The sequence below is a fragment of the Agrobacterium sp. OT33 genome (assembly GCF_017313365.1).
Lineage (GTDB): Bacteria > Pseudomonadota > Alphaproteobacteria > Rhizobiales > Rhizobiaceae > Agrobacterium > Agrobacterium rhizogenes_A.
Genome location: NZ_JAFLMZ010000002.1, coordinates 390,621 through 501,313, shown reverse-complemented (window position 1 = coordinate 501,313; position 110,693 = coordinate 390,621). Strand labels below are relative to the sequence as shown.

General features: G+C 58.9%; 122 protein-coding genes, 1 tRNA gene and 1 riboswitch (2 of these 124 cut by a window edge). Of the genes, 35 read left to right on the top strand and 88 right to left on the bottom strand.

The features are described from left to right. On the bottom strand, positions 1-277 hold the 5' portion of the coding sequence (locus JZX88_RS06640; protein WP_110759754.1) for a YaiI/YqxD family protein. 179 nt of this gene lie to the left of the window's left edge; 277 of the gene's 456 nt are visible here — the first part of the coding sequence; its start codon is at positions 275-277; its stop codon lies off the left edge, out of view. A 170-nt stretch (positions 278-447) separates the two neighbouring features. On the opposite strand from JZX88_RS06640, the gene JZX88_RS06635 reads away from it, so the two are divergent. Together JZX88_RS06635 and JZX88_RS06630 are read left to right on the top strand one after the other, a co-directional pair. Further along, positions 448-900 carry a DUF5680 domain-containing protein gene (locus tag JZX88_RS06635; RefSeq protein WP_206913043.1) on the top strand — a complete coding sequence of 151 codons (453 nt, stop codon included), beginning with the start codon at positions 448-450 and terminating at the stop codon, positions 898-900. Between the two features lie 31 nt (positions 901-931). Continuing rightward, on the top strand, positions 932-1,735 hold the full coding sequence (locus JZX88_RS06630; RefSeq protein ID WP_206913041.1) for a hypothetical protein: 804 nt from the start codon (positions 932-934) through the stop codon (positions 1,733-1,735). 63 nt (positions 1,736-1,798) lie between these two features. Here the strand turns inward: JZX88_RS06630 and JZX88_RS06625 are convergent, their stop codons facing one another. Continuing rightward, complete coding sequence (locus JZX88_RS06625; RefSeq protein WP_065115576.1) at positions 1,799-2,455, bottom strand: peroxiredoxin; 657 nt, start codon at positions 2,453-2,455, stop codon at positions 1,799-1,801. A 101-nt stretch (positions 2,456-2,556) separates the two neighbouring features. Continuing rightward, the gene (locus JZX88_RS06620; RefSeq protein WP_206913040.1) at positions 2,557-3,447 is read right to left on the bottom strand and encodes an arginase family protein; all 891 of its coding nucleotides are present in this window, start codon (positions 3,445-3,447) and stop codon (positions 2,557-2,559) included. A gap of 215 nt (positions 3,448-3,662) precedes the next feature. Here JZX88_RS06620 and JZX88_RS06615 point away from each other — a divergent pair, with 215 nt between their 5' ends. The 3 genes from JZX88_RS06615 (at position 3,663) to JZX88_RS06605 (ending at position 6,458) form a co-directional block, all read left to right on the top strand. Continuing rightward, entirely contained in the window at positions 3,663-4,877 is a 1,215-nt protein-coding gene (locus JZX88_RS06615; protein ID WP_206913039.1) for an MFS transporter, read from the top strand. 131 nt (positions 4,878-5,008) lie between these two features. Beyond that, positions 5,009-5,674 carry a glutathione S-transferase family protein gene (locus JZX88_RS06610; RefSeq protein ID WP_206913038.1) on the top strand — a complete coding sequence of 222 codons (666 nt, stop codon included), beginning with the start codon at positions 5,009-5,011 and terminating at the stop codon, positions 5,672-5,674. A 151-nt stretch (positions 5,675-5,825) separates the two neighbouring features. Then, complete coding sequence (locus JZX88_RS06605) at positions 5,826-6,458, top strand: LysE family translocator (protein ID WP_206913037.1); 633 nt, start codon at positions 5,826-5,828, stop codon at positions 6,456-6,458. A 286-nt stretch (positions 6,459-6,744) separates the two neighbouring features. On the opposite strand, the gene JZX88_RS06600 is transcribed toward JZX88_RS06605, so the two are convergent. From JZX88_RS06600 to JZX88_RS06565, 8 genes are all read right to left on the bottom strand, one after another. Next, a complete protein-coding gene (locus JZX88_RS06600) occupies positions 6,745-7,395 on the bottom strand; it encodes a DUF1062 domain-containing protein (protein WP_206913158.1) in 651 nt (216 codons plus the stop codon). A 1,024-nt stretch (positions 7,396-8,419) separates the two neighbouring features. After that, entirely contained in the window at positions 8,420-8,827 is a 408-nt protein-coding gene (locus JZX88_RS06595; RefSeq protein WP_110759740.1) for a hypothetical protein, read from the bottom strand. Positions 8,828-9,006: 179 nt separating this feature from the next. After that, positions 9,007-9,780, bottom strand: coding sequence for a class I SAM-dependent methyltransferase (locus JZX88_RS06590; RefSeq protein WP_206913157.1), 774 nt, complete (start codon positions 9,778-9,780; stop codon positions 9,007-9,009). Positions 9,781-9,824: 44 nt separating this feature from the next. Continuing rightward, entirely contained in the window at positions 9,825-10,586 is a 762-nt protein-coding gene (locus JZX88_RS06585; RefSeq protein WP_206913036.1) for an ABC transporter permease, read from the bottom strand. After that, entirely contained in the window at positions 10,586-11,500 is a 915-nt protein-coding gene (locus tag JZX88_RS06580) for an ABC transporter permease (protein WP_256436285.1), read from the bottom strand. The genes JZX88_RS06585 and JZX88_RS06580 overlap by 1 nt, the downstream gene beginning before the upstream one ends. A gap of 6 nt (positions 11,501-11,506) precedes the next feature. After that, positions 11,507-13,003 carry an ABC transporter substrate-binding protein gene (locus JZX88_RS06575; protein WP_206913034.1) on the bottom strand — a complete coding sequence of 499 codons (1,497 nt, stop codon included), beginning with the start codon at positions 13,001-13,003 and terminating at the stop codon, positions 11,507-11,509. A gap of 16 nt (positions 13,004-13,019) precedes the next feature. Continuing rightward, positions 13,020-13,811, bottom strand: coding sequence for an NAD(P)H-dependent oxidoreductase subunit E (locus tag JZX88_RS06570; protein ID WP_371741102.1), 792 nt, complete (start codon positions 13,809-13,811; stop codon positions 13,020-13,022). An 89-nt stretch (positions 13,812-13,900) separates the two neighbouring features. Then, positions 13,901-14,094, bottom strand: a riboswitch (cobalamin riboswitch). A 173-nt stretch (positions 14,095-14,267) separates the two neighbouring features. Further along, a complete protein-coding gene (locus tag JZX88_RS06565) occupies positions 14,268-15,161 on the bottom strand; it encodes a LysR family transcriptional regulator (RefSeq protein ID WP_206913032.1) in 894 nt (297 codons plus the stop codon). A gap of 122 nt (positions 15,162-15,283) precedes the next feature. Between JZX88_RS06565 and JZX88_RS06560 the strand changes: the two genes are divergently transcribed. Continuing rightward, complete coding sequence (locus JZX88_RS06560; protein WP_206913031.1) at positions 15,284-15,478, top strand: hypothetical protein; 195 nt, start codon at positions 15,284-15,286, stop codon at positions 15,476-15,478. A 163-nt stretch (positions 15,479-15,641) separates the two neighbouring features. On the opposite strand, the gene JZX88_RS06555 is transcribed toward JZX88_RS06560, so the two are convergent. The 8 genes from JZX88_RS06555 to JZX88_RS06520 all read right to left on the bottom strand — a co-directional run bounded on the left by JZX88_RS06555 (position 15,642) and on the right by JZX88_RS06520 (position 25,167). After that, on the bottom strand, positions 15,642-17,423 hold the full coding sequence (locus tag JZX88_RS06555; RefSeq protein WP_077767618.1) for a chloride channel protein: 1,782 nt from the start codon (positions 17,421-17,423) through the stop codon (positions 15,642-15,644). Positions 17,424-17,525: 102 nt separating this feature from the next. Beyond that, positions 17,526-18,350, bottom strand: coding sequence for an MBL fold metallo-hydrolase (locus JZX88_RS06550; protein ID WP_206913030.1), 825 nt, complete (start codon positions 18,348-18,350; stop codon positions 17,526-17,528). Between the two features lie 2 nt (positions 18,351-18,352). Next, on the bottom strand, positions 18,353-19,135 hold the full coding sequence (locus JZX88_RS06545; protein ID WP_206913029.1) for a TatD family hydrolase: 783 nt from the start codon (positions 19,133-19,135) through the stop codon (positions 18,353-18,355). Between the two features lie 11 nt (positions 19,136-19,146). Further along, positions 19,147-20,697 carry a methionine--tRNA ligase gene (gene metG, locus JZX88_RS06540; RefSeq protein WP_206913028.1) on the bottom strand — a complete coding sequence of 517 codons (1,551 nt, stop codon included), beginning with the start codon at positions 20,695-20,697 and terminating at the stop codon, positions 19,147-19,149. A 305-nt stretch (positions 20,698-21,002) separates the two neighbouring features. Continuing rightward, positions 21,003-22,028: a DNA polymerase III subunit delta' gene (locus tag JZX88_RS06535; protein WP_206913027.1), complete on the bottom strand. Its 1,026-nt coding sequence runs from the start codon at positions 22,026-22,028 to the stop codon at positions 21,003-21,005. Further along, the gene (gene tmk, locus JZX88_RS06530) at positions 22,021-22,695 is read right to left on the bottom strand and encodes a dTMP kinase (protein ID WP_065115595.1); all 675 of its coding nucleotides are present in this window, start codon (positions 22,693-22,695) and stop codon (positions 22,021-22,023) included. The genes JZX88_RS06535 and tmk overlap by 8 nt, the downstream gene beginning before the upstream one ends. Before the next feature lie 136 nt (positions 22,696-22,831). Continuing rightward, positions 22,832-24,004, bottom strand: a complete 1,173-nt coding sequence (locus JZX88_RS06525) for a D-alanyl-D-alanine carboxypeptidase family protein (protein WP_065115596.1) — start codon at positions 24,002-24,004, stop codon at positions 22,832-22,834. A 74-nt stretch (positions 24,005-24,078) separates the two neighbouring features. Beyond that, on the bottom strand, positions 24,079-25,167 hold the full coding sequence (locus JZX88_RS06520; protein ID WP_206913026.1) for a septal ring lytic transglycosylase RlpA family protein: 1,089 nt from the start codon (positions 25,165-25,167) through the stop codon (positions 24,079-24,081). A 318-nt stretch (positions 25,168-25,485) separates the two neighbouring features. Between JZX88_RS06520 and JZX88_RS06515 the strand changes: the two genes are divergently transcribed. Next, positions 25,486-25,836: a hypothetical protein gene (locus JZX88_RS06515; RefSeq protein ID WP_206913024.1), complete on the top strand. Its 351-nt coding sequence runs from the start codon at positions 25,486-25,488 to the stop codon at positions 25,834-25,836. Positions 25,837-25,985: 149 nt separating this feature from the next. On the opposite strand, the gene JZX88_RS06510 is transcribed toward JZX88_RS06515, so the two are convergent. The 4 genes from JZX88_RS06510 to JZX88_RS06495 form a co-directional block, all read right to left on the bottom strand. Continuing rightward, positions 25,986-26,075 (bottom strand) — tRNA-Ser (locus JZX88_RS06510). An 88-nt stretch (positions 26,076-26,163) separates the two neighbouring features. Continuing rightward, complete coding sequence (locus tag JZX88_RS06505; protein WP_162854489.1) at positions 26,164-26,316, bottom strand: hypothetical protein; 153 nt, start codon at positions 26,314-26,316, stop codon at positions 26,164-26,166. Between the two features lie 416 nt (positions 26,317-26,732). After that, entirely contained in the window at positions 26,733-26,960 is a 228-nt protein-coding gene (locus JZX88_RS06500; protein WP_206913022.1) for a hypothetical protein, read from the bottom strand. A 15-nt stretch (positions 26,961-26,975) separates the two neighbouring features. After that, positions 26,976-27,239, bottom strand: coding sequence for a hypothetical protein (locus JZX88_RS06495; RefSeq protein ID WP_065115600.1), 264 nt, complete (start codon positions 27,237-27,239; stop codon positions 26,976-26,978). Between the two features lie 136 nt (positions 27,240-27,375). Between JZX88_RS06495 and JZX88_RS06490 the strand changes: the two genes are divergently transcribed. The 3 genes from JZX88_RS06490 (at position 27,376) to JZX88_RS06480 (ending at position 30,057) form a co-directional block, all read left to right on the top strand. Then, positions 27,376-28,095, top strand: a complete 720-nt coding sequence (locus tag JZX88_RS06490; RefSeq protein ID WP_206913020.1) for a hypothetical protein — start codon at positions 27,376-27,378, stop codon at positions 28,093-28,095. Positions 28,096-28,234: 139 nt separating this feature from the next. After that, positions 28,235-29,713: a D-alanyl-D-alanine carboxypeptidase gene (locus tag JZX88_RS06485; RefSeq protein ID WP_206913018.1), complete on the top strand. Its 1,479-nt coding sequence runs from the start codon at positions 28,235-28,237 to the stop codon at positions 29,711-29,713. An 83-nt stretch (positions 29,714-29,796) separates the two neighbouring features. Then, positions 29,797-30,057, top strand: coding sequence for a hypothetical protein (locus tag JZX88_RS06480; RefSeq protein WP_065115603.1), 261 nt, complete (start codon positions 29,797-29,799; stop codon positions 30,055-30,057). Between the two features lie 91 nt (positions 30,058-30,148). Here JZX88_RS06480 and gyrA read toward each other — a convergent pair whose 3' ends face one another. Next, positions 30,149-32,941 carry a DNA gyrase subunit A gene (gyrA, locus tag JZX88_RS06475; protein WP_110760423.1) on the bottom strand — a complete coding sequence of 931 codons (2,793 nt, stop codon included), beginning with the start codon at positions 32,939-32,941 and terminating at the stop codon, positions 30,149-30,151. A 216-nt stretch (positions 32,942-33,157) separates the two neighbouring features. Here gyrA and JZX88_RS06470 point away from each other — a divergent pair, with 216 nt between their 5' ends. Then, entirely contained in the window at positions 33,158-33,787 is a 630-nt protein-coding gene (locus JZX88_RS06470; protein WP_110760424.1) for a MarC family protein, read from the top strand. Between the two features lie 132 nt (positions 33,788-33,919). Then, entirely contained in the window at positions 33,920-35,068 is a 1,149-nt protein-coding gene (locus JZX88_RS06465; protein WP_110760425.1) for an HPP family protein, read from the top strand. Between the two features lie 55 nt (positions 35,069-35,123). Here the strand turns inward: JZX88_RS06465 and JZX88_RS06460 are convergent, their stop codons facing one another. Beyond that, a complete protein-coding gene (locus tag JZX88_RS06460; RefSeq protein WP_206913016.1) occupies positions 35,124-35,393 on the bottom strand; it encodes a hypothetical protein in 270 nt (89 codons plus the stop codon). A 39-nt stretch (positions 35,394-35,432) separates the two neighbouring features. Then, positions 35,433-36,014, bottom strand: coding sequence for a single-stranded DNA-binding protein (locus JZX88_RS06455; RefSeq protein ID WP_065115608.1), 582 nt, complete (start codon positions 36,012-36,014; stop codon positions 35,433-35,435). 264 nt (positions 36,015-36,278) lie between these two features. Between JZX88_RS06455 and uvrA the strand changes: the two genes are divergently transcribed. The 3 genes from uvrA (at position 36,279) to JZX88_RS06440 (ending at position 40,868) form a co-directional block, all read left to right on the top strand. Beyond that, entirely contained in the window at positions 36,279-39,200 is a 2,922-nt protein-coding gene (gene uvrA / locus JZX88_RS06450) for an excinuclease ABC subunit UvrA (protein ID WP_174031435.1), read from the top strand. A 154-nt stretch (positions 39,201-39,354) separates the two neighbouring features. Continuing rightward, positions 39,355-40,155, top strand: a complete 801-nt coding sequence (locus JZX88_RS06445) for a DUF72 domain-containing protein (RefSeq protein ID WP_065116202.1) — start codon at positions 39,355-39,357, stop codon at positions 40,153-40,155. A 188-nt stretch (positions 40,156-40,343) separates the two neighbouring features. Then, positions 40,344-40,868 carry a GNAT family N-acetyltransferase gene (locus tag JZX88_RS06440; protein ID WP_077767615.1) on the top strand — a complete coding sequence of 175 codons (525 nt, stop codon included), beginning with the start codon at positions 40,344-40,346 and terminating at the stop codon, positions 40,866-40,868. A gap of 188 nt (positions 40,869-41,056) precedes the next feature. On the opposite strand, the gene dusA is transcribed toward JZX88_RS06440, so the two are convergent. Next, on the bottom strand, positions 41,057-42,067 hold the full coding sequence (gene dusA / locus JZX88_RS06435; protein WP_206913015.1) for a tRNA dihydrouridine(20/20a) synthase DusA: 1,011 nt from the start codon (positions 42,065-42,067) through the stop codon (positions 41,057-41,059). A gap of 138 nt (positions 42,068-42,205) precedes the next feature. On the opposite strand from dusA, the gene JZX88_RS06430 reads away from it, so the two are divergent. Continuing rightward, on the top strand, positions 42,206-42,895 hold the full coding sequence (locus tag JZX88_RS06430; protein ID WP_065115611.1) for a fumarylacetoacetate hydrolase family protein: 690 nt from the start codon (positions 42,206-42,208) through the stop codon (positions 42,893-42,895). A 35-nt stretch (positions 42,896-42,930) separates the two neighbouring features. Continuing rightward, a complete protein-coding gene (locus JZX88_RS06425) occupies positions 42,931-43,464 on the top strand; it encodes a gamma carbonic anhydrase family protein (RefSeq protein WP_206913014.1) in 534 nt (177 codons plus the stop codon). Positions 43,465-43,502: 38 nt separating this feature from the next. Here JZX88_RS06425 and zur read toward each other — a convergent pair whose 3' ends face one another. Genes zur through znuC form a run of 3 tightly spaced genes read right to left on the bottom strand, consistent with a single transcriptional unit; the run spans position 43,503 to position 45,638 of the window. Continuing rightward, the gene (gene zur / locus JZX88_RS06420; protein WP_065115613.1) at positions 43,503-43,916 is read right to left on the bottom strand and encodes a zinc uptake transcriptional repressor Zur; all 414 of its coding nucleotides are present in this window, start codon (positions 43,914-43,916) and stop codon (positions 43,503-43,505) included. Beyond that, entirely contained in the window at positions 43,913-44,731 is an 819-nt protein-coding gene (gene znuB / locus JZX88_RS06415; RefSeq protein WP_206913013.1) for a zinc ABC transporter permease subunit ZnuB, read from the bottom strand. The genes zur and znuB overlap by 4 nt, the downstream gene beginning before the upstream one ends. Beyond that, on the bottom strand, positions 44,724-45,638 hold the full coding sequence (gene znuC / locus JZX88_RS06410; RefSeq protein WP_174031446.1) for a zinc ABC transporter ATP-binding protein ZnuC: 915 nt from the start codon (positions 45,636-45,638) through the stop codon (positions 44,724-44,726). Before znuC ends, znuB begins: the two co-directional genes overlap by 8 nt. A 104-nt stretch (positions 45,639-45,742) precedes the next feature. Between znuC and znuA the strand changes: the two genes are divergently transcribed. Further along, positions 45,743-46,726, top strand: a complete 984-nt coding sequence (znuA, locus tag JZX88_RS06405) for a zinc ABC transporter substrate-binding protein ZnuA (protein WP_206913012.1) — start codon at positions 45,743-45,745, stop codon at positions 46,724-46,726. Positions 46,727-46,917: 191 nt separating this feature from the next. On the opposite strand, the gene JZX88_RS06400 is transcribed toward znuA, so the two are convergent. Next, on the bottom strand, positions 46,918-47,970 hold the full coding sequence (locus JZX88_RS06400) for a LacI family transcriptional regulator (RefSeq protein ID WP_206913011.1): 1,053 nt from the start codon (positions 47,968-47,970) through the stop codon (positions 46,918-46,920). Between the two features lie 489 nt (positions 47,971-48,459). On the opposite strand from JZX88_RS06400, the gene JZX88_RS06395 reads away from it, so the two are divergent. The 3 genes from JZX88_RS06395 (at position 48,460) to JZX88_RS06385 (ending at position 52,632) form a co-directional block, all read left to right on the top strand. Continuing rightward, the gene (locus tag JZX88_RS06395; RefSeq protein WP_206913010.1) at positions 48,460-50,958 is read left to right on the top strand and encodes a glycoside hydrolase family 2 protein; all 2,499 of its coding nucleotides are present in this window, start codon (positions 48,460-48,462) and stop codon (positions 50,956-50,958) included. Positions 50,959-51,083: 125 nt separating this feature from the next. Then, positions 51,084-52,115, top strand: a complete 1,032-nt coding sequence (gene mgrA / locus JZX88_RS06390; RefSeq protein ID WP_206913009.1) for an L-glyceraldehyde 3-phosphate reductase — start codon at positions 51,084-51,086, stop codon at positions 52,113-52,115. A 190-nt stretch (positions 52,116-52,305) separates the two neighbouring features. Beyond that, positions 52,306-52,632, top strand: coding sequence for an RcnB family protein (locus JZX88_RS06385; protein WP_003525025.1), 327 nt, complete (start codon positions 52,306-52,308; stop codon positions 52,630-52,632). A gap of 67 nt (positions 52,633-52,699) precedes the next feature. Here the strand turns inward: JZX88_RS06385 and gndA are convergent, their stop codons facing one another. The 5 genes from gndA to ccoG all read right to left on the bottom strand — a co-directional run bounded on the left by gndA (position 52,700) and on the right by ccoG (position 58,817). Further along, a complete protein-coding gene (gene gndA, locus JZX88_RS06380; RefSeq protein WP_174029444.1) occupies positions 52,700-54,130 on the bottom strand; it encodes an NADP-dependent phosphogluconate dehydrogenase in 1,431 nt (476 codons plus the stop codon). A 163-nt stretch (positions 54,131-54,293) separates the two neighbouring features. Further along, entirely contained in the window at positions 54,294-54,452 is a 159-nt protein-coding gene (gene ccoS, locus JZX88_RS06375) for a cbb3-type cytochrome oxidase assembly protein CcoS (RefSeq protein ID WP_206913007.1), read from the bottom strand. Then, positions 54,449-56,740: a cation-translocating P-type ATPase gene (locus JZX88_RS06370; protein ID WP_206913005.1), complete on the bottom strand. Its 2,292-nt coding sequence runs from the start codon at positions 56,738-56,740 to the stop codon at positions 54,449-54,451. Before JZX88_RS06370 ends, ccoS begins: the two co-directional genes overlap by 4 nt. Beyond that, positions 56,737-57,237, bottom strand: a complete 501-nt coding sequence (locus JZX88_RS06365) for a FixH family protein (protein WP_206913004.1) — start codon at positions 57,235-57,237, stop codon at positions 56,737-56,739. The genes JZX88_RS06370 and JZX88_RS06365 overlap by 4 nt, the downstream gene beginning before the upstream one ends. After that, complete coding sequence (ccoG, locus tag JZX88_RS06360) at positions 57,234-58,817, bottom strand: cytochrome c oxidase accessory protein CcoG (RefSeq protein ID WP_206913003.1); 1,584 nt, start codon at positions 58,815-58,817, stop codon at positions 57,234-57,236. The genes JZX88_RS06365 and ccoG overlap by 4 nt, the downstream gene beginning before the upstream one ends. Before the next feature lie 120 nt (positions 58,818-58,937). On the opposite strand from ccoG, the gene JZX88_RS06355 reads away from it, so the two are divergent. Genes JZX88_RS06355 through JZX88_RS06345 form a run of 3 tightly spaced genes read left to right on the top strand, consistent with a single transcriptional unit; the run spans position 58,938 to position 60,173 of the window. Then, entirely contained in the window at positions 58,938-59,342 is a 405-nt protein-coding gene (locus JZX88_RS06355) for a polyketide cyclase (RefSeq protein ID WP_065115622.1), read from the top strand. 11 nt (positions 59,343-59,353) lie between these two features. After that, the gene (locus JZX88_RS06350) at positions 59,354-59,710 is read left to right on the top strand and encodes a VOC family protein (RefSeq protein WP_206913002.1); all 357 of its coding nucleotides are present in this window, start codon (positions 59,354-59,356) and stop codon (positions 59,708-59,710) included. A gap of 16 nt (positions 59,711-59,726) precedes the next feature. Continuing rightward, the gene (locus JZX88_RS06345) at positions 59,727-60,173 is read left to right on the top strand and encodes a VOC family protein (protein ID WP_035223373.1); all 447 of its coding nucleotides are present in this window, start codon (positions 59,727-59,729) and stop codon (positions 60,171-60,173) included. A 55-nt stretch (positions 60,174-60,228) separates the two neighbouring features. Here JZX88_RS06345 and ccoP read toward each other — a convergent pair whose 3' ends face one another. The 5 genes from ccoP to cobU all read right to left on the bottom strand — a co-directional run bounded on the left by ccoP (position 60,229) and on the right by cobU (position 64,386). Next, positions 60,229-61,092 (bottom strand): cytochrome-c oxidase, cbb3-type subunit III, encoded by an 864-nt coding sequence (ccoP, locus tag JZX88_RS06340; RefSeq protein ID WP_206913001.1) that lies wholly within the window; start codon positions 61,090-61,092, stop codon positions 60,229-60,231. Positions 61,093-61,095: 3 nt separating this feature from the next. Then, a complete protein-coding gene (locus tag JZX88_RS06335) occupies positions 61,096-61,248 on the bottom strand; it encodes a CcoQ/FixQ family Cbb3-type cytochrome c oxidase assembly chaperone (RefSeq protein WP_003502810.1) in 153 nt (50 codons plus the stop codon). Positions 61,249-61,260: 12 nt separating this feature from the next. Then, positions 61,261-61,992, bottom strand: a complete 732-nt coding sequence (gene ccoO, locus JZX88_RS06330; protein ID WP_206913000.1) for a cytochrome-c oxidase, cbb3-type subunit II — start codon at positions 61,990-61,992, stop codon at positions 61,261-61,263. A 10-nt stretch (positions 61,993-62,002) separates the two neighbouring features. Next, positions 62,003-63,625: a cytochrome-c oxidase, cbb3-type subunit I gene (gene ccoN / locus JZX88_RS06325; RefSeq protein WP_065115625.1), complete on the bottom strand. Its 1,623-nt coding sequence runs from the start codon at positions 63,623-63,625 to the stop codon at positions 62,003-62,005. A 239-nt stretch (positions 63,626-63,864) separates the two neighbouring features. Then, the gene (cobU, locus tag JZX88_RS06320; RefSeq protein ID WP_110760442.1) at positions 63,865-64,386 is read right to left on the bottom strand and encodes a bifunctional adenosylcobinamide kinase/adenosylcobinamide-phosphate guanylyltransferase; all 522 of its coding nucleotides are present in this window, start codon (positions 64,384-64,386) and stop codon (positions 63,865-63,867) included. Between the two features lie 502 nt (positions 64,387-64,888). Between cobU and JZX88_RS06315 the strand changes: the two genes are divergently transcribed. After that, complete coding sequence (locus tag JZX88_RS06315) at positions 64,889-65,581, top strand: DUF599 domain-containing protein (RefSeq protein WP_065116205.1); 693 nt, start codon at positions 64,889-64,891, stop codon at positions 65,579-65,581. Positions 65,582-65,641: 60 nt separating this feature from the next. Further along, a complete protein-coding gene (locus JZX88_RS06310) occupies positions 65,642-66,607 on the top strand; it encodes a heparan-alpha-glucosaminide N-acetyltransferase (RefSeq protein ID WP_206912999.1) in 966 nt (321 codons plus the stop codon). A gap of 204 nt (positions 66,608-66,811) precedes the next feature. On the opposite strand, the gene JZX88_RS06305 is transcribed toward JZX88_RS06310, so the two are convergent. Both JZX88_RS06305 and mgtE read right to left on the bottom strand, forming a co-directional pair. Next, positions 66,812-67,198 carry a MerR family DNA-binding transcriptional regulator gene (locus JZX88_RS06305; protein WP_004441868.1) on the bottom strand — a complete coding sequence of 129 codons (387 nt, stop codon included), beginning with the start codon at positions 67,196-67,198 and terminating at the stop codon, positions 66,812-66,814. Between the two features lie 75 nt (positions 67,199-67,273). Then, the gene (gene mgtE / locus JZX88_RS06300; RefSeq protein ID WP_065115628.1) at positions 67,274-68,701 is read right to left on the bottom strand and encodes a magnesium transporter; all 1,428 of its coding nucleotides are present in this window, start codon (positions 68,699-68,701) and stop codon (positions 67,274-67,276) included. Positions 68,702-69,098: 397 nt separating this feature from the next. On the opposite strand from mgtE, the gene JZX88_RS06295 reads away from it, so the two are divergent. The 3 genes from JZX88_RS06295 to JZX88_RS06285 are packed head-to-tail and all read left to right on the top strand — an operon-like array spanning position 69,099 to position 72,210. Then, entirely contained in the window at positions 69,099-71,399 is a 2,301-nt protein-coding gene (locus JZX88_RS06295; RefSeq protein ID WP_206912998.1) for an FdhF/YdeP family oxidoreductase, read from the top strand. Further along, entirely contained in the window at positions 71,399-71,698 is a 300-nt protein-coding gene (locus JZX88_RS06290; RefSeq protein ID WP_065115630.1) for a hypothetical protein, read from the top strand. Before JZX88_RS06295 ends, JZX88_RS06290 begins: the two co-directional genes overlap by 1 nt. Positions 71,699-71,715: 17 nt before the next feature. Beyond that, positions 71,716-72,210, top strand: a complete 495-nt coding sequence (locus JZX88_RS06285) for a peptide deformylase (RefSeq protein WP_206912996.1) — start codon at positions 71,716-71,718, stop codon at positions 72,208-72,210. Positions 72,211-72,213: 3 nt separating this feature from the next. On the opposite strand, the gene JZX88_RS06280 is transcribed toward JZX88_RS06285, so the two are convergent. Next, positions 72,214-72,639 (bottom strand): OsmC family protein, encoded by a 426-nt coding sequence (locus JZX88_RS06280; protein WP_206912995.1) that lies wholly within the window; start codon positions 72,637-72,639, stop codon positions 72,214-72,216. 111 nt (positions 72,640-72,750) lie between these two features. On the opposite strand from JZX88_RS06280, the gene JZX88_RS06275 reads away from it, so the two are divergent. Then, the gene (locus tag JZX88_RS06275) at positions 72,751-72,918 is read left to right on the top strand and encodes a Thivi_2564 family membrane protein (protein WP_206912993.1); all 168 of its coding nucleotides are present in this window, start codon (positions 72,751-72,753) and stop codon (positions 72,916-72,918) included. Positions 72,919-72,991: 73 nt separating this feature from the next. Here the strand turns inward: JZX88_RS06275 and JZX88_RS06270 are convergent, their stop codons facing one another. Together JZX88_RS06270 and JZX88_RS06265 are read right to left on the bottom strand one after the other, a co-directional pair. Then, positions 72,992-73,417: a PAS domain-containing protein gene (locus tag JZX88_RS06270; protein ID WP_110760447.1), complete on the bottom strand. Its 426-nt coding sequence runs from the start codon at positions 73,415-73,417 to the stop codon at positions 72,992-72,994. Continuing rightward, entirely contained in the window at positions 73,417-73,917 is a 501-nt protein-coding gene (locus JZX88_RS06265) for a hypothetical protein (protein WP_206912992.1), read from the bottom strand. Before JZX88_RS06265 ends, JZX88_RS06270 begins: the two co-directional genes overlap by 1 nt. A gap of 383 nt (positions 73,918-74,300) precedes the next feature. Here JZX88_RS06265 and JZX88_RS06260 point away from each other — a divergent pair, with 383 nt between their 5' ends. Further along, positions 74,301-74,669, top strand: coding sequence for a hypothetical protein (locus tag JZX88_RS06260; RefSeq protein ID WP_206912991.1), 369 nt, complete (start codon positions 74,301-74,303; stop codon positions 74,667-74,669). Positions 74,670-74,806: 137 nt separating this feature from the next. On the opposite strand, the gene JZX88_RS06255 is transcribed toward JZX88_RS06260, so the two are convergent. The 3 genes from JZX88_RS06255 to JZX88_RS06245 form a co-directional block, all read right to left on the bottom strand. Beyond that, entirely contained in the window at positions 74,807-75,340 is a 534-nt protein-coding gene (locus JZX88_RS06255; protein WP_246753442.1) for a hypothetical protein, read from the bottom strand. A 767-nt stretch (positions 75,341-76,107) separates the two neighbouring features. Beyond that, positions 76,108-76,362: a hypothetical protein gene (locus JZX88_RS06250; RefSeq protein WP_206912990.1), complete on the bottom strand. Its 255-nt coding sequence runs from the start codon at positions 76,360-76,362 to the stop codon at positions 76,108-76,110. Beyond that, positions 76,362-77,180, bottom strand: coding sequence for a glycoside hydrolase family 108 protein (locus JZX88_RS06245; protein WP_206912989.1), 819 nt, complete (start codon positions 77,178-77,180; stop codon positions 76,362-76,364). Before JZX88_RS06245 ends, JZX88_RS06250 begins: the two co-directional genes overlap by 1 nt. A gap of 80 nt (positions 77,181-77,260) precedes the next feature. On the opposite strand from JZX88_RS06245, the gene JZX88_RS06240 reads away from it, so the two are divergent. After that, positions 77,261-77,608, top strand: a complete 348-nt coding sequence (locus tag JZX88_RS06240; protein WP_206912988.1) for a DUF982 domain-containing protein — start codon at positions 77,261-77,263, stop codon at positions 77,606-77,608. A gap of 148 nt (positions 77,609-77,756) precedes the next feature. Next, entirely contained in the window at positions 77,757-78,464 is a 708-nt protein-coding gene (locus tag JZX88_RS26365) for a CatB-related O-acetyltransferase (RefSeq protein WP_206912987.1), read from the top strand. A 2-nt stretch (positions 78,465-78,466) separates the two neighbouring features. On the opposite strand, the gene JZX88_RS06230 is transcribed toward JZX88_RS26365, so the two are convergent. Both JZX88_RS06230 and JZX88_RS06225 read right to left on the bottom strand, forming a co-directional pair. Beyond that, positions 78,467-79,456: a glycosyltransferase gene (locus JZX88_RS06230; protein ID WP_206912985.1), complete on the bottom strand. Its 990-nt coding sequence runs from the start codon at positions 79,454-79,456 to the stop codon at positions 78,467-78,469. 370 nt (positions 79,457-79,826) lie between these two features. After that, a complete protein-coding gene (locus JZX88_RS06225; protein WP_206912983.1) occupies positions 79,827-80,843 on the bottom strand; it encodes a hypothetical protein in 1,017 nt (338 codons plus the stop codon). Positions 80,844-80,845: 2 nt separating this feature from the next. Between JZX88_RS06225 and JZX88_RS06220 the strand changes: the two genes are divergently transcribed. Continuing rightward, complete coding sequence (locus tag JZX88_RS06220) at positions 80,846-81,391, top strand: hypothetical protein (RefSeq protein WP_206912981.1); 546 nt, start codon at positions 80,846-80,848, stop codon at positions 81,389-81,391. A gap of 9 nt (positions 81,392-81,400) precedes the next feature. On the opposite strand, the gene JZX88_RS06215 is transcribed toward JZX88_RS06220, so the two are convergent. After that, on the bottom strand, positions 81,401-81,598 hold the full coding sequence (locus tag JZX88_RS06215) for a hypothetical protein (protein ID WP_206912979.1): 198 nt from the start codon (positions 81,596-81,598) through the stop codon (positions 81,401-81,403). Positions 81,599-81,623: 25 nt separating this feature from the next. Then, positions 81,624-83,885 (bottom strand): right-handed parallel beta-helix repeat-containing protein, encoded by a 2,262-nt coding sequence (locus JZX88_RS06210; protein ID WP_206912977.1) that lies wholly within the window; start codon positions 83,883-83,885, stop codon positions 81,624-81,626. Between the two features lie 93 nt (positions 83,886-83,978). Between JZX88_RS06210 and JZX88_RS06205 the strand changes: the two genes are divergently transcribed. After that, the gene (locus JZX88_RS06205) at positions 83,979-84,260 is read left to right on the top strand and encodes a hypothetical protein (RefSeq protein WP_206912975.1); all 282 of its coding nucleotides are present in this window, start codon (positions 83,979-83,981) and stop codon (positions 84,258-84,260) included. On the opposite strand, the gene JZX88_RS06200 is transcribed toward JZX88_RS06205, so the two are convergent. From JZX88_RS06200 to JZX88_RS06030, 35 genes are all read right to left on the bottom strand, one after another. After that, the gene (locus tag JZX88_RS06200) at positions 84,217-86,802 is read right to left on the bottom strand and encodes a hypothetical protein (protein ID WP_206912973.1); all 2,586 of its coding nucleotides are present in this window, start codon (positions 86,800-86,802) and stop codon (positions 84,217-84,219) included. The two genes, JZX88_RS06205 and JZX88_RS06200, sit on opposite strands and share 44 nt — an antisense overlap. Beyond that, complete coding sequence (locus tag JZX88_RS06195; protein WP_206912972.1) at positions 86,802-88,511, bottom strand: hypothetical protein; 1,710 nt, start codon at positions 88,509-88,511, stop codon at positions 86,802-86,804. Before JZX88_RS06195 ends, JZX88_RS06200 begins: the two co-directional genes overlap by 1 nt. A 38-nt stretch (positions 88,512-88,549) precedes the next feature. Continuing rightward, the gene (locus JZX88_RS06190) at positions 88,550-91,186 is read right to left on the bottom strand and encodes a hypothetical protein (protein WP_206912971.1); all 2,637 of its coding nucleotides are present in this window, start codon (positions 91,184-91,186) and stop codon (positions 88,550-88,552) included. Next, complete coding sequence (locus tag JZX88_RS06185; RefSeq protein WP_206912970.1) at positions 91,187-91,651, bottom strand: hypothetical protein; 465 nt, start codon at positions 91,649-91,651, stop codon at positions 91,187-91,189. It lies immediately after the preceding gene. Then, positions 91,638-92,006, bottom strand: a complete 369-nt coding sequence (locus JZX88_RS06180) for a hypothetical protein (RefSeq protein ID WP_206912969.1) — start codon at positions 92,004-92,006, stop codon at positions 91,638-91,640. Before JZX88_RS06180 ends, JZX88_RS06185 begins: the two co-directional genes overlap by 14 nt. A gap of 1 nt (position 92,007) precedes the next feature. After that, positions 92,008-94,695: a hypothetical protein gene (locus JZX88_RS06175; protein ID WP_206912968.1), complete on the bottom strand. Its 2,688-nt coding sequence runs from the start codon at positions 94,693-94,695 to the stop codon at positions 92,008-92,010. Next, complete coding sequence (locus tag JZX88_RS06170; RefSeq protein ID WP_206912967.1) at positions 94,688-95,308, bottom strand: hypothetical protein; 621 nt, start codon at positions 95,306-95,308, stop codon at positions 94,688-94,690. Before JZX88_RS06170 ends, JZX88_RS06175 begins: the two co-directional genes overlap by 8 nt. A 12-nt stretch (positions 95,309-95,320) precedes the next feature. Then, on the bottom strand, positions 95,321-95,782 hold the full coding sequence (locus JZX88_RS06165; RefSeq protein ID WP_206912966.1) for a hypothetical protein: 462 nt from the start codon (positions 95,780-95,782) through the stop codon (positions 95,321-95,323). A 129-nt stretch (positions 95,783-95,911) separates the two neighbouring features. Then, complete coding sequence (locus JZX88_RS06160) at positions 95,912-96,175, bottom strand: hypothetical protein (protein WP_206912964.1); 264 nt, start codon at positions 96,173-96,175, stop codon at positions 95,912-95,914. A 13-nt stretch (positions 96,176-96,188) separates the two neighbouring features. Beyond that, positions 96,189-97,031 (bottom strand): phage capsid protein, encoded by an 843-nt coding sequence (locus JZX88_RS06155; RefSeq protein ID WP_206912963.1) that lies wholly within the window; start codon positions 97,029-97,031, stop codon positions 96,189-96,191. Positions 97,032-97,227: 196 nt separating this feature from the next. After that, a complete protein-coding gene (locus JZX88_RS06150; RefSeq protein ID WP_206912962.1) occupies positions 97,228-98,193 on the bottom strand; it encodes a hypothetical protein in 966 nt (321 codons plus the stop codon). Between the two features lie 7 nt (positions 98,194-98,200). Further along, the gene (locus tag JZX88_RS06145) at positions 98,201-98,506 is read right to left on the bottom strand and encodes a hypothetical protein (protein WP_206912961.1); all 306 of its coding nucleotides are present in this window, start codon (positions 98,504-98,506) and stop codon (positions 98,201-98,203) included. Continuing rightward, complete coding sequence (locus JZX88_RS06140; RefSeq protein WP_206912960.1) at positions 98,503-98,784, bottom strand: hypothetical protein; 282 nt, start codon at positions 98,782-98,784, stop codon at positions 98,503-98,505. The genes JZX88_RS06145 and JZX88_RS06140 overlap by 4 nt, the downstream gene beginning before the upstream one ends. Further along, positions 98,781-99,053: a hypothetical protein gene (locus tag JZX88_RS06135; protein ID WP_206912959.1), complete on the bottom strand. Its 273-nt coding sequence runs from the start codon at positions 99,051-99,053 to the stop codon at positions 98,781-98,783. The genes JZX88_RS06140 and JZX88_RS06135 overlap by 4 nt, the downstream gene beginning before the upstream one ends. A 21-nt stretch (positions 99,054-99,074) precedes the next feature. Beyond that, a complete protein-coding gene (locus JZX88_RS06130) occupies positions 99,075-100,715 on the bottom strand; it encodes a portal protein (protein ID WP_246753452.1) in 1,641 nt (546 codons plus the stop codon). Between the two features lie 3 nt (positions 100,716-100,718). After that, complete coding sequence (locus tag JZX88_RS06125) at positions 100,719-100,943, bottom strand: hypothetical protein (RefSeq protein WP_206912957.1); 225 nt, start codon at positions 100,941-100,943, stop codon at positions 100,719-100,721. 3 nt (positions 100,944-100,946) lie between these two features. After that, complete coding sequence (locus tag JZX88_RS06120; protein WP_206912956.1) at positions 100,947-102,509, bottom strand: terminase family protein; 1,563 nt, start codon at positions 102,507-102,509, stop codon at positions 100,947-100,949. After that, positions 102,506-102,961, bottom strand: coding sequence for a hypothetical protein (locus JZX88_RS06115; RefSeq protein ID WP_206912955.1), 456 nt, complete (start codon positions 102,959-102,961; stop codon positions 102,506-102,508). The genes JZX88_RS06120 and JZX88_RS06115 overlap by 4 nt, the downstream gene beginning before the upstream one ends. Positions 102,962-102,988: 27 nt before the next feature. After that, complete coding sequence (locus JZX88_RS06110) at positions 102,989-103,201, bottom strand: hypothetical protein (RefSeq protein ID WP_206912954.1); 213 nt, start codon at positions 103,199-103,201, stop codon at positions 102,989-102,991. 11 nt (positions 103,202-103,212) lie between these two features. Next, positions 103,213-103,605, bottom strand: coding sequence for a hypothetical protein (locus JZX88_RS06105; protein WP_206912953.1), 393 nt, complete (start codon positions 103,603-103,605; stop codon positions 103,213-103,215). Between the two features lie 39 nt (positions 103,606-103,644). After that, on the bottom strand, positions 103,645-103,908 hold the full coding sequence (locus JZX88_RS06100; RefSeq protein ID WP_206912952.1) for a hypothetical protein: 264 nt from the start codon (positions 103,906-103,908) through the stop codon (positions 103,645-103,647). A gap of 436 nt (positions 103,909-104,344) precedes the next feature. After that, complete coding sequence (locus JZX88_RS06095; RefSeq protein WP_206912951.1) at positions 104,345-104,515, bottom strand: hypothetical protein; 171 nt, start codon at positions 104,513-104,515, stop codon at positions 104,345-104,347. 41 nt (positions 104,516-104,556) lie between these two features. Continuing rightward, on the bottom strand, positions 104,557-104,988 hold the full coding sequence (locus tag JZX88_RS06090; protein ID WP_206912949.1) for a Gp49 family protein: 432 nt from the start codon (positions 104,986-104,988) through the stop codon (positions 104,557-104,559). A 104-nt stretch (positions 104,989-105,092) separates the two neighbouring features. Beyond that, positions 105,093-105,488: a hypothetical protein gene (locus JZX88_RS06085; RefSeq protein ID WP_206912947.1), complete on the bottom strand. Its 396-nt coding sequence runs from the start codon at positions 105,486-105,488 to the stop codon at positions 105,093-105,095. Positions 105,489-105,870: 382 nt separating this feature from the next. After that, the gene (locus tag JZX88_RS06080; RefSeq protein WP_206912944.1) at positions 105,871-106,521 is read right to left on the bottom strand and encodes a hypothetical protein; all 651 of its coding nucleotides are present in this window, start codon (positions 106,519-106,521) and stop codon (positions 105,871-105,873) included. Further along, positions 106,518-106,967, bottom strand: a complete 450-nt coding sequence (locus JZX88_RS06075) for a hypothetical protein (RefSeq protein ID WP_112494088.1) — start codon at positions 106,965-106,967, stop codon at positions 106,518-106,520. Before JZX88_RS06075 ends, JZX88_RS06080 begins: the two co-directional genes overlap by 4 nt. Continuing rightward, positions 106,964-107,746 (bottom strand): helix-turn-helix domain-containing protein, encoded by a 783-nt coding sequence (locus JZX88_RS06070; protein WP_206912942.1) that lies wholly within the window; start codon positions 107,744-107,746, stop codon positions 106,964-106,966. The genes JZX88_RS06075 and JZX88_RS06070 overlap by 4 nt, the downstream gene beginning before the upstream one ends. Beyond that, positions 107,743-108,000: a hypothetical protein gene (locus JZX88_RS06065; protein WP_206912940.1), complete on the bottom strand. Its 258-nt coding sequence runs from the start codon at positions 107,998-108,000 to the stop codon at positions 107,743-107,745. Before JZX88_RS06065 ends, JZX88_RS06070 begins: the two co-directional genes overlap by 4 nt. After that, positions 107,997-108,341 (bottom strand): hypothetical protein, encoded by a 345-nt coding sequence (locus JZX88_RS06060; RefSeq protein ID WP_206912938.1) that lies wholly within the window; start codon positions 108,339-108,341, stop codon positions 107,997-107,999. The genes JZX88_RS06065 and JZX88_RS06060 overlap by 4 nt, the downstream gene beginning before the upstream one ends. Continuing rightward, positions 108,338-109,063 carry a hypothetical protein gene (locus JZX88_RS06055; RefSeq protein ID WP_246753441.1) on the bottom strand — a complete coding sequence of 242 codons (726 nt, stop codon included), beginning with the start codon at positions 109,061-109,063 and terminating at the stop codon, positions 108,338-108,340. The genes JZX88_RS06060 and JZX88_RS06055 overlap by 4 nt, the downstream gene beginning before the upstream one ends. 13 nt (positions 109,064-109,076) lie before the next feature. Beyond that, a complete protein-coding gene (locus JZX88_RS06050; RefSeq protein ID WP_206912936.1) occupies positions 109,077-109,277 on the bottom strand; it encodes a LuxR C-terminal-related transcriptional regulator in 201 nt (66 codons plus the stop codon). Continuing rightward, positions 109,274-109,477, bottom strand: coding sequence for a helix-turn-helix domain-containing protein (locus JZX88_RS06045; RefSeq protein ID WP_065115684.1), 204 nt, complete (start codon positions 109,475-109,477; stop codon positions 109,274-109,276). The genes JZX88_RS06050 and JZX88_RS06045 overlap by 4 nt, the downstream gene beginning before the upstream one ends. Further along, complete coding sequence (locus JZX88_RS06040; protein ID WP_206912934.1) at positions 109,470-109,985, bottom strand: hypothetical protein; 516 nt, start codon at positions 109,983-109,985, stop codon at positions 109,470-109,472. Before JZX88_RS06040 ends, JZX88_RS06045 begins: the two co-directional genes overlap by 8 nt. Further along, complete coding sequence (locus tag JZX88_RS06035; RefSeq protein ID WP_206912932.1) at positions 109,951-110,310, bottom strand: hypothetical protein; 360 nt, start codon at positions 110,308-110,310, stop codon at positions 109,951-109,953. The genes JZX88_RS06040 and JZX88_RS06035 overlap by 35 nt, the downstream gene beginning before the upstream one ends. Then, positions 110,307-110,693 carry the 3' portion of a hypothetical protein gene (locus JZX88_RS06030; RefSeq protein WP_206912930.1) on the bottom strand. 282 nt of this gene lie beyond the right edge of the window, so 387 of the gene's 669 nt are visible here — the last part of the coding sequence; its start codon lies beyond the right edge, outside the window; its stop codon occupies positions 110,307-110,309. Before JZX88_RS06030 ends, JZX88_RS06035 begins: the two co-directional genes overlap by 4 nt.

The window sequence follows — 110,693 nt, the reverse complement described above, 5'->3', positions numbered from 1 at the left end:
CCGTCACCAGAGCACCCTTGGCGACGCAGCGTCCGGCCAGCGGCACATCGGCGGTGATGACGATATCGTTTTCGCCGGCATGTTCGGCAATCCAGTCATCCGCCGCATCGAAACCGGCCGACACGATGACGTTTTTCACCATCGGATCACGCGAGGGGCGCAGGCCGGAATTGGCGACGAAGGTCACCTCCAGCCCGTGCCGCTCCGCCACTTTCAGGATCTCCGGCTTCACGGGGCAGGCATCGGCATCGACATAGATTTGCGGGTTTTTCGACATGGGCACTCTTTTGGATAATTCCTGCGATGCTTTTAAGGGCAAATAAGGCAATTACCAAGCCTGCTTTCGCCGAAATGCCAGCCTGGCTGGCCGGGCAGGGGCGGGGCTTGCGATCATCCTGCAACTCACATACGTTCACTCTATGTTCTTTTTTTGGGGGAGGGGTTCCGGTGCTGGAAGAATTCATCGTGCAGGCCAAATCCGCGACCTATGTCGGCGGCGGCAGCAAATCCAGGACCTCCACCCGTAAGGGGTCGCATGATCTCACTTACCGGCAGGGTGAGTGGGACTATATCGACAGCTATTTCGGCGGGACCGATTTCATCGGGCAGGAGGTGGTCTGGCATGAAGGCGTCGCGCTCTGGGCGATGAATTATTATGGCCGCATCCTGAGGCCGGACATGATCGACGGCACGATTGCCGGCAGGGTCATTCAGGCATCGCTTTCCGCACTTTATCAGGAGGGCCGGTTTCTTGGCGGTTTCATCCATCACGTCGGGGAGCTGGTCTATGTCGATACGAATGCGGGTGAAGCCCGGTCCTTCACGGGCATCGAGAGGATTTACCGGGGCGGCGTCGAGACATACCGGCTTGACTATCACGGCGGGATGATAAAGCCCTAGATTAAAGACACTGCCATCGACAGGATGCACAATGGCAAATGGCGACGTTCAGTATTTCAAGGCGACACTCTATTTCGACAGCGAGCCCGGGATTTCGGCGGAGAGCCTGACGGAAGCCTGGGGCGCGGAAGGCTATGAATGCGAGTTGGTGAACGACAAGGGTGTCTTTGACGGCCTTCGCGGTGCGACCAGAGTTTTTGTCGGTACACCGGAGGCGGTAACGGCTCGGCTTGCGCCGGCGCATTATCCGGCAGTCGCACGGGCTGACGTCGACTGGTCGTCGCTCTTTTGCGTCGATGCAAAAGCGGCATATGACGATCTACGCCAGGCCACACACCAGTGCGAGTTCGGACTTTTCATCATCGCGGATGAGGATAATCCTGAAATCGCCCACAACGAGATCGCCTCGACCCTGCTTGGCATCCATCAGGTCGCCCCAATACGGGCCGTCGTGTTGCATTACCTGGACATGATCGTCGGCCGCGCCAATCTGGATGACTATCTGAACTATGCAAACAGCCATCTAGATCAACCGCAGCAAATGGCTGCGATGCTCGCCTTCGGAGCCTTTGTGACGGAGGAGGGCGAGGCGATCACAGCCTGGACGACGGGCCTGAACCGTTTCGGACAGACGGATCTTCTCTACGAAGTGAAGGCCGGCGACGCCACGCAAGCGCTTCTGACCATATTCGGCCTGGCGCATCTCGTGGTCAGCGGAAGGCGGCGGTTTGCCGCCGGTGAAGCCATCACCTCTCTCGACCTTCTCGCGCGGCTGGAGCCTGCCGAACTGCACGGCCAGCCCATGCTGCGTGTCGTGCGGCACGGCGCGGAGTAACGGTCTCGTTTGCGGGCGGTCGGGAGCGATGATGGTTCACCGCCCCCGTTTTTCGTTATCGGCTCAGCCGGGCTGCTTCGTCTTGCGCAGATAGGGAAGAACCGTGTCGTAGGAACCGAAACGGGCAATTGCATCTTCGTTGGAGACGGCGGCGGTGATGATGACGTCTTCGCCCTGTTTCCAGTTGGCCGGCGTCGCCACCTGATGCCTGGACGTCAGCTGGATGGAATCGATGGCACGGAGAATTTCCTCGAAGTTGCGGCCGGTGGTCATCGGGTAGGTGAGGACCAGCTTGATCTTCTTGTCGGGACCAATGACGAAGACCGAGCGCACCGTCGCATTGTCGGCCGGCGTGCGGCCTTCGGAACTGTCGCCGGCCCCGGCGGGCAGCATGTCATAGAGCTTCGCCACCTTCAGGTCCTTGTCGCCGATCAGCGGATAATCGACATTGAAGCCGGTCGCGGTGCGGATATCGTTCTTCCATTTCTCGTGGCTTTCGACCGGGTCGACCGAAATGCCGATGATCTTCACGCCGCGCTTTTCGAATTCAGGCTGCAGGCCACCCATTGCACCCAGCTCGGTGGTGCAGACCGGCGTGAAATTCTTCGGATGGGAAAACAGCACCGCCCAGCCGTCACCGATCCAGTCGTGAAAGCTCACCGGACCATGGGTGGTCTCGGCGGTAAAATCCGGTGCTATGTCGTTGATACGCAGGCTCATATGGTGGTTCTCCCTAATGATTTGAACTGAAATCCTGATGGTTTTCGGCAATCCGTTTCCGGCGCCGGAGCTTAGAGTGTCGGCGTGAAATGACCAGTCTTTTATCGTGCGCCTCCGGCATTGCCGAGCAGCGGAAGTTTGCGAAGTTCCCGCGAAAGCTCAATGACGCTCCATGGCAGATATTCGGTTATGGCCAGTCCGACGATGTCCGACACGGACGATATCGACAGAAGAATCTGCTGGATTTGCGACAGGCTCATGCGACCTTTGGCCACGCCGTCAAACGCACCCGGCCGGGCGGACGGATTACGGAACAGAAGAAAATCATAAAGGCCCGGATCGAGCACATCGAGGTCGAAGTGGATTGCCGCATGTTTCAGGCCGCGCGCCTTCAACCACGCCGTCACCGGTGCGACGCCATTTTGCAGGTCCTCCGGAGAAAGGCGGGTAATCCCGTGTTTTGTGATGAAGTCGGTTTCGTAAGGCGTCGTCTCCGTCAATCCGACATAAAGCACGTTTTCCGGTTTCACCCGGTTCGGAACGGTCGCGACGAAATCCGCGTCACCTTCGCCCATCAGCATCGCAAGCAGGTGCGCATGGGCGTTTGGATATTGCCCCGCTGTCATGATGTCTGGATGGGCGTCGATCCAGATCACCGCCAGATCGTCCCGGTAGCGGCTGTTGAGATAGGAGACGGGGCCGAGATTGACGAGGCAGTCACCGCCAAGCGTGACGATGGCGTCGGGATTATGCCTGCCGATCGCCGCATGAACCTGGTCGAGAATGGCAAGGTTCACCTCGCGGGATCTTATGCCGGCACTGACCGGACGCGCGCCGCTGTCAGCCGGCGGCGGAACGGCGATGGTTTCCACCGGGCCTTCCGGATCTGGCGCAATGGCCGAAAGAACCCGGCCGCCAATATAATAATCCGGGTTATCGCCGCCTTGCCAAAGGGGCAGGTTGAGGCGAAGCACTTTTCTCGGGTCGATCATCGGTCGGATCCTCTGTAGCAGGCGCCATATCGGCCATGGTGACCGGCGAAGCGGGCAGGGAGGCGCCGCCTGCCGCTTCCTGCCTGATATAGGTCGGTAAGGCCGCGTGCCAATGACATCCCGTCACAACAGGCAGCCGACGGTCAAAATCATCGACAAGACCGGTTGAATGTCGCTGGCGCCGCCGTTATTCCGGAGTGGATCGGGGACCATTCATGACAACATCCTCTGCGCCGGTTTCAGCGGCAGTTCGGGCACGCATACCGCCCACCGTATGGGTTCTTGGTTTCGTCAGCCTGCTGATGGATATCTCCTCGGAGATGGTGCAGACGCTGTTGCCCTATTATCTCGTCTCGGGGCTCGGTGCGTCCGCTGTCACGGTCGGTTTCATCGAAGGCCTGTCGGTCGCCATCGCGACCACTACCAAGCTGTTCTCCGGGATCATCGCGGACTGGACGCGGCGGCGAAAAATGCTCGCCGTGCTTGGATATGGTCTTGGCGCCATTTCCAAACTCGCCTTTCCCTTCGCCACTTCGCTCGGCTGGATTGTCGCTGCCAAGGCAGTGGATCGGGTGGGCAAGGGCATTCGCGGAACACCGCGTGACGCCCTCATCGCCGATGTGACCCCCGCTGAAATCCGGGGAGCGGCCTTCGGGCTGCGAAAGTCGCTCGATACGGTCGGCGGTTTCATCGGGCCGCTGGCGGCCATGGCGCTGATGTTTGCGCTGAGTGAAAATGTTCTCGCCATTTTCTGGATCGCGGTCATCCCCGCTTTCCTGTCGGTCTTCATTCTCATGATCGGCGTCAAGGAGCCGGATGCACCGACACAAACGAAAGCGGGAAAGCCATTCCGGGCCGCCGATTTTGCGAAGCTAAACCCGGCGGTCTGGATCGTCATTTTCGGGGCGTCGCTCCTGACCTTTGCACGGTTCAGCGAAGCGTTCCTGCTGCTGAAATCCGAAGAGGCGGGGTTCAGGCCGGCATGGATACCCGTCACCATGGTCATCATGCACGCCGTCTACGGCCTGACGGCCTATCCCGCCGGACGGCTTTCGGACCGGATCGGCCGGTCGGGAATTCTCGCCGCAAGCGTGTCGGTGCTGGCCGCATCCTATCTTGCGCTCGCTTTTGCCAATTCCATCCCGCTGTTCCTGACCGGAATTCTGCTGTGGGGGCTGCATATGGGCCTGTCCCAGGGTTTGCTCGCAACTCTTGTCGCGGAAACCGCGCCGCCAAACCTCAAGGGAACCGCCTTCGGCGTTTTCAACCTGATGACGGGTGTGGCGGTGCTGATCGGTAATGTCCTCGCCGGGTTGCTGTGGGACCTCCATGGTTCATTCGGCACCTTCTTGATGGGTGCAATATTGTCACTCGCGGCATTGCCGGTTTTGATCTGGATATCCCGGCGAAGATCCGCTCCGGCCGGATAAGGCGCACGCCTGGGCCAAGATTGTCTTCGCCGGTCGAAGCGCCTATTCTGATACGGCATCCCTTTGCCGCTTCAGCCGGCGCTGAAATCCGCGCGCACGCCGTCTCCAAAACCATGTGATGGAGAATACCGATGACGATCACGATTACCGCCTTTGAACGCTCGCCCGATGGCGGCAAGGGTCTTGCCCGTGACATGCGCGTCCGCTGGGCGCTGGAAGAAGTGGGGCAGCCTTACGACGTCCGCCTTCTTTCCTTCAAGGCGATGAAGCAGCCGGAGCATCTCGCGCTTCAGCCATTCGGGCAGATTCCGACCTATCAGGAGGGTGATCTCGTCCTGTTCGAATCCGGCGCCATCGTTCTCCATATAGCCGAGCGCCATACCGGCCTGCTGCCGAAGGATGCGGATGCACGGGCAAGGGCGATAGGCTGGATGTTCGCCGCGCTCAGTACCATGGAGCCGCCGATCGTCGAGCATTTTGTCACCGGCTTTCTCGAAAGGGACAAGAGCTGGCACAGTGAGCGCCTGCAGATCGTTGATGAACGCATTCGCACACGGCTCGCTGAATTATCCCGTCATCTTGGTGGGGCCGACTGGCTGGAGCGGACATTCAGTGCCGGTGACCTGATGATGATATCGGTCCTGCAAAGGATAAAAAGTTCGGGCATCCTTGATGAATATCCGAACCTTTCCGCTTACGTGGCCAGAGGCGAGGCGCGTCCGGCCTATAAGCGCGCCTTTGCCGATCAGCTGGCGGTTTTCAAAGCCGCGTCGGATGTCGGAAGAAATAAAGTTTAGGTCGCTTTTTTCTTCGTTGTGAATCTCAGTTGCAGATCGATATCCCGGCTGGACATCAGGATTGCATTTGCTGAAAAGATAATTCTAACCTCGATGGCATCAGGCGGAGGATTCGATCTCCGCAACGGGGCCGGAAGAGGGGACTTGTAACATGCCGGAGACAGCCAGCCTGTTTGCTTTTGCCTTGATCGCGCTCGGCATGGTGCTCACGCCCGGGCCGAACATGGTCTATCTGATTTCAAGATCCATTTGCCAGGGGCCGACCGCAGGCCTGATTTCCCTGGGTGGCGTCGCCCTCGGGTTTGTTTTTTACATGATGTGTGCAGCCTTCGGGATCACCGCGATCGTCATGGCCGTTCCCTATGCCTATGACGCACTGCGGCTCGCCGGCGCTCTTTATCTGCTCTATCTGGCATGGCAGGCCGTGCGACCGGGCGGAAGATCGCCGTTTCAGGTGCGCAACCTGCCCAAGGACGGTCCGAGCAAGCTGTTCATGATGGGTTTTCTGACCAACCTGCTCAATCCCAAGATCGCCGTCATGTATCTGTCCCTGCTGCCGCAGTTCATCAGCCCTGACCATGGCAGCGTCCTGAGCCAATCCCTTATCCTTGGCTGTACCCAGATCGCCATCAGTGTCAGTGTCAATTCGGTGATCGCCATCGCTGCCGGATCCATCGCGATTTTCCTTGCCAGCCGCCCGACCTGGCTGGTGGTGCAACGATGGCTGATGGGCACGGTGCTGGCCGGGCTCGCCATACGCATGGCAACGGAAGCACGCCGCTAGGGTCGCCCGGCTCTCAGCCGCGCAATCCGCTTCCGGAAACAATATCATCGACGACGCGGGCGAGGGGTGCCGTGGCGTCGATGGTAACCGCGCCGCTGCAGCTATATGGCAACTGAAGTCTCGCCGGTGCGGGAAACGCTTTCGATCAGGTAATTGCGAAGCCCCATTTTCTTTCCGATACACCGGAACTTTGGAAAAGACACGACTGCCGGTTTATGGCGCAGGATCGTAACAGTTCTTCAAATGGAGGGGCGAGGGCCAGAAGCTGCTGGCCCTCGCGATGGCTTCAGAGAATGTCAGCCGCCATGGCAGGCCGCCATAAGCGCTCGGAATCAAATCCGACGCAGACATCGATAATGATCCGGCTGCCGTTCCTGACGCGCCGCCGGAGGATGTCGGGACGGTCGGATTCCGTTTGCAACATGCCGTTGTCGTGAAGCAATTGCAGCCGGGAACGGGAAAGTCCCAGTTCCGATGCCAGCAGGCGGTCAAGGCGTATGCTGGTCATCAACGGGACGATCAGCTCTATCTCGGCTTTTTCCCATTCGTGCCATGTCCTGTCGGGAGGGTCGCCCATGATCGATTTTTCAATCTCAAACGCGGCAAACTCATCGATGCGTTGCGATTTGCGCCTGAGGGCATCGATATTGAACATTTCCGCCCGTATCCATTGCGGGTCGTTGGACTGCAGGGCGTCCAGAACCGCGGGGCTTATATCGCGCACCGTCTGCCGTTCGAATATCGGCCGGTTCCAGGTCTTCTCGCAGGCAAGGCATTTATAGATGAGCCAGGCATCAAGCCTGCGGCCATTGGCATTCAGCCGGATCTTGCCGCTGGATTGAAAGGCTCTCAGACCGCCGCATCCGCTGCAGGCAATCCAGGGCTGGGGGGCTATTTGAGGAATGATGGTCCAACGGACCCGAAATGTGTCGCACATATCGTCTTGGTCTTCCATTTGGAAGTCCACCAAGATGGTGCAGGAGAAATCCCTGACGGGAACGGTGTGGCGATGTTCTGGGTGACTGAAGAGCTGGAGCAGCGGCGCTGCACAGGGCACATTTTGACGATGCCAAACCGGTCTCTTGCCACCACCCGATGAACATGATCATACGCCGACAGCATGATGCCGTCAGGCGATACGGGTGAAACTGGATTGAGACCGGTATTTACTTAGGCAAAGTCTACCTCGATATGCCAACGCTCTTCGAGGACATCAGTAACAAATGATCGCGTCGAGAGGGAGCCTTTCGATATAGCTCCAGACAGAAACAGAAGCTGTTGCGGCTTTTATGCAACTTGGTCCTGTCGGCCAGAAGCTCCAATTCTGGCCAGAGTTCGGACAAGGCAGGAAGTAACATCGATGGCCGTAAAACTGTTTGCCATATATAAAGCAGATAGCCGCAGGGAGACTTGGGGCGGTTCAGTTGAGGTGTCAACCATGCATTGGAACGTAAAATGAACGGAAATCTTCCCAGAATTATTGTTCTGGTGGTGTTCGCGGCTGTCGCGTTGTCTCTGGCGGGATGCGGCTCATGGCCATTCAACGGAAAACCAATGCCGGTATTGTAATCTGGATTTGAGAAGAGCCGTCCTTGCCGGTGTCGTAGCAGTGCGTTCCGGTAACTTTGTTATGAAATACAATGAGTTACAAGTGAATTTCAAACTTATATGAGAGGTTTGGCGCCGCACTCAGGATTGCTGTCGAACGGGCTTTCGATCCGAAAGGCAAGAGCGTCGGATCGCACGATGGTGTGCATAGTCAACGCCCGGTAAAACCCACAGGCAATGTTCTGGCGAGTTAAAGATGCGACGTTTCCGGCAAGATGGAAACGCGACACTCTCTCGATGACAGGCACAAGGGTCCGGCTGCCGAACTGCCCGGACGGTCGGGGTTGCAAGGGCAGGGTGGGAATGTCGGCCTTGGCTTCCTCACCCAAAGACGGCCGCACTGCCCTTCGACGTTACGCTAATTGGAGCCCTTGCGTGGGAGGTAGTTCAAGACCGTTGGGCAATGATATCCAGATTACCGTTTGCGCCTCCGGAGAATGGCGCGACAGATGGCCTTTGCCATGTGTGTCGGCGACTAACACAAAGCTGCCGGCCGAAACATGTCGTATTTCGCCGTCGCTTGTCTCGTACTCGACCGAGCCGTTGAGTCTAACAGTTAGAACTGGCTCTGGCACCTTATGCCACGACACTTCTCGCATCCCAGCCGGGATGTAAGCGATGCGCACGCCAGAGGCTGCATAGCTGGCACTCACATCAAAGGGAACCGCTTCCGGATGCACTGACCGCTTGGTGGTCGGCAAATCAATCTCATCGAAATGAGATTCACCGTCCGGCGAGGCGTAGATGCGCAGGCACTTCATTGAGGGCGTCCTTTCGGGAGATATGAACAGGCGGCGAAGGTATCACGGTCTTGATGACATAGCCGCTACAGCAAAGATCGCATAAGATAGATTATGGAACTTTTTGATGCTTGTGACGGCTATTTGCGGGCTGCCAGTATCCATATCTCCCCGAAAAGTGCGATGATGAAGCAACCGCGTCAAGGGCGCTGGCATGTCAGAATGAAGCGCCTGTAGACAAAGGTACGCAGCCTGTTGCGCAGGTTGGCATTTTTCCGCTGTGCTTTCGCTATCGGGTCATGGGAATGGAGTTCTATCTTCGCGAAGCCTGCAGCGGTCAGCAGCGGCGTCAGCATCTGAGGTCGCAGCCCCTGGCCGAATGGAAGCGCCTTCATGATGGCCGCATGGCGGTTGCCCAGAGCGCCGTCATAATTCCTGTCTTCACCCACCACATGATCGATGAGCGAAATAAGCAGGCCCGCAAGACGTCCGGTCGGTTTCGGCGTCGCCCAGTCGCCGTCGAAAAACAGAAGCCGGCCGCCGGGACGGAGAAGCCTGAACCATTCGCGGAACGTCTGTTCGGGCTGCGTCAAAGTCCAGACCAGATGCCGGCAGATGATCGCGTCATAGGATGCGTCGGGTTCCATGGTGTTTTCGGCATCCGCCATGATGAAGCGCAGCCGCGGTTTGCCGGCGTGTTTGGCGCGCGCCACAGCCAGCATCGCCTCTGAAAAGTCGAGTGCCGTAACATCGTGGCCGAGATCGTGGATCAGGCGCGTCACCTCGCCGGTGCCACAGGCCAGTTCAAGAACACGTTTCGGTTCCGGGCCGATCAGCTGCCGGATCGGTTTCTGCCACGCATCAGCCTCCGGACCGGCGGCGATCCTGTGTCCGAAGGCGAGATCGAAGGTCTCCGATCTTTTCGACCAGTAGTCGCGGATTTCTTCCTTGAGATCGAAATTACCGCCATCCATCGTGTCGTTCCTTGTGTGTTCCATGTTCAAGCTCAGCGAAATGATCAGTCGGAAGCGTCGAATACGGTGTTGAGCGTCGCAACCGTGATGGCGATTGCGATGCCGGGCCAGATCATCAGGCTTGGATGATCGAAGATGAAAACGCGATATTCAAACAACATCGAGCCCCAGTCCGGTTTGGAAGGGTCCGCGCCAAGCCCGATAAAGGCCAGCGAGGCATAGGCGGTGACGGCAAAACCTGCCTGATTTCCGGCATGGGTTATCATCAGCGGCAGGATATTCGGCAGAAGATGGCGCAGGACCATCCGCAAGGGCGGAACGCCCAGCGCCTGTGCGGCATGGACAAAGGGTTGCCCAAGCACGCGCCGGCTGAGGGAATGGGCAAGCAGAGCCGTCGGGCCAATGCCGGCAAGACCAAGCGCCAGCCCGGCCGTTATCGGCGTCAGGCCAAAAATAGCCGCCGCCGTCAGGGCGATGATGAGCGTCGGAACGGTGATGAAGAATTCGCAACAGCGCAACACCACCCTCTCCTGCCAGCCGCCCAGCACCGCGGCGCCGGCGCCGAGCAAGGTGCCACCGGTAAAGGCGATGGTGCCGACCGACAGAACCACAAGCGCGGTGCGCCATCCGCCCGCCATGAGGCGCGAAAGAAGATCGCGGCCGAGATGATCGGTTCCCAGCAGATGCTGCGCCGTCACACCGGAATGGCGGGCTAGGATATCCACGGCGTCAGGATCATAGGGCTGCCAAAGGGCGCTGAGGAGCAGAAAAAGGGCCAGGACGGCGAGCGCGAAATACCGGAGCATCAGACGAGCCGTGGATCCAGAAGGCGCTGAAACAGCTGCACGATCAGGTTCATGAAGAGCAGCCACAGCGCGATGACCATCACATAGGCCTGCAGCACCATCTGGTCTCGTACCGCGATGCTTTGCACAAGGAACTGGCTGATGCCGGGAAGATTGAAGAGGATTTCCATGGTGGCCGTCGAGCCGATAACCCACCCCGCCTCCGAGCGCACCGCCGAAAGCAGGGCATAAAACGCACCGCGATGCGCGTGGCGCCAGAGTGCCTGCCGATGCGAAAGTCCCTTGGCGAGAGCTGTGCGAAAATACGGCTGTCGCGTGGTTTCGAGCATGTCACGGCGGTAGATACGTGCAAAGACGGCAGCCGAATGGGAGGCGATGAGAAGGACGGGCAATATGATTGCTGTGATGTCGGTTCCGAAGGGTCGAATCCAGCGTAGCTGGACGCCGAGAACCCAGAGCAGGACAAGCCCCAGCCAGAAACCGGGCACAGCCTGCACGAAGACCGAAAATGCGCGGCTGGCACGATCGGCAATACCGCCCGGCCGCGCCGCAGCGCTGAAACCGAGCGGTACGGCAACGGCGATGGCAACCAGAAGGCCGGAGAGGCCGAGCACGAGCGAGAGAGGCAGACGGTCGATAAACTCCGCAAAGACGGATTCGCCGGTGCGGAAGGATCGGCCCCAGTCACCGGACACGAAATCCGCGAGCCAGTGCAGATAGCGCAGGATGAGCGGGCGATCGAGGCCCCACCCTTCCCGCAGCGCCGCAACGGTTTCGCTCGTGGCCGTCAGGTTCCACACCCGAATGGCAATCTGCACCGGATCGGCGGGCATCCATGCGATGAGCGTGAAGGATGCGAATGAGAGCACAACCATTCCCAACACGGAATATATGCCGAACCGGAGCAATTGCATCTGACCTTACCGCGCTTCGCCTATATCGCCGCGCAGGACATAATAGTCGGAACCCCACGGCTCGTAGTTCTGCAGCCGCTTCGAAAGGCCGACATACCAGACCGGCGAAACCAGGAAGGATGCGGGAACGTCGGCAAACAGCTTTGCCTGCGCATCAAGCGCGATCGTGGCCCGTTCGCCGGCATCGCCCGCCGTCGCGAAACGATCGAGAATGGCATCGAATTCAGGCGAGGCGTATTTCGCATAATTGAGCGAGGCGCCGCTGCGCAGCATCGAATTGAGGAAAAAGGCCGGATCTCCGTTCGGTGCGGTATGCTGCGCCCAGAGGGCGATGTCGAATTCGCCGGCGGCAGCCACGTCCTGAATATTTTCCACGACCTTCGTATCGAGTTCGATGCCTAGTCTGGCAAGCTGCGCCTTCACCACCGGCAGCATGGTGACGAGGTCCGGGCGCTGCGGATAGGTAATGGCGAGAAGGCGAAGCGGCGTGCCGTCCTTCTCACGCTTCCCTGCCCCGTTTTTCGTCCAGCCGGCTTCGTCGAGAAGCGCTTCGGCCTTCGCAAGATCAGTCTGTCGCTGCTCCTTCCCGGCAAAGGGGAAATAGGCGGCATAAGCGCCGGTCGCGGGTTCACCGCCATTGATCGCAGCGGCGAGTTCCCTGCGATCGAAGCCGAGATCGAGCGCCTGGCGTACCTTGATATCGGCGGTAACCGGCCTCGTTGTGTTCAGGAAAGCGAGATATTGATAACCGACAGGGAAAGACTTGATCGTCAGATCCGGATTGGTTTTCAGACGGCTTACGACTTCGGATGGCAGACCGAAAGCAAGATCCAGCTCGCCGGCTTCCAGCGCCAGCGTCATGCTCTGCGCATCGCCGAACCTGCGGAAATCAACCGGAGAACGAGTATCCGCATCGGCAAAATGGGTGTTCGGCGAGAGCGTCAGTGATATATCCGCCTTGAAATCCGCAATCTGATACGGCCCGGTGAACAGCGCCTTCCCGTCGGTGGCGGGCTTGTAGGCGATTAGCGGCCATTCCGCGAAAAGCGCCTGAAGAAAAGCCACCGGCTTTTCCGTGGTAATCATCAGTGTCAGGTCGTCGGCCGCCTTGAAACCCAGCTTTCCACCCGTTGCCAGCGCCGCCTTGTTGGTTGCAAACGTATGGTCGAAACCGGCGGCAAGCGCAGCCGCCGTTACAGGCGAACCATCGGAAAAGGCGTGGCCCGGTTTCAGCGTCACTGTCCAGCTGAGATCGCCGGTGCGTTCCGCTTTTTCGGCAAGACCGGGCACAAGCCGCCCTTCCCGATCGACGGTGAAGAGGTTTTCACCCACGCCATGGCTGACGAGCGCCCAGCCGTTCGATCCCTTTGCCGGGTCGAGACCGCTCGTGATGTAGGTGGCGCCGACACGCAATGGCTCGGTGGCGAGAGCGCTGGCGCCCACACCCGTGATCAGGGCCGCAAGCCCGGCCGCGGCCAGACGTGAAAAGCTCTTTGCCGACATTCTATTTCCTCTCATGCTATTCGGACAGATTACGAAGCCGCTGTTTGCGGCCGGTCGGGTGGTAGGCGAAATCGTCAACGATGCTGCCACCCAGCAGATGTTCGGCAATGATGCGGTCGACCGCCTCTTCCGTGACGCCGCCATAATAGGTGCCCTCGGGAAAGACCTGCAGGACAGGCGCAAGGTTGCAGGGGCCAAGACAGGTTGACTTGGCGGTCATGGTCCCCTCTCCCGTTACCCGAAGTTTCTGCCGTTCTTGCTGGTTGCGCAGATGACCCCAGATCACATCCGCACCTGCCGAGTTGCATGGCGCCCCCTGGCAGACGAGCACACGACGCTTCTGCGCCGGGACCAGCGATCCTTCGCCGGTCGGGCGAACGGGCCCTGAAAGGTCAAGCGCCTGCGCCGTTTCGGCCAGATCTTCGAGCAGGCGCGCCATCAGGCTGCTCGATGTGGGACTTGCTGTTATGGAAAGGGACGGCCACGGCCTGACGTCGCCTGCCCGCCATCGTTTCAATGTCTTGGTCATCCAGTTGTGAAAACTGGGCTCCAGCGGCAGCATCAGCGGAACGATCAGGACATGGCCGACATCCTCATCGATCAGCTCGAACAGCGCTTCATGGAGTGACGGTGTTCCCTGCTCCGTGAAGGCGATGCGAACGGTCTGAGCGCCGCAAAGCCCTTCGGCCTGCATTGCCAGCCGCTGCATGTCCTGATGAGGCGCGGCGGCAAAGGCCGACTTGGCGACAAGCAGCACCGCGTCCGGCGCGGAAGGCTCGCGATGGGTGAGATGGGTATTGTCTGTCACATTGCCTCATTCACGAGGCGGCGTCGAAAATGACGGGTCTCCGGCAGAAGACCGGAAACAGCCATCATTCCCATGGCACCCCCCGACCACGGAATTACATGATGTCAGGCAGGTCTCCTGGCTTGCGGGTCGAGGCCGTCTCACCTGTCTTCCCGGCATCGCTGCCAGTGACATCGTGGGCGATAGGCTCACCGCTTACAGTTGCGGGACAGCTCCGGAATTTAACCGGATTCCCTCTTAGCTTCCGCCGGGCGGCGGAAGAACCATGACGGAGCGACCCTACACTGCCGCCGGTTACTGTCAACCGCCTGCACGGGTAGTCTGATTTCTGCGCAACAAAGCTTTGTGTATATGTTACGTTATAAAATAACGTTAAGCACATGACATGCGAAGCCGTCAAGGCTCTCTCTTGTGAAACAGGCTGTTGAGACTGATGTGATCGGATGTCAGCTGGCCTCAGCCCTGACCTTTCGCCATCGTCAGATAATCCACAACTGCGCGAGTATGCACGGGAAGCCCGGCGAAACTTCGCGCGCAGATAAGAAGATGACGGCGTGCCCAGACGTCGGAGATCGCGACGGTCTTGAAGGACAAATCGGCCTGATATCGGCGGGCATAAACCTCCGGCACGATGGCAAGCCCGACGCCGCTGCTGACCATGGCGCAGATATCCTCGAAACTATCCAGACGGATACGCAGTTTGAACGGCCGGCCTTCACGCGCCGCATGGATTGCCAGATGCCCCTGAAGCGCGCTTTCCGCAGGCAGACCGACAAAAGGTTCGTCGAGAAGCTCCGCGAAAGTCACGATCTTCCGGGCCGCGAGTGCATGGCTGGCAGGTGTGATCACAACCAGCCTGTCGATCTCGAAAGGCCGTGTTTCCAGCGTTCCCGTGTCGGTCGTGTCTGCCGCAATGCCGATATCCGCTTGCCCGGCGGCGACGGCCGCAACCACATCGGGGCTCTGGCGCTCCTCGAGGTCTATGTCGATTGTCGGGTGATCCACGAGATATTGCCGGAGAGCGCCGGGAAGATGCGCCATTGCCGCCCGCCCCGAGAATATCCGGACCTGCCCTCGCAGGCCCCGCGCATAAAGCTGGAGATCGCCCCTCATCTGTTCCATCTGCCCGAGAACGATACGGGCATGGTGGGCCAGGGCCTCCCCCGCCGGCGTCACCCTGACGCCACGGGCACCGCGGTCGAGAAGCGATACGCCGCTCATCTCCTCCATGCCGCGGATACGCGCGCTGGCGGAGGGCAAGGCCATCCCCGTGCGGTCTGCTCCCTGCGTAATACTTTCCGCCTCGACCACGTGAAGGAACAGACGGAGATCGGTCAAGTCGAAGCGCATTCGCCCCCTCCAGTCGGGACCCTTCGGATTATCCTAAGGGCTCCCTTGTATCTTCCGCATTGTGCGGAGTCACGGATGGCGATCATTGTTGCCATAGTTTTATTGACCCGGAACGACGATCTATGGACGCCTCCGAAGCCCTTCTCCGCGCCATCGCCTTCAGACTGACGCTGCTTGTCCTTGCTGTTTTTGCCGCAAGGACGCTCCCCGATAACAGACCGGCAATCGATGCAACGGTGACCGCTGCGGCCGCTTACGGATCGCTGCTTCCAGACGAGGACAGCACGGCCTTGGGCGACATGGTTTTGTACGATTAGACAAGCGGCGCCGGGCTGCGCGTAAGCTTATGTTCCGGCCGTTGCCGACGGAAAGCGACCGACCATCAATTGCACCATGTCAGCCTCTTCGATCACAAGATCGTATCGATGATTTAGAATTTTATATAAATATCAATCAATAAAGATACTTTTCTAATCTTGTTTATAACTCACCGGAAGCCTCCCGGCGTCTCAGTTCGAGCTCTTCGCTGTAGCGCCTGAGCGTATGGCTTTCGGTGAGCAGGCCAACCGGGCGGTTCTCGATCTTGTCATTGACGACGACCAACGCTTCGCTTTCCGTGGCGTCGAAGGCGGCGGCCGCCTGACGGGCATTCATGGTCGGCAGCAGCACGTCGTTCTTGTATTGCAGGTAGGTTTCGAGGCTGATCTTGCTCGGGTCGCGATCCATCGGATCGGCGTAGATTTCCGGCACGAGGACGATACCGGCATAACGTCCGTCATCATGGGTCATGATCACCCGTTGCGTCGAACCGAGTGGGAATTTCTCCTTGAAGGCCGCAAGCCCCATGCTGACATTGGCCTTGCGGATATCGGCGCGCATCATCCTACCGACGGTGAGATCGCGGATCCAGCCAATATCATGGGCGCTGCGAATGCTCTCGCCCCGGAGATGAAAACGCCAGGTCGCGAAAGAATAACCGAAGGTGGTACGCACCACGAGTGAGGTGGTGATGACGGCTGCCAGCACCAGCGCGGTGATCTGGAAGTCGCCGGTCAGTTCCAGCGCCAGAAATGTCATCGTCAGCGGACCGCCGATAATGGCGGCGGCAAAGGCGCTCATGCCGATCACGGCATAAACGATCGGCGATGTCGACCCATAGCCGATATAGGGTGCGCAGAGCGCGAAAATCTTGCCAAGCAGCGAGCCCATGAACAGCGAGGCGAAAAACAGGCCACCACGGAAATTCGAACCGATGGAGATGGCGCTGGCCGCCGCCTTCAGCAGAAACAGTCCGGCCAGCCCGTATATCGTCAGCTCCGCATCGATATTGAGATGCAGCGCCCCATGGCCGCTTGACAGCACCTGCGGCGAAATCAGCGCGAGACCGCCCACCGCCACGCCGCCAATGGCAGGGCGCAGCCAGCCGGGAATGGCGCTTTTGCGCGCCGTCTCCTCTATGAAGGACACCGTCTGCATGAGCACGATACCGATCGCCGCGCACACGATGCCAAGAAAGATCGCCGGCACATAATCCGCCGGTGTCACGCGGCTGGCATCGATAATATCGATCGATATGCCGTGACCGCCAATAACACCGATGACAGTGGTGGCGACCAGCGCCGAGACGATGAGCGGCGCAAGCGTGACGACGGTGTAGGTGCCGATGATGAGTTCGATGGCGTAGAACGCTCCGGTCAGAGGCGCATTAAAGGCGGCCGCAATCGCTCCCGCCGCGCCGCAGCCGACAAGGATGCGCATGTCCCCTCGCCGCAGCTTCAGCTTGATGCCGATCTTCGAGGCGACGCCGCTGGCAATCTGCGTATAACCGGCCTCGAGCCCGACGGAGGCGCCAAAACCGTTGGAGACGATGTTCTGCACGCAGACGATGATACTGTCGGTCAAGGACAGGCGGCCGCCATGCAAGGCATTGGCCTCGATGGGGTCGACCATGGGCTTCTTGCGGGTCTTTGAAAGAATGAAGATGATCAGGCCGAGCACGATGCCGCCGATGATAGGCCCGGCCAGCACGGTCCATCCGGACAGGTCACTGCTGCTCAGCCGCTCGACACCGAAGACCAGCACATGCAGCGCCGTGCTCAAGGCGCCGATCAGCGCCACCAGAAGCCCCGCCGCAATGCCGATGAAGACGGCGAGGACCACCAGCCCCAGTTCGCCGCGCCGGAACATGGCCCGCAGCCTGCTGGCGCGCAGATTGTCGAAGAAGCTCGCCATACTGGGTGCACGGAAAGGCTTGGTCGACATGCTGTTCCTTTTCGGGCGGCGTCAAGGCGCGACGCCCTTCCTCTTCATTGTTTCAGAGCACATCATTGTCCCAGGACCGGAAACCGCTTTGGGGGGACGTGCTCAGGGTGCTTCGATCTCGACCTCGAAACGCATCTGGTCATAAGCCGGTTCAACATTATCAGGCGTTTCACGCATCACCGTCTCATAATCGAGCGGAATGTGCATATGGGTCAAGATCGCCCTTTTGGGGGAAAATCTCTCGATCCAGCCGAGCGCCTGTTCCAACGACAGATGGCTGGGGTGGTAACGGTGCTGCAGCGCGTCGATGACGAGGATATCAAGGCCGGCCAGTTTGGGCAGGCTTTCAGCCGGAAAATCGCTGACATCGGTGCAATAAGCGACATCGCCGATGCGAAAACCGAGCGAATGCACGTCGCCATGCTGCTGCATATGGACCTTGAATTCTATCGGCCCGCCTGCCCCGTTTATCACCACCGGCGTATCCATGTCCGCGATGATCCTCGGCTCGACGATGGGCGGATAGCTGCTGCCCGGCGGTGTTTCAAGGCAATAGGCAAAGCCGTCCTTTATGCGCGCCATGGTAATGCGATCGGCATAGATCGGAATACGGCCCTGCTGAATGGCGAAATAGATGCGCAGATCATCGATGCCATGCAGGTGATCGGCATGTGCATGCGTGTAAAGCACGGCATCGACCGCCTCGACCTTCGCCGCGATCATCTGCTCGCGAAAATCCGGACCGGTGTCGATGACGACAGTCGTCCTGCCGCCATCCGGGCCGATCTGCTCCACCATGAAGGCCGTACGCGTGCGCCGGTTCCTGGGGTTTTCAGGATCGCAGGCGCCCCAGTCGCCGTTGATGCGCGGAACGCCGGGAGACGACGCGCATCCGAGAACCGTGAAGCGGCGACGGTAAGTTGCCACGCCTACACCCTTGTTATCTTGGAGAAGCAGCGGAAGGCGTTTTCGGTGGTGATTTCCGCCATGCGTTCATAGGAAACGCCATGAACCTCGGCCAGAACCTCGGCCGTATTGACCACATAGGACGGCTCGTTGCGTTTTCCCCGCCAGCGCTTCGGCGCAAGATAGGGCGCATCGGTTTCCACCAGCAGCCGGTCAGGCGCAACGGTGGCGGCGATATCGCGGATATCCTGCGATTTCGGGAAGGTGAGAATGCCGGAGAAGGAAACATAACCGCCAAGCTCGACACCGGTCTTCGCCAGCTCAGGACCAGCGGAGAAGCAGTGCAGAATGAAGGGGAATGCTCCCTTGTCGCTTTCCGCGCGCAAAATAGCAGCCATGTCGTCATCGGCACTGCGGCTGTGAATGACGAGCGGCAGCTTCGTCCGTCTTGCCGCCTCGATATGGCGAATGAGGCCGGTCTTCTGGTCTTCCGGCTTCTGCGTGTCGTAGAAATAATCCAGTCCCGCCTCGCCGATCGCCACGATCTTGTCGTGGCTCTCGGCCAGCCGCACCAGATCGTCAGCCGAGATATCCAGTTCCTCGGCTGCGCTGTTGGGATGCGTGCCGACCGAGCAGAAGACCGACGGATATTTTTCCGCGATTTTCAGAAGCTCGGGCAGACGACGCACCCGGGTCGAGATCGTCACCATCTGGCTGACGCCCGAAGCATGGGCGCGGGCGACGATATCGTCGCGCTCAGCCTCGAAATCGGGAAAGTCCAGATGGCAATGCGTATCGATCAGCATGGGTGTCGCCTTCACGCTTCCGGTGCGACGTAACGCGGGAAGACCGGCTTCGGTGCTTCGAGCGGCGTGCCCGGAACAAGACGACCGGCCTCGCCGAGCGCGGCGAAATCGCGCTTGTCGGCGGGGGCGGCGACGAGATCAAGCAGCTTGTCGCAGGATTCCGGCATGAAGGGCTGCAGGAGGATGCCGATCTGGCGCACCACTTCCGCCGTGACGTAAAGCACGGTGCCCATGCGCTCCGGATCGGTTTTCTTCAGCGCCCATGGCTCCTGCGATGCGAAATAACGGTCGGTTTCCGAAACGACGGCGATGATGGCAGCGAGCGCGCGGTGAAGGAGCTGCTTGCCCATCTCCTCGCGGCAGACCGCCAGCAGGCCGTCGGCGGAAGCGAGCATCGCCTTGTCTTCATCAGTGAATTCGCCGGGCGCAGGAATCTGGCCATCGCAATTCTTGACGATCATCGACAGCGAACGGCTGGCGAGATTGCCGATGCCGTTGGCGAGATCGGCATTGATGCGGGTGGCGATGCCTTCTTCGCTGTAGCTGCCGTCCTGGCCGAAGGAAACTTCACGCAGGAAGAAATACCGGACCTGATCGAGACCGAAATGGCTGACCAGATTGACGGGATCAACGACGTTGCCGAGCGACTTCGACATCTTCTCGCCCTTGTTGAGCAGGAAGCCATGCGCATAAACGCGCTTGGGCAGCGGCAGCTTGGCGCTCATCAGGAAGGCAGGCCAGTAGACCGCGTGGAAGCGGATGATGTCCTTGCCGATGATGTGCACGTCGGCCGGCCAGTATTTGGCACGCGGGCCGTTCCTGTCTTCGATGTAACCCGTGGCGGTGATGTAGTTGGTCAGGGCATCGACCCAGACATACATGACGTGCTTGGGATCGTTCGGAACCTTGATGCCCCAGTCGAAGGTGGTGCGGGAAATCGACAGGTCCTTCAGGCCGGATTTGACGAAGGAGATGATCTCGTTGCGCCGTTCGGCCGGGCCGATGAATTCGGGGTTCTCCTCGTAGAGCTTCAGCAGCCTGTCCTGATACTCGGAGAGCTTGAAGAAGTAGCTTTCCTCCTCCACCCATTCCACCGGCGTGCCCTGCGGCCCGTAGCGGACGCCGTCAGTGCGCACTTCCGTTTCGTCTTCGCCGTAATAGGCTTCGTCGCGCACGGAATACCAGCCGGCATAGCTGTCCTTGTAGATGTCGCCGCTATCGGCCATCAGGTTCCAGATATTGCGCGAGGTCTCGTGGTGACGCTCTTCCGTGGTGCGGATGAAATCGTCATTCGAGGCGTTGAGCAGCTTGCCCATCTCGCGGAACTGGTCGGAATTGCGTTGCGCCAGCTCTTCCGGCGAAATGCCTTCCGCCCGCGCCGTCTGCTGCATCTTCTGGCCGTGTTCGTCGGTGCCGGTCAGGAAGAACACATCCATTCCATCCAGACGCTGGAAACGTGCCATGGCGTCCGTCGCAATCAACTCATAGGCATGGCCGATATGCGGCTTGCCGTTGGGATAGGAGATCGCGGTGGTGATGTAGAATGGTGTCTTGTCTGTCATGACGGTCGATCGACTTTACAGGCTGTTTTTTGGATAGACCGCTCTTAAACCATTGTTCGCAGCAGCGAAAGAAAAAGCGTACGTTTTGTACGACGGCTTGAGGACAAAGTGGATTTTGGCGAACGCTCGGCTCCGCACTCCGTCACCCCGGACGAGATCCGGGGTCCAGCGCGATCAAGTCCTTGGTCGCAAAAGACTCGTCTCACGGCGCAGACGCGCCGTGGCTGGATGCCGGCTCAAGGCCGGCATGACGGAAGAGGTTTACACGCCATCGAAATCGTACGTTCCATACGATCCCTCGCCCGTCAGACGCCCCGAACATCTTCCAGAATGGAGAGCACCATCTGCTTCTTGTCGAGATTATAGGCCTGCGCCACGCTGATGCGTTCCGACAGCGTCGAGGAAAGCCGCGCGTGTTTTTCCGCCGCCGCGATATCGCCGGCCATCGCTGCTGCCCGGGCCCGTTCCATCAGCTCTTCCGTCACGTGCTCCATGAAGAAGCCGAGAACGATATCGCCGTCCTTCTGCGCCAGAACCTCGGCAAGCTTGTGCATGCGCTTGCGCGCGCCCGGCCCTTCGGCCGTCATGACCTCGGCAAAGGCCTCGACAATGTCGGAGCCGCCGTAATTCATAAGCTTCAACGCCTGCGCCACGCTGCCCTTTGAGGCGGCAAGCAGGGCGTCGCGTTTTTCGCCGGATGGGCTGATGCCGAGATGATCGAGCGATTGCACCATGGCCGCATCGGAAAGCGGCAGGAGCCTGAGTGGCATGCAGCGTGAGCGGATGGTTGGCAGCAATTTTCCCGGCGCATGCGACAGGACGAGGAACATCGCCCGTTTGGGCGGCTCCTCCAGTATTTTCAGGATGGCATTCGCGGCATTACGGTTGAGATCATCAGCCGGATCGATGATGACGATACGCCAGTTGCCGGTGCCCGATGTCTGGGAAAAGAAGTGCCCTGCCCGCCGCACCTCGTCCACGGTGATGGCGGATTTCACGCGACCGGTCTTTTCATCCACCGGACGGGTGAGATGCAGCAGATTATGAGAGGCCCCGGCGATGATCTGCCGGCTGACGAGCGATTGCGGATCGGGATCGGCAAGGACATCCGGCGCCGAAGACGGATCGGGATGGCTGAGCACATGATTGGCGAAACGGAAGGCGAGCGTCGCCTTGCCGATCCCCTCCGGTCCCTCGATGAGAATGGCGTGGTGGCCCTTGCCGGAACGATAGGATTGGGCGAGGAACGCTTCGACTTCCTCATGCCCGAAAAGCTTCGTGTTCTGCTGCGGTGCGATCGCGCCGTCGAGAACGCCCTGAACCTCACTCATGCGCCGCGCCCGCCGCAGTTCCCAGTTGTTCGAGCAAGGGCTCGACAAAGGACATCACATCCTCCGCCACCTTCGCCTCCGGCTGGTCGGCATTGACGATCCGGCAGCGACGCGGCTCGGCCAGCGCAATGTCGAGATAGGCTTCCCGCCGCTTCTCGTGGGTTTCGATTTCCTCTTTTTCGAACCGGTCGGGCGCAGCCCCCTCATCCGCGCGTTTTCGGGCGCGGGCCAGCCCCTTTTCGGCGGCGATATCGAAGATCAGCGTTAGTTCCGGCACCACACCGTCGATGGCGATCCGTTGCAGCGTTTCGATGAAATCCGGCTCCAGATTGCCGGTCGTGCCCTGGTAGACGCGGGAAGAATCAAGGAACCGGTCGCAGAGCACGATCTCGCCACGTGCAAGTGCCGGGCGAATGACCTCCTCCACATGGTCGTTGCGCGCCGCCGCAAACAGGATTGCTTCCATGCGCACACCGAAGGATTCCGCCGCACCCGACAGAATCACATGCCGTACAGCCTCCGCACCCGGCGAGCCGCCAGGCTCGCGCGTCACGACGACGGTGAAGCCGCGGCCGCGAAGCGCCTCGGCAAGCGTGCGAATCTGTGTCGACTTGCCGGCGCCCTCGCCGCCTTCGAAGCTGATGAACAGTCCAGTCTTTTCGGCCAATGTCACGTCCTGCGAGGAATTCCCGGAAATATTGAAATGCCTGTTTACAGCATCGAACCAAAAAGTGCGAAGCGCTTTTCAGAAAATCCGGTGCCTGAACAAAAGCATAGAGGAAAGTGGCGCAAAGCGCGGATTTTCAGAGCCAGAACAGCAGCAGTTCCTTCAAAGCACCCGCCGCATTCTGGGTCAGCGAGCCCTTGCCGACCGAACCCTTGGTATAAAGCGGCACTTCGCGCAGCAAGCGCTCGCCGGAAAAAACCTTGAGCGTTCCCGCATTGGCGCCAGCGTCCAGCGGCGCGTTCAATGGCCAGCGATAGACAATCCGTCCGGAAATTCGTTCCGGATTGTTGACCGGCACCAGCACGCTGACATCTTCCTTCGGCGAGAGATCGACATAGGACGCATCGCCGCCATAGACGCTCACCGACCCCACCACTTCATCCTTGCTGAAAAGATGGCGCTTTTCAAAGGCCGTCAGGCCCCAGTCCACCACACGACGGGCTTCCTCCTGCCGTGTCTTGTCGTCAGTCATGCCTGACAGCGCCAGATAGACCCGCCGCCCCTCGCGCTCGGCCGAAATGACGGCGGCAAAACCGCTGCCTTCGGCAAAACCGAGCCCGAGGCCGTCTATACCGCTGCCCGGCATCAGCAGCGAGTTCTTGTTACGCTGAAAAATCCGGTTCCATTCGAAATCGGGCTTGGTGAAAAGCGCGTAACGGTCGGGATAGGTATCATGCAGATGCTGGGCAAGGCGCACCATGTCCCTGGCGGTGGTCCTGTTGCCCGGATCGGGAAGCCCCGTGGAATTGGTAAAGGTGCTGCGGCTCATGCCAAGCGCACCGGCCCGCTCCGTCATGCGCTTGGCAAAGGCCGCGTCGGATCCCGCCATGCCTTCGGCGATGATGATGCAGCCATCATTGGCATTCTGCACGATGATGCCGGTCAGCAGATCATTGACGCTGACGGAGGATTTCAGCGCCGCGAACATGGTCGAGGTTCGCGACGGCGCACCGCCCGTGCGCCAGGCATATTCCGAGACGGGATAAGCGGTCTCCGGCGTCACCTGCCCTTTTGACAAGGCATCCAGCACCACCTCCACGGTCAGGAGCTTGGCGAGCGATGCGGGCGGAAAGGGCTGATCCTCATTTTGGGAAAGAAGTACCGTGCCGGTCTCGGCATCGATCATATAGGCCTGTTCGGCCTTGGCGATGAAGGGCGCCGTCTGCGATTGCGCCGTACCGGCGCTGAAAAACGCAAAGGCGGCCGCCGCGACGACCGACCGATAGGAGCGATGAATGGCTTTGCGCATGAAACCGCCCAGTCCTGCCTGCCGTAACCGGCTGCCCGCGATGAAGGCGAGAAGCAGCCGTATTCTTCAATTCGTCAGCGCGACTTCGCCTGCTGACGCTTCACATGGGCGAGTATCGATTGCTCGTTGAGCGCGCCACGATCGACGAGCACGCTGTCAAAGGCGCGTGCCGTTCTGGAGACCGTAGCGGATTCCTCCGAATAGGCCGCCGCATATTTGGAGGACGGGGTCGGCACGCGCAGATAGTTGCCGCCGGGTGCTGCCGGCTCACGCAGGAAATTGCCTTCCGGCCGCTCGGCGAGGAAGGGCCCGATTTCCGGCAGGATCGCGAATTGCTCGAAAGCCGGTGCCGGGCCGTTGACCAGCGGCATGGCCTGCAGAGCCGCACTCTTCTTGGAGCCGACCAGCGCCGTCTGCGTCGAACCGCTATAATTCGGGTTCGATGCAGGAGCCGGAACGAAATTCGGAGACGCCGAAGCCACCATGACGCCCGTGGCGATCTGCCCTTCCGGCGCCACGCCCGGCGAGCGCGACCCCTTCGGAACATAGGATGCCATCAGATAGGGCATGTCGTGTCCGTCAAGCGGCGCGCGGCCGGCATATTGCACGCGCACATTCGCCGTACCGGTAGCCTTCATGTCGAGCAGATCGGCCGTCTTGCTGGAAACGTCGATCAGGCGCCCTTCATGGAATGGCCCGCGATCGTTGACGCGCACCAGAACGGAAGCGCCATTTTCCATGTTGGTGACACGCGCATAGCTCGGCAGGGGAAATGTCGGATGTGCGGCAGAAAGATGTTCTTTGTCGTAAACTTCGCCATTCGCCGTCAGGCGGCCGTGGAAGGCTGAACCGTACCAGGAGGCAAGACCGGTCTTGTTGTAACCCGGCTCCTCTTTCGGAAAATAACGGCGGCCCTTCACGGTATAGGCATTGCCGATCAGCTCTCGCCCGCCGCCCTTGGGAATGCTCCTGCCATCGGCGACACGCGGGCTGGCTTTGACGCCATATTCCGACTCGGAAAAATATTCCTTGCTGCGCTTGGGTTTGGGCTTGGTTTCAGACGTGGTGGAACACGACGCCGTTGCGGCGCAAAGCACGGAAATTGCAAGCCACTTCGCACCCGATCTGGTGCTGATGCCGAGTTTCTTGACCGTAGAATTCAAATCGTCTGCCCCACGCTGCTATTGGCTCGGAGAACCGCACCCTCACTTGCCTCGATTATTTGCCCCTGCCATCGAAGCACCTAACAGTCGCTTAATCTTGTGCATAACGTGGCGAAAATGCGAACGACTTTTGCAAATTCGATAAAATTGTAACGAACGTGGTTAATGATCTGTATCTTTTCGGGGTGTCCGTCAGGCACATTTCCCCTGCCCGTTCCTTCCCTCCGCAACTCCATCCCGAGGAACAAACCGGTCGCAACCGCGTTTCCTCCGCGCAGATAAACGAGCTTTCCGCCGGTTTAGGCTGAGGGAGGAAACATGATCAAGTCGATTAAAACCACGGGCAAAACCGCAGGCCTTGCGCTCATTCTCGCAATGGCCTCCGTCGCGGCACCCATTCCCGCAAGCGCACAGGATATGGAATTGAGGATCGGCCCGGACGGCGTCCGCCCTGTCATCCGCGATCGTGATCGTGATCGCGACCGTCGTGGCCAGCCACGTATGCGCGGCTGCAGCGAGCGCGAAGCCCGCGCCGCGGCCCGTGACGCCGGCCTGCGCGATCCGGAAGTGGTTCGTGTCACACCCGGCCGCGTCGTGGTTGAAGGCTTCACACGCCGCGGACCAAGCCGCATTACCTTCGCCAACGAACGCGGCTGCCCGGAAATCTGAGGTCGGGACGCTTCTTAAACCGTGGAGCCCGCCAATAAGGCGGGTTCTTCATGTCAGGGGATACGGGAAATATGCCGATGGCGTAACGACAAGCACGCGGCGGACAATAACCCGACCCACGACGTTTTGTGTTCGTCTTCATGGATATATGGCAGATGGGGTGGGATTCGAACCCACGGTACGCTCTCACGCACGCCGGTTTTCAAGACCGGTTCCTTAAACCACTCGGACACCCATCCTTTGGTGGTGAGGCTTTATAACGGTTTGAAAAAGGCCGTCAATCCCGCCCGCGCAAGCCGCCCTGGTCCTCCTGTTTCCGTTGACTTGTCATTGTCCTGGCGTCGTTGCCGGCGGCAGCAGCGATCCCTCGCCTGAGGGAACATTCGGAACCTGCTGAGCCGAATCAAACAGGGTCAGGCTGAGAACAATTGCAACAAGCACCAGCAACAGCGCCACGAAGAAAATTCCGGATTTGTCCATGCGTCTGCTCATGTCCGGTTATGTTAGGGTGGAATATGGGGAATTCGAGGCAACAGGCAGAATCGAAAAGCATGTGGCGCCGATTGTCTGTTCGCTTTCGTCGTTTTGCAACCGGCGAAGGATCTCTCTGGCCCTTCAGCCACGGCAACCCGTCATCCAGCTCCTCCGCGTGACGCCCCCTCCTCAACTTCGCAATGAGCAAAATTTATGCGCCGGCGTACTGTTTGGGACGGAAATGGCCTATCACGTCAGCACTATTGTCGCTTATATAGTCACATCGCTCCCGGGCATTGCCCAACTTTCCCCGAGCGATCAACCTGCCCCGCCATCTGCGGGGCTTTTTTTTGGCGTCGCTTATAGAGGACGCCCGGCCAAGACAGGCCACGCCAGCGCACGCACCTTATACCTTTTATCGCTTAAACGCCGATGCCCGGTCCGCCGTCACCGTGCCGTCCTCCATCCCGGAGAATATCCTCGAACAGGTTGAGCAGCGCCCGCGGCAAGGTGTCGGAAAGTTCGGCAATGATTTCGTTGGCGCGATTATAGGAATAGATGGCGCAGAGCGTCAGAACCAGGAGCAATATCCACGGCCAGATCGGCTTGCGCCGCTGCGGCTCCCCGTTCGGTTGTTGCGGTAACGTCATTCCGGCACCTTCCGTTCAGGCCTTGACGCGCGGTTCGCCTCCCGGCGCATAGGCGGTTTTCTGCAGGAAACGGAATATATTGCCGCATTGCGCGCAGCGGATCATGAAATCCGTCGGATCGCCCGAGGCGCGTTCCGTGCGAAATCCCCGGGGCATGTCATCGATGCGAAAATCGACGTCACGGCGGGTTTTGTCATCCGATTCCGACACTTCGGCGAAACCCTGATGGCCGCATTTGGAACATTCGAGTTTCCGGGAATATCTGTCGCGCGCTGCCATATGCCGTCCTCTGCTTGTCGCTATCAGGTAACAGCGGCAAAACATCATTTCAATGGCGATCGCCGCAGGTTAAAGCTTTGTCAGCCCATTTCCGGCCCGGAAACCGCATTGGCGGCAAGAGCGAATTTGGAGGCCCATGCAAAACGAAAGCCCCCTGTTTTCATCGTCTCTGATGCGCCGCGTCGCCGTCATTGCCGGAATCCTCCTCATTGTCGTCATCGTGCTCAATGTCGGCATCAAATGGTACGGCGAACGGATTCTCAAGGCGGGCCATACGACGGCAACCGATACGGTGGAGATCACCATCGGCAACGACCGGCTGAAACTTGCGAAAAATACGCTGCGCATGCCCGCCGACCGCCAGGGTGGCGAACAGGAACGGATCGATCTTTACCTCACCTGGCCCGACCTCAAGGGATATGAGGATGCGAATCGCGCCGCATTCGATGATCCAGCTCACGTGACGAGACTGATCTTTATCCAGCTGTCACAAAGCACCATGTCGCAGGATATGTCGGGCCGTTTCTGGCCGATCTATGCCCGGTTGACACAGGGAGAGCCCGTGCCGCTGAAGCACGGCCTGCTGCTGCACCGTCTGCGGCCGGATTCGGGTTACGGCAAGGAGGTCGTATTGACCGGACGGCGCGAGGGCGAGAGCGATTACGTCGTGCGCTGCCTGCTGCCGCAAAAGCCCGAGGAAACAACGGGCAGCGATTGCCAGAGGGATATCCATGTCGGCCAGGATCTCACCCTGTTCTACCGTTTTTCCGCAAGCCTGCTGCCGCAATGGCAAAAGCTCGACGCGGATGTGAAGGCTTATGTCGAACAGCGCCTCTTAAAAGACGGAAATACGTGAAACGCCATGGCACAGATTGCGCGCCAAAAGTCGCATTTTATGGAAGGCGGATACCTTTCATAAACCACTTGGTAACGCCATCCCGATAAAGTTTCTTCCCGGAGCAATCGGGCGGGGCGTGTCCGAGCGGAATAGAAATATGCGATTGAAGAGTTCAGCAGTGTTGAAAAGTCTATCTGGGGCACATTCGCGCAAGGCGGGTGCGACGTCTTTTGTAAGGTTTCTGGCGTTGACCCTTGCTGCGGCGTTCATAACCGCAACATCCGTTGGCACCGCGCAGGCCGATCCGAAATATGCGGGCATCGTCATCGACGCCAAGACCGGCAAGGTTCTTTACGGCGAGGATCCGGATGGTTTGCGTTATCCCGCTTCGCTGACGAAGATGATGACGCTTTATCTGACGTTCGAGGCGCTGAGCGCCGGCCGTATCTCGCTGGATTCGAAAGTGCCTGTGTCGGCCAATGCCGCCAAGGAGCCGCCATCCAAGCTCGGTGTGCGCGCCGGTGGCAGCATCACCGTCGAGCAGGCAATCCTCGCGCTCGTCACCCGCTCCGCCAACGACATGGCAACCGCACTTGGTGAATATCTCGGCGGCTCGGAAGACCGTTTCGCCAGAATGATGACCGCCAAGGCCCGCGCACTCGGCATGACCCGTACGACCTATCGCAACGCCAACGGCCTGCCCAACACGGCGCAGATGACGACGGCGCGTGACCAGGCCCGCCTCGGCATCGCCCTTCGTCAGCATTATCCGCAATATTACGGCTATTTCTCCACCCGTACCTTCAATTTCGGCAAGCAGGTCATCGGCAATCACAACCGCCTGGTCGGAACCGTCAGGGGCGTGGACGGTATCAAGACCGGTTACACCCGTGCAGCCGGCAGCAATCTTGCAACCTCGGCGCAGATCGATGGCCGCTCCATCGTCGCCGTCGTCCTTGGTGGCCGCTCCAGCGCCGCCCGTGACGCCACGATGCGCAAGCTCGTTGCAACCTATCTTCCGCAGGCCTCCCGCGGTGGCAACAGCAACCTGATCGCACAGACGCGGTCCGCGCCGATCGAGGAACCGGTCGCCGTGGCGGCAGCCGTTCCCTCCGTTGCAGTTGCCGCGACCGATTCCGGTCTGCCGCATGCAGGCCCGGTACCGCAGGCCCGTTATGAGGAAGCACCGGTCACGGCCTTTGCCGCCTCCTCTTCCAACGCCGCAGTAAAGGCCATGGAAGCCGCCACCTGGCAGAAGGGCAAGGACCCGATCGTTCAGGCGCCCATCCCACCGGACCGCAAGTTGATCACCAACTCGACCAAGGTGGACAATATCGTCACGGCTTCCGTCGCCTCCCCTTCGGTTTCGGCCAGGTCCGAGGCTCCGCAGGCCGGCTGGGTGATCCAGATCGGCGCATCGCCGGATGAAAACTCCGCCCGCGGCCTGTTGCAGAGCACCCAGGAAAAAGGCGGCGCGGCCCTGCGCTCCGCAAAACCCTTCACGGTGGCCTTCAGCAAGGACGGCTCCCAGATCTACCGTGCCCGTTTCGGCGGCTTTGATGGCCAGAACGCCGCGGTAAATGCATGCAATGCATTGAAAAAGAAAGGCGTCAGCTGCTGGGCGTCGCTCCAGTAAGAGACGTTTCCGCAGGCGGTGTTTCATTCCCGACGCATCGCCTGTCTCCTCGAATTGTGTAATGTGTAGCGAGGCTTTCCAAGATGGCAGTCAACGAGAATTATTCGGACATTGCGTCTGGCAACGGGCAAAGCAGCCTGTCGGTTCTGCATCCCATTCACGAGGCGGCGATGCGTATCGCCGATCTCGGTCTCAACCGCTCCAAGGCGAAGACGCGTGATCTCGTCAGCCTGCTTCTGTCGCATGGCGCCCGCGCATGGCGCGCCAATCAGCCGGAAGCCAGCATCCACCTTCACGTCGCCCGCCGTTCCGGACGCGCACCGATCCATATGCGTATCCGGTAAAAGACACCAACCACAAGACAAGCCAAAGAAAAACCCCGCGGTGCCTGTGCGCCGCGGGGTTTTTATTAGTGGGTGGAGGAAACGAGGCGGCTTATGCCTCGCTCTCCGGCGCCTCAGGCGCATCCAACACAGAGCCGTCCGCTTCTTCGCCATTACCATTGTCGGCTTCGTCGTCGCCCTCAGGCTCGTTGATGCGCTCCACGGAAACCACCTTCTCATCTTTCGCGGTGGAGAAGATGGTGACACCCTTGGTGGCGCGGCTGGCGATGCGGATACCGTTTACCGGTACGCGGATAAGCTGGCCGCCATCGGAAACGAGCATGATCTGGTCGCCTTCGTCGACGGGGAATGCCGCAACGAGTTCGCCGATCTCGGCCGTCTTCGAAGTGTCGGTGGCACGGATACCCTTGCCGCCGCGACCCGATGTGCGGAAATCATAGGAGGACGAGCGCTTGCCGAAACCCTTCACCGAAACCGTCAGCACGAATTCCTCGCGTGCCTTCAGCTCCTGATAACGCTCTTCGCTCAGCTCACCCTCTTCCGTCACTTCCTCGCCAACGAGTGCAATATCTTCCTCGTCGACACCAGCGGCACGCCGTTCGGCTGCCGAGCGCTTGAGGTAGGCGGCACGTTCCCACGGCTCAGCCTCCACATGGCCGACAATGGTCATGGAGATGATGCGATCGCCTTCGGCCATGTTGATGCCGCGCACGCCGACCGAATTGCGTCCGGCAAAGACACGTACATCGTCCACGGGGAAGCGGATGCACTGGCCAAGCGCGGTCGTCAGCAGCACGTCGTCGCGGTCCGTACAGGTTTCGACGGAGAGGATTTCATCGCCCTCCTCATCGAGCTTCATGGCGATCTTGCCATTGCGGTTGACCTGCACGAAATCGCCGAGCTTGTTGCGGCGAACCGTGCCGCGCGTGGTCGAGAACATCACATCAAGCGTTTCCCAGGTGCTTTCGTCCTCGGGCAGCGGCATGATGGTGGTGATGCGCTCGCCGGGCTCCAGCGGCAGCATGTTGATAAGGGCCTTGCCCTTGGACTGCGGCGTGCCGATCGGCAGGCGCCAGACCTTCTCCTTGTAGACAATGCCACGCGAGGAGAAGAACAGCACCGGCGTATGGGTGTTGGCCACGAAGAGACGGTTGACGAAATCCTCGTCGCGCGTCGCCATGCCGGAACGCCCCTTGCCGCCGCGACGCTGTGCGCGATAGGTGGTCAGCGGCACGCGCTTGATATAGCCGAGATGCGAGACGGTGACGACCATGTCTTCACGGGCGATGAGGTCTTCATCATCCATGTCCGGGCCACCCTCGACGATCTCGGAGCGGCGCGGCGTGCCGAATTCGTCGCGGACGGCGCCGAGCTCGTCCTTGACGATCTGCTGGATGCGCAGGCGCGAGGACAGGATTTCCAGATATTCGCTGATTTCCGCGCCGATCTTGTTCAGCTCGTCGCCGATTTCATCGCGGCCGAGTGCCGTCAGGCGGGCAAGGCGCAATTCGAGAATGGCGCGTGCCTGCTCTTCGGAGAGATTGTAGGTGCCGTCATCATTGATGCGGTGGCGCGGATCGTCGATGAGACGGATCAGGCTTTCCACATCCTGCGCCGGCCAGCGCCGCGTCATCAGCTCTTCGCGCGCCGAAGCCGGGTCGGGCGCATGCCGGATGACGCGGATGACCTCGTCGATATTGGCAACGGCGATTGCAAGACCGACCAACACATGCGCACGTTCGCGCGCCTTGCGCAGCAGATATTTGGTGCGGCGGCTGACGACATCCTCACGGAATGCGACGAAGGCGCGCAACATGTCCAGCAGCGTCATCTGCTCGGGCTTGCCGCCGTTCAGCGCCACCATGTTGCAGCCGAAAGAGGTCTGCAGCGGCGTGTAGCGATAAAGCTGGTTCAGGATGACATCGGCATTGGCGTCGCGCTTCAGCTCCACCACGACGCGGTAACCCTGCCGGTCGGATTCGTCGCGCAGATCGGAAATGCCCTCGATGCGCTTTTCCTTGACCAGTTCGGCCATCTTCTCGATCATCGACGCCTTGTTCACCTGATAGGGAACCTCGGTGATGATGATCTGCTCGCGGTCGCCGCGCATCGGCTCGATGGTCGCACGGCCGCGCATGATGACCGATCCGCGTCCCGTCTCATAAGCCGATCGGATGCCGGAACGGCCCATGATTAACGCGCCGGTCGGGAAATCCGGTCCGGGAATGATCTGCATCAGCTCCGGCAATTCGATCGCCGGATTTTCGATGAGCGCGATACAGCCGTCGATGACTTCGGACAGATTGTGCGGCGGAATGTTGGTGGCCATGCCGACGGCGATGCCGCCTGCCCCGTTGACCAGCAGGTTCGGGAACTTCGCCGGAATGACGACCGGTTCCTGCAGCGTGCCGTCATAGTTGTCGCGGAAATCGACCGTTTCCTTGTCGAGGTCGTCGAGCAGCGAATGCGCGGCCTTTTCCAGACGGCATTCGGTATAACGCTCGGCCGCCGGCGGGTCACCGTCGATGGAGCCGAAATTGCCCTGGCCGTCGATCAGCGGCAGGCGGAGCGACCAGTCCTGCGCCATACGCGCCAGCGCGTCGTAGATCGCCATGTTGCCGTGCGGGTGGAATTTACCCATCACGTCACCGGTGACGCGGGCGCACTTGACGTATTTCTTGTTCCAGTCGATGCCGAGTTCGGACATGCCGTAGAGAATACGGCGATGAACCGGCTTCAGGCCGTCTCGCACATCGGGAAGCGCGCGGGACACGATAACGCTCATGGCGTAATCGAGATACGACCGCTGCATTTCCTCCATGATGGAAATCGGTTCAATGCCTGGCGGAAGCTTTCCGCCGCCGGGGGGGCTCTGGTCAGTCAAAACGGATCACATTCTCTGTTAAGAATCGGATGGATTTTTATAGCGGAAACAGCCACGTTAAGCCAATTTCCCGGCGAGTTTTGAACAGGCTTTTGCGTCATTTGCAAGACGAGCGCCGCTTTTCACGATTTAGCCCGGCAAAAGCGCGCCGCTCCCTTTCAAAGTGCTGGCGACTTGCGTAGGCTTGCGTCTAAAAACAAAACCGACGGGGAAAGAATGGCCAGCAGCGAAACGCTCATCAACGCGCTTACCACACTTCTGGTCACGCTCGATCCGCCGGGGCTTGCGCCCGTCTTTCTGGCGCTGACCGCCGGCATGACGCGCGACCAGCGCAGCCAGGTGGCGCTGCGCGGCTCCATCATCGCCTTCGGCATCCTCGCCGTCTTTGCCCTTTTCGGCCTTGCCATCCTCAACCTGCTCGGCATTTCGCTTGGCGCCTTCCGCATCGCCGGCGGCCTTCTGCTGTTCTGGATTTCCTTCGAGATGATTTTCGAGAAGCGTCAGGAGCGCAAGGAAAAGACCTCCGAGATCGCCATCACCAAGGACCACCTTCACAATCTGGCGGTCTTTCCGCTGGCGCTCCCCCTGATCGCCGGACCGGGCGCCATTTCCGCCACCGTCCTTCTCGCCGGAACGATGAAGACCACCATCGAGATGGTCGTGCTCATCCTGATCCTCGCTTTCGCCATGGCTCTTGTCTACGCGGCCCTCATCGTTTCGGAGCGTATGGACCGGTTTCTCGGCAATACCGGTCGCGCCATCCTCACCCGGCTGCTCGGCGTTCTGCTTGCGGCGCTTTCCGTGCAATTCGTGGTCGACGGCATAAAATCGGCCTTCGCTTTCTGAGCCGCCCACGCGTGGCGAGACCTGCGCAATAAATTCCTGCCAATCGTTGAAATGCAGGAAAATCCTCCCTTTAAATCCGGCTGCCGCTTCGGCTAAAAGACGCATGTTTTTTCGGATTCGAAAGTTATCTCCATGCGTTCCACGCTGCGCCGCCTGATCCCGGATGCCGCACCCGTCAGTAACAGGGAAAGGCTGCGCTCCGCGACCGGCGCCTTCGTCGGCATTCTGCTGACCGGTCTTCTGGGTAGCCTCGCTCTTCGTTTCGACCCAACCCTGCCCGCCATGATCGCGCCGATGGGCGCATCGGCCGTGCTTTTATTCGCGGTCCCCTCTAGCCCGCTGGCCCAGCCCTGGTCCATCCTGTGCGGCAATCTCGTATCGGCTTTCGTGGGGGTGACGGTGGCGCTGCTCCTTCCGGACCCATTCCTCGCCAGCGCCCTTGCCATCAGCCTCGCCATCGCCGCCATGATGGCGCTGCGCTGCCTGCACCCGCCAAGCGGCGCGGTGGCGCTGACGGCCGTTCTCGGCGGCCCCGCGGTGCACAGCCTCGGATACGGTTTCCTGCTGTGGCCGGTCGCCGGAAATTCGCTGATCCTTCTTGCGCTCGCGCTCGCCTACAACAATGCCACCGGCCGCGCCTATCCGCATGGCCTGAAGCTTGGAAAGGCCGCCCACGGCACCACCGATCCGACGCCTATCCAGAAAATCGGCTTTTCCTCCACCGATCTCGATGAGGTGCTGAAGGAATATGACGAGGTTCTCGATATCGATCGTGACGAACTGGAAACCATCCTGCGCAAAACCGAGCTGCGCTCCTGGCGGCGCCGCGCGCTGCATCTCGATTGCGCCAGCGTCATGTCGCGCGATGTCGTCGGCGTCGCCCCTGAGGACAGCCTGCGCCACGCCCATGCGCTGATGCACAGCCATCATTTCAAGGCACTGCCGGTCACCAATGACAGGGCGGAAATCGTCGGCATCGTTACCCAGACGGATTTTCTGGAAAAGGCAAGCTGGAGAAACGGTCGCCCGTCGATCGGTTTCCTGCAGCGGCTGCGCCTCATCTTCTCAGGCGCAAGTGCTCCCAACGATACCGTCAAGGACATCATGACTTCACCCGTGAGAACCGTGCGGCCGGAAACCTCGATCGAGGAAGCCATCATCCGCTTTGCGGAGGAAGGGTTGCATTATCTGCCGGTGATCGATGCCAGGGGCAAGATGGTGGGCATCGTGTCGCAATCCGACGTCATGGTTGCGATGCTGGCGGACAAGGTCGCGGCATAGCCTGCCGCGATACCGAAGTGCCTGCCTCTCCCTGGGGGGCGGCAAGACGGGGCGGTTAGCGTCTCGCCTTCAGGAGACGCTGCCATAGCGTGCCGCCAAAGAACCGTCCGAGCACGACGAAATAGGCGATGATCAGCGCAAAGGCGACAAAGGCGGGCACGCCATTCAGGGCAAAACCCTGTGGCGTGCGCCCGCCAGCAACCGCTGCGACGAGAAATCCGGCGGCGAAAAACGCCGTCCAGAAATCAAGGAAGAAAGCGAGAATGATGCGCCAGGTAGCCGGTTGTTTTGTCGCCGGCTGTTTCGGTGCGAATTCGTCACTCATGCCTGTCTCCTGTCACGCCTTTACGTATTCGCCGTCCGCTCAGAACGGGATATCGTCGTCCATGTCGTTGGAGAAGCCGCCGGAAGGCTGGCCGCCGCCCCGCGAAGAGCTGCCGCGCGACGAAGACTGCTGGTCGTAACCGCCGCCATAACCCGAGCCACCGCCGCTGCCATAGTCATTGCCACCGCCGAAATCACCGCCGCCGCTGCGGCCGCCGCCACCTTCGCCACGACCGTCGAGCATCGTCAGCGTGGAGTTGAAGCCCTGCAGCACGATTTCGGTGGAGTAGCGGTCGTTGCCGGTCTGGTCCTGCCATTTGCGCGTCTGCAGCTGGCCTTCGATATAGAGCTTGGCGCCCTTCTTGACATATTGCTCGACGACCTTGCACAGGCCTTCGTTGAAAACCACGACGGTATGCCATTCGGTCTTCTCACGGCGCTCGCCGCTGTTGCGGTCGCGCCAGGTCTCCGAAGTGGCTATGCGCAGGTTGGCGATCGGGCGGCCATCCTGCGTCCGGCGGATTTCGGGATCGGCGCCCACGTTTCCGATCAGAATTACCTTGTTTACGCTACCAGCCATCTCGTCATCCTGTCCGCCAGCCATCATGACCGGCAATTGCATTTCAAAAAATTCGCCACACAATAGCTGCCGCTGCCCGCAAAGGGCACCGCAAGCATGGAACTATCCACAAAGAATAATCTTATGCTGCGGGAGCAGACATTCGCGCTTGCAATTCGTTCCTTTTTTGTTCTATTAAATCGCAGATTTCGAGTCAAGCATTCCGAAAAGCTGCGACCGATTGGGAATAGACCTCGACACGTCCGGCTGCGTCACTACATAAGGACGCGCCGCCATCAAGCCTGTTGTTTTTATCCGAGCCTTGTCATGAGTGAACTGAAGACGATTTCCATCCGTGGTGCCCGCGAGCATAATCTCAAGGGTATCGATCTCGATCTGCCGCGCAACAAGCTGATCGTCATGACCGGGCTTTCCGGCTCGGGCAAGTCGTCGCTCGCCTTCGACACGATCTATGCCGAAGGCCAGCGCCGTTATGTCGAAAGCCTCTCCGCCTATGCGCGCCAGTTCCTCGAAATGATGCAGAAGCCGGATGTCGACCAGATCGACGGCCTGTCGCCGGCAATCTCCATCGAGCAGAAGACCACCTCGCGCAATCCGCGCTCCACGGTTGGCACGGTCACCGAGATTTACGACTATATGCGCCTTCTCTTCGCGCGTGTCGGCGTCCCCTATTCGCCGGCCACCGGCCTGCCGATCGAAAGCCAGACGGTCAGCCAGATGGTCGACCGCATCCTCGCCTTCGAGGAAGGTACGCGTCTTTATATTCTCGCGCCGATGGTGCGCGGGCGCAAAGGCGAATATAAAAAGGAACTCGCCGACCTGATGAAGAAGGGCTTCCAGCGCGTCAAGGTGGATGGTCAGTTCTACGAAATCGCCGACGTGCCCGCCCTCGACAAGAAATACAAACACGATATCGACGTGGTGGTGGACCGTGCGGTGGTTCGCCCGGACATGGCCGCACGCCTTGCCGACAGTCTCGAGACCTGCCTCAAGCTCGCCGACGGGCTGGCTGTCGCGGAATTTGCCGACAAGCCCCTGCCGCCGGAAGAGACAGCCGCCGGCGGTTCCGCCAACAAGTCTCTCAACGAAACCCATGAGCGTGTGCTGTTTTCGGAGAAATTTGCCTGCCCCGTTTCCGGCTTCACCATCCCGGAAATCGAACCGCGGCTGTTCTCCTTCAACAATCCCTTCGGCGCCTGCCCCAGCTGCGATGGCCTTGGCTCGCAGCAGAAGGTGGATGAAAACCTGATTGTGCCCGAGCCGGCCCGCACCCTGCGTGACGGCGCCATCGCTCCCTGGGCCAAATCCTCATCACCCTATTACAACCAGACGCTGGAAGCGCTCGGCAAGGCCTTCGGTTTCAAGCTTTCCAGCAAATGGTCGGAGCTTTCGAAGGACGCGCAGCAGGCCATCCTTCAGGGCACCGATGACAAGATCGAATTCAACTATCAGGACGGCGCCCGCTCCTACAAGACGGTGAAGAATTTCGAAGGCATCGTGCCCAATCTGGAGCGTCGCTGGAAAGAGACTGACAGCGCCTGGGCGCGCGAGGAAATCGAACGCTACATGTCGGCGGCTCCCTGCCCGGCCTGCGCCGGTTATCGCCTGAAGCCGGAAGCGCTCGCCGTCAAGATCAACAGGCTGCATATCGGTGAAGTCACCGAAATGTCGATCCGCACCGCCCGCGACTGGTTTGAGGTGCTACCGGAGAGCCTCAACGCCAAGCAGAACGAGATCGCCGTCCGCATCCTCAAGGAAATCCGCGAACGCCTGCGGTTCCTGAACGATGTCGGGCTGGATTATCTCAGCCTGTCGCGCAATTCCGGCACGCTTTCCGGCGGTGAAAGCCAGCGCATCCGGCTGGCCTCGCAGATCGGTTCCGGCCTCACAGGCGTTCTCTACGTTCTCGACGAGCCGTCGATCGGCCTGCACCAGCGTGATAACGCCCGCCTGCTCGATACGCTGAAACACCTGCGCGATATCGGCAACACTGTCATCGTGGTCGAACATGATGAGGATGCCATTCTGACGGCGGATTATGTGGTCGATATCGGCCCGGCCGCTGGTATTCATGGCGGTCAGGTCATTGCCGAAGGTTCGCCGCAGGAGGTGATGGCCAATCCGAAATCGCTAACCGGCAAATACCTCTCCGGTGAGCTCGGTGTCGCCGTGCCGGCAGAACGCCGCAAGCCCAAGAAGGGCCGCGAGATCAAGGTATTTGGCGCGCGTGGCAACAATCTGAAGAATGTCACGGCCGCCGTGCCGCTTGGCGTCTTCACGGCCGTGACCGGCGTATCGGGTGGTGGCAAATCCACCTTCCTGATCGAGACACTCTACAAATCGGCGGCGCGCCGGGTGATGGGCGCACGCGAAATCCCGGCCGAACACGACCGCATCGATGGTTTCGAATTCATCGACAAGGTGATCGACATCGACCAGTCGCCAATCGGCCGCACGCCGCGCTCCAACCCGGCCACCTATACCGGCGCCTTTACACCGATCCGCGACTGGTTCGCCGGTCTGCCGGAAGCCAAGGCGCGCGGTTATGCGCCCGGCCGTTTCTCCTTCAACGTCAAGGGCGGCCGCTGCGAAGCCTGCCAGGGCGATGGCGTCATCAAGATCGAAATGCACTTCCTGCCTGACGTCTATGTCACCTGCGATGTCTGCCACGGCAAGCGTTACAATCGCGAGACGCTGGACGTGACTTTCAAGGGCAAATCCATTGCCGACGTGCTGGATATGACGGTGGAGGAAGGCGTTGAGTTCTTCGCCGCCGTGCCGGCGGTGCGCGACAAGCTGCAATCGCTGTTCGATGTCGGCCTCGGTTACATCAAGGTCGGCCAGCAGGCCAACACCCTTTCCGGCGGTGAGGCGCAGCGCGTCAAGCTTGCCAAGGAACTGTCGAAACGCTCGACGGGCCGCACGCTCTATATTCTCGACGAGCCGACGACAGGCCTGCATTTCCACGACGTCAACAAGCTTCTGGAAATGCTGCATGCGCTGGTGGAACAGGGCAATTCCGTGGTGGTGATCGAACACAATCTCGAAGTCATCAAGACGGCCGACTGGATCATCGATATCGGCCCTGAAGGCGGCACGGGCGGCGGCGAAGTGGTGGCCACCGGTACACCGGAAGACATCGTCAAGGTCGAGCGCTCCTATACGGGTCACTTCCTGAAGGAACTTCTGGACCGCCGGCCGGCCGGCAAGCGGGAAGCTGCGGAGTAATTGTCGGGACACCGATGGTCCCCGAGCCTTCTCCGTCATTCTCGCTCTTGAGGCGAGGATCCATGATCAGAAAACACACCGGCCGTCGCTGAAAGCTGGAGAATGGCGATAGCGCGGCGGGTTGGAAACGGCGCAGAATTGGGAGGAACAGCATATGTCGACATCAGGCACGATCCGCACCGGTATCGGCGGTTGGACCTTCGAGCCATGGGAAGGCACGTTTTACCCGGAAAAACTGCCAAAGAAGCGCCAGCTGGAACACGCCAGCCGGCAACTCACGGCCATCGAGGTGAACGGCACCTATTACAGCAGCCAGAAGCCGGAAACCTTCGCCAAATGGGCATCAGAAGTGCCTGAGGATTTCGTATTCTCGCTAAAGGCAAGCCGCTTCGTCACCAACCGCAGGGTTCTGGCCGAGGCCGGGGAATCCATGACGAAGTTTTTGACTCAAGGGCTGACGGAACTCGGCTCCCATCTCGGCCCCATCCTCTGGCAATTCGCCCCCACGAAGAAATTCGACGCGGATGATTTCGGCGCCTTTCTGGCGCTCCTGCCTGAAAAGCAGGATGGTATCCGCCTTCGCCATGTGGTCGAGGTGCGCAACCCGACATTCCAGGTGCCGGAGTTCATCGATCTTCTCGCCAGACACAAGGTTGCCGTCGTCTGCGCCGATCATCACGATTACCCGATGCTGCCTGATGTCACGGCCGATTTCGTCTATTGCCGCCTGCAGAAGGGCGAAGACGACATCGCAACCTGTTACCCGAAGACGGAGATCGGCCACTGGGCAGAACGGGTCGAGACCTATGCGGCGGGCGGCGTACCCGACGATCTGCCGCTGATCGCGCCCGACCGGAAAGCGGAAAAAACGCCGCGTGACGTTTTCGCCTTCTTCATCACTGGCGGCAAGGTCAATGCACCCAACGGTGCGCAGGAATTGCAAAAGGCTGTCTGAGTGACGCGGTGACGCTGACCACCGGATGCTGCAGCGTCACCGATAAATCGTCGTACCGAAAAACATTCGGTATCCGGAGAATAGACAGCTCGCGTCTCATTCCCGTCATCTCACGCCGGCAAGAATGCCAATGACGACACAAGGCGTTTCGCCGGCAAAAGGCTGTCGTTATCAGAGGGCTGGCCGGAATGAATATGATCGAGACGGAACGTTTGCGCCTGCGCCATTGGCGGGAGGACCATTTTGAAGCCTTCGCCGCAATGCAATCCGATCCGGAGGTGATGGCCGATCAGGGCGGCCCGGCGGACGAGACGCGGAGCAGGGAAAAATTCGAGCGCTACCGCAGGGCAGAGCGCGAACAGGGCATCGCCCGCTGGGCGGTTGAAAATCCCGATGGCCTGTTTCTCGGTTATGCCGGCGTCATGCCGCGCCTGTCCGAAGATCATCCACTTGGCCCGCACCACGAAATCGGCTGGCGTTTCATAAGGCAGGCCTGGGGAAAAGGGTATGCGACCGAAAGCGCAAAAGCCGCGCTGACCCATGCTACCGGATACGCGGGAATAGCTGGGATCATCGCCTATACCAGCCCCGATAATTTTCGCTCCCAGGCCGTCATGTCGCGCCTTGGCCTGATCCGCGAACCATCGCGCGATTTCTCCATGCCCGGTCATACGGACAGGGAATGGCGGGGGCTAGTTTGGGTCGCTCCCTAGAGCAGTCCGGTCTAAATAGAACAGCCGGATCTGCTCCGGCCCTTTGTTTTTCCGCACGTTCCGGACGTAAAACCACTACGCAGTTTTACTCGAAATGCTCCAGGATATCCCCCGATTGAGGCTGCGGAACTCTCCGCAACGCCCTGGTCGCCGACGGCATAAAATCGCAAGAATGCCGTTTCCAGCCTTCAGCCCGCCAGTTCCTTCGTCGGGTTGAAATCGATCGCTGCGAAAGCCGCCTCAATCACCTCCGTCCCTGCACCCGGACGGCTGGCGTCGCTGGAGAGGATTTGCCGGAAACGGCGCGCGCCCGGCATGCCCTGAAACAGACCGACCATATGGCGGGTGACGTGGTTGAGACGCCCACCCGCAGCAATATAATCGGCGGCATAGGCCATCATCGCGTCGCGCAACCCCATCCAGTCGGCTTGCCGGGCCTCGTCACCGTAGATGCGGTGATCGACATCGGCGAGAATGGAGGTGTTGTGATAGGCGGCACGGCCGAGCATGACGCCATCCATATGTTTCAGATGGTCACACGCCTGATCGAGATCGGCGATACCGCCATTGATGCCGACGAAGACATCGGGATTTTCCCGTTTCATACGATAGACGAGATCATAATCGAGCGGCGGCACCTCGCGGTTTTCCTTCGGCGAGAGCCCCTGCAGCCAGGCCTTGCGCGCATGGATCCACACGGCATCCGCGCCGGCCGCGACAACATGCGTCAGAAAATCCGGCAACACGGTTTCCGGCTCCTGATCGTCCACCCCGATACGGCATTTGACAGTCACCGGCACAGCCGCAACCGCCTTCATCGCCGAAACGCACTGCGCCACGACTTCGGGCTCGCGCATCAGGCAGGCGCCGAAGGTGCCGGATTGCACCCGATCCGAAGGGCAGCCGACATTGAGGTTGATTTCGTCATAACCGTAATCGCCGGCAATCCGCACCGCCTCGGCAAGCTTGGCCGGGTCCGATCCGCCAAGCTGCAGCGCGACAGGATGTTCCTGCGGATGATAACCGAGCAGCCTGTCGCGCTGGCCATGGATGATGGCATCGGCAACGATCATTTCGGTAAACAGCAGGGCGCGCTTCGACAATTGCCGGTGCAGAAATCTGCACCTTGTGTCGGTCCAGTCGATCATGGGGGCCACGGCGAAGATTTTTTCGCCGCTGGCAAGCGCTTGTCTGTACATGGATTAACCTCTTTGCGCCGGCTTCTACAGCAAAGGACCGTAAAAAGCCAGTTTTGCGCTCGACAGCATTTTCAACTGGAAATCAGCCCGGAATCGCGGGACAAGAATTGCACCTTAAAGAGACGACAGGAAATTCTCATGGCCGCCACCGTCATCCCCGCCCCGAAACCCGTTCTTCTGCCCGTTGAGGGCACGGATGAGATGTTCCCCGTGCGGCGGGTCTATTGCGTCGGTCGCAATTATGCCGATCACGCCATTGAGATGGGCCATGATCCCTCGCGCGAGCCGCCCTTTTATTTCCAGAAGAACCCGGACAATCTTCTGCCCGCCGGCAATGATTTCCCCTATCCGTCCCTGTCCTCGAACGTGCATTACGAGGTTGAATGCGTCGTGGTGCTGAAAAGCGGCGGCGCGGATATTCCAGCGGACGAGGCTCTGAACCATGTCTGGGGTTATGCCGTCGGTATCGACATGACCCGCCGCGACCTGCAGGACGGGCTGAAGAAAATGGGCCGTTCCTGGGAAGGCGCCAAGGCGTTTGAATATTCCGCCCCGGTTTCCGCCATCGTTCCCGCGGACAAGATCGGCCATCCCGCCACCGGCGCGATCTGGCTTGATGTCAATGGCGAGCGCAAGCAGACGGGCGATCTCGCACAGATGATCTGGAAGGTGCCGGAAGTGATCGCCGAGCTTTCCAAGCTCTTCACGCTTGCCGCCGGTGACGTGATCATGACCGGCACGCCGGCCGGCGTTGGCCCGATCCTGCGCGGCGATCGCATCGACTGCGGCGTCGACGGTGTCGGCACGCTGTCGGTCACGGTCGCCTGATCGCTGCCGGCGCATAATCCAGAGGGAGAAACCGAATGCCGCTTTACCGCCTCGCCGACCGGGTGCCGCAAATCCCTGCCCCGGATCGTTACTGGGTCGCCCCCGATGCCAATGTCATCGGTTCGGTGACGCTCGGCGAAGACGTCGGAATCTGGTTCGGCGCGACATTGCGCGGTGATAACGAGCCGATCAGCGTCGGGCGCGGCACCAATATTCAGGAAGGCGCGATGGTGCACAGCGATCCCGGCTTTGCCGCGACCATCGGCGAAATGTGCACCATCGGCCACCACGCCATCGTCCATGGCTGCAGCATCGGCGACAATTCGCTGATCGGCATGGGCGCAACGATCCTGAACGGCGCGAAGATCGGCCGCAACTGCCTCGTTGGCGCCAATGCGCTGGTGACGGAAGGCAAGGAATTTCCGGATAATTCGCTAATCGTCGGTTCGCCGGCGCGGGCCATCCGAACGCTGGATGACGAAGCCGTCGCTGGCCTGCGTCATTCCGCGGAAAAATACATTGAGAACTGGAAGCGTTTTTCGAAAGATCTGGCGATTATCGAAGGATGAACAATGGTGGGCAGCCATGCCCACCCCGCAAACAAAGCCTATGACGCGCAGTTTGCGCAGAGACCGCGAATCTCGATGGTGGTCTTTTCCGCCTTGAACTTGCTGTCCTTCACCCAGCGCTCAAGGCGGTGGTCGATTTCGTGATCATGGAACTCGGTCACCTGCCCGCAGGATTCGCAGATGGCGAACGCCACGGTGCCATGGTGGTGCGAGCAGCATTCGGCCTGCGTGTGCGTGCAGGCAACGAAAGCGTTGAGGCTTTCCAGCCGATGCACGAGACCGAATTCCACCAGCTTTTCCAGCGCCCGGTACACCTGCAGCGGCGCGCGGAAACCGTCATCCCGCAGCTTGTCGAGGATCATATAGGCGCTGAGCGGCTGATGCGCGTTTGACAGGGCATTCATGACCAGCGACTGGTTCTTGGTGAGGTTCTGCTGCGTTTGAGCATTCATGATCTGCCTCCTTCATCCGCGGAGCGGGAAAAACCCGGCGCCGGCAACAGGCTTATAACGAACAGGATCACCGCGGCAACCACGATGGAGGGGCCGGACGGCGTATCATAGGTCAGCGAGCCGAACAGGCCGCCGATAACCGCGATGGCGCCGATCAGCGACGCGACCACCGCCATCACCTCCGGCGTGGCGGATAAACGTCTGGCGGTGGCAGCCGGTATGATCAGCAGCGAGGTGATGAGCATGATGCCGACCACCTTCATCGCAATGGCGATCACCAGAGCCATCAGCAGCGTGAAGATGAGCTTCGCCCGCTCCGGGTTCAGTCCCTCGGCTTCAGCCAGTTCGGTATTGACGGTGGAGGCGAGCAGCGACCGCCACAGGAAGACCATGGAGACGATGACCACCAGCCCACCGCCCCAGATCAGCGCGATATCGCTGCGGGTGACGGCAAGAATATCGCCGAACAGGAACGAGACGAGATCGATACGCACCCAGCTCATGAAGGCGACGATGACGAGGCCAATGGCGAGAGCCGAATGGGACAGGATGCCAAGCAATGCGTCGGACGACAGTGCCTGTCGCCGCTGCAGAAAAATCAGCAGGATCGAAACGGCGGACGCCACCAGAAAAACGCTGACGATGAGGTTGAGCTGCAACAGCAGCGAGAGCGCGACGCCAAGCAGCGCCGAATGGGCCATCGTATCCCCGAAATAAGCCATACGCCGCCAGACGACGAAACAGCCGAGAGGCCCAGCGGTCAGAGCAACGCCGATGCCGGCGACCATGGCGCGAACGAAGAAATCGTCAAACATGCCGTTCTCCCTGCGCGTGTTTCGAGGGCGCATGGTCCCCATGTTCATGTTCATGGCCGCAACCGCATTCGTCGCCATGATGATGGCCATGATCATGGGCGTGATGGTGGCCGTCTTCAGGATGGCAATGATCCGTCACCGAACCATCCGCGTGCTGCACCCGGCCATCGGGCAGATGGGTGTGGTCGTGGTGGTGGCTGTAGACGGCAAGCGCCCTTGCGGCAGAACCGCCGAACAGTCGCATATATTCCGGGCTCTGGCTGACCGCCTGCGGTGTTCCCCGGCAGCAGACATGGCCGTTCAGGCAGATCACGGTATCGGTTTCCGCCATCACCACATGCAGGTCATGCGAGATTAACAGAATCCCGCAATTACTTGAATTTCTGATGTTTTTTATCAGATCGTACAGCGCGATCTCGCCGGAGAAATCCACACCCTGCACAGGCTCGTCAAGAACCAGCAGATCGGGCTTGCGGGCGATGGCGCGAGCCAGAAGCGCACGCTGGAACTCGCCGCCGGAAAGGTGTTGAACTTCGGCGTTCGCCAGATGTGCAATGCCTGTCGCATTCAACGCCGCATCGATCTCGCGGGCGGGCAGCGGCCCGGTCAGCGTCATCAGCCGGCGTACCGAAAGCGGCATGGTCCAGTCCACCGAAAGCTTCTGCGGCACATAACCGACGCGCAGGCCGGCAATGCGCGAGACTTCACCCTCGGTTGGTTTCACCACGCCGATCGCCATTTTCGCGCTTGTGGATTTGCCGGAACCGTTCGGGCCGATCAGCGTCACGATCTCGCCCTTGCTGACGGAAAACTCCACGCCGCGCACCAGCCAGCGGCCATTGCGCTGCACGCCGGCATTGGCAAGGGAAACCAGTATATCGTTACCCTGACGGGCGGAATGAAGCATGGGATTGTCCGTTCGGCGATGTTGCCTACCGCTATTGCATACGTTATAGAGTTACGCAATAAATGTAATAACATAACTATACTTCTTCAAGTGGAGTGCATTGCATGAAATCGATCCTGATCCCGCTCATGGCGTCGGTGGCAATAGCGGCCGCCGCTTCGGGCGCCACAGCCGCGCCCGATGTCGTGGTGTCGATCAAGCCTGTCCACTCACTCGTGGCGGCCATCATGCGCGGTGTTGGTGAGCCGCAGCTCATCGTAGAGGGTGCCGCCTCGCCGCATACCTATAATCTGCGGCCCTCCAATGCGCGCAAGCTGGAAAAGGCGGATGTGGTGTTCTGGGTTGGGCCCGGGCTGGAAGCTTTTCTGGAAAAGCCGCTGGAGGCACTGGCCAGCAAGGCGACGGTCGTGGAACTGGAAGACGCCAAGGGGCTGGAAAAGCTGCCTTTCCGTGAAGGCGGCCCCTTCGAGGCGCATGACCACGGCGAAGAGGGGCATGAAGACCATGCGGATGGCGAGGCGGCACACGACCACGGCCATGACCACGGCGACCATGATCATGGGCACGGCGCCTATGACACTCACCTCTGGCTCGACCCGGCCAATGCCAAGGCCATGGCGCAGACGATCGAAACCGCACTGATTGCGGCCGATGCCGGCAATGCTGCGACCTATCAGGCCAACACCAAAAAGCTGATCGACGATCTCGATGCACTCGACACGGAACTGGCTGAAACGGTCAAGCCGATCAAGGACAAGCCTTTCATCGTCTTTCACGACGCCTATCAATATTTCGAGCACCGTTATGGCGTGAAGACGGCGGGGTCGATCACCGTCAGCCCCGAGACCCTGCCCGGTGCGGACCGCGTCAAGCAGATGCAGGAAAAGGTTCGTCAACTGGGCGCAACCTGCGTTTTCGCCGAACCACAATTCGAGCCGAAACTGATCTCGGTCATCACTGAAGGCACGGCGGCAAAGTCCGCGACGCTCGATCCGGAAGCGGCCACGCTGGAGCCCGGTCCCGACCTCTATTTCAAGCTGATGCGCGGTATTGCCAGCTCGCTGAAGGATTGCCTGGCCCAGCCGTGAGCGATAACGCTTCTTTTCCGTCATTCCGGCCTTGAGCCGGAATCCAGCCGACGCGCGTCCGCGCGACGGGGAGACTCCTTTCAGCCCAAGGACTTGGGCTGGCTGGATGCCGGCTCGAGGCCGGCATGACGGCGAGTAAGTGGCAACCCGCAACAGAGGCGGGTACGAAGCATCGATTCCGACGCTGCTCTTTACGGCTTCGGCGCCATGGAAGACCAGACCGGCTCGCTGACGCTCTGCAGGGTTTCCGGCGCAGCGCCGTTGATGCGTGCCAGAAGGGCTTTCGCAAGCTCCCTGCCCGCCAGCTTGATATCCTCGTTGACGATATGGATTTGCGGCTTGATCCAGTTCAGGAACTCGGCCGACTGTTTCGAGACGATATCGATATCCTCGCCGATCTTCACACCCGCCGATTCAAAGCCCGCCAGCAGGGCGATGGTGCTGCTGCCGCTGATCGAGACGATGCCATCGGGGCGATCATCCGATTGCATCAGCCTCTCTCCGAAATCGCGGATTTTTTCGAGCGGCGTCTCGATGGTGACGACATCGATGGGAAATTCGGCAAGGCCGAAATCCCTTATCCCGCGATTGAACCCCTTGCGCGCATGATCGTGGTAGGAAAATCGCGATGGCGGCATGATCACGGCAATCCGTTTGCGCCCGCATTGCGCCAGACGCTGGACTGCCTCGTAGGCGTAGGCCTCATTGTCGAAATCGTGAAAGGCATGTTCGATGCCCATATCGGACCGCCCATGGGTGACGAAGGGCATGTTGCGCTCGGTCATGAAACGGACGCGCGGATCGTTCGGCTCGATCTTCGAAATAATGACCCCATCCGCCGAACCGGTCTCGAGAATATAGCGGATCGGCACCATGGAATCCTTGGCGTGGATATGTGGCGTGACGACGAGGTGATATTGCGTGGTGGAGAGTATCTCGGTGATGCCGAACACCATCTGGCTGGTGAAACCCATCAGCTCTTCGTCGACACTCAGCACCAGCGCGATGACATTGGTCTTGCCGGTGCGAAGCCGCACGCCGGCCCGGTTCGGCTGGTAGCCAATCTGCCGGGCGATCAGCCGCACGCGCTCCTTGGTCTCGGCGCCGATATCGGGCGCATCCTTCAATGCACGCGAGACTGTGGTGATGCCAAGACCCGTCATATAGGCGATGGTCTTCAAGGTCGGGCGCTCGCCCGTCGTCGCGGGTGCTTCGCCCCCGCCGGATTTACCAGTATCGTTCATGTCATTTCGCCACGCTTTACCGAACGATAATCATAGATAGCTTTTGCGCTGTTGCAAAGGCAAACGTCCCCTCGCGCCGTTCGCTCTCATCCGGTCACGCCTCAATTCAGCTATAACGATGCAGGTGCAGAAAATATTTCCGCCCATGAGACTGCTCCTGCAGCCATGAAACCCAATCCTCGTGACCATACCAAAATTAATAATTTAAATTAAAAAACAAGTATAATTTATTGATATAAATATAACAATTTTCGAAAAATTAAAATAAGACCACCTCTTCACCGCGTGACGTTGATGACAGACGCTTTTAACCTCGCAAGTCGGCAATCAAAGGCATGACGGCACGTTTGTTTTACGGTAACGTTGCCGAAGGGAGAAGATCGTGACGTGGAGCGAACCGGCAAAAGCCGTTTTGCCGGCATGCGGTTCCCCCAGATTCTGACACAAGCCTGCTTCACAATGCCGGGCCGTCTTTGTTGAATTCATATTATGCAGGGTCCCACCATGATCTCTTCTTCCACGCCCGAAACCACCATCGATCTGGCCGGGCTCTGGCGCCTGAGTTCGCTGGAGGGAGACCATGCCACCGAGCTTTCCGTCCCCGGCGATATTCACTCCGCGCTCAAAAATGCGGACATCATTCCAGACCCCTATCACGGCGCCAATGAAAACGCGGTGCAATGGGTGGCGCAGCGGGACTGGATCATTGAGCGGACATTCATCCTCGATGAGGCCGATGCCAGCTGGTATCTCGATATCGATTATCTCGACACCGTCGCCATCGTCTTCGTTAACGATGTCCCGGTCCTGAGCGCCGACAATTGCTTCCGCCGTTACCGCCCCGATATTTCACGCGCCGTGCGGCCGGGTGAAAACACCATCCGCATCCATTTCCATTCCAACATCGTGGCCGGTGCGGAACGTCAGGCGCGACAGCCCTTTTATATTCCCTATCACCCCGGCAATTCGCCGATCGCCAATGGCAACATGTTGCGCAAGCCACAATGCCATTTCGGCTGGGACTGGAACATCGCCATTGCGCCGCTTGGGCTTTACGGCAAAATCCTGCTGAAACGCCTCGATACGGCCCGCATCGAGCATGTCGTCACCTCGCAGCATCATGTCGAAGGCGGTGTTGAATTGCATGTGGCCGTGACGCTGTTTGCCGAAGGCCCGGCAAGCCTGCCGGTCTATCTTTCCCTTAATGATGAAAGACTGCGGCTTGATTGCGGCGTCGGCGCGGGCGAAACCGTCGTGCGCCACGTTTTCTTCGTGGAAAATCCGCAACTCTGGTGGCCGGCCGGCAGTGGTGAGCAGACACTCTACCGGCTGACGGTGGAATTGCCTGACGAGACCGTCACCCGCCAGATCGGCTTCAGGACCATCGAGCTTCTGACGGACAAGGATGAAGCGGGCAGCCGTTTCGCTTTCCGTATCAACGGCCGGGAAATTTTCTGCCGCGGCGCCAACTGGATTCCGGCAGATGCGCTTTATTCGCTGACCAGTCGGGAAAAGACCGAAGACCTCCTCTGCTCCGCGGTCGAGGCCAACATGAACATGATCCGTGTCTGGGGCGGCGGATTTTATGAAGAAGACTGGTTCTACGATCTCTGCGATCGTCTTGGCCTGCTGGTCTGGCAGGATTTCATGTTCGCCTGCAATCTTTATCCCTGCAGCGAGGACTTTCTCGACAATGTCGAACACGAGGTCGATTACCAGGTGAAACGCCTGTCCTCGCATGCCTCCATCGCGCTCTGGTGCGGCGATAACGAGCTGGTGGGCGCGCTGACCTGGTTCGATGAATCCCGCAACAATCGCGACCGCTATCTCGTCGCCTATGATCGTCTGAACCGCACCATCGAAAGAGCCCTGAAAAAAGCCGCCCCCGAAGCGCTCTGGTGGCCATCGAGCCCCGCGTCGGGTTATCTCGATTACGGCGATGCCTGGCACGCAGATGGCTCCGGCGACATGCATTACTGGTCCGTCTGGCACGAGAATAAGTCGTTCGACAATTACCGGTCGGTCAAACCGCGTTTCTGCTCCGAATTCGGCTTCCAGTCCTATACATCCATGCCCGTCATCCGCACCTATGCGGAAGACAGGGACATGAACATCGCCTCCCCGGTCATCGAGCTGCACCAGAAGAATGTCGGCGGCAATGAACGGATCGCCGGCACCATGTTCCGTTATTTCCGCTTCCCCAGGGATTTCGAGAACTTCGTCTATCTGAGCCAGGTCCAGCAGGCGCTGGCCATCCGCACGGCGGTCGATTACTGGCGCTCGCTGAAACCCCATTGCATGGGCACGCTTTATTGGCAGCTGAACGACACATGGCCGGTCGCCTCATGGTCGAGCCTCGATTATGGAGGCGGCTGGAAGGCGCTGCATTATGCCGCCCGCCGCTTTTTCCAGCCGGTCACGGTCTCGGCCATTCCCTCCGAAGATGGGCGACGGGTGAGCTTTTCCATGGTCAACGACACGGCGGAAGACGTCGAGATCGACATGAACATCGTTGCTCTGACCATGGACGGCAACCGCGTGCCACTGAAATCCGCCAACGGCACATGCGCGATGGATAAGGCCGCGACGCTGACCGAAATCGACATGGACGGCCTGCCGGATGGCGCCATCCTTGCGTGGAACTTCATTGCCTCCAACGGTATGACCGGCGAAGGCCATCACGTGCGCGACACCTACAAGGCGCTGGAGCTTCAGCCCGCCGGGTTGGAGCTGTCCGTCGGTCCGCTGAAAAACGGCCAGTTTGAAATCGATGTCACCGCCGCCGGTCTCGCCCTCTTCGTCATGCTGGAGGCGGACCAGCCGGGGCGATATTCGGACAATCTGTTCGATCTTTCCGCCGGCGAAACCCGCCGCATCATCTTCACCCCGAAGGCGGACGGCCCCCAGCCGCATTTCCGCATCTTCGATCTTCATACCTGCCAATCCCCGCCCAATTCGGGCCCAATCTCGGCCCAACCCCGGCATTGAAACCATGCGGAGAAAGGCATAACCATCCCTCTGGGGAATGACAGGTGCGCCCGCACCTGTTTTCATCGGTTCAAAGGGTTGCCGGGTTCTCCGGCAGCCAGTCATCAGCAAGTGGAGGAAGACCCATGGTTTGGCAACCGGCCGAAAACCGATACGCGTCCATGAAATACAATCATTGCGGCAAGACCGGCCTGAAGCTGCCGGCAATCTCGCTGGGGCTCTGGCACAATTTCGGCAACGATACGCCGCACCAGACGAAACAGGCCATTTGCCGCCGCGCCTTCGATCTCGGCATCACCCATTTCGATCTGGCCAACAATTACGGCCCGCCGCCCGGCAGCGCCGAAACCGCCTTCGGTGAAATCCTGAAGACGGATTTCGCCGGCTATCGCGACGAGATGATCATCTCCTCCAAGGCCGGTTACAACATGTGGCCCGGCCCCTATGGTGAATGGGGCAGCCGCAAATATCTGATCTCTTCCTGCGACCAGAGCCTGAAGCGCATGGGGCTGGACTACGTCGATATTTTCTATTCCCACCGTTTCGACCCCAACACGCCGCTTGAGGAAACCTGCGGCGCGCTGGACCAGATCGTGCGCTCCGGCAAGGCGCTTTACGTCGGCATTTCCTCCTACAATTCGAAGCGCACCCGTGAGGCCGCCGCCATCCTCAAGGACCTCGGCACGCCCTGCATCATCCATCAGCCGAGCTATTCGATGATCAACCGCTGGATCGAGGAAGACGGTCTCGTCGATACGCTGGAAGAACTGGGCATCGGATCCATCGTCTTTTCGCCGCTGGCGCAGGGCATGCTGACGACGAAATATCTCGGCGGCGTGCCCGATGGCAGCCGCGCATCGCAGAGCAAGTCGCTGAACCCGGCCTTCCTCAACGAGCGCAATGTTGAAAACATCCGCTCCCTCAACAGCATTGCCGAACGCCGCGGCCAGACGCTGGCGCAGATGGCGATTGCCTGGGTTCTGCGCGGCGGTCGCATCACCTCGGCGCTGATCGGCGCAAGCCGTGTCGAACAGGTTGAAGACTGCGTGAAGGCACTCGAAAAATCGGACTTCACAGCCGAAGAGCTTGCCGAAATCGACCGTTACGCCAAGGAAGCGGATATCAACCTCTGGGCAAAATCCGCCGAACGCGTCTAATTGAGGAGAGACCGCCCGGTTCTGCCGGGCGGTCTGCACACTGCAAAAGTTGGGCCGAAAACCTCAAAACAAAAGATTAACTCCCACCCCTAACCGTTAATAACCATTACATAAATGTAATTTTAAATTCAGTTTCCGTTCATGCGTTTATTCGTAAGTTCTTCTCATCGAAACCCGAGAGGAAACTTCCATGAAAAAGTTCGTCACCATTCTTCTGGCAGCCACCGTTCTTGCAGCTCCGATGGCACAGGCCCAGAGCCGCCACGACGATCGCCATCGCGGCGTCACCGTCGAGCGTCAGGTCACCACCAAGAAAGTCATCGTCAAGAAGCACCGCTGGGATCGCGGCCAGCGCCTCTCGGCCCGTGAGCGCCGCAACATGGTGGACCGCCGTGACTACCGCCGTTACCACCTTGCAGAACCGCGCCGCGACCAGCGCTGGGTGCGCGTCGACAACCAGTTCCTGCTGATCAACGCCGTTAGCGGCCTCATCGTCGGCCTCGCCGCCGCCCGCTGAGTTGAAGCAGCAACCGAAATGAAAAAGGCCCGCTTGCGCGGGCCTTTTTGTTTGTCGTTTAAGCCGATCAGAAAATGTCGGCGCCGCTGCCCCATGGGCCGTGCGGCTTGTCCACACCGTCGGTGCGTTCGAAACCATGCGCGCCGAAGAAGTCGCGCTGCGCCTGAATGAGGTTGGCGCTGCCACGACCGCGGCGATAGGCGTCGAAATAGCCGAGTGCCGAAGCCAGCGCCGAAACCGGCAGGCCCGACAGGACGGCATAGGAAACCACGCGGCGCAGCGGCGCATCGGTATCCTTGACGATGGCGGCGAAGGCAGGCGTCACGATGAGGTTGGCCACATGCGGATCCTTGGTGAAGGCCGAGGTGATCTCATCGAGGAATTCCGAGCGGATGATGCAGCCGGCGCGCCAGATGCGGGCGATCGTCGGCATCGGCAGGTTCCAGTTGAACTCCTTCGAAGCGGCCGACATGATGGCGAAGCCCTGCGCATAAGCGCCGACCTTGGCGGCCAGAAGCGCGCTTTCCAGATCGGCGATGAAGGCCTTTCTGTCAGCCGGCGCCGCTGCAAGGGTCGGCAGGCCGAAGATCTTCTCGGCAGCTTCGCGCTCATCCTTCTGCGAGGAGAGAATACGGGCAGCCACGGCCGCCTCGATGGCGGTTGCGGCGACGCCCATGTTCTGCGCCTCGATGACCGACCACTTGCCGGTGCCCTTCTGGCCGGCCTTGTCGAGGATCAGATCGACCATCGGCTTGCCGGTGATCGGATCGGCGGCGCGCAGAACCTTCTCGGTGATTTCGATCAGGTAGGAATTCAGGCGGCCCTTGTTCCATTCGGCGAAGACATCGGCGATTTCGACGGCGCTCATGCCAAGGCCATCACGCAGGATGCCGTAGATTTCGGCGATCATCTGCATGTCGGCATATTCGATGCCGTTATGGATAGTCTTCACGAAGTGGCCGGCGCCGTCATTGCCGAGCCATGCCACGCACGGATCGTCATTATATTTGGCGGAAATGGAGGTCAGCACCTTCTCGACACGCTTCCAGCTGTCTTCGGTGCCGCCGACCATGATCGACGGTCCGTGACGCGCGCCTTCTTCACCGCCGGAAACGCCCATGCCGATAAAGGTCAGGCCGCTATCCTTCAGATTGTCGAAACGGCGGATCGTATCGCGGAAATTGGCATTGCCGGCGTCGATCATGATGTCGCCATTGGCGAGATGGGGCTTCAGGATTTCCATCTGCTGGTCAACCGGATCGCCGGCCTTGATCATGATGATGATCGGGCGCGGAGGACGAATTGCAGCGACGAATTCCTCGATGGTTTCGCAGGGAATGATCTGGCTCTGCAGTTCGCCCGCATCGGCGTAGAATTTTCGTGTAACTTCCGGGGTTCGGTTGAATACGGCAATCTTGTTGCCCTTTTCCGCGATGTTCAACGCCAGGTTCGAGCCCATGACGCCGAGACCGATCAAACCGATTTCTGCCTGTTCCACGGATGTGCCTCCATCTTGCTTTTAGGTGGTCGTGTTGTGGCACTGTAATCACCAAACGGCAAGGCTAGGCGCGACTGAAACGATTAAATTTTGATGACGCAAATCAGCTTTGCATATTTGCGACAGGTCAAGGCCAGTTCGAAACCGACCTTTTGCTTCTCCTTCAAGAGGGCCGTGGCCGGTTATCCCCATCATCGATTACCCGCCAGGCAGCCCCGTCCATATCGTCATACTGCCCTGATCGAACCGACCAGAGGAAGGCGAAAAGCCCGAGCGCGCCCAGAAACAGTGCGACGGGAATGAGATAGATCAGCATGTTCATGCCAGTTGCGCCCCCTCGCCCGCAAATCCTGTTTTTACGTCGTTCCGGGGACGAATGGTTTCCGCCGCACCGGCAAGGCGCAACGCATTGGCAACGACGATCAGCGATGATGTCGACATCGCAATGGCCGCGATCATCGGCGTCGCATAACCGGCAATCGCAATCGGCACGGCGATGATATTATAGCCGATGGCAAGCGCGAAGTTCTGCCGGATAAGCCTTCCTGCCCGCTGCGATGTCTCGATCGCAAAAGGCACGGCATCGAGATCCTCCTGCATGAACACGAAATCCGCGGCCTGACGGCCAATATCGGCGGCTGTGGCGGGCGCCATGGAAACATTGGCGGCGGCGAGCGCCGGCGCATCGTTGATACCGTCCCCCACCATGAGCACCCTGCGCCCCTCACTGGCAAGTTCGGCGCAACGCGCCGCCTTGTCCTTCGGCGAAAGGTCCGCACGCCAGTTGCCGATCCCCAGTCGCTGCGCCATGGCGCTGACGGCGGCGGCCCGGTCACCCGAAACGATTTCCTGCATCAGGCCCCGCACTGAGAGATTACGCAAAGCCGCAACAGCGCCCGCGCGCGGATTATCCTCGAAACCGAAGCTTGCCAGTTGATGGCCATCGAGCGACAGCACCACTTCCGACCGCACATCGCCATTGTCGGTCCGTGCCTCATCCGGGCAGGCGAAACGGCGATTGCCGAGCCGGTAGATGCCGGCTTCCGTCTCGGCCTCGACACCCGAGCCTGGAATTTCCCGCACCAACTCATAGGCCGGCAAGGCACCGCTATAAGCGGCATGCAGGGCTTTCGAGAGAGGATGACGCGAATGAGCGGCAAGTCCCGCCGCAATTGCCATGGTGGCCGGCTTCACATCACCTGTCTCGACCAGTCTCGGTTTACCAACGGTCAGCGTGCCGGTCTTGTCGAACAGCACGGTGTCGATTTCGGCCAGCCGCTCCATGGCCGAGCCTTCCTTGACCATAATGCCGTGCCGGAAGAGCCGTCCAGCGGCCACCACCTGCACGACGGGAACGGCAAGGCCCAGCGCACAGGGGCAGGTGATGATGAGAACCGCAATGGCAATCAGCATCGCCTGTTTCCAGTCCCCGCCCAAAATGCCCCAGCCGAGGAATGTAACCAGCGCCAGAAGATGCACCACGGGTGAATAATAGCTTGCAGCGCGGTCGGCGATACGGCGGTAACGCGCCCGCCCCCCTTCGGCCGCCTCCATCAACCCGATCACTTCCGACAGGAAGGAATCCCTAGCCGAGGCGGTCACCCGGGCGGTGAGCGAACCGGTGAGGTTGAGCGTGCCGGCCTGCAGGCTATCGCCTGCCGCAACGCGGCGCGGCGCGCTTTCACCATTGACGATGGACATGTCGAGATCGCTACTGCCGGAGATGACCACGGCATCCACCGCCACACGGTCACCGGCCGCAATCGCAATCGACATTCCGGGTTGGACATCGGCAAGCTGGCGGTATTCCCGCGTTCCATCCTCACCGATGACGGTCGCCCCGCGCGGTGACAGCCGGGCCAGTCCGGCAATGGCCGAGCGCGCCTTGTCGCGCATGATATGGTCCAGCGTGCGGCCGATCAGCAGGAAAAACAGCAGCGATACGGTCGCATCGAACCAGGCATGCTCACCGTGATGAATAGTCTCCCACAGCGAAACGGCATAAGAGAGCGTGATGGCGAGCGCGATCGGCACATCCATATTGGTGCGGCCGTGTTTCAGCGCGTTCCAGGCAGATTGATAGAAGAAACGCCCGCCATAAATCAGCGCCGGCGCGGCGATCATCGCCGAAATCCAGTGGAACATGTCGCGCGTCGCCGCATCCGCCCCCGACCAGACGGAGACGGACAGAAGCATGATATTGGCGGAGGCAAAACCGCACAGCGCCACCGCCCTTATCAGCTGCGAGCGCAACGCGTCCGAAGCATCCTGCCCGCTGGCGAAAAGATGTGTGCGGTATCCCGTCGACAGGATTGCACGGGCAATCTCGGCAGGATCGCTCCTGACGCCATTGACCTCTTCCCTCCACACAACCGCCACACGTTTGGACGACAGGTTCACCCGCGCGCGTTCCACCTGCGGCAAACGGTTAAGCGCGGTCTCGATGGTTGTGATGCAGGCACCGCAATAAACATCCGGCACGCTGAGATCGGTCTGACGCAGCCCCTGCCCCAGATCGCGGCTCGCCAGCAGCAATTCCTCCGACGATGGTGGATTGACCGGCTCGCCGAGTTGAAGCGAGCCTTCCGTTCCCGGTGCGCAGCAGCTCATTGACGTCCCCTGATAACGGCAATCCGCGTGCCCTCATGCACGATGATCCGGCCGTCCTTGACGGCGGTAACCTCGACGATCCATTGCCCCGGTAGCATGTCATGTGCGCCGGTGAAGACGCCGGTGGTGGCCGGGGTCAGTTCCATGTCGAAATTCTGGCTTTCACCCACAGGCCGGCGAAAATGCGCCGTCACCGTGTCCGTATCGATCGGGCCTTTATCCGGATGGAAAACCTCGTAACGCACGGTCTTCTCATCCACCACGAGCCTGCCCTTGATGCCGGTTGCAGCCCGTGCCTTGGCGGCTTCCGCCTTGGTGTTGAACTGCTGGCTGGCAACATAGGTGTTGGGCACGACGAGCCCGCTCCAGCTGTGGACAGCATTCCAGGCCATGATCATGTTGACGGTGATGATGGTGCCGAAGAACAGCACCATGACGCCGAGCATGTGCCAGCCGGTGAAAACGAAGCCGGATGTCTGGCGATTGTTGACTGTCATTTTTTCACTCCCGGAGCATTAAAGACCGCATCGTAGCGGGCCGTTTCGTGGCCGGCCGTATCGCTGACGATGAATTCGAAGTTTTCCGCCGTCCGCGCGATATCCTTGCCCGGCAGGGTGACGAAGACCTTCAGCGTCGTCGCCTCATCCGGCTCCACCGTCACCTCGAAGGCGCGCGCAGCCGTATCCGGCATGCCGTTTATCTTCATCACCGCATTCGGAAGGCCTTCTATCGTCAGGCTCATCACGCGCGGTTGCGGCACCATGTTGAGAATGCGCACGGTATAGCCGTTACGGATCGAACCGTTCGATTCCAGCACATATTGCGGATTACGGTCGTGCAGGACATTGAGCGCCAGCCGCTCGCGCGTCACCAGCGCAAACAGCATGCCGATACCAACGGCAGCCCAGATGGCGGTATAAAGCAGCGTGCGCGGCCGGAAGATGATGCGCCAGTTGAAGTGGCGGACACGCTTGCTGAAACTGCCGTCCTCCTCACGCACATTGGCGGGGCGGATGGCGTATTCGCCATTGCCGGTCGCCAGCGCCATGTTGGACTGATATTCGGACAGCGTCGCATAGGCGATCAGCCCGCGCGGCTTGCCGATCTTGTCCATCACCCCGTCACAGGCATCGATGCAGAGCGCGCAGGTGATGCATTCCAGCTGCTGCCCATCCCTGATGTCGATGCCCATGGGACAGACCGCGACACAGGCATTGCAATCGACGCAATCGCCGATGCTCTCCCCAGCTGCCGCAGCCTTCTTGGCGTGCCGCGAGCGCGGTTCGCCGCGCCAGTCATTATAGGTGACGACAAGCGAATTCTCATCCAGCATCGCCGCCTGGATGCGCGGCCAGGGACACATGTAGGTGCAAACCTGTTCCCGCATCAGCCCACCGAAAACATAGGTGGTGGCGGTCAGCGTGGCGACGGTCGAGTAGGCGATCATCGGCGCCTGCCCGGTCATGAACTGCATCGCCAGCGTCGGTGCATCGGCGAAATAGAAAATCCAGGCGCCGCCGGTCAGAACGCCGATCACCAGCCAGATCGCATGTTTCAGCACCCGCTTGCGCAATTTGCCAAATGTGAAGGGCGCCGCATCCAGTTTCATGCGGGCGTTCCTGTCGCCCTCGATCGCCCGTTCGACCACCAGAAAGAGGTCGACCCAGACGGTCTGCGGACAGGTGTAACCGCACCATGCGCGCCCGACGGCTGATGTGACGAGAAACAGCCCCAGCCCCGCCATGACCAAAAGGCCGGCAACAAAAAAGAACTCCTGCGGCCAGATTTCGATGAAGAAGAAATAAAAGCGCCGGTTGGCGATATCGATCAATACCGCCTGATCCGGCGCATAGGGACCGCGGTCCCAGCGCAGGAAAGGCGTCAGATAATAGATGCCGAGCGTGACCAGCATCACCAGCCATTTGAACCGCCGGAACCTGCCTTCGGCGCGCTTCGGAAAAATCTTCTTGCGCGCTTCGTAAAGCGGTTTTCGCGTTTTTGCGGAATTGACGGCTTCCGCCTCCAGTCTTTCGACGGGCTGTTGCGGGCGATCCTGTCCGGCGCGATAGATGTTCATGATAGGAGTCCATTTTTATCTCCTTGCTTTCTCCCATCTCCCCGGTGAAACATCCTTGACTTACATCAAGTGACGACAAAGTGGCGCAGCCGGAGGCATGCGCCACAGAGGGAGGACGAGATGCCTGTCATGCAGTCGAGAATCATTCACCTGTCAGTCGAAAAGCCATGGGCACAGGTCTATGGTTTCGCCGCCGACCCTAAGAACATGCCGCGCTGGGCGGCAGGTCTGGGCGGCGGGCTGAAGCCGGATGGCAACGACTGGATCGCCGATGGCGGGCCGCTTGGCGAGGTGCGTGTCAATTTCGCGCCGGCCAACGAATTCGGCGTCATAGATCATGTCGTTACATTGCCGGACGGGCTGAAGGTCTATAACGCGCTTCGGGTAACGCCGAATGGCAGCGGCGCGGAAGTGAGCTTCACGCTGCTTCGGCTTGACGGCATGACGGACGAGGATTTCGAGCAGGATGCGAGCGCGATCACGGCCGATCTCGAAACGCTGAAATCGCTGCTTGAAGCGGATTGATGGAGTACATGATGACAGAAAATGCCAATGACCGGCGCATCGACTATGTCGAATTCAATGTCGCCGACATAGAACGCAGCAAGGAATTTTACGGCGGCGCATTCGGCTGGACCTTCAAGGATTACGGTCCGCAATATTGCGAATTTTCCGATGGTCGCCTGACGGGCGGCTTCACCACCACCGCGCCGGTTTCGGCCAGGGGCGGACCGCTCGTCATTCTCTACGCCGTCGATATCGAGGATGTGCAGCGGCGCGTCGAAGCCGCCGGCGGCCAGATCAGCGTCGCGATCTTCGCCTTTCCCGGCGGCCGGCGTTTCCATTTCACCGATCCGGATGGATACGAACTGGCCGTCTGGTCGACAAACTGATCGGCAGGAGCCCGCCATGACTTTGACAACACCGCCTTTTTCGTTGGTCGGTATCGATCATATCGTCTTCATCGTCGACGACATGACGCGGGCGCTCGATTTTTACAGGAACGTGCTGGGGTGTAGGGATGGTTACTCTTACCCTGCTCTCGGGATGGAACAAGTCTGGTGCGGCAATGCCTTGATCGTGCTGTGGGATGTCACGCACCCCGGTGGCACAAAGGCCGCTCCGCCCGTCGCCGGAGGTCGTAATGTCGATCACATCTGCATAGCGACCGGTCCTCTGAACCATGATGCGCTTCGCGCCCATCTGGCGAAATTTAACGTCACGATAGAACAGGAAGCCTTTCACGGCGGCGCGAGAGGGATGGGACATTCGTTCTATTTCCGTGATCCCTTCGGCAACAAGATCGAGTTGAAGGGACCGGCCGAATATCCGGATGGAAGGGCGGAAAACGCCTGATCTGAACAATAAAAAAGGGCGCCTCCCCGGCGCCCTTCTTTGCATTCCACTTGCCTCATTCGCCCCCACCAAGCGAATGCACGAAGATTGCCAGCTGCTTGACGGTCGTATCACCGAGACGCTCACCCCAGGCGGGCATGACGCCGTGCTTCGGCGAACGGATCTGCGAGACGATGCCTTCCTCCCCATGCGACTTCAGCCAGATCGCGTCGGCCAGATTGGGCGCGCCGAATTCGCGATTACCCTTGGCGTCTTCCCCGTGGCACGAGGCGCAATTGTCGGCAAAGAGCTGCTTGCCGGGTTCCACCAGCGCCGGGTTGGAAGGCGTGCCGGTAAGGCTGACGACATAGGCGGCGACCTCGCGGATTTCGCTCGACTGGAGGATGTCACCGAAGGCCGGCATTTCCGAAGCGCGCGTATCAGGATCATCGGCAAAACGGATGCCGTGCTTCACCGTCGTGTAGATATCGTCGGCACTGCCGCCCCACATCCAGTCATCGTCATTGAGGTTGGGATAACCCTGCCCGCCTTCCGCGCCCGAACCGTGACACTGAATGCAATTGACCTTGAAAGCGGCTGCACCGCCGGAAAGCGCAAACTGCATCAGGGTCGGGTCCGCCTGAATTTCGGCAAGCGAGGAATTGGCGATCCTGTCGACATAGACGCTCTGCGCCTGTTTCGCATCGGCAATTTCGGTGGCGATTTCGCCGCGGCTGCTCCAGCCGAGCAGCCCTTTTGTTGCGCCTGATATCAGCGGGTAAGCCGGATAGGCGATGGTATAACCGATGGCCCAGAGGATCGTGAAATAAAAGGTCCAGACCCACCAGCGCGGCATGGGATTGTTCAGCTCACGGATACCGTCCCATTCGTGGCCGGTGGTTTCGACGCCGCTGATGTCATCAATGTGTTTTTCGGACATATCCTAGTCCTCCTTGAGCGGAATGCTGGCGGCATCGTCCGCGGCCTTCTTGGAGCCGGGGCGAAGGGTAAAAACGACGACGCCCGCGAAGAACAGGGTCATGGCAAGCAGGCCCCAGCTGTCGGCGAAGTGGCGCATGGCCGTATAGGTTTCCATCGTTTCGCCTCCTCACCGGTATCCGGCGGCATCGTCATAGGTCGAGAAATCGACCAGCGTGCCGAGCATCTGCAGATAGGCGACCAGAGCATCCATTTCGGTAAGCTTGGCCGGATCGCCGTCGAAATCGCCGACCTTCGCCTTCGGGTAACGCGCCAGAAGTTCCGACGAGTCCGCATTCGGATCGGCCTGGGCGATAAGATCGGCTGCGGACTTCTCGATCATCTCATCGCTATAGGGAACGCCGACGGCGCGGTTGGCCTTCAGCTCCATCGAGATATCGGTGATCTTCAGCGGCGTCGTCTTGAGGAAGGCGTATGACGGCATGATCGATTCCGGCACCACGGAGCGCGGATCGGCCAGATGCTGCACGTGCCATTCGTTCGAATAACGATCGCCGACGCGCGCGAGGTCTGGCCCCGTGCGCTTGGAACCCCACTGGAACGGATGGTCATACATGGATTCCGCCGCCAGGCTGTAATGCCCGTAACGCTCCACCTCGTCGCGGAACGGCCGGATCATCTGGCTGTGGCAGACGTAACATCCCTCACGGATGTAGATGTTGCGCCCGGCCAGTTCCAGCGGCGTGTAGGGCCGCATGCCCTCCACCTTCTCGATGGTGTTCTCGAGATAAAAGAGCGGTGCGATTTCCACGATACCGCCGATGGAGACGACCAGCAGCGAGCCGACCAGAAGCAGCGTGGCGTTGCGTTCGATGACGCCGTGTTTGTCAAGTATGGACATCGGCCTCTCCTTATTCAGCAGGCTGCAGCGAAGGAGCCGCGTCCTTGCGGGCGCCCTCCTCGCGTTGATGACCGAGGATGGTCATCGTGACATTGTAGGCCATGATCAGCGCGCCGCTGAGGAACATCAGACCGCCCAGTGCACGCATCACGTAATAGGGGAACAAAGCTGCGACCGATTCCGCGAAGGAATAGACGAGGAAGCCTTGGGCATCATATTCGCGCCACATCAGAGCCTGCTGGATGCCGGCCACCCACATGACGGCGGCGTAAACGACGATGCCGAGCGTGGCGAGCCAGAAGTGCCAGTTGACCAGTTGCAGGCTGTAGAGACGGTCCCTGCCCCAGAGTTTCGGCGTCAGGTAATAGATCGCGCCGAAGGTGATCATGCCGTTCCAGCCAAGCGCGCCGGAATGAACATGGCCGATGGTCCAGTCGGTATAGTGGCTGAGCGAGTTGACGGCCTTGATCGACATCATCGGACCTTCGAAGGTCGCCATGCCGTAGAAGGCCACCGCCATCACCATCATGCGCACGACGGGATCGGTGCGGATCTTGTCCCATGCGCCCGAAAGCGTCATCAGGCCGTTGATCATGCCGCCCCACGAAGGCATCCACAGCATCACCGAGAACACCATGCCGAGCGTCTGCGCCCAGTCGGGCAGCGCGGTATAGTGCAGATGGTGCGGACCAGCCCAGATATACATGAAGATCAGCGCCCAGAAGTGGATGATCGACAGGCGATAGGAATAGACCGGGCGATTCACCTGCTTCGGAATGAAATAATACATCATGCCGAGGAAGCCGGCCGTCAGGAAGAAGCCGACGGCGTTATGGCCGTACCACCATTGCGTCAGCGCATCCTGCACGCCGGAGAACGCCGAATAGCTCTTGACGCCCAGGAACGACACGGGCACCGCCAGATTATTGACGATGTGCAACATGGCGATGGTGACGATGAAGCCGAGATAGAACCAGTTCGCCACATAGATATGTGGCTCCTTGCGCATGAAGATCGTGCCGAGGAAGGTCACGAGATAGGCGACCCAGACGATGGTCAGCCAGATATCGACATACCATTCCGGCTCCGCATATTCGCGGCCCTGGGTGATGCCCAGCAGGTAACCGGTGGCGGCCATGATGATGAAGAGGTTGTAGCCCCAGAACACGAACCAGCCGAGATTGCCGCCGAACAGGCGCGCCCGACAGGTTCTCTGCACCACGTAAAAGGACGTGGCGATCAGCGCATTTCCGCCGAAAGCGAAGATCACCGCCGAGGTGTGCAGCGGCCGCATGCGGCCGAAATTGAAATAGGGTGCGATATTGAGATCGGGAAAGGCAAGCTGAAGCGCCACCACGACCCCGACCAGAAAACCGACAACACCCCAGAACACGGTGGCGATGACGCCGTATTTCACCACCTCGTCGAAATATTCCGACTTGCGGCGGGCGAGCGCGGCCGGATCGACAGGCGCGAAGGAGACACGGCGCAACAGAAGCACCGTGCTGACCAGCAGTGTAAAGAACAGCACCCACATATGGGCGGCGAAAAGACTGTCATGGGCAAAAGCTGCCCCAAGCAACGCGAGAAAGGCCCCAAGGGCCACGATCGCGGTTTCTAACGTGTAATTCATTGTTGGTTTCCCCCAACGTGCAAGCCGACCGACGAAAGGCAGGTTGTGCGCCTGGGAGAGCGGAAACGCGCCTTTGCGTCGGTTGGAGCATTGCCACCGGCAGGACCACGCCACCTTGATCCAGATCAAGAAAGCAAAGCTGTCGCAGCCCCGATAAAACAGGGCGCGGCTTTATGAGGGGAATTTGCGGAAGAGCAAAAGTGCGCGGTCACGGCGAACCTGCTTTTGCAGGTATCGCGTCAGCCCTTCATCTTGAGGGGCAGCCCGGCGGCGACGAAAAAGACGTCGTCGGCAATGGCCGCGATACGCTGGTGCAGCCGGCCGGCATGATCGCGGAATTCACGCGCCATGCGATTTTCAGGCACGATGCCAAGACCGACTTCGTTGGAGACGAGAATCAGTTTCGCTTTTGCCGGCGCCACGGCCGCCGCCAAAACGTCGAAGGCGGCATCGATATCGGCATTTTCCATCATCAGATTGGTAAGCCACAATGTCAGGCAGTCGATGAGGATGATATTCTCCGGCCGGTCGAGGCGCGCGAGCACCGGGACTATGTCGACCGGCGCTTCATGAGTCGTCCACTCGCCGCCACGCCGCGCCTGATGATGGCCGATACGGTCACGCATCTCCTCATCCCATGGCCTGCCGGTGGCCAGATAATGCAGGCTTCCGCCGGCATTTACCGCAAGCTCTTCCGCAAAACGCGACTTGCCGGAGCGCGCGCCGCCAAGAATGAAAACGGAGCGGTTTTTATCTGTCATCGGAAACCTGAATGAGGAAAATGAAACGGACCGGCGTCTTTGCGATGTCGCAAGCCAGAAACAGGCGGCCATGAAGGGAACGATTCGTAGAAAAAGGCGTCCCCCGGTTGTTCATGCCGGACTGCCGCTGATACCGGACCGGAGAGACAAAACCTGCCTGCGGGATGCGGGACATATCAGCCTTGGCAATTCCGGATACCGGAAACACCGGTCCTCATGAAAAGCTAGGTGCGAATGGCTGTTCTGTCAATCGGCCGGGGATAGTGCCGGGAATTTACACGGAACCGGTACGCAAAACCTCACCGGGAACCGGCAGACCTTCCGTCCGCGAAGCGATTGATAAAGCCATAGGGTTACCGGAAGGTTAGCGAAACCGCGCCATGACGAAGCTGCAACGCGGCGGCAGAATATTCGCGCGACGGGGCCGCCGCCATTGCCTTGCCATGGCCTTCAAATCAATATGCTTTCGAAGATTCGCAAACAGCAAGGTGACCTGCCCGTGATGACCGTCATGGACTATATATCGATCGTCATTTTCGTCGTGCTGTGGGCTGCCTATACCCATATCACGACGGGATCGCGGCTGTTTGCGCGCGCCAGCCTCAACCAGGCCATGGCCGAGCGCCGGCGCGACTGGATCATGAATTCGCTCAAACGCGATCTGAAGATGATCGACACCCAGATCATGGCCGGTCTACAGAACGGCACGGCCTTCTTCGCCTCCACCTCCATCTTCGCCATCGGCGGCTGTTTTGCCCTGCTGGGCGCCACCGAACAGGTGGAATCGGTGTTTCGCGACATGCCGTTCGTGCATTATGCCGGGCGCACGGCCTTCGAACTGAAGGTCATCGGGCTGACCTGTCTGTTCGGTTATTCCTTCTTCAAATTCGGCTGGTCCTACCGCCTGTTCAACTATTGCACCATCCTGTTCGGCGCCATTCCCATGGTCCACGATGCCGGTGCGGACCGCGAGGCGGCCGAGCGCGCCGCCGAAAACGTCATAAAGATGAACATCATCGCTGCTAAGAATTTCAATGACGGCCTGCGGACGATCTTTCTGTCCATCGGTTATCTCGGCTGGTTCATCAGCCCCTATGTCTTCATCGCCAGCACCGTCATCATCATCGTGGCGCTCTTGCGCCGGCAGTTCTTTTCCGAGGCGCGTCGCGCCATCATGGAAGACAACAGGCCTTGAAATAGCCGCACTTCAAGGGCCAAGCCCGAATGAATACCGGTCTCGTGAAAAGCGGAAAACATGGATAAAAACGCAGCCGTCACCGAAACCAGCCGCAAGGGCCGTATAGGCGGTCTTGATACCCTGCGCGGGCTGGCGCTTCTCGCCATGGCATCCTACCACTTCACGTGGAATCTGGAATATTTCGGTTATCTCGAACCCGGCACGGCAACCACGGGCCTGTGGAAGCTCTATGCCCGCGGCATCGCCACTTCATTCCTGTTTCTGGCCGGTTTCAGCCTGTTTCTCGCCCATGGCAAAGGCCTGAACTGGCCATCCTTCGGCAAGCGTTTCGCCATGGTGGCAGGTTCGGCGCTGCTGATCACCGTCGCTACCTATTTCGCCTTTCCCGACAGTTTCATCTTCTTCGGCATTCTGCACAATATCGCCGCCGCAAGCCTCGTCGGGCTGCTGTTCCTGCGCGCGCCAGCGCTGGTGACGCTGCTTTTCGCGGTGATCGCCTTCGCGCTACCGCACTACCTGCAATCCGATCTCTTTAATGCGAAATGGCTGGCCTGGATCGGCTTTTCCACCATGCCGCCCCGCTCCAACGACTATGTGCCGTTGCTGCCCTGGCTCGCCCCATTCCTCGCCGGACTTGGCGTTTCGCAATTCGTCACCCCTCGCGGCTGGCTGGATCGCTTTCGCAACCCCAGCTCACCACGCAATCTGGTTGCCAGCGCCGGCCGGCACAGCTTGGCCTTCTACCTCATCCATCAGCCAGTGCTGATCGGCCTCGTTTATGTCCTGTCGGTCGTGGCACCGCCGCCTCCCGTAGATCAGGTGGAGCTTTACAAATCCAGCTGCGAAAAAAGCTGTGTCGAGCAGGCGAACGGGCTGGAACTGTGCCAGCGTTTCTGCGGCTGCACGCTGGAAAAACTGCAGGCGGAAAGCCTGTTCGACATCATGATGGAAGGCAAGCTCAGCGCCGATCAGCAGACGAAGGTCAGTGAAGTGGCGCAGCAGTGTACGGTTGAGGCGCAGTAAGGGGAACAATCAGGTATTGCCGCCGCTTTGCCGGACGCTCGATAAAGGCGGCGACATTGCCCCTTGTTTCTTCTTCCCGGCGGGGAGAAGAAAAAAGCGGCGATCGCCCGCGAAGATATCACCTCGCAATTTGCTGTCTCACAAGCGAAACCAGAGGCGCAGATGTTTCAGCATTTATGAAACGGCAGCGCTATCGGGCTATGTTCAAGTCCCGACGCCGATTTCGGCGAGTCGCGTCAGACAGGCCTCTTCGACATTGTCGAGTTCCGCCAGCGTCTCCTCGATATCCTTGCGCTTCTGCCGCAGGTCGGCACGCTTTTCATCAACCTTCTTCATCAGAAGCACAAGCTGGCCCGATTCGCCCGGCGGCTCCTTGTAGACCTGAATAATCTCGCGAATTTCAGCAATCGTGAAACCGATACGGCGACCACGCAGGATTTCCTGAATGAGGCGGCGGTCCGCGGCCCGGAAAAGCCGTGTGCGCCCGCGACGCTCAGGATGGATCAACCCCTCATCCTCGTAAAATCTGAGGGTACGGGTGGAAACACCGAATTCTCGGGTCAGTTCGGTTATGCTATAATATTTGTTCACGGGCCTATCCGATTCATAACCGGAAAATATTATTTGACCTTCACGTAAAAGTCAATTTTTGCCAGCCGCCCTCGCCTATCCTGAAATACCATACCACCAGGTCGCAATGCCCAGAAAGGCGAAAAACCCGACAATGTCGGTCACCGCCGTCACGAAGACGGCCGAGGAAACCGCCGGGTCAGCGCCGAATTTGTCGAGGACGAGCGGAATGAGAATGCCTGCCAGCGCCGCCGCCAGCATGTTGAGACACATGGCGGTGGCGATGATGCCGCCGATATGCACGTCCTGAAACCACAGTCCGGCGACAACGCCGATGGCGCAGCCGAACAACATGCCGTTCAGAATGCCCACGCCCGCCTCACGCCGGATAATGCGGGCGGCGTTGTGAATATCGAGACTTTTGGTGGCGAGTGCCCGCACGGAAACGGTCATGGTCTGCGATCCCGCATTTCCGCCCATGCCGGCGACCGCCGGCATCAGGATCGCCAGCGCCACGATCTGCTGGATCGTCGCATCGAACAGGCTGATAACCGAGGCGGACAGAAAGGCGGTGATGAGATTGACGGCAAGCCAGGGCACGCGTGAACGCGAGGTGCTGGCGATACTGTCCGACAGTTCTTCGTCACCCACGCCGCCAAGGCGCAGCAGATCCTCTTCCGCTTCTTCCTGAATGACGTCGACGACGTCATCGATGGTCAGCACACCGACCAGACGGCCGTTATTGTCGACCACGGCGGCGGACAGAAGGTCATATTGCTCGAAAAGCTGCGCCGCCTCTTCCTGGTCCATTTCGGCCGGAATGGAGTGGTTGGTCTCGTGCATGATCGTTTCGATCTTCACCTGACGCTTGGCGCGCAGCACCTTGTCGAGATCGAGCGCACCGACAAGCTTGAAGGTGGGATCGATGACGAATATCTGCGTGAAGGAGTCAGGCAGTTCTTCCTCTTCGCGCAGATAGTCGATGGTCTGCCCCACGGTCCAGAACGGCGGCACGGCGACGAATTCCGTCTGCATACGCCGACCGGCCGAGCTTTCCGGATAATCCAGTGCCCGCATCAGCCGCACGCGTTCGGTAAACGGCAGCTGCGAGAGAATATCCTCGCGGTCCTCGTCGTCGAGGTCCTCGAGAATATAGACGGCGTCGTCGGAATCCAGTTCGCCGATACCAGCGGCGATCTGCTCGTTCGACATCTGATCGACGATATCGAGGCGGATACCCTCATCCACCTCGGTCAGCGCCGTCATGTCGAAATCGGAACCGAGAAGCCGCACGAGCGCATGGCGCTGTTCGGGCAGGATGGATTCCAGCACGTCGCCAAGTTCGGACTCATGCAGCCGCGCCACATTCTTGCGCAGGAAAAGCAGGTCGCGGTCGGCGATTGCCGCGCCCACCATCGTCAGAAAGTCGGAGCGGACCGACCCGTCCTCGGCATAGATATCGGAGGGCGCATCCGCAGGCTTCAACTCCTCGGGGGCGGCAGGATCGTGGTCACGGTCTGTCAATCTTGCGTCCCCTTGTAGTCAAATGCGGCAGTGCACGGATGCGCAGGCAGAATGGCGTTAAAAAGCGTATTGTCAACAACCGGATAGCTGCAAAACCACAAGCTCCGCGACTGCGGCGAAAATTCCATTCGTCATTCCTCTTCAGCGCGAATCCGACACCGCCGTGACTGGCTCCCGGAGATGAATAGCCAATCTCTGCGGCCTATTTTACGACAACGTCCGCAACCTCCGAGCCGTTCCCAAATTCGCAGATGGCGCCGACATTGCGGTTTTATCGCAATGCACAACAAAGGCGTTGACATAAAGCGCACATCGGCGCTTGTGAATATGACTTTGACAAACGGCAAGCCGCCTCCCATCTCAGCGTCAGGCAGGCAAATTCCGGGAAACCAGAAAAATGAGCAAGACGGACTTCATAGGCAAGGCATCCACCGCAGCCGGCGGCTGGGGCGCGCTTAAAAGTGTGGGCAAACGGCTCATGGAATCGGGCGCGCCGATTTCCGGCGCCCGCGTCCTGCTGAAGACCAACCAGCCGGACGGCTTCGACTGCCCGGGCTGCGCCTGGGGCGACCCCGAACACGGCTCCTCCTTCGAATTCTGCGAAAACGGCGTCAAGGCTGTCGCCTGGGAAGCGACGGAGGCCCGCGTGCCGCCGGACTTTTTCGCCACCCGCACGGTCTCCGAACTGCGCGGCTGGTCCGACTACGATCTGGAAAAACAGGGCCGCCTCACCCATCCGATGCGTTATGACAGGACGAGCGACAAATATCTGCCGGTCTCCTGGGACGAGGCCTTTGCCGAGATCGGTCGCATCCTCAACAGCCTCGACAGCCCGGACCGGGCGGAATTCTACACTTCCGGCCGCGCCTCCAACGAGGCCGCCTTCATCTATCAATTGATGGTGCGGCTTTATGGCACCAACAATTTTCCCGACTGTTCCAACATGTGCCATGAGGCAAGCGGTGTTGGCCTGCAGGCGTCGATCGGCGTCGGCAAAGGCACGGTACTGCTCGAGGATTTCGAAAAGACGGACGCCATCTTCGTGATCGGCCAAAATCCCGGCACCAATCATCCCCGCATGTTGGGTGACCTGCGCCGGGCCGCCCTTCGCGGCGCCCGCATCGCCGTCCTCAACCCCATCCGGGAAAAGGGGCTGGAGCGCTTCGCCGACCCGCAGGACAAGATCGAGATGATCACCGGCGGCAGCACCCGCATCGCCACCAATTATTACCAGCCTCGCCAGGGCGGCGACATGGCGGCCGTGCGCGGCATGAGCAAGGCGGTCTTCGCGGCCGATGATGCCGCGCGGGCCGCGGGCGAACCCGCCATCATCGATTACGACTTCATTGCCGAACATGCGGCGGAATTCGAGGCCTATCGCGCCGCTGTCGATGCGACGAGCTGGGAAACAATCCTCGATCAGTCGGGCCTCACCCGTGCCGACATCGAGGAGGCCGCCCGCATCTACATGAATGCCGGCTCCGTCATCGCCACATGGGCCATGGGCGTCACCCAGCACCGCCACTCGGTCATCATCGTGCGCGAGATCACCAATTTCATGCTGCTGCGCGGCAATATCGGCCGTCCCGGCGCCGGCCTTTGCCCGGTGCGCGGCCATTCCAACGTTCAGGGCGACCGCACCGTCGGCATCGATGAAAAAGCGCCGCCGGCACTTCTCGACGCGCTGGAAAAGGAACTCGGCGTTTCCATGCCACGCAGGCGCGGCCATAATACGGTGGAAGCGGTGACCGCCATGCTGGACGGCAAGGCTCAGACCTTTATCGCGCTCGGCGGCAATTTCATGCGGGCGACGCCTGACAGCCCGCTGATCATCAAGGCTTTCGAAAAGCAGAAGCTCACCGTCAACATCGCTACCAAGCTCAATCATTCCCATCTGGTGCCGGGCGAAACCTCCTTCATACTGCCCTGTCTCGGACGAACGGAAATCGACCTGAATTCGGCCGGCAGGGCGCAGATCGTCACCGTCGAGGATTCCATGAGCATGGTGCATGGTTCGGGCGGCATCAACCCGCCCGCTTCGGACGAACTGCGCTCGGAAGTCGCCATCATCGCGGGCATAGCCGAAGCGACGCTGGGCAACGCCACCGTGAACTGGAAGGCGCTCGCCGATGACTACGATCTCATCCGCGACATGATCGAGCGGGTCATTCCGGGCTTCGACAATTTCAACGAGCGTGTCCGCGTGCCGCGCGGTTTTCACCTGCGCAATGCAGCGGCGGAGCGGCAATGGAACACGGCGGCGAAAAAGGCGACCTTCTATAGCGGCCCGTTGCCCGAACAGACCGAACACCAGCAGGCGCTGCTGCGTGACGATCTGTTCGTGCTGCAGACCTTCCGCAGCCATGATCAGTACAACACCACCATCTACGGCATGGATGACCGCTATCGCGGCGTCTATGGCGAACGCCAGGTCATCTTCATGAACCCGAAGGACATGGAAACGCTCGGTGCCCACTCGCGCCAGCGTGTCGATGTCATCGGCGAATATGGTGACGGCCTGGAGCGCGTCGCGGAAAATTTCCGGCTGGTACCCTACAATATCCCGCAGGGCAGCATCGGCGGTTATTACCCGGAACTGAACGTGCTGGTGCCGCTGTCGAGCTATGGCGAAGGCAGCTTCACACCGACATCGAAATCAGTGCTGGTTTCCGTCCGCCTGCGCCCGGATGCTTCCTGATGGATGAGGAACAGTCTGCTGCCGCCTTCATGGCGGCGGTGGAACAGATCCGGCAAGCGACATCGCAGGAACTGACGGCCACGGGCGCCGCGATCCTTCTGGCGATTCATCTGGATATAGCCACCGACAGCCGCAGCATCGCCAACCGGCTGGGGCTTGCACATGCCCTCGTTCTGCGCGAAATCGCTGCCCTGTCGCCCCGCTATGTGCGGGTGACAAAACGCGACGCCCGCACCCAGCGCAGCTTTCTGGAGGCAACGGCGGAAGGACAGGCACTCGCCGCCACCTGCCGGATTTGAAACGAACGGAGCATTCCTTGGCAATCAGGCCGATCCTTCCCTACCCCCATGCCGGCCTTTCCGATATCTGCGCGCCGGTCACGGTTTTTGACACGCAACTGCAGTCTCTGGTGACCGACCTCATAGACACCATGCGCGCGGCGCCGGGCGTCGGCATTACCGCTGCCCATATCGGCGTGCAACAACGCGTTTTTGTGCTGGAACTCACACCGGGAACCGTCCTGACCTACGTCAATCCTGAAATCATCAGCCAATCCGCCCCGACCATGCGGCATGTGGAGGGCAGCGTCTCCATGCCGGGCTTCACGGAAGAGGTGGAACGTCCGTCCAGGGTCGAGGTGAGGTTTCACGATGTATCCGGCGCGGAGCACCGGCAGACCGCCGAAGGGTTCCATGCCGTCTGTATCCAGCACGAGATCGACCAGCTGGACGGCATCTTCTGGCTTAAACGCCTCTCCAGGCTGAAACGCGACCGGCTGGTGAAAAAATGGGAGAGATCCCGCAAACCCTGATGCTCAGCCGGCGATCGACAGGATGAATTCCGCGTCACCCTTCAGCGTGTTGCTGACGGTGCATATATTCTCGGCGGCATGGACAATTGCATCGCGGGTCGGCCCGTCGAAATCCCCCTCAATCGCGATGCGGATATCGAAGCGGACAATACGCGGTGGTTCCTCTTCCGCCTTTTCGCCGGAAACATGCACCGTGACCTTTTCGAACCGGTCGAGAACTCCCATGCGGCTCGCTGCTATCCGGGCGCTCAGCGCCAGACAGGCGGCGAGAGATGAATAGAGAAGATCAAGCGGGTTGAAACCCGGCTCCGAAGCCGCCGTCACCACGGTGAGTGCGCCACCGGTCGCGGTGACGATCTCGGGATGGCCGAGACGGCCAAGCGTAACCGCAGCACCCGTCGGCCGCTTCTTGACCCTGAACTGATTCACATCCCGCCTCGTATCTCGATTCCAGCCGATGGAACCAAAACTAGCCTCGCGCTTTTACTCACGCAACGGTGAACGACCGTTGAAGATTGATTAAAAAGGGAGCTGGGACATATGGCTACATCTACGCTCGTCAGCATTCTGATCACCTTCCTGGTGATTGTGCTCGTCTTGTGGCTCATCGCACGACTGCCCGTGGGCGGCGGCGCGAAACAGATCGCCCAGGTGATCGTCATCATCATCGGCATCATTTCGCTGCTGAAATATCTCGCGGTCTTCTGATGTCCCGGTGACACGCGAACGGAAAAAGGCGGCGAAAGCCGCCTCTTTTTATAATATGTCCAGAGCCTGGTCCCTATTGGCGCGGCTCGAACTGATAGGGCTTCTTCAGGGTTATATCGCGAACGCTGCCAATACCGAGAAACGGCGTATTGTCCGCATCAAAGATCGCCCTGCCCTTCGCCACGATCCAGCGCACCGAACCGTCCGGCAGGTTGACCTTGTAACGCTGGTCGAAGAACACACCGGTGGTGATGCTGTCAAAAATGGCCTGCGCCACCCGGTCGCGCATTTCAACGTCGATTTTTTCAAGAACCGCTTCGATCGTCACACCACGCGATGCCACCGGCTCGGAAAATCCATGGCATTCAGCGGTAACCGCATCCATGATCAGCCTGTTGTCGGAAATGCTCCACATATAATAACCGAGCGCTTTGTCTGAATCCGTCTTGTCCCCCAGCACGAAAACCCCCGGACATTTTTTCCTGACAAAAGCTAACATCAGACCTCTAATATTCCACCCCTCGTTTTTGCAGGGTAGACCACCCGGCTACCGCAGCGTGCATCGATATCCACCGAAATTTCCTGATGCTCAAATTCCGTTATCGGTCTGGAAGCAACGATAAATTCCGAAAAGACGTCGCAAAACAGCCATCCGGCACCTACATGACTTGCGATACCATTTCGAAGGAGCTCAATATGCTGCGAACCGCCCTTACTTTTGGACTGCTGACCGCAACCGTCGTTCTGGCAGGATGCCAGACCTGGGAAAGCCCATATCGCGGAAGCGGATGGCGGATGGATCAGGTCATGGATGGCGACCCGTATCGCGTTGGTGATGGAAACCATCAGGAAAACGGTACCGCTTCGAATATTATTCGACGCTAGGCCTGGAAAGGCTCGATGCGGACGGCGGCAAGCCCATAATTTGCCGCTGTCAAATTGCAGCGCTCCGGCAGAAAGATAAAAGGCGGGGCACCGTCGAAAGTGCGAATAATTCACGCCAGTGGGATTTTCCGTTTCACGGAATTCAAGGCTAACCAATTGCCTGAAAAAGAAAAAACCCGCCGAAGCGGGTTTCTTTGGTGCGGTCGAGAAGACTAGTAAAAACAGCCTAAGTATATGATTTCATTATATGTAAATGGTCCAATGTGGACGCGTTACAGGCATTAGAAAACAACTGGTTAGAGAATGGTGGTCCAACATTTTGATGGGGGTTCCTCAACCTCTTTGAGCCATCCACAGCCACACTTATCCACGCATTTTAGCCATTGTGGATAAGCCGTTGACTCCCTCCCCGCCTATCCCATAATCAGCACCAGCGCGGGGCGGCGCGCATCAAGACATCAAGGGAAACCGAAACTCTGTCACAGGAGGGAAAGCCCGTGCGCGATGATGAGACATACCAGCCGAAGCTAAAGTGGGAATTGATGTGGCCCGATCACGTTTGCCCACATACCGGCGGCGCGGTACAGATGTATTGCGCCAAGATAGACGGCATACAGGCCGCTGCGATCAGAAGAGAAATGGCTGGGCGGGATAAGGGCATGTGGGCGTGGTCTGGATGCGATGCCGTCCCCTTTAATCGACTGAGCGACGGTCGCCTCGACCGGGGCATGGAGAAGACCGCGCGGCTTGCCGTTCAACAAGCGGAAGAATACTTCTTCGCGCTGATGGCTTCTCCGCTCCGCCCGAAATGCCGTGTGACGATCAATAACGAATGGGACCCAGATAATGAGCGACCAGACCAATAAGGCCGGAGACGGCGTCCACGAGAATCACTGGTGCGAACATCCCGGCTGTACGAAGTGGGGAGGCTGGGGCTTTAGCCGATCAAAAGCTGAAAAGCCGAATTGGTGGTGCCCAGAACATTACCCTCACCGCGACAAGTTCAGGGCCTCTGGCCTTTCTCCATCCTTTGGAGAATCACCTTGATCTCACGCAGGTCACCGGACTGTTGCGATAGCTGCGTCTGGATGTCTTTGACGGTGGATGCCATACCGCTAACCGCTTGCTCGCTGCTCGTCATTCGATAATCGAGATTGTCAGTCTTGCCAGAAATGCGGCGAACATCCGCCTCAAGGTTCTTAAACCGCTCGTCGGCTCTTGCCTCAATGGTTTTCACCTCTACCAGCCGATCTTTGTGAAGCTGCTCGTGATTGGCCCGCCATCCTTGAAGCTCTTCGATGTCTCGGCTTTTATCAACCCAGATAACAATCCCCCCAACGACCATCCCACCGAGCGTGACAAGCTGGATGAGGGTATTGAGATTCCACTCTAGTTTCGGAGCGCGACTTATCTGCATGTTCGTGTTCTCCGCCATCCCGTAAGCCTGCCCCCGCCTTTCAATGCCATCATTTGCGACACGCAGCGTCAGCCGCGCACTGCCTGTTATTTGAGTTGATTGCCGGTCCTGCCGTCTCATCTTGCGATGCCAGGCGCGCCGCCTGCGGGTCCGAGAACCGGACGAACTGATATCCGGATCCGTTAGTCGCCTCCGTTGACTTGCAACCCGCTAACCCTACAATTGTCGTAAAAGAGAACAGGACGACACAGGCAAATGTCAGAGCGATATGTGGATATGACCGGCGTGCGATACGGGGCTTTAAAAGGCCTCCGTGTCGACAGGGAAAGAACACGTGCAGGACGGACATACTGGATATTCCTTTGCGATTGCGGGAGAGAAGTATCGATATCCCGCGATAAGGTGATATCGAAGAGTAGCCCCAAGACATCGTGTGGCTGCCTTTCAACTAATATCGGTAGATTTTCGAAAACTCATGGGATGAGCTTTACCCCGGAATATCGAGCTTGGAGGCGCATCTTGAATTATTGCCTCAACCCAAAAACGGAACATTTTGCGCATTATGGTGGCCGAGGTATTGGCGTTCACCAATCGTGGGTCAACGACTTCGAAGCGTTCTTCGCGCACATCGGCCCAAGGCCCACCGACAATCACACTGTTGACCGCATAGACGTTAATAAAGGTTATGAGCCTGGAAACGTTCGATGGGCCACGCACACCACCCAAATGCGAAATATGCGTAGATCAATTCGCGTCACCATCAACGGTGAGGAGAAATCTCTTCCTGAGTGGTGCGAGATTTTCGGCCATACGAAATCGACCGTCTACGCCAGAATATACAAGAAGGGGATGCCTCCGGAAGACGCATTGAGAATGCCTAGATTGCGCTAATCGCAGGCACTGTCTGGCAGGCTACTATCGCGCATGAAGACGAGGCAACGGCCACGATCCGTAAGATTGCGGAAAGACGCATTGTTTTTCTCCAGGTTGGTGATGCGGTAGAGCGCTTCCTTGGCGGCCTCGATCTGGGCAGCAGACCTGCCCTCGCGCTTGCCGATCTGAAATGACGCGATGGAAAGAAGGGTGACGCTAGCAATGGCCACCGCAGCGATCTTGATCCAGTTCGGAATAAGCGCCCACATCAGGCTGCCCTCACGCGCTTGACCAGATAAATGAAGCCGAGGATGCCCCCGCCAATCATCAGCGCGGCAAGCGCCCATTGAACCGGGCCGGATCCCGCGAAGATGGCGCCGGCGGCCGAAAGAAACCCGCCGAGCGGTCCCCATGCTTCAGGCTTCTTGATGACCTCGATGATGCCTGTGTCACGAACATCGGCTTTCGCCTGACCTTCTTCCGGGACCTTGACCTCTTTGACCATGTCAGCGCTGAGCGTAGCCAGACGGAGAGCGTTGCCGACGACGCCGAGTTGATCGGCCCACTGGCCTTTCGGGTCCTTGCCAGTGACACGGATCGTCCAGCCGCGACCATTGACAGGGAAGCCGGTCTTGGCGTTCGTGAGGCTACGCAGATAGGTCATGCGCTCGTCACAATAGTCGCGGATGAGCTTTGAGACGCCACCGTGATAGGCTTTGGCGGCCGCCACGGTCTGCTCTCCGACAACACCATCTTCTCGCACACCAAGGACGCGCTGAAGGCGGCGCACTGCGGTTGCCGGACCAGAATTCACGCCGAAATCGAACGCTGCATAATCGAGGCCCTTCGGCAGCAGGTCGCCGCCGCTCTGCACCCAATACGACCGGCGATAGATTTCGGTCGCCTCCTCCCGTGTCATCGCTTTGACCTGTTCGGCCGTGACGGAAGCAACGCCGCGATGCGCTGCGAGGGTCTTATGGGTAATGCCGTATTTGGTCGGGCCGCCCCGATCCGTCTTTGCATTCACGTAGCCGCCCTCGTGACCAAACATAAGGTCGAGAGCGACGGGGAGCGTTTCCCGAGCCATTCGTCTTCTCCTGATTGTTGAAACAAGCCACACACAAGCGCGCGGCATTAATGCTGCCCCGTGATAAACGGAGGGCAGAAATGAAGTCTGGATCGTGGGACAACACCGTTACGATCGAGCTGGGCGGCAGAAGCAAGACCTACGCGCGCATCTCCACAACGCGCGGGGCCGCGTCATATCTTATTGATCAATGGCCTGGGTCTCGCGACTTTGCCTACAAAGAAGCGATCATCTCCTGTACGCAGGCGCTCAAAGGAGAGGTGAATGATGAAGCCGCTTTCAACAGTTTCGTCCAAGCAGCGCTAGTATCCGGCTTGAAATATACGAGCGCGCCCAGCCATGCACCCAACGAGTTTGAACGCGATATTGCAAGAGCCTTGACGCAGTCGATGTTGAACGATCTGCGCAATCCTCCCCAAAAAGTTTGAGCGTTCCTGTCAACAATAGCGGCCTCTTTAATTGATCTCCCCCGGATCGCCAGAGAAGGGTTTGACAATTAACCCTGTATCCCGGTCGCCTTTGACTGTCGGGCTAAAAGCCATCACAACAATTCGTAGACTAAAACGAGAGGGGCAGATGGTCAGCTTACACGAACGTGAAATTCCGATGCACATGGCAAGAGGGCGCCTAGACATCGAAAGGCCTGCGGCCTTGAATCTTGCGACCTTTAGAGGTAACCGCAACAGCATCGGCGCGTTCTCATACGCGAACGTCGAGACCATAATTTATAATACCAACATAGGGCGATTTTGCTCTATCGCACACAAGGTCATGATCGCACCGAACGATCATCCTGTAGATTGGCTCAGTACCCACACTTTTGTCTTCAATGATCGCGGAACGCTGGGGTGGTCATCGGACTACATGGACATAATGTCCAACGAGCGGTTTGAGTTTAACGACCAAATGACAAACATCGGTAACGATGTTTGGATTGGCTATGGCGCCTTTATTCGCAGAGGCGTGACGATAGGCGATGGGGCGATCATTGCCGCTCATTCAACTGTGGTCAAAGACGTAGAGCCTTACAGCATTGTTGGCGGAACGCCCGCCAAGGTAATAAAGATGCGCTTCAGCGACGAAATCATTGAGAGGCTAAAGGCTTTGAAGTGGTGGGACTACAAGCTTGAAAAGAAAATTATAGGGAGTTTAAAATACTCAAACGTAGAAGAAAGCATCGAAAAAATTGAAGAAGCGATCAATGCGGGAAGACTTAACAAATTGAATCCCGAACGCGTTACACTGATCGATGGAGAGCCTCAAGACCCTCCATCAAAAGGGTAACTTTAAAACGACTGAACCACTGAATTCAGTCTAGCAAAATGACTTACCCACAACCACGGCTCAAACTGCGACGCCGTTTCCTCCATCTCTTCGGCGCTATCCGTGTAGCTTTTGAGCAGCATAGCATGCAATTCAGCCTCGTTGTTGAACTCAAAGAAGTTTGCCTTGCCCCTAGTTACCTCCCGATGGGCTTTCACATCGCTGCATATCACAGGAGTACCTAGGGTTAGACTTTCCGCGAGAGGCATCCCCCAACCCTCAACCTCTGCGGCCGTAAGGTAGGCTCTAGATCGCATTAGCGCTGTGGTGACATCCTCGTCGCTAGCTCCGTGCACCATCTCAACGTTCAAGGAAGAGTCGATTTCTTCCTTGAGCTTTTCCAAATTAGACCCATTCAACCAACCGCTCGCGCCAAATATCGTGAGCTTTTCCCCCTTCACAAGATCAGGATAATTTTTGCAAAATGAAATCCACGAGGTCACGAGCCAGAGGTAGTTCTTGCGTGGCTCTACCGTGCCGATAGAAACAAATCCGGTTCGCTCACCTGAATGAGACGGAACGGTTGTTGATGCCTCCGACCCAATCTCAAGCACGGCATCGACTTTCCTCTTGTAAAGACGCTCAGTCTCATCCGCGGTAAAGTGAGAGTTCGCAAAGACAATATCCGAGAATTTCACAACATTGCGCATCCTCACCTCATGTTTTTGTTTCGTACCATCCACAAAAAGATGAGGGTGAGTGACAGGAAGGACGTCATGAATGTAGATTGCCGTCTTCCAATTGGGGTTCTTTTTGAGGTTCCCTAGCAAGCGAGCTTTTTCTAGCCCCGTGTGTCCAACGTTAAGATAAATGTTGTTTAACGAGACAGGTGAAAATAGCACCTTTGCGGAAGGTTTATGATCGGACGTTAACGCTTTCTTGAATAGGGAAGGCGCTGCCGCAACTGCAATAGCAGAAATCCCCGCAGGCACCATGGGGGCCTTCTTCGCCATATAAGCGCTCTCAGAGCGAGTGATCTTTAGCCTTGCGCTAAAACGCTTGCCCTCCAGAGACCTAAAAAACTTATCGAGGTTATTAACCGGTCGAGGAACTCTGACTTGCTTCCTCCATCGCTTCACTCGCTCGTCAAGTTCTTGATCGTGATCTCCCCCTTGCGACCACCGTTTATCAAGATGTCCTACGACTTGCTCAGTCAGCCACCGGGGCGCTAAAGCAAGGCAATCGCCAATCTGTACAACGAAGTGCCCACCATCGGCTAAAACATGCTTTGCATACTCAAGCTCGACTCTGTCGATCCCTGTTGGCGAAGGCGCGGCTGACCGAGAAAGAATTCTCGTTACATCCAGGTGAATCCTCATACCATCAACCCCACGACAAGCCCGATGCCATTCTAAAAGGCGCCGGGGATAATGGATAATACGGTTCTGGAACACCATCGCCGTTCAAGATAAAGTTCCAAATTTCAGCCTCGTAAAGATTTGCTGGCATCATAGAATACGATCCAAGCCCTCCGTCAGTGCCAATCTGAGGGAAATCTTCTGGTGGGTGAAACACGGTAGGCCGCCCACCGAAATACGTCGCTTCGTGGCACACACTCGAAGAAAGCGCGCAGACTCTGAGACCCTCGACGCTAAGCAGATCGTAAGAAGCAGTCTTTGTTTCCTTCGCGCCAAGTTTCGACAGCGACGAAGCCAACTCTTTCCTAATGGGTTCGTGAGGATGCGACTTGAAGTAAATGTTCTTTGGCTTTTCTTTTTCTAGATAGCTTTCCAAGGCGTCAACAATATAGGAATCGTCTAGCATCTCTCCATTTCGGATGCGCGATGAATCGAATGCCGTCTGCGCAAAAAATACGACGCCAAAATCTGGATCTAATCGTTTCTGATATCGCCGCGCAGCTCGCGCTTTGTGCATGAAGGCACTTGTATCGACGTACTTCTTGGGAGGGGCCAATGAAACTAATCTATTGTGTATCTCAGCATTGTTAGTCCCTGCGCTGAGATGGTAATCAGGCAGGAAACGTATCGGGTGAGTTCGCAGGTCAATGTAGGTCTTACCAAGATCCGTCAGAAGCCTACGTTGCGCTCTCGATAACTCGTACCCGATGACAACGTCTGATGAGCAATTTTCCATGAAAAAGTCGATTGCCGCCGGGAAGCTTTCAATACGGTCGTATAAGTAGGCCCATGAGAACTGGTTCACAGCCATATTCATGACAGAGAATGTCGATTTCGATCTTCTGAATTTATCGAGAAGGTCAATTTCACCACTAACCACTCCCGATGGGCTCAAATAGTTATAGAGCCACGATATATTTCGACCGAGGATGCCATTGTCGCCGTCTATGTTTCTGAACCAGTCAAAGTTTAACGATACCATCAGTGAAGGCGCCTCTAAAAAACTACACTCTAGGCGCTTTACAAATTACGCAATCTTTGCGCAAGGTCATCTTCGGTCAGCACACGTCAGGAATGCATTTCTCTTCGGATGGCATCGACTGTGTCGCACTGAAGGAAGGCGCTTTGGAAATGCAAAAGACGAAGTCCATCATCACCCGGCGTGGAGTTGCACCGTCGATCCACCGGTGGATTTACGCTAACGGCTGGCATGCAGCGGCGGCCTTTGGCTTGGTAGCATGCATTGCCTTTCCGTTCTCCCCGCTCCCCTCCGCGTGTCTTTTCTTTCTCGCGGTCGGGTTGGCGGCGCTCAGCGTTGGTGTGGGCTTTCTTGAGCAGCTTATTGCCGCGATTGAGGAAGATTCAGATAGAGATGAAAGGCTGGCAGCGTATCGGGTAGGCGACGCCCTTGAGGAAGACGACGAAAGCGAAGATGACCTCGACCAGATGCTGGAAAAATGGAACCGAGATCACATGCCTATTGCTGAAAACGGCATGCGCGATAGTGACGATTTGAGTGGCTGGCACTAAAATTGGAATTTACTCATTATAATCATCGTAAATGCTGATCCTATCTCTATAGAGGATAACTCCATTGACACCAGCGTCTTCTACAATCAACATCAATTCTTCTAGTGTTTCTATTTCTATGAACGTTTGTTCACCTTCTAACAGGAGAGTCATTCCATCAGGGACTGTAACGGGGCTGCGCGATACGCACTCTATTTCAAATTTCATTTCCAAAACTCCTATGATCGTAAATTTAAGGCTGTGTACCCACTACAACCCAGCCCGTATTCCCGGTACCACTTTCTTTCACGTAAAGCCTGCCGGTTGCGCTCGTATTGATATGCAAGGATCCGGTCGGTGCGGCAACGATGCCCTCTGGAGATGCCGCGCTAAATGTAAGCGTAGGACCATTGTTGAATTTGAACGCAGAAGCTCTCCATTCGAGCTGAGTAACGGTAGAGCCGCTCCGCGTGACAATCTCGAAATTTGTGCCCGATCCGGCATCATTTACAGCCTGCCTGCTCATTGAGTTCGCGCCAACTACCGTTCGCCATTTCTTTTGATCGGCCGGGGCACTGGATCGTGTCATGTCAATCTGGACGTTACCGGAACCCTGCAAATCAAACGACTCATTCAGCATCGAGATATTGCCAATGATTGAGGCGTCTTTCGCAAGGACCGTTCCCGCCCATGACGATACCAGCGCATAGTTGCCGATGACAGAACGGCGCGTGTTGTTGACTAAATTGAAAAGCACATCGGCCCCGCCATTCTGAGCCGTAACGGTGTCATTGATGACCAACCCGGTACAGTTATCGAGGCCAAAACCGATGCTATTGCCGACACCAACGAAGTTGCCCAGCGCAACGGACAGACCGCAAGCGACCAAGCCATATGCGGTCTTGGTGCCCGAATAGACACCACCGCTTTCGTCAGGCTGCACGGTATTGTGCGATAGTTTCAAGTCGCTGACATTCGCCGCATAGATACCGAACCAGTTGTGCGTTGCGCCCTTCCATCCCGCGCTATGGCGACGTATCGTGTTGTCAACCAACTCGATACTGTCAGGTCCATCCAGATAGATGCCATAACGCTGAGCATTGAAGTTATTGCGCTGCACCTTGGGTTCGTTCAACAACAGCGAACCTGTGACGAAATAAAGCCCATCGTATGCGCCGATGATGTCGTTATCGGACATCGTGAGGAACGCGCGATCCTCGACGCGAATACCCTGCCAAATCGGGCCGATGTTGTTGTCATGGATGCGCGCCGAAAGAATGGCCGAGTTTGCATCGAGCAGAATGCCAACATCTTCGAACTGCCCTGCCGGATCGACCTTGATGTCGAACGCACCCTGAATGTTATTCCAGAGGAAAAGTGCACCGTTGCAGTCCCCAACGTGAAACCACGCTGCTGCGCTATAATCCCAGGCGAAGGAGTATTTCTCAGTGATACGATTTGCTCCGTGGCAGTAATTCCCACGAAATTCATAGGTCACATAGTAGGTGAAATACTGACTGCTATCCACCGGTGTCGCGATAAATCTTCCGACATTTTCTCCCTCAACAATAAACTCCATGCCGACCGCGCCGCCGACAACGCCGACCTCCGACACAACCTGCATGTTGAACACATTTAGGCCGCTCATGTTCTTGGCTACGATTTTCGGCTTTCCATGCCCGACGAGCTTGATGACCTCTCCGCCCATGGTGCCAGTGACAAGGCGATATTCCTCGCCATAAAAATGCAACTCGCGCTTTCCTTGTGCGACCGCACATAGCCACGCCGCTTGAATTGCAGCAGTGTCGTCATGTCCCGAGCCTCCGATCACATAATCAGCCTTTGACCCAAACATACGGTCGTTGACCTGGCTTTCAGCAATCTCCCACCACGCCCCATCCGCAGTCTGAAACTTACCTGCATGCACAGGCTCGTCATCCACCTTGACATAGAGCGCACCGCCACCATCGCCAGCTGCATAATATCCGTTGACGCGGATAGCATTGATGCCGATCGGGATTTCCAGAGACGGCATGCCGACAACGGTTGCGTAGATCGGCACATTGCCCTGCGATACCGCATCACTGGCGTAACCGGCGGCGATATCGCGCGCAGCTTCAGCCTCTCTTACAGCTTCGGCCAAAGCTGCAGCGTTCACCGAACCAGCAGAAAGATTGAAATAGATCGAGTCTATTCCGATTCGAACGGGGTTTTCGCTTGAAACCTCCATTTCTGCCGGGCCGGAATCTCCTTCGACAACCCAGACACGTGTACCTTTGACAAGGTCGCGCGTTTTGTTGAAATCGGGAGAACGCTTCCATGGGCCGATATCCACGATGTAAATCCCGTTATCGACATCGCTTGTCTGATTTGTCAGAAGAACTCGGTCGCCAGCCTCCGTCTGAACCCCATCGACAATTTGCAACCCAGACATGGAGACGTTAACTGCCGACGCCACTCGGCACGGTCCCTTATACGCCGTTGCCGAGGACAGGCCAGCAGTCCGGTCGATCATGATAGAAGGCATCTTGGTTCCTCAAAAAGAAAAAGGCCCCTCAGGTGGAGGAGCCTTGCTTGCCGTTGGCGGGTTCGTGTATGTTTGCCGCGCATGAGCAAAGACACGGCCGAGTTTCTCAAATTTTCTGCTGCCATCCTGATCCCGGCACTCGTTGCCGGAAGTGTTTTTGACGCCCGTTGGACAAAAGATTCAGAATGGCTGGTCGCCTGCCTGTGGCTGGCTTCAACGCTGTTTGCGGTTGGCTATGTGGCTGATGGCCTCAAAGGCGCAAAGGCCCTCATTTCGTCCACGCTGGTGATGTGGATCGCCGCCATTGTCTGCGGCTCGTTCATAGCGTGGATGGCAATAGCGAGCGCTGCCCGTAGTCTTTGATCCTGTTCCGCTGCATCCGGTTGGTGTAGCCGGGGCTTGCCCAATTTCTCAGCGAGTTCAGAAACAACACATCCAGCGCTGGCCGCGCATAGGCCAGATTGATGAACGGCGTATTCTGAAGCGCAAGGTTCAAAACATCACCAGCCATCTTCGGGCGCTCGCCTTTCTCCAAGGCTGTCCTGGCTTTCAGCGGCACATTGACGATATCGCTCAGCGTTCCGATGAACGGGCCAGAGAACGTTTCCAGCGCGCCAGATCCAAAACGGTTGGCCTCCCCGAAGAGGAAATCCCCATAGATACCGAGCGCTCCGCCCTGCGTCAGCGCAGCGGTTATGACCTTCGGGTCCATCGGATCACGCGGCGGCCAATAGCCCTTGGCCAGATCCTTCATCGTCATGGCCATGTAACCGGCAACCGTCAGGCCACCGATAAGCGCCCCAAGGTGCGGCGCATTGTTCATGATGCGCTCGTACTTTGTCGCCCCTCGCCCGCCGAACAGTGCACGGCCAAGGATTCGCTGGGAAAAGGCGATCGGGAAACCCTTGAACTGCATGACGAAGCGCGCGGCCTCGCCAGCGAATGTCCCCGGCCGTGTGCCGAGCGTCGAGACACGACGGCTGGCAGCATCGGTTTCAACGATGGCATAGTTGGTCTCATCGGCCACGAAGCGCAGCGCATGAAGCTCAAGGTCGTTCTTTGCCTGTTCGATGATTTCGGCACGACGCTCCGGTGTCTTGGCACCTGCCAGCCGATCAGCCACCAAAGGCTCCACAGCGGCGTCAGGAAGCGCGCGGATAGCGTCTGGCGTGATATAGGCGTTGCCGTTCACTTCGCGCCGTGTCGCCTGCCGTAGGGCTTCCCACTGCCTTTCGCCGATACCGTGCAGGCCAAGCACATGCGAATAGTTCGCTGGCAGATCCTTGAAGGACGTGTTGGCACGCATGCCCATCTCGGCCGCAACCGTTCGCCCCACGACTGAACGGCCAACGTCAGTCCACCAGTTCAGACCATTCCACTTGAAGAACTTTTCCGTCAGCTTGGACATCTTGCCGACGGGGCCGTCATTGGCCAAGCCGTGAGAGAGAACGTCACCGATCAGGCTGTCGAACCCCTCCCCGAACAGATAGGAGATTTCCGCCTGTTCCGCCTTCGGGCGGCCTTTCATGATCCCGCCGACCTGATCGACCATGCCTTTCCAGAAACCGGAGCCGCGGAACATGGCGGCCTGCGCCGCACCAACAACGTCCGTCGGCATGGCCGTCAGCACAGCGCCGCCCAGCTTTGCCATGCTTTGCACTGCGCGGATGTCATTGCTGATCTTGGCAGCATTGACGTTGCCGGGGCGAGATATGGCGCCAGACATGACATCGAAAGCGCTGCGCAACGGCCCAGCGTCGGCATTCAGCTTCTGGATGGCCTTCACCTTGTCCTCGGGGGAAAGGCCGGGATCATTCCGAATCTTGCGGCGCTCGCTCTCAACGAGGCTATTGAACATGACTTCCGGGTTCGGGCCGAACATATCCATCTGCGCGGCCATGCTTGCCGCCCTGCGCTGATGAGCCATGATGCCATAGATCGAATTGCCGTAGCCGAATGCATCCCGGTAGGCGATAGCGCTCTCCGCATCCTTGAAATGCAGCACGCGTGTCTTTCCAAGCGACTTGGCGAGATTGGCCGGATTGACCCGTTGGCCTTTCTCCTTGGCCGTCGCCTTGTTGGGAACACCGGTGATGATGGTGTCATAGATATCGCTAAGGATGTCAGACACTTCCTTTCCGGTCACCGCATCAGGGAACGTACGGCTGAGATCGAGCAATGGCGAAACCTGATCAATCCACGCCTCCTTGCCTGCCCGCATCATCTTCATGTCGTCATGAACCTGAGCACCAGCCCAGCCATCAAGCTTGCCGATCGATGCGCCGAGGCGATTGAGGTCTGTGCGACTTGCCTCAACATGCTTGGCGAAGACGCCAGCCAGGTATTTGGCGTCATCGTTGCCCGTTACTCCCGGCTTGCCACCTTCGCGAAGCTCTCCCATTTCTCGGAAGACGTCATCCGAAAGACGCTGATCCGCGAGGACGTTGACGAGATGCGGCCGGTCCTTCTGGATTTCAGACATCATGGCGCCGACGTAGCGCGCCTCGTACCCAAGCCTGCGGGCGTGCACAGAGTCCCGAGCACCAGCGATGCCCTGCTGTGATCCTTCCATGACCGCCAGAAGCGAGTCCCTTGGCGAAAGACCGGCCTTCTTGAATGCATCAAGCGTTTGCTCAAGGCGATCTCGGGCAAGGATGTTCAGCGCCGTGCGCTTCTTCTGCAAAGCAGCGGCGATGCGCGTGCGCTCTGCTGCCTGATCGGCAATGACCTTCATGCGATCGGCAACGTTATCCGTCACGCCAGCATCCTTGAGGCGCGCCTTTTCCTCTGTCGCCTGCCGGAAAGCAGCCGCGAGGTCTCGGTCGCTCAGTTCCGCGCCTGCAGCCTTGGCCGCATTGGCAGCCGCCGCATAGCAGGAGGATCGGACGAAGTCGTTATCAGCCATCAGATTACACAGCTCGCAAAGGATTTCAGCGCTTCACTATAGGCGTTCGCCGTTTTGATTGTCTCGTCCGCGTCCGAAAGCGCGGCGATGTCTTCTTCGGTCAAACGACCTTCGGCCCGAAGCTGTTCGATGTCGGCCATCTCCGGAAACTCTCCCGTCTCCGGGTTCACCCGATACTGTTCAGCCAGCGCTTTCGAGCCTTCAGGCTTGCCAACACGCTTGGCCGCGTCCGCGACGAACGGGTCAACGGGAGCCTCGGGCACGCGCGTGTCGATTGTCGCCGCAGGGCGCTTCTGTGGCACGCCTACGGCCTGCACGGGCTCTGTGACAGCGGAAGGCATCCCATTCGCTTCCACGGGCCTCTGTGTTGGCGGCTCGCTAAAGCGCGTCTGCCAGTACTGATCCCGAGCGGAGTTGAAGAGTTGGTCGACACGCTGTTTCAACTGAGCTCGCTCGGCAGCTACCGGCTCCTGAACGGATCGGCGCTGGGCAAGCTGTTGATCAATCGCTTCGATCTCCTGCACCTTGGCATCGTCTATCGTTGCGAGATGGTCGCGAAGCTCCTGCCGGATTTCGTCACGCCGTTTCGTGGCAGACGCGATATCCTTTTCATTTGGAGCCCTCTGGATCGCCTCCTCGGCCTTCTGCAGTCTGGCGGCAATCTCGCCCGCCTTGATCATTGCGCCGCGCGTCGGCCCGTAAGCCTCATTGTCAAGAGACTGGCTTTGCAGCCGGCGAATTTCGGCGTCGTTGATATCGAACGTCCGATTCAGCGTCTCAAGGCGGGAATGCGCCTCGGGGTCTGCCTCCCGAGCCATCCTGGAGATCACCACCTTGGGAAGCTCACGATCAGCCGCCTTGGCGACAAAGTCTGTGCTGGCCTGAGCAAGATTGACCTCGCCATCCCGGATCATGCCATCCAGTGCATCGTTCAAAGCGACACGGGACGCCTGAACATTGTCCAGCGTTGCCAGCTTCGCCTCGGCGTCAGCGCGGAGTTCGGCAGGTGTGGCCCGCCCGAAGCGCCCAGAGATAGCCCCGAAAGCACCGCCGATCAGCGCGGCCATAGCGATCTGAGAAACCGTTGACTGCCATGAGACATCGTCGCCAAGCTGGCCACGCGTTGAAGCTGTTGCCAGCCCAGCCAGCGCCGTGTTCGCCGCTGCATCGCCGGCCGACACCAATGCCCGACCGCCGACACGGCCAAAGCGCGCCACATTGGCGGCAGTGACCTCGGCCCCGAAGATCGGGATATAGTTGATCGGGTCGATAGCCTGTCCAGCCAGATTGCCGAAGAATGCCGTTACCGGCCGCTTCTGCCCATAGAACTGGCGAACCTTCCTTACGTCATCCTGTTCAGCCAACGCAGAAGCCCGTTCAGCGGTCATTCCCGGTGTCCATGGCACATCAGACCGGTAGGCAGGAGACTGCTTGTACTGGTCTTCCGTGATGGTTGCTGAGCCATCGTATGATGTGCCGAGCGCGCGCCGGAGCAACACGGCCGGGTCGATCGCCCGGTTGATAGACTGCAAGGTTTCCGACACAGGGCCATCAGCCTGAGGCGGAGCGGCTTCAGGCGTGGAGAAATTACGGATCCCCGTGCCAAAGCCGAAGCTTTCCAGAACCCCGCCCTTGGCCTGATCCCAAAAGGTCGAGCCAAGAGACATGGGTTGATCGAGAGAGCGCGCTACAAAGTCGCTGTCTGTCATCACGCTTCCACGCGGGCCGGGAATGAAGCTGAATCCCATTATTGTCCATTCTCCAGACTATTCAGCAACGGTGCGAGTGTTCCATACGTCTCCGCATCAATGTCCTGCTGAGACTTTGGCGTGTTCTGTGGGGTCGGCGCGAAGTCAGGGGCACTGCGCGCAGGTGCCGATTTGCTCATATCGAGGATCGTCTGGAGTGGGATAGACAGCGGTGTCACACCATCCGCACCCGGAATGAACACTCCGGTGTACGGGTCGCGTAGACCAATCCCGTTGCCCGTCGAAACGAAGACGCCCGTTTCAAGGATATCGTCCACACTGTTCAGCGTGGTGGTGTCGAGGATTGCCTTACCGCCATCAGGAACCGCCGCCTTTGATCCATCAAGGATGCGCTGACGCTGAAGCTCCAAGGCGGCCTTGAACGAGGTCTTGGCCGAATTGAGCCCATTGTAGAGCGCATCATCGTCGGTATCGCTTGGTACCGGCAGATTGGCATTTACGCCCCAGGTACCGTCATAGACCTTCACGTCACCGAACAGATCCTTGGACGCGCCAGAGACTGCCGTTTCCAAATCCTGCCCCTGCGAGATACGGAGTTGGACGGCCTTCTTCATCAGTTCGCCGCCGCGCTGTGCCCTCTCAAGGCTGGCGGCATCGCCATAGGCCACACCATAGGAGGCATCACCAACGGCTCCAGGTGCCCAAACGGATGAATAGAGCGCGCCATCAATGTTCTCCGGGGTTACTCCGTTTGGCTTCGGTAGCTTGCCGGTATCGGTCAAAGCCGCTTGCAAGAGCCGGTTCGCCGCGCCGCTGTCGCCACGCGCAGCCGCCTCAATTGCACCCTCGGTCATTGCTGGTAGACCAGCGTCAACCAACTGATTGAACACCGCCTGACGTTGGCCCTGATCCGCTGTCGAGAAGATCAGGGAACTGACGGCACCAAGCCTCTGGTCGTCCGTCGCATCGGGGTTCTTGAACGATGTCACCGCCTGGTCAGCGATGGCCTTGGGCAAGAGCCTCATGTCGCGGATGCCAAGCTGCTGCTGTGCTGCTGCGGTCGCGTTCATGGCGGCCTGATAGTTGCCAGTCTCCGACGCCGTGGTCCACGCTTGGGCGACGGCCGGGAAAGCCTGCTGCGTGTAGGTCGCCGGATCAGACTTGCGCGCCGTCAGTGTCGCTGTTGCTGCCTTGGAGAGTGCATCATACCGGGCGTCTTGAAGCGCAGCGTCATTCCCGCTGGACGTCGGCTTTGCCTCGTTGACCATCGACTGGATGTCATCTGCAGACATGGTGCGGAAGTTGAAGGCCTGCTGCCCAACATCCATGGCGGTCTGAAACTTGTCATAGCGCTCGCTGCCATCCTGAGGCCCATAGGCAGCCATGAACTGGTCGCGTGTTGGAACACTGCCGTCATACGTCCCCGTGTTCTGGAGGGCCAGAGGAGCGTTCTGTACAACGGTTTCGATATTGCCCCGCTGCTCGACCGCGATCTCCCTGCGGCGCGTCTCAGCCTGATTGTAGACGACTTGCTGCTCTTCCGGCGACAGGTTCTTGAAATAGGCTGGGGCTTCCGATCCCATTTTCCGGTTGGCCCATGCTCGCACGTCGCTTGCGGCCATACCCTTGAGGAAGGGATTAGCGTTCACCACGTCCTGACCCACGATGCTGGCCACAGACATGCCGGGGTCTGCCTTGATGACTTGCGAAGCGCCACGCGGCCCAAGAAAATGTGCGAGGTAGATATCGCCGTCTGTCGGCTGCACACCCTGATTTCGCAAAAACTGCGCGTTGTCATTGGCCAAGTGTGCGGTCATCTCGCGCGACAGTGCCTTGTCATTGCGCAGCGCCAAGACCTCCGCCGTTGTCCTGCCGTTGAAGAGGTCGGGCCTATGAGATTTAGCCGTAGCCAGCCATGTAGAATCGATGAACTGCCCTGCGCCAGTTGCCGAAGAGTTCGGGTTCTTGGCGGTGGCATTGCCGCCGCTCTCAACGCCAATGATGCGGTCGACAACATTACCGGGGCGAAACTGATCCGGGTTCCGGTCAGCTTCCAGCTTTGCACGGCTAAAATCCGCGCCTTTGACGAACTTGTCACGGCGCGCGGCACCTTGGTCAGGTGTCAAAAGGCCACTCTTCTCACCGGTAGCAATAGCGCCATCGATGTCAGCGCGAGCCTTGGCCTTGGCCTCTTCGGAACTGTTGGGGTCCACGTAGATGCGGCGGTTGGTTTCGAGCGCATCATCAAAGGCAACCGTTTCGGCCTGCTTGCCCAGAGTTCGGGCTTTGTCGCCAATGGCGTCGTTCACACGGGCCGCATCCGTCTGGGCGCCAATCTTCCAGCGCTCGCGCATTTCGGGATCACGGATGAGGTTAGCAGCATTGTCGACCACGCCGCCAGTGCGAGCAGGAGCACGCTTGCCAAAGGTCGAATAGTCGCCGTCCTGAGAAAACTCGTTCTCGGTGTCGATGAAGCCTTTTGCCTTGGCTGCTTCCGCGCGCGCAACGTCAACCGTGTTCTGCTGGCGCTTGATATCGTCGGCCATGACAGACAGGGAGTTGCCCAGGCTCTGAAGGCCACGGCCAAGCCCGGACGTGTTGTATTCCGCGATTGTGCGCCCAGAGCGGCCAGACGGCTGCTGGCTCAGGTCGTATTTTGATGGAAGCTTGGCCAATCAACCAAATCCTTTAAGCTTGGCAAACCCACTTGCACCTTGACCAAACGCGCTTAACTGGCTGCCGAGGAAGGATGCGCGGCCGGATGCCCTACGCCCCTTGGCGCTATCCATGAGACCTGCAGCCCTCTGCTGCCCGCCATAAATGGCAGTTCCGGCGTTCAATTCGCCCTGCCCTGCTGTATCGGCCATGAGCTTGACGATGGTTGGAGCATCTGCCCCTGCACCGCCGCCAGAAGACGCAGCAAGAGCCTGTTGGCGGGAAAGCGCATACGCCGCTTCCTCCCGCTTCTGCTGCGCTTCTCGGGTTGATGCCGCTAGCTCTTCGTTGGCCTTCATCTCCTCTTGTTTGGCGATGAAATCCTGATTGCGCTTCTCAGCCGCTCCAGCAGCAAGTGTTCCGGCCGCGCTCGCTGCCGTGCCAGCAGCCCCAAGGATGCCGAAGATTGTTTCAAGTCCGGACATGCCGCCACACCTCAATGCCATCTTCAATGGCGAATAATCGGAAACCCAAAACCGTCAGGAGCTTTTTGGACGTGCTGTATTCGACATCACGGGGGCTGAAGACCTCAGTCTCCCCGAGTTGCCATGCCTTGGCCAACAGCGCCTTGGTGCGGCGCATGACCGTTATGGCGTACTGTGGTTTGCCGTGAGGCAGGCGAAGCCACATCCAGCACCGCCCGCCGCCCCATGCGAGGCCGTACGAGCCGACAATCTCGCCATCATCGATCCCGATATAGGCGACTGCCGGGATATCGATCGTGATGCCCTCTATGGCCTGCACAGAGGATGGATCGACCTGAACGATTTCCAGCGCCATGTCAGTTCGTCGTGATCGTAAGGACAAGCCCGAGAAGCGTTGCTGTAAACGGGCTGTTGATCTCGATGCACACCCGGCTGTCGACGTTCCACTCTCCAGCGAATGTGAAAGCGTCTTCGTCCCGAATATCGCTCGACACGATGTCAGGCTGCAGTTGATTGTCTGTCATCTGCGGCATTTGGTCGAGCGGCCGGTTCGGGTTGTCGAATGCAGCGCCGATCTTGATCCCTTGGCGCACGAAGTCCGTAAGGAGCATGCCGACCTGATCAACGCTCTTCTTCCGGAGCATCGCTGTCCCCGCGCCCGTGCCATAGGCCAGGCGAGAAGATTTGTAGCGCGCCCGGTACGGCAGACCGGCCACCCAGTTGGACACCGGAGACGGCACTGTGATGTTCCCACTCCCGTTGACGACGAACGACGCCGGAACGCCGCGATCCGTCACCAGTGGCTGCCCATCGGCCCACACGACAACGCTCTTGCCGGCCAGATGAGTGCCGACGTTGATCGTGGTCGATGCTGGCGAGTTCACCCCTGTTTTGAAGCTGTCCATGACCTTGCACAGCGTCAGCGGTCGGACTTCGGAATCCTGCGCCATCTTCTCGATGTACCGAACATCCACGCCCCCGATATTGCGCTTGACCGAGAAATACACTCGGTCCTGGATGACGTCGGGGAGAACAGCCACACTCTCGAATGCGCCATCGGTCACGACGGGAATGAAGGCGAGAACTTCCTGATCCGCCTCATAGACCATGCACACGCAGGAGCCATCATTGAGGACAATCCACATGCGCGTATCTGGCCTGCGCTGAACCGAGACGGAGCGAACGCCTGAGCCAAACAGGTCCGTGGTCAGCTTGCTGATCTGGCTTGCCACGTAATTGGCCGTGGCCCCATCGAACGTCAATTCCATGAGGGCGTTCCCAGCCCGTTCAACGAAGATGCCGCGGGTATCTACCTTGACCGGGTCGACTGCCGCAACGCCTGTCGTGGATGAATCCCTGATGCCAAAGTTGGTCGGCGTGATAGGTTCATCCAACGATGTGGATTTGACCATGGAAACCGTGCCCTCAGTGCCCGCAAGGAGGCGCTGGAGGGACATCATCCATTTCGTGTCGTTGACGCCGCCAGTCGCAATGGAGCGCGAGATAGGACCACTGTCTCCGTCAACCTCTTCATCGAAGCTGGCGAAAGCATCAGACACTGATCCCCAAATTCGGTCGGCGCCTGCAAACCACAAGCGGCCATCAGAGAGAGCTACCGCAGATGGCCAGCCCGAATAGTCAGACCACTCACCTGCTCGCCAGTCGCGTGTCCAATTCTTGCCTTTGAATGGCGTCAGAACCTCCATGTTGACTTCGGTAGCCGAGTTCAGGCTGGTGACGCGGCAAATACCAAAACCACCGCCGCCAGAATAGTCGATCGAGATAACGGCTTGGCCTGAGGTATACTGGCCAGGGCGGAAGCCCACGCGATACCAGTAGATCACGTTGTCCTGCGTATCGTTCTGGACCGTGCCGCCGTTGGTCGTATAGGTGCCAACCTCGACAAAACCGCTATCAGGGCCATTGATGGACCTCTGGAGCGAGAGAGTGCCGGTCCACGTGCCGAGACGCGTGACGATGAATTCTCGGTCTGTACCTACGCCAGTGACACGGATAGCGTCTGTGTAGACGTCTTCCTGCGCAAGGCTCTGCTCGACCTCTTGGCCGGTGTGAGCCAAGCGGAAAAGAGCGCCTACGTGCCACTGGGTGAAGTACGCAGCGCTCGATGTCAGTGTGCCGTTGTTCTCAAGAACGCTGTTCCTGATGCGCACCTGTGGGTCGGGGTTGGAGAGGAACGGGCCATCATCGGCCACGTACAGGCAAACGGACCATGAACGCTGGCCTCGGCGTTCGATACGCCGTTGCTGATACCCCTTGCAGGTGGCGAAGCAAACGTCAGCGGACTGGTCGATCCGGATAGCGGAAAGGTCAGCCAGCACCCACGGCGTTGGCAAAACCATCTGACCGGCGGCTTCAACCTCAATGCTGTCGACAACCCGCGTCATCCTGCCCTTGGACGAGAACTTGACGTAATACGTTCCTGTGGGCATGAAGGCCAAGGAATGAACGCCGGTGGGCAACGATGTCTCGGAAATATACTCATCGCCGCCACTGGTGGAACCACAGCGGAAGACGACCGGGCCACGCTCAACAACGATGCGCAGCGCATGCTCAACGCCGGGTGATGCGGTTGTGACGCTCCGCTGGCACTGCGAAACGCCCTCGATGCAAACAGCATTAAGATTGAGCTTGCCGCCGGTGATCGTGGTCACACCGCCGCCGATGCTCGTCGTATCCCAACCGGTGGACGACGAGAAATCGCCATTGATGACCGTGCTGGACACGGCCTGACGGGTGACAACGACGTCATCAACGATGATGCGCAATGCCTGATTGGTGAACTCGAACAGAGCCGCATCCGTGGCGCCGAAGATGAACTCCTTCAGCCGGCACTCGGCCGAACCAGCGGACGGCGTCAGGTATTGCGTGCCGGGGCGCATGAAGCCGGGACCGGTCGCACGGCAAAGGATGTTCGTCTGATCTTCTGCAGCCAGGCGCATGCGTTCGAGATCGACGCGCGTCAACGCAGTCTTGTCGTGCACACCGACATTGAAGGCGTGCAGATAGGTGTTGGTTTCAGCCACGGTAACGGTCTCGATGATTTCCAGCGTTGCGCGAGCGGGTCAGTCTGCCGGGTGGCTTGTCCCTCACCCGTTCATCCACCGCATCCTTCGTCTTGGCGTCGGCCAGCAGTTCCTTGAAGAGCTGGTAAAGATCATTGCGGTTGCCCTTGTCGGCTGAAATTGGAAGCCCACACTGGAACGCGAGATAAGCCGACAGGGCATCCGCGAAATGCTGGCGCCACGCCCCGATGTTCCTGCCGTACGCCTCATCATTCGAGACATACCGGACGTAGAGCTTTTCGGGGTCGCAATGCCAGTATTGCGTCTCGTCTTCAAACCGGCGCAGACCTTCGTGAAAGTCGGCGTATTCGGAGATCGAGACAGTGCGCACCCAATCAGACGGCTTGGAGAACGCATGCTTGAAGCCGAACAACGGCTCCACATTCTCATCGACAGAAAGCTCGACCGTCCGGATAGCGAAATTCCACATGCCCCTTTCGAGCATGGAAGTCACGCTGTCCTGCCACGCTGCGTCAAGCGCACGCTTGTCGGGGATGTCCTCGGTTAGAGACGCGAGATTGGACGGCCCCAGCAGGCGCAGCGCACCGCGGTAGATTGAGAGACGGTCTGCCATTGTCAGCTTTCCTTACGCCGCAACACCTTGAGCGCGTGCCGCATGGTTGATGGCCGACTGGATGGCCTCGACCTTGGACTTGTGATTGCGGCTGATCTCGACACCGCCATCCTTGATCCGGGCGCGCCAGCCGGTCTTGGAGTGATGATCCACCACATAACCGTCGGGAATGGTCGCGTCGGCGTCGGCAAGCTGTTCATCCGAAAGATTGGCGTCAGCGTCTTCGGACACCCATGCGCGCAGGATGCGGGTTTCTACATAGCCGATGCCCTTGCCGGTCACGCGGAGAGTGACGTCGAAATCGTTGTGAATGACGTCGATGAGATCGAACACGCGGATGCGCTCGGCGTGATGGGCCCAATAGCCGGGCTTCAGGACGTCTTCGAGCGTGTGATCCGGGTCAACGATCACATGATGCTGCGACCGCACATACTCGGCCGTATTGCGCATTTTGGATGGGTGAAGGGTTTTCATGATTGCCTCAGTTCATGGGTGTAATGGAGACCAACGAGACCGAGAACGGGCGGCGGAAGGGAGGAGAACCGCCGCCCGCATCCGGTCACGATGGAGGCAACATCGCGGCCGAAGTCGCGATGAATGACATCAGGTGATTGCCGTCGGAGCCGTCACCGTGGCAGCAGCGCCGCTCACGGATGCGACCTGATACAGCTTGTATTTCGGGCCGGTGGTGGCAACGACATCGACAAGGTCACCGACCTTCATGCCCTTGGTCACGCCATCGGAGAAATAACCGGCGCCAACAATCGTGGCGTCGGAGTCTGCGGCTGTCGTGTAACGCCAGCGGCGCGGCTGGTAGCCGCTGATCTGGGTGTCGGACAGGGAGAGGTTGTCAGGAACGTAAGCCATGTTTCAGGTCTCCTTACGTGGCAACGAACGCGGAGCCATCGTGAGTCATCTTCACGACGCCGTTGTTCTGGAGGAGTTTTGCCCCATGGTAGACCGTGGCGCGCGACCAGGACGTGTCCTGCTTTTCGTCGTAGCCGATGGCGATTTTCTCTTCGCCAACGTTCACGGCGTAGCCGATCGCGTTACGGTGGTACATGTAGCAGATTTCGGCTGCCGTCCCGAGGCCGGTGATGCGGCTCGAAACGATCCAGTTGATGCCGGCCCAGCGGAAGAACTTTCGTGCGGGACCGTTCAGCGGCTTGGACTCCACGAAGTCGCCGGAAGCAAATTCCGTCGTCTGGAGGAGATAGCCACGGAACGCCGGGGAGATGACGGCGAACATGTTGTTCTCGTCTTCCACGTCAACATCGTTGTTGCCGAGGATGGCCTGAGCGCCGGTCACCATGTTGAGCGTTGCTGTCTGCGCCGTCGCCGGGAAGTCGTTGGTCGCGTTGGCAAGCTCGGACAGGATGGTCAGGTCGATGTCGCGGTTGATAACCGCCATCGATGCCATCTGCATGACCTTCTTCTGATCACCCTGAGAGGCGAAGATGTTGAAGTTGGTCAGCTCATAGGGAGCGTGCTTTTCAACCAGGGTCGCAACGGGCTGCGAGTTGGTCGGGTTGCCGTACGGAATCTGACCGTTCGTGCCGCGGGTCACAGCGGTATCACCGCCGGAGCCGGAGACGAGGAAGGTCGCCGTATTGCCGTTGATCACGCTTTCCTTGGTCGTGGACGCTTTGAGCTGGCTCGTCCGCTGCTCAAAAGCCGCCACAAACTCTTTACGGTACTGAGTCACTGCCGCTTCAATCGACATGTGGCTCTCCTTTCAAGATTTGAGGGAGGGGATTTGGGCCGGAGCAATCGAGGGTGGCCGGTGGACATGCGGGGCCGTTACCGGGGTGGCCGCTGTCATCCGGGGCTTTCACGCTTGGCGATGTCTGGGGTTGGTGCCTTCAGTCAGGGGCCGTTACCGGGGTGGCCATCATGTCGGCGGGGTATAAAGCCTGCGCTTACTTCTTGCGCTTGGCATCTCGTTCAAGGATGGCGGAATATTCCTTATCCATGCCCTCGGCGTAATACTTGTCGATGTCGGTTTTCATGATCTTCTCGATCTCGGCGCGGCGGCTGTCATGGCGCGCTGCTTCGTCGGTCGATGAGAAGACCACGTCACCAAAGGCGTTGCGGCCCTGATCGGATGCCCACTGCACGAAGCCGGGGATATCTCCAAGGCGGCGGCCATCTGGAAGGCGTGCTTCCGTCCATGCGTCACCGATGTCACCGGCCGATGCCATGAAGCGTTTTGCGAGTGTCAGGTTACCCTTGTACTCGTCTCGCGACCACGCATCGCGCAGTGCATCCTCCGCTTCTTCACCGGCCTTGGTGTCTGCCTGAGCCTGCGCCTCGGCGGCCCTTTCGGACATGTCGACATACCATTCCGCTGCCATCTCCACGAACGCCGGCGGGGCATTCTTGGCATGGGCGAACTCGGTAAAGCTGGACAACACTGGCTTGTCAGCGTCAACCAGGCGCTTGGTGATCGGCTCGGGAAGCGTGTAACCAGTGGGATCGTCAGGGATGCCTTGCTCTTTCCGCCATTCGGCCATCGCCTTGTCATCCTTGGGATCAGGCATGTCACGCTTGATCTTGCCGGAGCGGATGGTGTTCTGGGCTTCCTGCAGGGCTTTGACGACGCCGGTCAGGGAGCCGTAGCGCTTGAGGAGCTTCAGCTGGTCTTCATTGGTGCCAGCGGCTAGCTCGCGCCAATTGTCAGGAAGAGCAGCGCCCTTGTCGTCGCCGCCGGTATCGGTCGTCTCGGCCTTGGCGGTCGTCGTGTCTACCGTGCTGGTGGTATCGGTCGTTTCAGTCGTCTTGTCGCCGCCAGCGCCTTTGTCAGCGGCGCCAGTATCGGCAGTCGATGTATCCGCCGTCGCCGTGTCATTCACGACCTCTTTGATATCTGCGTTTGCCTCTGTCATGGTTGCCTCATTCAGTGGCCTTGCGGCCTGCCTCTGGTTTTGCTGCTGCGCGCTCTGCCTTGGATTTGCCTTCGATCAGCGCCAAAGCCTCAGGCTCTCGCATGCGGGCGATCTGCAATCCGATGTGGCGCTCGCCCTCACTGAAGGCGCTATCTCGCTCGTTGGACATGAAGCTCAACTGGCCGATGTGGCAGGCGTTGAAAAGGAGCCATTCCATGGCCCGCTTCTGCTGCCCATCGCTTGCCTTGCCATCGAACAGCGCGCGGAAGGCGTAGATCACTTCCTTGTCGTAGGCTGCTGGCTTGGCGGTCATGCCACATGCTCCGGCAGAATGATCCGACTGGACGCCGACTGCCCGGTGATCGCCTGTGTGCCAAAGTCAACATTGGCATCAGCCATCTTGCGAAGGTTGAACCGCTCGCCTCTGGTCTTGCCCTGCCCGATTGCAGCACCGGTGCAGAATGCCAAAACCCCGACGATGCTTTCATGCGTCATCGGGGTCTGCTGTGTGAACTTCTGGATGGTGTCGCCTATCGCGAGCATGAGCTTTTCATGCCGCTCATCAACCTTCACTTTGGTGTAGCCGCTCATTCGACGGCCTCATACGTCGCCGCGAAGATATCGGGCTTGCACGGGTATAGCTCGCCCTTGATTCCTTTGATGATCCAGTCCCCATAGTCGGCGCGCATTTCGCCCTCAAGGGTCTTGATCGTGAAGTAACCATGGTGGCCACCTGCCCACCAGACCGTTCCATCGTTCGCCGCGTCGATAAGCCATTGTGGCGTTTTGCTGCGGTTAGGCTCGTCTTCAGTGTTGCACCATGCTTCGATTACAACGGGCTTTTTTCGGTATTGCGCCATAGTTGCCTCCTATGTCGTTGGTTAAGCTATGCCTGCCTGCTGGAGCGCCATGGAGGCCCCGGCGACGTCTGTTGCCACCCCAGCCCCCTCACGAAGCGCCGCAGCGGCCTGTGTGAGGCCGTCCACGGCGTTCTGCTGCTCTTCCTCGCTCTGCTGCTTCTCTTCGTCGTTGAACCAGTCGGCGGGCGCGCCTGTGCCCTTCACCGCGTCCTTGGTCATCTTCTGGAAGTCCATGGTCGCAGGGATGTTCTTGTCGAACTGAGCCGCGCCAGCGAGGATTTGAACGCTCTCCTGGAACGACGCGACAAGCTGCCGTCCCTCCGCCGTGTTGAGCGGGCTTTCGAACGAGAATGTCGTGTCTTCTCCGTCCAGAATGTCGGGTATCTCGCCTACGTCGAAATGACGGTTGTGCAAGGCCAACTGGAAGCCGGTATCGAGCAGCGGCAGGTGATACTCGCTTTCGATCGGGCCAAAGAACGGAAGGGCTGCACGGCGGAACTCAGCGATGCGCTGCTGCGTCTCGTAGGCTGTCATCTCCCGTGTGTCTGGCAGGAACAGCTTGTTTAGCAGGAAGGCTTCCGCGATCATCTCGCGAACGTCCTTCTTCATTTCCATGCCGATCGAGATGTTGCCGGTCTCGATGGTCTGGAACAACTTGCGAATGTCGTCATCTGCTTCCAGATCGACATAGGTCATCCCGCCAGCATAGAGATTCACGGCATCACGGAAGATGTCGCCCTTCGCCACTGTTGGCGGGTCAACGGCCTTCTCACCCTGTTCAAGGATGATGCGCGCCATAGCCTGTATCATGCGGCCATCAGGCAGCGAGTTGATCGTTGCCGGCGAGAAGCCCTGTGCGATGTTGGCCAGTGTGCGCCACCGTGGCACCACATAGCTGAACACCGGCAGGCCAGCCTCGCCAAGGATCTGCTCATGATCCAAGTCGACATAGATCGAGATGAACGGCGTCTTGCGGTACTTCTTCCGCATGGCCTTATCGTCACCATAGATGTCGTCAACCGGCATCACGATATGGCGGACGTTGAACTCTTTCGACGGGTCGGTCTTGCACACCTCGATGATATCGGTGTGGCATTTGTCGCCATACGTCTTCTTGAGGTTGCGCGCCGTCTTCTTCATCTTGCGCTGCAGGTGATCGACCTTGCCGACCTCGTTCAGCATCCATGCGCAGTCACGCGGATGCCAAGCCCTGAACAGCATGTGATCTCGGGTGGGCGATTCCTCGACAGAGATGACGCCATTGCCGAACGCGACCCAATCGTGGTCAACCTCGTTGGTGGCGGCCACGAAATTTGCCCGACGATCATAGACCAGCCGACGATAGCGCTTGGTGGCATATTCCATCCAGCGGGCAGCAGCCGGGTCTTCGTCAATCTCTTCACGTCCGGTCTTGACCTCGAACCAGTCGCCTTGGCGCAGCATCGCATATGGAGCATTGCCGAGGGTTTCACGGGACTGGACAGGGAAGCTTTCCATCAGACCGGAGGAGAAGTCATCGCCAAGCGCCAACTCGCGCGTGAAGTCGCTGCGCAGCGGGTAGTAATTGTCAGCGATTTCCTGACACAGACTGTCCCACGGCCCCTTCTTGGTGAAGAGCGTGGAGCCGATGCGGCAGAGTTCCTTCGCGCGGGAATCTTCCATCAATCAATTCGCCTGCCCGAGAAGAGAATTGCCGTAAGCACCGGTCCCCGGCTGTCCTGCCGACGTGCGGTTCTGGCGGCTTGTCAGCACTGTGGATGCACGGCCGGAGCGAGCCTGCGTGGCAGCAGCATTCCGGCGCTGCGCTTCCTTGATGGCCGGGTCTTCCGTGTCAGGCAGCGGCGTGACCGGCGTCGGCTCGGGAGCCTTGGATTTGAACAGACCGCCCATGGGCTATCTCCTTCGTTTGAGATTGGCGTGGCCGAGGTTGACCTTGGGGCCGCCACGACCATTGGCCATATGCGTCCGTATACGCACTTCAACAGCGCTCTCGCCGTATGCCCATGCGTTAACCACCGCATCCCCTTTGTCTGGGGATCGGCCGAGCCGCTTCTTGATGTCCAGTTTTGGCTCTATCAGGATGCCACTCGGTGTGAGCTTCCACGTCGGCGCGGCAAGATCCGCCAGCAATTCAGGATCAGGCGGCAATGCAACCGGCTCGCCAAGGTTTGGCTCCAACGCCTCTCTGAACCGCCAATGCACCTCAGAGCGCTTGTTGGCGAACTTCAGCTTCCCATCTCGGGTGCGTTTGCCGCTCTTGTCTGATCCGTTATGACCGTGAAGCCTTATACCAGCGACATTGTGCTTCAGGTGTGAGTAGACGCCTGAGCCGTAGCCGCCGCCCATATCGATCACAATCTCGCAGCCATCACGCATCAGTGACACTGTGCGGGCCGCCAGATCGATTGGATCAATCTTGCCCTTGGTCTTGTCGGACACGATCTCATCGTACCAGTGGCCGTGCCTGCGGGCGTATGTGTTAGCATCACCACCGCCGAGCGCCACGTCATGGCTCAGGACGGTCATACCGGTCTTGACAGGCGGTGTCGGCGTCCATCTGGCCTGCGCCTGAATGATCCACTGCGTCGGGATGACCTGAAACTCAGCATCAGAAGCAGCCACATCAAACCGTCCTTCGCGCATCATGGTGCGCAGCGGCTCTGGCATGGCTTCAATGACCGATGCATATCCCGTGTCTGCAAGGTCTGGATTGTCCTCAAGCAGCGCCGGGATGAACGTTCTGGACCGCGGCTTCTCGCCTTTCGGTCCTCGGTAGTCAGGAGTGACCTCTACGTCCTCTCCGTCAATCGTCGTGTACCAGCGCAGTTCACCGGGTTTCGCCTTGTTCGGATGATTGGGATCGAGCCATGGTGCCCACCGCTTGATGACCCATTGGCCTTCTGATGTCGTAGGCGGGTTGCCGGTAGCGATCACCCTGCATCGCTGGTTCGGATCAGCCGAGCGGTTCCATCCGATGATGTAGGTGTACTGACTCTCTGTGAACTGCGTTATTTCATCGAAGGCCTTCAGGTCATGCGGAACGCCCTGATAGTTTTCCTTGTCGCCCTCATGCTCGCAGTGACCAAGGTCGATCACTCCATTTGCATGGCGCCAGATACCGTCCTGGCTGTTGAAGCCCTCAGACGTCCCAAGGATACCCTGTATCTCGCGCTTGATGCCCTTGAGGTTCTTCGAGATGCGGCGAAGGATCAGCGAATATTTATGTTCATTGATAGCCAGCAAGCAGACAAGGAAGCTCTTTCCGCCGCCGGCGCCACCGCCATAGAACATCTCATCGGCCAGCGAAAAATATGCGTCTGTCTGCGGTCCCGGATTTGGAAGCTTGCGCTTGCCGTCGACAGCCGTATGAGTGTCGGCTAGGATTTTCTCTTGCTGCGCCTGCGGAAGCGCGTCGAACCTCCGAAGGATGTCATCAAGAGTGCCGGCTACGCTCATTCCTCTGGATGCTCCTGCAATCCTTGCGCCAGTGCGAATGCGATAGACCTCGCCAGATCACGGCGAGAGCTGACCTCCTTAGTCTCGATGGGACGGTCAGGAACCCCAGCCAGTTCGCGGCGCTCTGTGTAGTCGTCGCGGAATCGCGCTGACATTGACTTTGACCAGACGGCGGAATTGAACTTGTCGGCGGTGAGGCCTTTCTGGCCCATATCTTCCCACCATGCCTGTTCGCACTGCTTCGCACGCGTAAGGGCAGTGAAAAACTCTATGTGCTTGTCCGCCCAATTGTTGAGCGTGGCCTTATCGACTTCTAATTCGACGGCAATTTGCGTCAGGCTCTTGCCCTGTTTCCCCAACTCAACGACGGTTTCGCAATATCTCTCATCGTACTTGCTGGGACGCCCGCCATTGTTGCCGAGCGCGTTCTTGTTGCCTTTAGGGGGAGCCATAGCTTGTTGCCTCCAAGCCTTTGATGTTCAGAGTTTGACCGCGTCGTGCAGATCGGCCACCGAAAGGCCATCCGCCGCCGCTTCCGCCTCAACCTGGCTGAGATCAGACTGGAGCGCCGTGACCTCTTCCAGAGCGGCATTTGCTGCAGCCTGATGCTCCGCAGCGTCCAGCGTCTTGTCACGGATCGACTTGCGGAGCTTGGTTGCGCTGTCTACCAGCGCCTTGTGTGCCTTCTTCACTGTCGCCTCCCTTAGGGCTTGAGGACGAGGAACCCGATCACCAGCGTGCCATTGACTGCCGCACTGGCGTGGATGTTCTGGATTGCGATGGTGACAGAGCCGTTACCGGGGGTGACATCTGCGACGGTCGGCGTGCCAGCGGTAGCCGAGCCCTTGCCGACGGTGACGAGAACGGTATCGCCGGCCGCAATCTTGCTGTTGGTCAGCGTCAGGACGTGAGTGGCTGCGGCTGCGGTGGTCAGCGCGCCGGTCGTGACCTTGCCAGACGTCTTGTGCAGCGTGGCAGTGCCAGTGCCGCCGGTGCCAGTGGCTGTTGCGGTCTTGGTGCCCTGATCGGAGACGAGAGCGCCGCTGGACGGTTCGATGCCGAAGTTCCGGCCATAGAGTGAGTGAAATGCGGGCATGGTGATCTTCCTTTGTCTTTGCTGTTGCTGGGGAAGTCGTCAGTACATTCCGACGATGCCGGTTGCCGTGGTGCCGGTTACCCGGACGGCGATGATTGAGATGTTGTATTCGACGCCTGCGAGAAGGGTCAGCGACCGGTCGGCGCTATCATTTGCGAACCGGCAAGCGAGCGTTCCGGCGCCAGCGCAGATGATCTTGCGTGTCGGAGTAAAGGTGTTGGTCGCATGCGGGGTGATGTCGAAGGAACTTGCCGCCGGTCCGATCCATTCGGTCGAAGAGCGAGAGATGGGGTTAGCTGGCATGTTCTGATCTCCTTGTGGGAGTTGGAAAGCTACTTGTTGAGGACGTGGTTGATACCGCGGCTGTAATCATCCCATGCGCGGTCATCGGAGGATTGGCAGGATGAGAGGACCATCAAAGTCACGGCAAAAGCCAACGCTTGCCCTACGGCTGCGCTCCGTGCATTCTTTAAATCTGGCATGGGTAACCTTGGGGGATGGGATGAGCGGGTTTACCGAAGACGAGATAGCAGCCGAAATGAAACGTCGCCGTGACGCGATTGAGTACCGGGACGCTGGGCACCTTGAGGACATGCGAAGGGCCGAACGCAACCGATGTGACACCGTGTGCTTAAGCTGTGGCACTCCCGTTAAGTCCTACATGGTTTCTGACCCAGAAAACCCGCTTTGCGACACTTGCTTGGGCGATTGACGCTCTTGCTCGGTGGTGGTCATGGGGTCACCACTCGCTCTCCATCTCTGCGATGTCCTGCTTATTGAAGCCACGGCGCTCCAGGTCTTCGCGGAGATCCTCGCGCAGTTCCTGAGCCACCTTGTTCTTCATCGGATTGCAGAATCCGTTTTCCATCTCGCGGAGCTGGTTTACCTTGCGGTCGAACTGAGACTGCATCGCTCTCTCCATGTGGGCGGGTGAATGGGGTTAGGCGGCGATCAGACAGGATATCGGCGGGCATCGTCCAGAACTAACTGCACAACAGTATCGTCCGGCAGATGCGTGACACCGTTCATGTGACATGCATCGCGGTAAAGCTGGGAGCGCCGCTTGATGCGCTCTGGCGTCATCTGATGTAGAAAATCGCGGAGCAAATACCCCTCGAGCATCCAGATTTTGTTCCGAGCATTGTCGCGGGCAATCTTGCGGCCAAGCTCTTCGTTGAAATTGGACACCGATGTTGCGGCGCTTTCGCCTGTCACCTGAAAGCCATTGCGTAGAGTGAGGGCGCAAACCGTCAGTGTCGTGCCGGGGAAGACATGGAACGCTTCAGAAACGATCTGGGCATCAATGTGTTCAGGCGTCAAGCGTGGCGCGGTAAGCCCCTTTGCCTGGATCTCGGATTCGATTGCTGCTTCATCTTTCGACATTGCCGTCTTCCTCTTCGGGTGGCGATGGGTTGAAACGCGAAAGCCCCACCTTGTTACGGGCGGGGCTCGTGAAAAGACCGGATAATCCGGTTTATTGCGGGCAGTCAGGTGAAGATGCCGCCGTAACTTCGGCTGTAGTGGATGCGAAGGCCGAGGATAGTGAACAAAAAGGCCTTTCCGGATTCCCGTTCTCGCTCGAAGAAGCGTGGTCGCAGGCCGATAGCAAGCTTGGCTGAATATCCACCACCCGGAACTCCCGGCGTCCCTCGCTCCCAAAGAAGTCGGAACAGGCGGAAATGTCGCTGAATTTCGTCCGAGCGCAGAACCTTCCTGAACCGGAGAGATGAAGCCGATGCGATAAAGATAGCCGTGCTGAGCAGCCCGATGGCGAGAACAGCCACAAGCGGCGCGACGACTGGAGGGGAGACGGGGGCAATGGCGAAAGCGGCGCAAGCGATCAACGCCAAGCCGCACACAATAAGACTTCGAAGGATGCGCATACCTGTTCCTTTCGGTTGAAGGTGAAACAAGAAAGCCCCGCCGTTTGATTGGCAGGGCTTCGAGACGACTTCCACGTCTATCCGGGTATAGCGCTCCCGGTGCTTGGCTGCCCTTGCGGGTCTTGAGGACCAAGCCGAAGCCGGTCAACTGGAATGGTCAGGAAGGACAAGGATCATTTTGCCCAATCGAGCAGCCCTTCCTTCGCAGATCGGCGGGTCGCACCGCCTTCCTGATTTGCTGCGAGGGCCACACGCTACCGTGGCTAGACAAGGCTTGGGGCCTCTCACGCGCACTGACCGGCGGATTCGCCCAAGATACCACACCCGCGTTGTGCGCTTCTGCTTTCAGCGCCGCCTCGCATTCCGTTGCCCATCGGGCGAATTACGCTGCTTCCAGCTTGGCGCGTCTTCGGGCTTCCCGCTCGCGCCGTTGGTTGCCCTCCATCAGCCTCTGATTGAGAGCGGCCAACTCCGGACTGCTCAAGTCCAGCATCGGCCTTGCATCCGCGGTCATTCCAAATGCGATACCGTTCTGCCTGATCGTGCCGCAGTTGTTCGACGTTACATCGGATTGATCGCTTTCTCCCTCATTTTCGGACAAGGAGCAATCCTCACTGTTCAACCGAACGAGGGTAATCTGGTTGAGATTGTTCGCAATTATCGAACAAAGCTTGACAATCTCGCGTCTCAACATTCGGTCCGACATGTCATTTTCTGCTGCGAAGGCCGCGATTTTCATGCCTTTTCTGACTTTCACCCACGACCAGGCATAAATCAACTTCCTTTCCGGCTCCGAAAGGTAGCTGTTTACCCATGCCCATACCTGCTCCATTCGGCCCAGTTCGCCTGCTGACGCGCTTTCCTTAAATCGGGCTGTGTTGTAGCCATAGGCCTCCTCCTTCGACGGTACGGCGTCTATGGCGGGGCTGCCGAACTCTTTGGGGCCATAGTAGCCCGGCACCTTGCGGAGCGTGTCAGCCATCTCCAGCACACGACCCTCTACTGCCTTCCATGTCCATGCCTGATACTTCATGCCGCCTCTCCAATCATATCCAGAAGGTCGCCCTGCACGGGCTGGTAAAACTTGATCCCGATCAGAACGCGCAACACATGGGTGGTCGGTATTCCGCAGTTCATTGCCCTCGCCTTCCGACGCAGGCTGCCGAGGTCTATTCTATCGAAGTCGTTCACCAATGTTGAACGCTTTTGCAGTTCAGGGTTCCTAATTATGACCGATGAAACTGCTTTTATCATGTCGCTATAAAGCTCGGCCGCATTGTTCCTGGTGCCGGTCATGAGCATGAAGACGAGCTTGAGGTGTTCCTCGCCGTGCACCGTGCCTATTTCCCTCACAGTGGGCTTGCAGTAGCACTCGAAAGGCTTCCGGCTGGTTGGGCTATGCAGATGCCCGTCAAAGAGCTTCACGCCACACTGACGGGCAATCTTGTAGATGTCGCATCTGTGGGCGTGGTGCTTCATCGCGCCCTCGCCTTCTCTCGCAATTCTGACCAGCCGTAACGCCTCACCATATCCCGCATATGACCTTGACTGATATGATAGCGCCGGCAGATATCCCGTCCGGTCTTGCCGGAAAGATACTCGTCTTCGATTGCATCAATCACATGCTGTGGAAGCCTTGTCTTTCTGCCTCCCAGTTGGTCAGACAGCCCAAGCAGGCGAACCTTTCTGCCTATCGTTGCCGAACCGACCCCGTATTTGTTTGCAATCTCGCGAAGGGAAAGACCATTGGCGATGTCCTCTCTCAGCGTCGGATAAGCGCGATCAACTGACGTAAGGTCTTTCTCATCGATCCCTCGGCGCTCTGCCTCCCTGTTGAGGGAGTGATGAATGCATGAATGATCCTTGCCAAACCGGTGCGCCAGTTCCGACTTTGAGACGTTCGGGAACATCGCGCGCACCTCGAAGATCACAAAGTCCCGCTGATCTACGACGTGTTCCTGCCTGTTGTGGCTCATGATCAGGTCGTAATCGAAGCCTTCGCGTTCACAAACCTGCTTCTGGTATTCCTCAATCGTCATCCGATTTGCAGGACGAGAGTGATAAGCCTCCCATGCACGGACATGAGCATCAGCGTAGGCTCTTGGCCGCCTGCGGATCGCGTGTTTTCGGGCCTCTGCTTCCTTGATCACTGCCTTGGCGACATTGACCACCTTCGGCTTTCCCATAAGGCGCAGACGGATGGCGCGAGCTTTTGCCTTCAATGTCTCTTCGTAAGAGATTGTCACCATCTGGTTCATTTCACCACCTCCAGCTTCCGCCTCGAAGGCGGCTTGCGCGGCCCATGCCCACTGCCAAGCTCGTGGCTGTCGTGCTTATGGCCTACCGGATCGGTGCCAAGTTGCTGCTGCACCTTCTCCACGCCTGTCTCGACTTCCATCTGGTAGACGCGATCATTCGGCGTGTGGTCGCAAACCACGAAGAACTCGACCGGCTCGTCGCTGTAGACCGTGAACAGGCCTTGCGGATCCATATTTATGACGATGCGGTTCATGCCATTTCCCTCCTTTCCACGCTGATCTCTTTGCCCTTGCGTCGTGCCTTCTCGACAATCACCGACTTGCCACTGCCGATAAAAAGCTTCTTCTCCGCCGCTGCGAATTTCATTTCCTTCGAGGTTGGCCGTGGAGCGACGTTAGTGTCTGCGGTCATGTTTCCGTTCAGATGGTTCATGAGCGCGTCGTGGCCGGCGTCCTTGGCTTCCTCTTTGCTTGGGAAAATGATGTCGTACTTGCCGTCGCGTAGAACCCGGTTCTCTGGCCAGATCGGATCGCGATACCAGGCAATCCAGCCGCGGGGCGTCATCTGTGCGCCGGAATCGTATTTGTTGGTCATTCTGCTGCCTCCAATGCGTCGGCTTTGCGCACGCTGCATGCGATCGATATCAAAAGGTCTCGGAAAGGCTCTGGCGTGCCGATGCGCGGGGAGCTGTCTGTTCCGCCACCGCGGGCACCAACCTCGCCCAGCCGCTTGGCGCGCTGCAGGCCAATGCGCTCGACTACGGCCGGGTCAAAGGTTGGCTCGGCATAGCCCCATTCGAGCGACGGCAGGTCTTCTGCACTGACGCCGTACACGACGAGAAGCGTCGGCTTGCGGGCATAGTGGCCATAGCGGCCCTGCTCTACGCAGCACGTCCACCCGCCTTGATAGTCGGCCATGATCCAGCCGCCGGCGCGATCGGGAGTGTTGAGCCCGAAGTGGGGCCATGCGAGAGAACCCCATGGATGCTCGATGACGCCGCCATATGTTCGCGCTGCGCAAAGAGCAGCCTCAAAGCATCCGCCGTCATCGCCAAGCTTCTTGCGCTCGCCTGTTTTCTTCACAGTCAGGGGCTGGCCGAACCACATTTTCCCCCAGCGCTGGCAGGGTGGATGCGCGACTACAGGCCACGGGCCGGCATATCGCCGCGCGTCTCGTTCTTCATCCCAAGGGTCAATCCCGGGCAGACCATAGTAGGAACCGTTTTTCTGTACGTAGAGGGCAGCTATCACACCAACCTCCTCGACATGCGGCTGTCTTCGAATGCCGGTCCAAAGCTGGTGCTTGAGCCGTTCCATTGGATGGGGTGGGTCATTGGATCCATCCTTCCCGTAGTGCCTTGGCGACGAGCGCGGTGCTTTTGTGGACGTTGGCCTTCCGGCGGGCGTCATCAAGGCGGGACATGACGGCAACCCGGCTAAGGTCTAGGATGATGGCCTGCTCATCGTAGGTCTTGCCGATGGCCAGCAGCCGCACGCACTCAAGCTCGTTTTCGGTAAGCGGGCACGTCATTCCAGCCACCCCTTACGAAGAACAAAGGCAACGAGGCCTTGCATGTTGTGAGTTCCGGTCTTGTCGTAAGCCGAAGCGATATGCCGGGTGACTGTCATCTTGCTCCGCTCAAGAATGATGGCAATGTCCTGGCAGTCCTTGCCATCTGATAGCCAGCGCACGACGCGCAGTTCTGTTTCGGAAAGCGGGCAATCACACATGCGGCGGCTCCCATACTTCTTGGAGTGACGCGAACCAGATAGAGCCGACACCGCGTTCTTTCTTCTTCGTCATATTCAGGGACATGGGGTGATCGACGCCGGTAGCGATGCATCGATAGCCCTGAGCGGCTAATTCATTGGCTTTCTGCCTCTGCTTGACCACATGCACGAGGTAATCGCGTGGTGGTGGCTGATACGGTATCGACTTCGGCCGGTTGACCGCATCAAGCCTTGCCTGCTCGCTGCGCACGAGAACGGCAAGCTCTGGGGCCTTCGGGCAAAAGCTCTTGCTGGCTTCTTCAATCTTGCCGCCGCGCAGGTTGTTGACCGTGTTCCATATAGCCGTCTCGCTGAATTCCGAAAGCACGTCGCTGTACAGTGACAGGATTGCCATCTGGCGCTCACGAGGATCGCCGTCGGCACCATCGTTTGAGGCTCTGACAGGCAATGCCACCCAAAGAGATTTCAGCGCCTCAATGGTTGATGGTCGGAAGCTTTGAGCGTTCATAGAACCCCTCCATCAAGTCGTTGGTGAAATCTGCCATGTCGCCTGTGCGGCGCTGCGGCGGCTGGTGCGGGTGGCGCTGGCCGGTCTTGGCAAGCTCGTTGAAATACCAGTTGGCTTTGAAGCCCTGCCAGTTCATCGAAATCTGCATTTCGGCAGCCGCTACCGGGTTACCGGTGATCTGGTATTCCTTCATCAGAAGCTTGGCGGCGTAGCCTGTAAGCGGCGCCTTCTTGGTGTGTCGGCGGAACTCGACAATCGCATTAGCAAGTTCGTCACCGAGTACGGGCTGCAGAACGCTCAGTGCTTCTTTCTCGGGTCCGGTCATATTGAAAGCTCCCCTTGCCGTGCGTCTTTGCGATCAAGCATTCGCAGGATCGTTTCGCCTTGGTGTTTCTTGTCCCAAATGAACCAGCCGTTGAGCATCGGTGGCGCGCCCTGCCCCGTGAAGTCGATCTTCCAGCGCATCAGGTAGACGCGAGCCGGTGGGTACTTGGCCCAGAAATGTGCAAGGCCTCCGGCTCCGGGGAAGCCCCAATTCATGAGCAGGGCCATGTATTCGACGCCAAGCGTCTCCAGTGCATGATACAGCCAGCGAGCTTTGCCATTGCCCCATCCACATTCCGCGAATGGCGGGTTCTCAAGAATGGCAGGCGCTGGGGCTTCCTTGAAATCGTAGAAATCCTTGATCTCTGCGCCGCAGCCTCTGTC

Bases quoted from the DNA above. Each gene is read 5' to 3' on its own strand.
- JZX88_RS06630 (WP_206913041.1), top strand. From the start codon at position 932: ATGGCAAATGGCGACGTTCAGTATTTCAAGGCGACACTCTATTTCGAC.
- JZX88_RS06625 (WP_065115576.1), bottom strand. From the start codon at position 2,455: ATGAGCCTGCGTATCAACGACATAGCACCGGATTTTACCGCCGAGACC.
- JZX88_RS06620 (WP_206913040.1), bottom strand. From the start codon at position 3,447: ATGATCGACCCGAGAAAAGTGCTTCGCCTCAACCTGCCCCTTTGGCAA.
- JZX88_RS06615 (WP_206913039.1), top strand. From the start codon at position 3,663: ATGACAACATCCTCTGCGCCGGTTTCAGCGGCAGTTCGGGCACGCATA.
- JZX88_RS06610 (WP_206913038.1), top strand. From the start codon at position 5,009: ATGACGATCACGATTACCGCCTTTGAACGCTCGCCCGATGGCGGCAAG.
- JZX88_RS06605 (WP_206913037.1), top strand. From the start codon at position 5,826: ATGCCGGAGACAGCCAGCCTGTTTGCTTTTGCCTTGATCGCGCTCGGC.
- JZX88_RS06600 (WP_206913158.1), bottom strand. From the start codon at position 7,395: ATGTGCGACACATTTCGGGTCCGTTGGACCATCATTCCTCAAATAGCC.
- JZX88_RS06595 (WP_110759740.1), bottom strand. From the start codon at position 8,827: ATGAAGTGCCTGCGCATCTACGCCTCGCCGGACGGTGAATCTCATTTC.
- JZX88_RS06590 (WP_206913157.1), bottom strand. From the start codon at position 9,780: ATGGATGGCGGTAATTTCGATCTCAAGGAAGAAATCCGCGACTACTGG.
- JZX88_RS06585 (WP_206913036.1), bottom strand. From the start codon at position 10,586: ATGCTCCGGTATTTCGCGCTCGCCGTCCTGGCCCTTTTTCTGCTCCTC.
- JZX88_RS06580 (WP_256436285.1), bottom strand. From the start codon at position 11,500: ATGCAATTGCTCCGGTTCGGCATATATTCCGTGTTGGGAATGGTTGTG.
- JZX88_RS06575 (WP_206913034.1), bottom strand. From the start codon at position 13,003: ATGTCGGCAAAGAGCTTTTCACGTCTGGCCGCGGCCGGGCTTGCGGCC.
- JZX88_RS06565 (WP_206913032.1), bottom strand. From the start codon at position 15,161: ATGCGCTTCGACTTGACCGATCTCCGTCTGTTCCTTCACGTGGTCGAG.
- JZX88_RS06560 (WP_206913031.1), top strand. From the start codon at position 15,284: ATGGACGCCTCCGAAGCCCTTCTCCGCGCCATCGCCTTCAGACTGACG.
- JZX88_RS06555 (WP_077767618.1), bottom strand. From the start codon at position 17,423: ATGTCGACCAAGCCTTTCCGTGCACCCAGTATGGCGAGCTTCTTCGAC.
- JZX88_RS06545 (WP_206913029.1), bottom strand. From the start codon at position 19,135: ATGCTGATCGATACGCATTGCCATCTGGACTTTCCCGATTTCGAGGCT.
- metG (WP_206913028.1), bottom strand. From the start codon at position 20,697: ATGACAGACAAGACACCATTCTACATCACCACCGCGATCTCCTATCCC.
- JZX88_RS06535 (WP_206913027.1), bottom strand. From the start codon at position 22,028: ATGAGTGAGGTTCAGGGCGTTCTCGACGGCGCGATCGCACCGCAGCAG.
- JZX88_RS06525 (WP_065115596.1), bottom strand. From the start codon at position 24,004: ATGCGCAAAGCCATTCATCGCTCCTATCGGTCGGTCGTCGCGGCGGCC.
- JZX88_RS06515 (WP_206913024.1), top strand. From the start codon at position 25,486: ATGATCAAGTCGATTAAAACCACGGGCAAAACCGCAGGCCTTGCGCTC.
- JZX88_RS06505 (WP_162854489.1), bottom strand. From the start codon at position 26,316: ATGGACAAATCCGGAATTTTCTTCGTGGCGCTGTTGCTGGTGCTTGTT.
- JZX88_RS06500 (WP_206913022.1), bottom strand. From the start codon at position 26,960: ATGACGTTACCGCAACAACCGAACGGGGAGCCGCAGCGGCGCAAGCCG.
- JZX88_RS06495 (WP_065115600.1), bottom strand. From the start codon at position 27,239: ATGGCAGCGCGCGACAGATATTCCCGGAAACTCGAATGTTCCAAATGC.
- JZX88_RS06490 (WP_206913020.1), top strand. From the start codon at position 27,376: ATGCAAAACGAAAGCCCCCTGTTTTCATCGTCTCTGATGCGCCGCGTC.
- JZX88_RS06485 (WP_206913018.1), top strand. From the start codon at position 28,235: ATGCGATTGAAGAGTTCAGCAGTGTTGAAAAGTCTATCTGGGGCACAT.
- JZX88_RS06480 (WP_065115603.1), top strand. From the start codon at position 29,797: ATGGCAGTCAACGAGAATTATTCGGACATTGCGTCTGGCAACGGGCAA.
- JZX88_RS06470 (WP_110760424.1), top strand. From the start codon at position 33,158: ATGGCCAGCAGCGAAACGCTCATCAACGCGCTTACCACACTTCTGGTC.
- JZX88_RS06465 (WP_110760425.1), top strand. From the start codon at position 33,920: ATGCGTTCCACGCTGCGCCGCCTGATCCCGGATGCCGCACCCGTCAGT.
- JZX88_RS06460 (WP_206913016.1), bottom strand. From the start codon at position 35,393: ATGAGTGACGAATTCGCACCGAAACAGCCGGCGACAAAACAACCGGCT.
- JZX88_RS06455 (WP_065115608.1), bottom strand. From the start codon at position 36,014: ATGCAATTGCCGGTCATGATGGCTGGCGGACAGGATGACGAGATGGCT.
- uvrA (WP_174031435.1), top strand. From the start codon at position 36,279: ATGAGTGAACTGAAGACGATTTCCATCCGTGGTGCCCGCGAGCATAAT.
- JZX88_RS06445 (WP_065116202.1), top strand. From the start codon at position 39,355: ATGTCGACATCAGGCACGATCCGCACCGGTATCGGCGGTTGGACCTTC.
- JZX88_RS06440 (WP_077767615.1), top strand. From the start codon at position 40,344: ATGAATATGATCGAGACGGAACGTTTGCGCCTGCGCCATTGGCGGGAG.
- dusA (WP_206913015.1), bottom strand. From the start codon at position 42,067: ATGTACAGACAAGCGCTTGCCAGCGGCGAAAAAATCTTCGCCGTGGCC.
- JZX88_RS06430 (WP_065115611.1), top strand. From the start codon at position 42,206: ATGGCCGCCACCGTCATCCCCGCCCCGAAACCCGTTCTTCTGCCCGTT.
- JZX88_RS06425 (WP_206913014.1), top strand. From the start codon at position 42,931: ATGCCGCTTTACCGCCTCGCCGACCGGGTGCCGCAAATCCCTGCCCCG.
- zur (WP_065115613.1), bottom strand. From the start codon at position 43,916: ATGAATGCTCAAACGCAGCAGAACCTCACCAAGAACCAGTCGCTGGTC.
- znuB (WP_206913013.1), bottom strand. From the start codon at position 44,731: ATGTTTGACGATTTCTTCGTTCGCGCCATGGTCGCCGGCATCGGCGTT.
- znuC (WP_174031446.1), bottom strand. From the start codon at position 45,638: ATGCTTCATTCCGCCCGTCAGGGTAACGATATACTGGTTTCCCTTGCC.
- znuA (WP_206913012.1), top strand. From the start codon at position 45,743: ATGAAATCGATCCTGATCCCGCTCATGGCGTCGGTGGCAATAGCGGCC.
- JZX88_RS06400 (WP_206913011.1), bottom strand. From the start codon at position 47,970: ATGAACGATACTGGTAAATCCGGCGGGGGCGAAGCACCCGCGACGACG.
- JZX88_RS06395 (WP_206913010.1), top strand. From the start codon at position 48,460: ATGCAGGGTCCCACCATGATCTCTTCTTCCACGCCCGAAACCACCATC.
- mgrA (WP_206913009.1), top strand. From the start codon at position 51,084: ATGGTTTGGCAACCGGCCGAAAACCGATACGCGTCCATGAAATACAAT.
- JZX88_RS06385 (WP_003525025.1), top strand. From the start codon at position 52,306: ATGAAAAAGTTCGTCACCATTCTTCTGGCAGCCACCGTTCTTGCAGCT.
- ccoS (WP_206913007.1), bottom strand. From the start codon at position 54,452: ATGAACATGCTGATCTATCTCATTCCCGTCGCACTGTTTCTGGGCGCG.
- JZX88_RS06370 (WP_206913005.1), bottom strand. From the start codon at position 56,740: ATGAGCTGCTGCGCACCGGGAACGGAAGGCTCGCTTCAACTCGGCGAG.
- JZX88_RS06365 (WP_206913004.1), bottom strand. From the start codon at position 57,237: ATGACAGTCAACAATCGCCAGACATCCGGCTTCGTTTTCACCGGCTGG.
- ccoG (WP_206913003.1), bottom strand. From the start codon at position 58,817: ATGAACATCTATCGCGCCGGACAGGATCGCCCGCAACAGCCCGTCGAA.
- JZX88_RS06355 (WP_065115622.1), top strand. From the start codon at position 58,938: ATGCCTGTCATGCAGTCGAGAATCATTCACCTGTCAGTCGAAAAGCCA.
- JZX88_RS06350 (WP_206913002.1), top strand. From the start codon at position 59,354: ATGACAGAAAATGCCAATGACCGGCGCATCGACTATGTCGAATTCAAT.
- JZX88_RS06345 (WP_035223373.1), top strand. From the start codon at position 59,727: ATGACTTTGACAACACCGCCTTTTTCGTTGGTCGGTATCGATCATATC.
- ccoP (WP_206913001.1), bottom strand. From the start codon at position 61,092: ATGTCCGAAAAACACATTGATGACATCAGCGGCGTCGAAACCACCGGC.
- JZX88_RS06335 (WP_003502810.1), bottom strand. From the start codon at position 61,248: ATGGAAACCTATACGGCCATGCGCCACTTCGCCGACAGCTGGGGCCTG.
- ccoO (WP_206913000.1), bottom strand. From the start codon at position 61,992: ATGTCCATACTTGACAAACACGGCGTCATCGAACGCAACGCCACGCTG.
- ccoN (WP_065115625.1), bottom strand. From the start codon at position 63,625: ATGAATTACACGTTAGAAACCGCGATCGTGGCCCTTGGGGCCTTTCTC.
- cobU (WP_110760442.1), bottom strand. From the start codon at position 64,386: ATGACAGATAAAAACCGCTCCGTTTTCATTCTTGGCGGCGCGCGCTCC.
- JZX88_RS06315 (WP_065116205.1), top strand. From the start codon at position 64,889: ATGACCGTCATGGACTATATATCGATCGTCATTTTCGTCGTGCTGTGG.
- JZX88_RS06310 (WP_206912999.1), top strand. From the start codon at position 65,642: ATGGATAAAAACGCAGCCGTCACCGAAACCAGCCGCAAGGGCCGTATA.
- JZX88_RS06295 (WP_206912998.1), top strand. From the start codon at position 69,099: ATGAGCAAGACGGACTTCATAGGCAAGGCATCCACCGCAGCCGGCGGC.
- JZX88_RS06290 (WP_065115630.1), top strand. From the start codon at position 71,399: ATGGATGAGGAACAGTCTGCTGCCGCCTTCATGGCGGCGGTGGAACAG.
- JZX88_RS06275 (WP_206912993.1), top strand. From the start codon at position 72,751: ATGGCTACATCTACGCTCGTCAGCATTCTGATCACCTTCCTGGTGATT.
- JZX88_RS06270 (WP_110760447.1), bottom strand. From the start codon at position 73,417: ATGTTAGCTTTTGTCAGGAAAAAATGTCCGGGGGTTTTCGTGCTGGGG.
- JZX88_RS06255 (WP_246753442.1), bottom strand. From the start codon at position 75,340: ATGAGACGGCAGGACCGGCAATCAACTCAAATAACAGGCAGTGCGCGG.
- JZX88_RS06250 (WP_206912990.1), bottom strand. From the start codon at position 76,362: ATGTGGGCGCTTATTCCGAACTGGATCAAGATCGCTGCGGTGGCCATT.
- JZX88_RS06245 (WP_206912989.1), bottom strand. From the start codon at position 77,180: ATGGCTCGGGAAACGCTCCCCGTCGCTCTCGACCTTATGTTTGGTCAC.
- JZX88_RS06240 (WP_206912988.1), top strand. From the start codon at position 77,261: ATGAAGTCTGGATCGTGGGACAACACCGTTACGATCGAGCTGGGCGGC.
- JZX88_RS26365 (WP_206912987.1), top strand. From the start codon at position 77,757: ATGGTCAGCTTACACGAACGTGAAATTCCGATGCACATGGCAAGAGGG.
- JZX88_RS06230 (WP_206912985.1), bottom strand. From the start codon at position 79,456: ATGGCGAAGAAGGCCCCCATGGTGCCTGCGGGGATTTCTGCTATTGCA.
- JZX88_RS06225 (WP_206912983.1), bottom strand. From the start codon at position 80,843: ATGGTATCGTTAAACTTTGACTGGTTCAGAAACATAGACGGCGACAAT.
- JZX88_RS06215 (WP_206912979.1), bottom strand. From the start codon at position 81,598: ATGAAATTTGAAATAGAGTGCGTATCGCGCAGCCCCGTTACAGTCCCT.
- JZX88_RS06210 (WP_206912977.1), bottom strand. From the start codon at position 83,885: ATGATCGACCGGACTGCTGGCCTGTCCTCGGCAACGGCGTATAAGGGA.
- JZX88_RS06205 (WP_206912975.1), top strand. From the start codon at position 83,979: ATGAGCAAAGACACGGCCGAGTTTCTCAAATTTTCTGCTGCCATCCTG.
- JZX88_RS06200 (WP_206912973.1), bottom strand. From the start codon at position 86,802: ATGGCTGATAACGACTTCGTCCGATCCTCCTGCTATGCGGCGGCTGCC.
- JZX88_RS06195 (WP_206912972.1), bottom strand. From the start codon at position 88,511: ATGACAGACAGCGACTTTGTAGCGCGCTCTCTCGATCAACCCATGTCT.
- JZX88_RS06185 (WP_206912970.1), bottom strand. From the start codon at position 91,651: ATGTCCGGACTTGAAACAATCTTCGGCATCCTTGGGGCTGCTGGCACG.
- JZX88_RS06180 (WP_206912969.1), bottom strand. From the start codon at position 92,006: ATGGCGCTGGAAATCGTTCAGGTCGATCCATCCTCTGTGCAGGCCATA.
- JZX88_RS06170 (WP_206912967.1), bottom strand. From the start codon at position 95,308: ATGGCAGACCGTCTCTCAATCTACCGCGGTGCGCTGCGCCTGCTGGGG.
- JZX88_RS06165 (WP_206912966.1), bottom strand. From the start codon at position 95,782: ATGAAAACCCTTCACCCATCCAAAATGCGCAATACGGCCGAGTATGTG.
- JZX88_RS06160 (WP_206912964.1), bottom strand. From the start codon at position 96,175: ATGGCTTACGTTCCTGACAACCTCTCCCTGTCCGACACCCAGATCAGC.
- JZX88_RS06155 (WP_206912963.1), bottom strand. From the start codon at position 97,031: ATGTCGATTGAAGCGGCAGTGACTCAGTACCGTAAAGAGTTTGTGGCG.
- JZX88_RS06150 (WP_206912962.1), bottom strand. From the start codon at position 98,193: ATGACAGAGGCAAACGCAGATATCAAAGAGGTCGTGAATGACACGGCG.
- JZX88_RS06145 (WP_206912961.1), bottom strand. From the start codon at position 98,506: ATGACCGCCAAGCCAGCAGCCTACGACAAGGAAGTGATCTACGCCTTC.
- JZX88_RS06140 (WP_206912960.1), bottom strand. From the start codon at position 98,784: ATGAGCGGCTACACCAAAGTGAAGGTTGATGAGCGGCATGAAAAGCTC.
- JZX88_RS06135 (WP_206912959.1), bottom strand. From the start codon at position 99,053: ATGGCGCAATACCGAAAAAAGCCCGTTGTAATCGAAGCATGGTGCAAC.
- JZX88_RS06130 (WP_246753452.1), bottom strand. From the start codon at position 100,715: ATGGAAGATTCCCGCGCGAAGGAACTCTGCCGCATCGGCTCCACGCTC.
- JZX88_RS06125 (WP_206912957.1), bottom strand. From the start codon at position 100,943: ATGGGCGGTCTGTTCAAATCCAAGGCTCCCGAGCCGACGCCGGTCACG.
- JZX88_RS06120 (WP_206912956.1), bottom strand. From the start codon at position 102,509: ATGAGCGTAGCCGGCACTCTTGATGACATCCTTCGGAGGTTCGACGCG.
- JZX88_RS06115 (WP_206912955.1), bottom strand. From the start codon at position 102,961: ATGGCTCCCCCTAAAGGCAACAAGAACGCGCTCGGCAACAATGGCGGG.
- JZX88_RS06105 (WP_206912953.1), bottom strand. From the start codon at position 103,605: ATGCCCGCATTTCACTCACTCTATGGCCGGAACTTCGGCATCGAACCG.
- JZX88_RS06100 (WP_206912952.1), bottom strand. From the start codon at position 103,908: ATGCCAGCTAACCCCATCTCTCGCTCTTCGACCGAATGGATCGGACCG.
- JZX88_RS06095 (WP_206912951.1), bottom strand. From the start codon at position 104,515: ATGCAGTCTCAGTTCGACCGCAAGGTAAACCAGCTCCGCGAGATGGAA.
- JZX88_RS06090 (WP_206912949.1), bottom strand. From the start codon at position 104,988: ATGTCGAAAGATGAAGCAGCAATCGAATCCGAGATCCAGGCAAAGGGG.
- JZX88_RS06085 (WP_206912947.1), bottom strand. From the start codon at position 105,488: ATGCGCATCCTTCGAAGTCTTATTGTGTGCGGCTTGGCGTTGATCGCT.
- JZX88_RS06080 (WP_206912944.1), bottom strand. From the start codon at position 106,521: ATGAAGTATCAGGCATGGACATGGAAGGCAGTAGAGGGTCGTGTGCTG.
- JZX88_RS06075 (WP_112494088.1), bottom strand. From the start codon at position 106,967: ATGAAGCACCACGCCCACAGATGCGACATCTACAAGATTGCCCGTCAG.
- JZX88_RS06070 (WP_206912942.1), bottom strand. From the start codon at position 107,746: ATGAACCAGATGGTGACAATCTCTTACGAAGAGACATTGAAGGCAAAA.
- JZX88_RS06065 (WP_206912940.1), bottom strand. From the start codon at position 108,000: ATGAACCGCATCGTCATAAATATGGATCCGCAAGGCCTGTTCACGGTC.
- JZX88_RS06060 (WP_206912938.1), bottom strand. From the start codon at position 108,341: ATGACCAACAAATACGATTCCGGCGCACAGATGACGCCCCGCGGCTGG.
- JZX88_RS06055 (WP_246753441.1), bottom strand. From the start codon at position 109,063: ATGGAACGGCTCAAGCACCAGCTTTGGACCGGCATTCGAAGACAGCCG.
- JZX88_RS06050 (WP_206912936.1), bottom strand. From the start codon at position 109,277: ATGACGTGCCCGCTTACCGAAAACGAGCTTGAGTGCGTGCGGCTGCTG.
- JZX88_RS06045 (WP_065115684.1), bottom strand. From the start codon at position 109,477: ATGTGTGATTGCCCGCTTTCCGAAACAGAACTGCGCGTCGTGCGCTGG.
- JZX88_RS06040 (WP_206912934.1), bottom strand. From the start codon at position 109,985: ATGAACGCTCAAAGCTTCCGACCATCAACCATTGAGGCGCTGAAATCT.
- JZX88_RS06035 (WP_206912932.1), bottom strand. From the start codon at position 110,310: ATGACCGGACCCGAGAAAGAAGCACTGAGCGTTCTGCAGCCCGTACTC.